Here is a 114,475-nt window from a genome sequence, read left to right as displayed (position 1 = left end):
GGCAGAAGCCGACGTCGCCGATCAGCGCGCCATCGTCGAGATGGCGAATGGCGCGTTGGAACCACTGGCCTTGCGATGGCGCGGCCATGGCCGACTGATCGTCGATGAAACGCTCGGCATCGGCCAGTGCGGCCGGGCGCCAACCCTGGTAACGGCAAACCTCCGGATCGGCGCGATACGCGAACAGCGCCGCGGCGTCGTCACGGCGCAGCGCATCCAGTCGCAAGCGTGCCGTGACCAGTTCCATCGGATCAGCGCCGCGCGGCCGCGGCGGCGTGGATCGCCGCCTTGTGCTCGACCAGGTCGCGGCGCTCCAGCGCGAACACGCCCATCTGGCCGACCTTGAACTCGATCCACACGAACGGGACTTCCGGCAGCAGCGCGGCCAGCGCGTGCTCGCTCTCGCCCACTTCGACGATCAGCAGGCCGTCGTCGGTCAGCAGGTCGGCGGCCTCGTCGAGGATGCGCAGGCAGATGTCCAGCCCGTCCTGGCCCGAGGTGAGGCCGAGCTTGGGCTCGTGGGCGTATTCGCCGGGCAGCGCGGTGTATTCGTCCTCGGTGACGTAGGGCGGGTTCGAGACGATCAGGTCGTACTTGCGCCCGCGCACGCCGGCGAACAGGTCGGACTTCACCGCCTCGACGCGCGACTCGACGTGCTGGAACACGATGTTCTCGCGCGCCAGCGCCAGCGCGTCGTCGCTGATGTCGACGATATCGACGCGCCAGTCCGGGTTGTATTCGGCCATCGCGATGCCGATGCAGCCCGAGCCGGTGCACAAGTCCAGCGCGCGCTCCACATGGCGCTCGTCCAGCCACGGCGCGAAGCCGGATTCGATCAGCTCGGCAATCGGCGAGCGCGGCACCAGAGCACGGCGATCGCTCTTGAACTTCAAGCCGGCGAACCAGGTTTCGCCGACCAGGTAGGCCACCGGCAGGCGCTCGCTGACGCGGCGCTCGATCAAGGCCAGCACGTTCGCGCGCTCCTCGGTGGTGAGCCGGCCCGCGCCGTAGGCCGGCGGGATGTCCGGCGGCAGGTGCAGGCTGGCCAGCACCAGGTGGGTGGCCTCGTCGATGGGGTTGTCGTGGCTGTGGCCGAAGGTCAGCCCGGCGGCCGAGAAGCGGCTGGCGCCGTAGCGGATGAAGTCGATGATGGTGGCGAGTTCGGCGGTCACGGGCGGCCCACGGCGCGGCAAAAAGACCGCTGATTATAAGCGCCAGCCCCGTATACTGGCTGGATGACTTTCAAAGTATTGCTCCAATACATCCTTCCGCACCGCTTTCTGTCGCGCCTGGTCTACTGGGGCACGCGCTGGACCTTCGCGCCGTGGAAGAACTGGCTGATCGCCACCATCGTGCGCAACTACAACGTGAACATGGCCGAGGCGGCGCAGCCCGATCCGTTGGCCTACCAGCACTTCAATGCCTTCTTCACCCGCAAGCTGAGGCCCGGCGCGCGCCAGGCCGACGCCGATCCGGCCGCCCTGCTCTCGCCCGCCGACGGCCGCGTCAGCCAGGCCGGCGCTATCGTCGACGGGCGCATCTTCCAGGCCAAGGGACAGGACTACAGCGCCGCCGAACTGCTGGGCGACGAGGCCTCGGCCGCGCCGTACCGCAACGGCCGCTTCGTCACCGTCTACCTGTCGCCTCGCGACTACCACCGCGTGCACATGCCGCGGGCCGGTACGCTCAAGGAAACCGTGCACGTACCCGGACGCATCTTCAGTGTGGCGCCGTTCGCGGTCGAAGCCATTCCGCGGCTGTTCGCGCGCAACGAGCGGCTGGTCTGCCATTTCGAAGGCGAACACGGCCCGTTCGCGGTGGTGATGGTGGGCGCGATCCTGGTGTCCTCGGTGGCCACGGTGTGGGACGGGCTGGTGATCCCGCCCTACGCGCCGTCGATCCGCCGCAAGTCCTTCGCCGGCCAGAAGGTGACGCTGGAGCGCTTCGCCGAAATGGCGCGTTTCAACATGGGCTCCACGGTGATCCTGCTGTTGCCCGAAGGCATGGCCGAACTGGATGCGCTGCAGCCGCAACAGCCGGTGCAGGTAGGCCAGCGGCTGGGGGGCACGCTTCGCGCAAACTGACGCCTCGCGTCATTTTGTGACGCACTGGGCGCAACCGGTATCGCGCGCCCACTATCCTCTCGCCGTTGCCGTGCCCACCGCGCGGTGCCAGCCGACGAGGACTCCATGCAGCTGCTCAGCCCGGCCATCGCCTTCCTCCGCGCGTACCAGCTCACCCGCCAGTTGCGCGAGATCGAGCGTTGCGTGCACGCTCTGCCCCAGCGCAGCCGCGCCCAGCTGAGTCTGCTGACCTTGCGCGAGATCGGCCAGGCCTCGCGCAGCGAATTCCCGCACCTGTACGGCACGCCGCCGGAAGCGCGCTACCTGCCTTGGGGAAAGGGCACCGACACCGGCTACGAGCGGGCACGTTCGGACAATCCCGAGGTGGCGTTGCGCGGCATCGCGCTGTGGCTGGCCGTGGCTTATCACGAGACCAAGCACTCGCCACAGGATCGCCTGCAGCTGCAGCACCTGGCGGTGTTGCGGCTGCTGAACGAGCTGAAGCGCCTGCATCGTTCGGGGGCCAAGGCCAGCCAAACTTCCCAGGCCAATAGCTGGGTAGGCGCTGGCGCCACCGCCTGACCGAAGCTCAGCGACACTCCGGCACTTTCAACACCTGCCCCACCGAAATGTGGTGATGCCGCAGATGGTTCATCTCGGCGACTTCCTCCACGCTGGAACAGCGCAGCTGGCGCACGATGCCGACCAGGGTGTCGCCACGGCGCACCTTGTAATGACGGGTCTTGGCGGGCCCCGCGGGCGGCGGCGGCGCCGCATCGACCACCACCGGCGCGGCGGCGCTGTGCAGGTCGGCGGCGAGTATCGGCCATGGCCCATCCACGCAGCGCGCGGCATAGGACTGCTCCAGTAGCTTGGGCAGCTGCACCACCGCGCCGGCCGGCTGCTCCTGCTGCGGGTCGAGCCGCGGGTTGAGGTTGCGCAGGGTACGGAACCAGCCCTCCTCCATGCCGCCGGCCGAGCCCAGGCAGACCGTCAGCTCGGAAATCGAGGCGGGCCGCTTCAGCGTGACGCTGCCAGCCACGCCGTCGATCTTCGGGAAGCGCAGGTTGTAGCTGTCCGGGTGCAGGAACAGCCACGCCGCCGCCAGCACCGAGGGCACGTAGTCACGGGTCTGCTGCGAGAGCTGGTTGTAGATGCGCGGATCGTAGAAGCTCACCGAGGTGTCCGGCCCCACCATCCGCTTCATGCGCCCCTCGCCGGCGTTGTAGGCCGCCAGGGTCAGCTCCAGGTTGTCGTTGAACACCTGGAGCTGCTCGTTCATGTATTCGGCGTTCGCGCGCGCCGACGAGGCCGGATCGAAGCGCAGGTCGAAACCGTTGAAGTTGGTCAGGCCGAAACGCATCCCGGTCGCGTACATGAACTGCAGCGGGCCTGCCGCGCCGGAGCGCGACACCGAGTGCACCTTGCCGCCGGACTCCTGCGCCATGATGCCGAACAGCAAGGCCTCCGGCAGATCGGCGTCCTTGTATGCGGGCCACATCTGTTGGCGCAGGTACTGGTAGTTGATCCAGGCGTCGATCAGGTTCGGCCGCCACTGGGTCAGCCACATCTGCAGCGCGGCCTTCACCGCGCCGTTCATCGCGATCAGTTCGGAAAGCTTCTGCCCGTGCAGCAAGGTCACGCTGCGCTGCGCTTCCGGCAACGCAGCGGCGCCGCGCTGGTCCAGCGCCATACCGGTCTGCGGCTCTTCGTTCATGCCCTCGTCGCCGATCGAGCTGCCGTCCTTGAGGCGCAGCATGTGATCGTAGGCCGAGAAGAAGCGTTGCGAATCGCAGCCGGCGGTGGCGCCACAGCGGACCGCGGTGTTCTTCAGCGTGTCCAGCGTCTGTTCCAGCGTCTTCTGCCCGGCGGCGGGGTTGCCGGCGCGGATCTGCTGCAACGCGGTGTCGTAACCCTGGGTGGCCTGGTCGAGCTGGGCATACAGCGCGGTCACCTGCGCCTGCGGTTTGGTGCCGCCCGTTCCCGCACAAGCCGCCAGCAAGCCAAACGCTACCGCCAACGGCGCCAGGCGCAGGGATCGAACAACACGAACAGACTGCATGGGAAAAACCATCCGACGAAAGGCGGACACCTTAGCCCGCGGCACCGGCAGACTCAATGAACCAGCGCGCGGCGGGCTCTGGCTACAATCGCGCTCGACTCGAAACGAAGGGATTCTCATGACCGACAAGCTGATCGGCGGCGTGCCGGGCGGCATCTCTCGGCAACAGGCTCCGAGGGGACGCTGATGCCACGCATCGAAATGGTTTCCGCCGACACGCCGTTTGGCGAGCGCTTCGCCGCCGGCTTCGGCTATCCACTGCGCGGCGCCGGGCTGGCCACCTGCACGGCGTTGGCGCTGGCGCATTACGCGAGTTTCCTGCCCGCCATCGGCACGCTGGCCAACCTGCTGGTATGGGCTGCAACCTGGCGCTATGCCGCCGACTGCATGCAGCACACCGCGAACGGCTACGCCAACCCGCCCGACGTGGGTGCGGATGAAGCCGGCACCGCCGGCTGGGCGCTTGCCCTGATCCATCTGGTGGCCGCGCTGCTGTTCGCCGCGTGTGCCTGGCTCGCCCCGTCCGCACTGTGGCTGCTGGTCCCGGTGCTGGTGCTGGCGTTGCCGGCCATCGACATGTCGCTGGCCTTCGACGGCAATGTGCTGTTGGCGCTCAACCCCGCCACCTGGTGGCGCATCGCGCTCGGCTTCGGCGGCGCCTATCTGGTGCCGGTGGCGATCAATCTGCTGCTGGGCGCGATGGTCGCGGTAGCCATGCTCACCTCCGCCCTGCTGCCGCGCTTCCTGGCACTGCCCCTGTACGGCTTCGCGTACACCTGGCTGATCGTGCTGGCCTTCCACCTGATGGGCGTACTGATCCACCAGCGCCACGAACGCTTCGGACTGGAGCCCGAAGCGCCGAAGCTCGCCAAGGCCATCGGCCAGGACGAGGACAGCCGGCTGGTCGATGAAGCACGCACGCTGGCCGGCAGCGATCCGATGGCGGCATTGCGCCAGCTGGCCGAACGCCTACGCCAGCGCACCGCCCCTGCGCCGGTGCACCAGCTCTACCGCGAGCTGCTGCGCCGCCAGGGCCTGCGCGACGACTTGCTGGTGCACGGTCAGATCTGGATCGCCGCGCTGATCGCCCAGAACGAAGCGCGCCGCGCACTCGGCGTGGTTCAGGAATGCTGCACCATCGATCCGGCCTTCGTGCCCGACGACCCGCGCACCTGCGGCGAACTGGCCGACCTCGCCGATCGCCTGGGCATGGCGCGCCTCGCCATCCACCTCGGCCGCGGCTACCTCGCGCATTGGCCGCGCGACGAGCGCGCCCCGCACTACGGCCTGCTCGTCGCGCGCCTGCTGGGCGCGCAGGCCGAGCATCGCGTTGAAGCCGTCGTGCTGCTGGAAAAACTCGCCACCGCGTGGCCCGAGCATCCGCTGCGCAAGGACATCGCCACCTTGCAACGGCAACTGGTGGGTACCGCATGAAAGGACCGAACCTGCAGGCAGCGATTGCCTTTGCCGGCATGGCCGCCTTCCTCGCCACCGGCATCGCGGCGCAATGCCTGCGCGCCGACCTCGACTGGGTGCGGGTACCCAACAGCTTCTATCTGATCGGGCCGTGGGGCGGCATGGTGTGCGCCGGCTACTACGCGATGGCCGCTGCGCTGGTGCTGCTTGGCGCGAGCGCGTATCGCACACTCGCGCCCAACGCGCGCAGCGCCGCCCCGCTGTTGCTGTTCGTGGCGGGTGGCGCGGCGCTGGCGCTCACCGCGCTTGCGCACACCGATACCTGGAGCCACCCGCCCACGCTGCACGGCTACGTACACGGCGTGGCGGCGCAGGCCGCCTTCCTGTGCACGACGACCGCGATGCTGTTGCAGGCCTGGCGGCTACGCGGCGATGCGCGCTGGCGGCACTGGTTCCGGCCCGCGTTTGCGTATGCCGCATTCTGTTTCGTGCTGCTATGGGTGCAGGCGTTCTGGCGCAGCTTGCCCAGAGGCTTGAGCCAAAAGGCGCTGATCGTGCTGATACTGGGCTGGCTGATGGTCGCCGCATGGCGTTTGCTGCATGGCCCTGGCCGTGCCGGGGCGCGCGCATGAGCCGCTGGCGCCCACCCTCGCCCGGTTCCACGGCGATCATCACCCGCGCCGGCTTCGAGAGGCTCAAGGCCGAGCTGGATCACCTGTGGCTTACCCTGCGCCCCGAGGTGGTGAAGGCGCTGGCCGCCGCCGCCGCGGAAGGCGATCGCTCGGAGAACGCCGAGTACACCTACCGCAAGAAGCAGCTCGGCGAGATCGACCGCCGCGTGCGCTACCTCAGCAAGCGCATCCCCGCGCTCAAGGTGGCCGAAGGCTTGCCCGCCGATCGCGAGGCGGTGTTCTTCGGCGCCACCATCACGCTGGAAAACCACGCCAGCGGCGAGGAAGTCAGCTACCGCATCGTCGGCCCCGACGAGACCGACGCGAAGCTGGGCTGGATCAGCATCGACTCGCCGATGGCCCGCGCGGTGCTGAAGAAGCGCATCGACGACGAGTTCGAAGCGGAGCTGCCTGGCGGACGCACGCGCTTCCTCATCGTGGAAGTGCGTTACGAAACATGAGCCGCTTTATCCGGCCTGTTGCGCCAACGCCTCCGTCAGCGCCAGGTATTCCGCGCTCTTTTCCAATCCTGCGATGAAACGCCGGGGGATGGCCTCCAACCCGCCGATGGCGCCGCACAGGGCGCCGGTGAGCATGGCGCGTGCCTGGTTCTGGCCGCCCGCGTTCACCGCGTTGAGCACACCCTGCTCCACGTCGCCCTGGAAGCGCGCCGCCAAGTAGTAGGCCGCGGGAAACTGGTGGTACACCGCGCACGGCAGGCCATAGACCAGGCCCACCTTCGACGCCGGTTCGATGACGACGCCGGGGTCGTGCGCCGCCCGCGCGATGGACGACACCGTGAGCAGCGCATCGGGCGAAGCAAACTGCCCTGCATGCAAGGGCGCTTCCGCGCCTCGCGGCACGTCCAGCTCACCGCTGGTCACGGTATGGAACGGCAGTTCGCCGGACTTCACCAGGCCCATCAACCGACCGGACAAATCCCCGTCCAGCGCCACGCCGTCCGCCAGCTGTCCCAGCACCGCGGCGAACGCCAGCGTCATCGCGCCCACCGTGGGATCGCGCTGGGTGAGCGCCACGTTGCTGCTCACGTGCTGTGCGAGCTGCGACGGTTCGCCCGCGTAACGCAGCGCGATCGCCAGCACCCGTTCCGCCGCCTCGGTGTCGTCCGCCAGCCCCGCCACCTGTCCCCACGGCAAGCCGGCCCGGCGCTTGCGCCATGCCTCGCGGATCGACTGGCTGGTGTAGCCGCCCGGCCCCGCCATCGGCGTACCGTCCAGCAGCGGAAACAGCTCGCGATCCATCCGCGTGCAGAAATCCGCCTCGTCGTAGCCACCGCAGTCCACCAGCGAGCGCAGCATCAGCGCCAGGATGAACCCTGCCTGCGACGACGCCCCTGCCGGCAAGCCTTCGTGATAACGCCCCGGCTTCGGCGCCGTGTAGCCGCTGACCCAGTCGCCGTAGTCGCGCCTGAGCGCATCAAGGTCGTAGTACCAGTGCGGCCCCAGGGCCAGCGCGTCGCCGATGAAGGCACCCATCAGAGCGCCCTGGATGCGGCTTTTCTTCGAAACCGGAGATGGGTTTTGCGCCATGTCTGAAGGCCTGCAATGCGGCGGCGACCACTCATCGTACGCTTGGCGCGAACACACGCCAAAGAAGGGCTTGGGCCGCATCAGGCAAAAAAAGCCAAGTGAACCTGACCCCGATTTCGGGTGCCTTAGCTGCCCATTACCGGTTCCGGATAATCGCGCCCGGCCCGCACCGGCCGGAAACACGCCGCCTCGCTACAAAACACCTCCCGCTCGTTGTCCGGGTGCCAACCGGGCACCCCAGCCAGCGGCAACGGCCGCAGTTCCAGCGGATCGCACAGCACTTTGCCTTCGCGGATTGCCTGCGCGCCTGCGTCAACGGCGGCCACCGGCGAGATTGCGGGGCCAGCCACCACCAAGGCCTTTCCCAGCAGCAACTGCCCCGGTGTCAGCGCGTGTTCGAGCAGCGCGTGGCCGAACAATTCCACCTGGATGCGCCCATCCAGCCACGCCGCCCGTTCGCGCCAGAACAGGCCATGCCAGTCGTGGACGTCCCATAGCGCGAGCAGCGCCGGGTCGCACAGCGCGACGACCACGCCGGCCTCGTCGAAATGCGTGAGCGCGTATTGGGCACGCGAACGCTGCTTGGGGCCCATGCGGGCGATTTCGGCCATCTGCCGCGCGTTGAGTGCACGCTTCAAGGCCGGATGGCGCAACCAGGCCAGGGCGTTGAACAGGTCGTGCCAGTTGCTTTCGCGGGTGGCTATGTCGCCGCGTTCGGCGATGCGCTGTTCGTAGTGCAGGCCGTCGGCCAGCAGTTCGCGGGTTTGCGCGACGAAGCGTTCGCGCATGCCGGTGGGGCGGCAGGCGTTGAGCACCTCGACCGAAGGCCAGTCGCGGCCTTCGATCAACCCCGCGTGTTCGCGCCACGCCGCCAGCGGCATCCGTCCGAACACCTGCGGATCGACCGCTTCACGCGCGGGCGCCACATAGCGGGTCTTCTTCATGCGCCCGTCCACCGGTCCGTCCCGCAAACCGCTGCCCTTCGACTCCGGCCCTGCGGGCCTGCGCTCAGGGTGAACGGTGGGGGTTGGCGCAGCTTTGTGGGCAATCGGGACACCCGCAGCGGCCAGGGCTTCAGATCACCTTGAGGGTCGGGTGCGCCAGGCGCGCGTGCAGGTCGTGCTCGCTGGCAGCCTCGACCACCACGTCGACGAACTGGCCGGGCTTGAGGCCCTGCCCGTCGGCGATCAGCACGCTGCCGTCGATCTCGGGCGCGTCGGCGGCGGAGCGGGCCACGGCGCCTTCGGCGTTCGCCTCGTCCACCAGCACCTTGAGCGTGCGGCCGATCTTGCGCTGCAGCTTGGCGGCGGAGATTTCCGCCTGCACGGCCATGAACTGTTCGAGGCGGTCTTCCTTCAATTCCTCGGAGACCGCACCGGGCAATTCGTTGGCCTTGGCGCCGTCCACCGGCGAATAGGCGAAGGCGCCCACGCGGTCGAGTTCGGCTTCACGCAGGAAATCCAGCAGTTCCTCGAATTCGGCAGCGGTCTCGCCGGGGAAGCCGACGATGAAGGTGCTGCGGATGGTCAGGTCGGGTACCTGCTTGCGCCAGTTGCGGATGCGCTCCAGCGTCTTGTCGATGTTGCCGGGGCGCTTCATCAGCTTGAGGATGCGCGGGCTGGCGTGCTGGAACGGAATGTCGAGATACGGAAGGATCTTTCCTTCCGCCATCAGCGGCATCACCTCATCCACGTGCGGGTACGGGTAGACGTAGTGCAGGCGCGTCCACGCGCCGAGTTCGGAAAGCCCCTCGCACAGTTCGGTCATGCGCGTGCGGTACGCCTTGCCGCGCCATTCGCGTTCGGCGTACTTGAGGTCGACGCCGTAGGCGCTGGTGTCCTGCGAGATCACCAGCAGCTCCTTCACGCCGCCCTTCACCAGCTTCTCCGCCTCCAGCAGCACCTGGTCCACCGGACGCGAGACCAGGTCGCCGCGCATCGAGGGGATGATGCAGAAGCTGCAGCGGTGATTGCAGCCTTCGGAAATCTTCAGGTACGCGTAGTGCTTGGGGGTCAGCTTGACGCCGGTGTCCGGCACGATGTCGAGGAACTTGTTGCGCACCGGCGGCAGCGCCTCGTGCACCGCATGCATCACGCTGGCGTAGTCCTGCGGGCCGCTGATCGAGAGCACGTCCGGGTAGGCTTCGCGGATCAGCTCGGCGCGCTTGCCGAGGCAGCCGGTGACGATCACCTTGCCGTTCTCGTGCAAGGCGGTGCCGATGGAATCCAGCGACTCCTGCACCGCGGCGTCGATGAAGCCGCAGGTGTTCACCACCACGGCGTCGGCCTCGCCGTAGCTGGGCACGATCTCGTAGCCCTCGACCTTGAGCTGGGTGAGGATGCGCTCGGAATCCACCAGCGCCTTGGGGCAGCCGAGGCTGACGAAACCGATCTTCTGCGAGGCCTGCGACATGGCGGCGACAACCGTGTGGATATGGGAAAACAGGTAATTATACGGGGATCGCCTTCGCAGCGCGGCCGAAGCCCCGCTCCCACCGGAAGAGCGCTTGGGGTGAGGGTCCGGCAACACCACCGCATGTCGTTTCGCCCGCACCCTCTCCCGGCTGGCACCGCCCTCTCCCCAAGGGGGACAGAGGTTCACGCGAAACCGTTCTGCCCCCCGCACCCGCGCCGCATGCGCCTTCACCGCCCCCTTGCATCCGCGCCCGCTAGAATCCCCCGCACCGCCGCAACGGAGATGGCCGTCATGGGCCAGCACATCAACATCCCGACCTCGCGCACCCAGTGCATCGGCGGCTACCTCGCCCAGCCCGAGGGCCAGCCGAAGGGCGGCGTCGTGGTGGTGCAGGAGATCTTCGGCGTCACCGAGCACATCCGCAGCATGGCCGACCGCTTCGCCGCCGCCGGCTATACCGCGATCGCCCCGGCCTTCTTCGACCACCTCGAATCCTGGCTGGAGCTGGACTACGACGAGACAGGCATGGCGCGCGGCAAGGCGCTGGTGTCCGAGCTGGGGCTGGACCGGCCGCTGGAGGACGTGGCCAGCGCCGCCGAGGCGGTCGCCTCGTCCGGCAAGGTCGCCGTGGTGGGCTATTGCTGGGGTGGCACGGTGGCCCTGCTCTCGGCGCTGCGGCTGGGCCTGCCCGCGGTGAGCTACTACGGCGCGCGCAACGTGTCCTTCCTCGGCGAGAAGCCGAAGGCGCCGGTGATGTTCCACTTCGGCGGGAACGATCCTTCGATCCCGCCCGAGGCCGTGGCGCAGCATCGCGAGCTGCTGCCGCAGATGGAGGTCTTCACCTATCCCGACGCGGGCCACGCGTTCAACCGCAACGTGCCGGGCGACACGCACTACCACGGCGCCAGCGCGATGCTGGCGTGGGAACGCACGCTGGCATTCCTCGACAAGCAGCTGGCTCACGCATGAGCGCCGCCGCGTTCGCGCTAGACCCGCGCCTGCAGGCCGATACCCGTCACGTCGCCATGCTGCCGCTGTGCGAGCTGCGGCTGATGGATGATGCGCGCTATCCGTGGCTGATCCTGGTGCCGCGCCGGGCGGGCAAGGCGGAAATCGCCGACCTTTCCGAGGAGGAGCAGCGCGCACTCTGGCAGGAGGCGAACCAGGCCGCCGCCGCGCTGCGCGCCGTGGCGCCCTGCGACAAGCTCAACCTTGGCGCGCTGGGCAACATCGTGCGCCAGCTGCACCTGCACGTGGTCGCGCGCACCGAGGGCGACGCGGCCTGGCCCGGCCCGGTCTGGGGCAGCGGTGCCGCGGCACCTTACGCCGCCGAGGCGCTGGACGCCCGACTGGCTGCGTTGCGGCAGGCGCTGTCCGCAGCATCACGCTGACAGCCACTTGGCGTGACCGGAATGAGCACAAAAAAGCCCGCGGATCGCTCCGCGGGCTTTTTTTCCGGATGACCGGCAAATCAGTGCTGGCCGGCCTGCCGCTGCGAGGCCTGGTCGACGGAATCGCAACCGGCGGCGGTCTTGCACTGCTGGCCGTCGTCGATCTTCACCGGCGCATGGTGATCCTCGAGCGCGCGCGCCTTGGTGTTGATCGCGTTGATCTGGGTGAGCGTGCCCTTGTCGTCGTAATACACGGCGAAACCATAGTCGATCGCCATGCGCGCCATGTACTGCAGATGGACTTTGCGGATCTTGGAATCGTCGCCGGGCATCAGCAGCACGGTCTTCGGCAGTCGGCCGGTGTCCTTGAGGTAGGCGAAGTGGCTGCCGGCGTCGACCGCGGACAGCACCGCGCCGTCGATCACGAACTGGCCTTCCTTGTAGGCCTGGACGGTGGCGTCGAACTTGCCCTTCCACTGGGCCGTGTTGGCCTGTTGCTGCTTGACGCTCTCCTTGTGGCAGCCGGCGAGAACGAGCACGCTGCCGAGCACCAGCGCAGCGGCGGCGCGGGTCAAGAGGGTGGAAAGGCGGGTCATCGGGTTCTCCTGCGAAAAGCGGTCGTGATGGCTCTGCGAGTTTAGCGCGGTGCCTTGCGCCGGGCGCTCGCGGCGAATGGTCGTCGGGCGCCTGTTCAGGTACGCGGCAGGGTCACGCCCTGCTGGCCCTGGTACTTGCCGCCGCGGTCCCGGTAACTGGTCTCGCAGGGCTCGTCGGATTCGAAGAACAGCATCTGCGCCACGCCCTCGTTGGCGTAGATCTTGGCCGGCAACGGCGTGGTGTTGGAGAACTCCAGCGTCACGTGGCCTTCCCACTCCGGCTCCAGCGGGGTGACGTTGACGATGATGCCGCAGCGCGCGTAGGTGCTCTTGCCCAGGCACACCACCAGCACGTCGCGCGGGATGCGGAAGTACTCCACCGTGCGCGCCAGTGCGAAGGAATTCGGCGGGATGATGCACACGTCCGAGGTCACGTCCACGAAGCTGTTCGGGTCGAACGCCTTCGGATCGACGATGGTGGAGTTGATGTTGGTGAACACCTTGAACTCGCGCGCGCAACGCACGTCGTAGCCGTAGCTGGAGGTGCCCCAGGACACCGCACGGCTGCCGTCCTCGCGCAGCTTCATCTGGCCCGGTTCGAACGGCTCGATCATGCCGTGGCCTTCGGCCATGCGGCGGATCCACTTGTCGGACTTGATGCTCACGTGCGCTCCGCGATCAGCGTGGGGCCCGGGGGGAACCGGGCGTAAAGCGGCAAAAATACATGGTCGGGACGCCTGCGCGCCAGCACGGCGGGCAGTTCAGGCCAGCTCGGCCACCAGGCAATCCAGCGCCACGCGCAGCTCGGCACAGCGTTCCGCGCTGGCCAATACCTGCCCAGCGCTGCAACCAGCGCCGGGCAACGCCACCGGCATGGGCTGCGTCGTCAGCAGCTCGGCCGACATAGTGCGCAGGATCTCGGCCAGTGCCTCCTGCGCGTGGTACGAGCCGCGCGCCGAGGCATTCAGCAGCAGCACCGGCTTGCCGGGGAATTCCAGGCTGCCGACCAGCCAGTCCAGCAGGTTCTTGAATGGGCCGGGCACGCCGTGGGCGTACTCGGGACAGGCGACCAGCAACGCGTCGGCGCGGCCCACGGCTTCACGCAGCGCCAGCACGGCCGACGGCAACGGGTCGACCTCGTTGTCCGGATTGAACAGCGGCAGCGCGGCGAGACCGTCGTACATCGCCAGCTCCAGCGACGCAGGCGCCAGTCGCTGCGCGGCTTCCAGCGCGGCGCGGTTGGACGAGACCTGGCGCAGGCTGCCGCACAGGCAGAGCACGCGCCGCGGCGTACTCATGTGGCGGGGGCGCCCTGCACGACAATTTTGCCCAGGCCCAGCGATTTGTTGCGCGGCTGGCGCGACAGCCGTCCCGCCGCATTGCGGGCGATCTCGCGGTAGCGCGCGGCGAGGTCGGAGTCCGGCATCGCCACCACAGTGGGTGTGCCGCCGTCGGCCTGCTCGCGGATGCGGATGTCCAGCGGCAGCGAGCCAAGGTAGGCCACGCCGTACTGCTCCGCCATGCGCACACCGCCACCTTCGCCGAAGATGTGCTCCTCGTGGCCGCAGTTCGAGCAGACGTGGGTGGCCATGTTTTCCACCACGCCGAGCACCGGCACCTCCACCTTCTCGAACATCTTGAGCGCCTTGCGCGCGTCCAGCAGGGCGATGTCCTGCGGCGTGGTGACGATCACCGCGCCGGCCACCGGCACTTTCTGCGACAGGGTGAGCTGGATGTCGCCGGTACCAGGCGGCAGGTCGACGATGAGGTAATCGAGCATTTCCCAGCGCGAGTCGGTGAGCAACTGCATCATCGCCTGAGTCACCATCGGACCGCGCCAGATCATCGGCGTTTCCTCGTCCACCAGGAAACCGATCGACATGGCCTGCAGGCCATGCGCCTGCATCGGCGTGATGCTCTTGCCGTCCGGCGACTCCGGTCGGCCGCTGATGCCTAGCATGCGCGGCTGGCTGGGCCCGTAGATGTCGGCATCGAGCACACCCACCTTGGCGCCCTCGGCCTTGAGCGCCAGCGCCAGGTTGGCCGACACCGTGGACTTGCCCACGCCACCCTTGCCCGAGGCCACCACGATGATGTTCTTCACGTTGGGCAGCGGCGCCAGCGTGCCCTGCACCTTGTGTGACTGGATGCGGCTGGTCACGGACACCGTGGCCGCCGCGATCGCCGGATCGGCCTCCAGCGCCTGCTTCGCCTGCGCGGCCAATGCCTCGACGGCGCCGGCGGCGGGATAGCCCAGTTGCAGGTCCACCGACACCTTCGCGCCGTCCACGCCGACCGCGCGCACGGCGTCGGCCAGCGGTGCGCCGGTATGGTTGTCGGTAACGTCGCCAAGCAGTCGGCGGACCAGGGCTTCGTTCGCCTGTGTCATGTCAGATCGGGCTTTATTGCGAATGGGGACGGCACATTATGCCAGCCGCGGCCGTGGCGCACTGACGCGGATCAGCATGGCGCGATGCAGCTTGACGGCCCTGCCGGGCATCGGCAGGCTCCAACCATACTGGTTCGTACGGGGAGCAACACCATGAAGCAAGCAGTTCGTCTCGCCCTGGCCTTCGGCCTGCTGCTGGGCGCCGGCGCCGCATCCGCCGCGGATACGGTCACGCCGGTCGGCACCTGGAAGCAGGTGGACGACGTGACCGGCAAGGTGAAGTCCATCATCCAGATCAGCGAGACCAATGGCGAGCTGCAGGGCAAGGTGATGCAACTGCTGAACCGCAACCCGGCGGACGTCGCCCGCGACGGCGAACACCCCAAGTGCACGCAGTGCGACGGCGAGCGCAAGGACCAGCCCATCGAAGGCATGACCATCATGTGGGGGGTCAGCAAGGACGGCGACATCTGGGACGGCGGCAAGATCCTCGACCCGAAGAACGGCAAGATCTACAAGGTGAAGCTGACGCTGGAGGATGGCGGGCAGAAGCTCGACGTGCACGGCTATATCGGCTTCGCCCTGCTAGGTCGCAGCCAGACCTGGCAACGGCAGTAAGCGCGGCCGCATGGTGGCGATCGTGCAGCGCCGGCTTCCGTAGACGGCCATATCGAAGCCATCATCGCGACATGCAACACCACGCCATCGGCGGCATGCTGACGGCTCCCGCCATGCCTACCATCTTCACCCATGCCGCCATTCCACTGCTGACGGGTGCTGCGCTAGGCCAAAAGCGCATCAGTCGACGCCTGCTGGCGACAGCTGCCATCGCAGCCATGTTGCCGGATGCGGATGTACTCGGCTTCCGCTTTCACATTCCATATGCCTCCGCGTTCGGGCATCGCGGAGCCATGCATTCACTGGCATTCGGGCTGGTGGTCGCGTTGCTGGCAATGCTATGGCACCGGCATCTGCATACCCGCGCCGTTCGCGCCTTCGTGTGTGTCGCCATTGCCGCGCTTTCACACCCGCTGCTGGACATGTTGACCGATGGCGGCCAGGGTGTGGCACTGGCCTGGCCATGGAGCACCGATCGCTGGTTTTTTCCGTGGCAACCGATTCACGTCTCGCCGATCGGCGCGCGTTTTTTCAGCGCGCGCAGCTTGCCTGTCATCGGCTCCGAATTGCTCTGGGTCTGGCTACCCGTCGGATTGTTGGCCTTGGCTATCTGGTTCTGGTGCAAACGCCGCGATGACGGGTCTACGCAACAACCAGCCGCGCCGCCGCCTTCCTGGTCGTGACGGTCACCGAGGCCGGCGTCAACGACTGCTCCGCCCCCTCTTCCAGCGCCTCGATGTGGATCGTTCCGGTGCTGTCGGTCGACTGGACGATGAGCTGCGCCAGGCCGTTGAACAGCGACCGCTTCGGCTCCTTGTCGCTTTCAAGGCAATTGGGGTCGCCATTGCCGACGCCGATCAGCTTGCCCGCGCCAGTGATGCGGAAAGCAAGCTTGTGGTTCGCCGTGGGCACCGGGCGGCCGTGTCCGTCGAGCACGTCGACTGTGATCATGGCTACGTCCTGCCCGTCGGCGCTGATCTCCGAACGATCGGCGGCGAGTCGCAGCTTGCGCGCCGTGCCGGTGGTTTCGCGGCGTTCGACCAGCACGACCTGGCCGTCCCTGCGGCCACGCGCTTCGATTACGCCAGGGGCATAGGTGACTTTCCACTGCACGTGGCCGAGGCGCGGTACTTTCTGGATGCCCAGGCTCTTGCCGTTGAGCAGCAGCTCGACTTCGTCGAGGTTGGTGTAGACCCACACCGGGATTTCCTGGCCTTCCTTGCCCGCCCAGTTCCAGTGCGGGAACACGTGCAGGCTGGGTGCTTTCGTCCACCAGGCCTTGTAGTAGTAGTAATAATCCTTGGGGAAACCGCACAGGTCGACGATGCCGAACTGCGAGTTCACCGAAGGCCAGCCGTACGGGGTCGGCTCGCCGCGGTAGTCGAAGCCGGTCCAGGCGAATCCGCCCGCCAGCCAGTCGCGCGTGCCATAGAAGCTCCACCATTGCTCCGGCGTTTCGCCCCACGGCACCACACCGTCGTAGCTGTTGACCGTGTTTTTCTTGGGATCGGTCACGTATTCGCCGCGTGTGGCGATGGCGCTGGAGGTTTCCGATCCGTACACCGCGCGCGTCGGGTGCTCCCGGTGGAACGCGTCCGGGTACTTCAGGTTGTAGTTGAAGCCGATGACGTCCAGCGCGTCCGACACGCCCTGCTCGTTGTCGCCATTCACCGCCGCCGACACGACGCGGGTGGGGTCGAGTTCGTGGCAGCGCGCGACCATCGCCGCGCCGATGCGTTCGCCCTGGTGCTCCAGCGCGCCTTTCTGCAGCCGCCACTCCTCGTTGCCGATCGACCACAGGATGATCGAGGGCGAGTTGCGGTAGCGCTTCACCATGACATCGAGCTGCTGCATGCCGCTGGGGCTGGAGCTCATGTGCCGCGTCTCGCACATCATCATCATGCCCATGCGATCGCAGGCTTCGACCCATTCGGGCGTTGGCATGTTGTGCGAGGTGCGCACGGCATTGCATCCCATGCCCTGCAGCACCTCCACGCGGAAGGATTGCAGCCGGTCCGGCAGGGCCGCGCCCACGCCTGCGTGGTCCTGGTGGTTGCAGGTGCCCTGGATCTTCAGCGGCTTGCCGTTGAGGAAGAAGCCGCGCTCGGGATCGAACGCCGCCGTACGCACGCCGAACGGGAACTGCTCGGCATCGCGCACCGCGCCATCGACGACCACCTTGACCAGCGCCGTATAGAGATGGGGTTCGTCGGGCGACCAGAGCTTGGGCGCATCGATGCGGGCAGTCGCCTGGCAGTCCGCCGACGCGTTGGGTGCAATCGCCTGCGCAGGTGTCGTCGCATGCGCCACCACGCGGCCGGAGGCATCGGTGATGCTCCATTCGAGCGAGGCATGCACGGCGTGCCCGCTTTCGTTCTCGATCCGCGTGGCCAGGGCCAGGGCGGCCGCCTGGCCTTCGACGGTCGAGCGCACCACGCTCTCCCAGCGGCCGAGATGCACGGGATCCATCTTGGTCAGCCAGACATGGCGGTAGATGCCCGCGCCCTCGTAGAACCAGCCGTCGCCGAAACTGGCGTCGACGCGCAACGCGATGACGTTCTTGCCGCCGTAGTTGAGGAAATCGGTGAGGTCGAAGCGGAACGGCGTGTAGCCGTCGTCATGCTGGCCGATGAAGCAACCGTTGACGAACAGCACGACATCGCGCATCGCGCCATCGAACTCGATCCAGATGCGACGGCCGCGATCGCTTTCCGGAAGCTCGAACGTGCGCCGGTACCAGCCCACGCTGGTCGTCGGAAAACGGCGCCCCAGCGGCTTGTAGCCGTGCGAGGTCAGCCGGGTGTCGTCGTCGCCGCTGTCGTCATGGACGGCCGGCAGTTCCACCGCCCAGTCGTGCGGAAGATCCAGCGCGCGCCAGCCGGCGTCGTTGAACTCGGCGGTGGCGAGCTTGAAGTCGCCGGTCTTGGAAAAATCACCCTGGCCGAATCCGTAGCCGAAATCCTTGGCCGGATCGCTGCCGTTGCCGAAGGCGAAGCGCCAGTCGAAATCGAGCAGCCATTGCTCGCGCGGCGCCACCGGCGACTCGCCATGCCGCATGGGCAAACTCGCTTTTCCGCCAGGCCCGCCGCCGATGCCAGCCGCCCACAAGGCACGCGGCAAGAGGCAGGAACCTGCCAATCCGACGCTGGAGAGAAGGAAGGTGCGGCGCGTGGTATCAACCATGGACATCGGATCCGGGCAGCGGGCAGTCCGTGGAAACTACACGCTGCGGCGCCGGTTTCCAACACCGCGCGCGACCGGCCGTGACGCCGTTCAGACGTCCATTGGCTCCGCGCGATGCACCAGCACGCCGTGCGCCGTGAAGGCGCTGCGCGCGGCGCGTGTCGCGGAGCGCTCCACCACGAGGTGGCGCACCGCATCCACCGGCACGATGCGATGCGTGGCGCGCGCGCCCAGCTTGTCGTCGGTGGCGACCACCACGGTCTCGGCGCTGGCTTCGACCATCGCCCGCTTGAGCAGCGACTCTTCGCTGTCGAAGCCCCACAAGCCGCTGTCCGCGTCGATGGCGCAGGCGCCGGGGAAGCACAGGTCGGCACGGATGCGCCGCAACTCCTGCAGGGTCTGCGCCCCCACTGCGCCGCCGATGCGCTGGTCGATGCGGCCGCCCAGCAACAGGATCTCGAAACCTTCGCGCTCATACAGCGCCAGCGCGATGTCCGGCGCGTTGGTGACCACGGTCAGCCCCATTCGCTCCGGCAGCGCGGCGGCGATGGCGGCATTGGTGGAACCGGCGTCGATCAGCAGCACCTGCCCCTCGCACACCAGCGCCACCGCCTTGCGCGCCAGCGCCAGCTTGCGGCCGGCATGCTCGGCACGGCGCTGGCGCAACGGCGTCGCTGGCGCCGACGCCGGCAGCGCGCCGCCGTAGACGCGCCGGCACAGGCCTTGCGCGGCCAGTTCGCGCAAGTCGCGGCGCAGCGAGTCTTCGGTCACCGCGAACTCCGCCGCCAGTTCGGCCGCCACCACGCGCCCATGGCTGCGCAGGCGCTGCAGGATGCGCTGCTGGCGCTCCTGCGGCAGCATCTCCGCCGTCGGCGCGCGCCTAGCCATGCGCCACCCCCAGCAGGCCGGCACGGCACAGTTCGTCGCGCAGCGCGGCTGGGTCGCGGAAGTGCAGCGCATGCATGCCCTGCCGCGCCGCAGCCTCGACATTGCGCAATACGTCGTCGATATACACCGTGCGCGCGGCATCCAGGCCATGGCGCGACATCAGCAACTGGAAGATCGCCGGATCCGGCTTGATCAGCCGCTCCTCCCCCGACACCACGATGCCGCGGAACGCATCCATGAAACGGAAAATCCGGCGCGCCAGCGGAAAGGTTTCCTGTGACCAGTTGGTCAGCGCGTACAGCGGCACCGAGCGAGCGCGCAGCTCATCGAGAATCGCCACGCTGCCTGGGATCGGCCCGCGCAACATGTCGTCCCACCGCTCGCGGTAGGCAGCGATCAGCGCGGCATGCCGCGGATGCGCCGCGCTGAGTTCGGCGATAGCCTCGCCCCAGGGGCGCCCTGCGTCCTGTCGCTCGTTCCAGTGCGGGGTGCACACCTCGGCCAGGAAACGCTCCATCGCCGCCTCGTCGTCGAACAGCTGGCGATAGAGATAGCGCGGGTTCCAGTCCACCAGCACGCCGCCGAGGTCGAACACCACTGCATCGAAACGCACCGCGCTCATGGCCGCACCAGTTTCGCCAAAGCAGCGGTCAGGAGCAGCATCGCGCCCACCCCTGCCAGCGCCAGCGGCAAGCTGCTGGCATGCGCCACGAAGCCGACCAGCGCAGGCCCGCAGAGCAGGCCGAGGTAACCCAGCGTGGTCACCGTGGCGAGGGCGATGCCGGGCGAGCTGCCCGGCAAGCGGCCCGCCGCGCCGAACATCACGGGAACGATATTCGCCGCGCCCAGTCCCACCAGCACGAAGCCCGTCAGCGCCCCCCATGACCACGCCGACAGCGCGGCCAGCATGAACCCGGCCGCGGCCACGCAGGCACCGAAGCGCACGGTGGGCACCGGGCCGAAACGCGCCACCACACGATCGCCGGTCAGGCGGCCCAGCGCCATCGCCACCGAGAACACCGCGTAGCCGATGCCTGCCGACGCGCTTGGGAACCCATGGAAATCGCGCAGCAGCAGCGCGCTCCAGTCCAGCATCGAACCCTCGGCCAGGAAGCTGATGAAGCACAGCACGCCCAGCAGCAACACCACGCCGCCCGGCATCCGGAACGGCGGCCGGCGTTCCGCCTCGGCCACCTCGTCCAGCAGACTGGGCCACTGCGCCAGCACCAGCGCCAACAGCAGCAAGGCAATCGTGCCGGACGCGAGTGCCAGCGGCAGCCCCGCCGCCAGCAGCAGGCTCATGCCCGCCGCGCCAGCCAGGCCGCCGATGCTGAACAGACCGTGGAACCCGGACATCAACGGTTGCGCGGCGCGCCGTTCCACTTCCACCGCATGCGCATTCATCGCCACATCCAGCGCGCCCAGCGCCGCACCGAAATACAGCAGGACCAGCGCCAGCGTCCACGCGTCGGGAGCCAGCGCCAGCAGCGGCAAGGCCAGGCAGGTCAGCGCACCACCGACGACGATCACTTTGCGGCTGCCAAAACGGTGGGTGAGGAAGCCCACCAACGGCATCGAAACCATCGAGCCGCCGCCGAAAGCCAGCAGCACCAGGCCCAGCGTGGCGTCGTCCAGCCCCAGCCGCGCCTTGGCGTACGGCACCATCGGCGCCCACGCCGCCATGCCGATGCCGGCGACCAGGAACACCAGCCGCGTGGCGCGCCCCGCGGACGCGAATGCGCGATTCGCCGCCGTACTGCTCGCAGACACCGCACCATCCCATCGGATTCAATACGCAAAAACATACACAATCATGCACAATCACGCAATCAGATAATGGGACATCTTGCGCCACGCTGCGGACGGCCATGCCATGTAGCCATGCCATAATGCGCAGTCCAACGGAGTGCCTGCCCACCATGAGTCGCCGCCTGCTCGTCACCCACGCCCTGCCCTATGCCAACGGCCATCTGCACCTGGGCCACATGCTGGGCTACATCCAGACCGATATCTGGGCGCGGGCGCAGCGCATGATGGGCAACGAGGTGCATTTCGTGGCGGCGGACGACGCGCACGGCACGCCGATCATGCTGGCCGCCGAGAAGGCCGGCACGACGCCGGAGGCGTTCATCGCCGGGATCCGCGCCAGCCACGAGGCCGATTTCGCGGACTTCCACTTCAGCTACGACCACTATCACACCACCCACTCGGACGAGAACCGCGAGCTGGCCGGGCTGATCTACACGCGCCTGCACGACGCTGGCTATATCGCCAAGCGCAGCATCCAGCAGCTGTACGACCCCGAGAAGCAGATGTTCCTGCCGGACCGCTACATCAAGGGCACCTGCCCGAAGTGCGGCACGCCCGACCAGTACGGCGACAACTGCGAGAACTGCGGCGCGACCTACGCGCCCACCGATCTGATCAACCCCTATTCGGTGGTTTCCGGCGCCACGCCGGTACTGAAGGATTCGGAGCACTACTTCTTCGAACTGTCCAAGTTCGAGCAGTTGCTACGCGACTGGTTCGCCGGCAAGTACACCGGCGGCAAGCCGGTGGCGAACAGCGGTGTGGCCGCCAAGCTGCGCGAATGGCTGGACGGCGGACTGAAGGACTGGGACATCTCGCGCGATGCGCCCTACTTCGGCTTCCCGATCCCGGACGCGCCGGGCAAGTTCTTCTACGTGTGGCTGGACGCGCCGGTGGGCTACCTCGCCAGCTTCAAGGCGCTGTGCGAGCGCACCGGCCTGAAGTTCGACGATTTCCTCGGCGCCGAAAGCACCGCCGAGATGCACCACTTCATCGGCAAGGACATCATCAACTTCCACGGCCTGTTCTGGCCGGCAATGCTGCACGGCGCGCAGATGCGCGTGCCCACCGCGCTGCACGTCAACGGCTATCTCACGGTGAACGGCGCGAAGATGTCCAAGTCGCGCGGCACCTTCATCCAGGCGCGCACCTATCTCGACAGCGGGCTCAATCCCGAGTACCTGCGCTACTACTTCGCCAGCCTGCTCAACGACACGCCGGTGGATGTGGATCTCGACCTCAAGGCCTTCGAGGAGCGCGTCAACTCGCACCTGGTCGGCAAGTGGGTGAACATCGCCAGCCGTACCGCGGGCTTCGTGCACAAATTCTCCGGCGGCAAGCTGGCGGATGCGTTCGACGCGGAGCATGCCGCGCTGTGGCAGAGCCTGCTCGCACGCTACGAAGGCATCGAGGCGCTGTACGAGGAAGGCGAGTTCGCCGAGCTCACCCGCCGCTTCGTGCTGATGGCCGACATGGTCAACAGCCACATCGCCGAGAAGGCGCCGTGGACGATGGCGAAGGACGAAGCGCGCCGCACCGAACTCGCGCAAGTGTGCTCCTTCGCGCTGGCCGCGTTCCGCCTGCTCGCCGGCCTGCTGAAGCCCATCCTGCCCGCCACCGTGGCCGCCGCCGAGCAGTTCCTCGCCGCGCCCATCGCCGGCTTCGCCGACGCGCGCGACGCGCTGCACGGCCACACCGTCAATGCCTTCGAACCGCTGCTCGCGCGCCTCGACCCCAAGCGCATCGAAGCGATGGTCGAGGCCTCGAAGGAATCGCTGGGCGCACCCGCGCCCGCCCAGGAACAAGTCAAGAAGAAACCCATGAACGATACCGCCAAGCCCGTTGCCGCTCCCACCGACGCACCGGCCACTATCGCCATCGACGATTTCGCCAAGCTCGACCTGCGCGTGGGCAAGGTGCTGGCCTGCGAGTTCGTGGACGGCTCGGACAAGCTGCTGCGCTTCGAGCTGGATGCCGGTGCGTTGGGCAAGCGCCAGATCTTCTCCGGCATCCGCGCCGCCTACGGCGAACCGGACAAGCTGGTCGGCCGCAATGTGGTGTTCATCGCCAACCTCGCCCCGCGCAAGATGCGCTTCGGCCTCTCCGAGGGCATGATCCTCTCCGCCGGCGATGGCGGCGGCGACCTGTTCCTGCTCGACGCCGACCAGGGCGCCAAGCCGGGCGCCACGGTGCGGTAAACGGCTGCGGGAAGCCGACCGCCATCCTGGTCAGGACTTCGGCTTCATCTCTTTCGCCGGCGGCGATGGCGTCAAGGGCGGAAGCTGCAGTGTGACCTGCACCGGTTCACCAGGCCGTATGGGCGATTTATCAAGCACTCCCGGATCGCCGGAGTGCACGGCCTCGGACTGCAGCGCATGCGGGCTACAGCCGTGCGCCTGGCAACCCCATGCCGAACCACCATGCAGGCCGATGTTCACGAGGTAGGGAGAATCCGCCAACAGACGATCGGTCACCGTGGCGTCCTTGCCACGGTCGGGGCCCGTGTAGGCGCTATGCGCAGAGCCCATGAAGGCAATGACCAACTGGCGTGCCGCTCCCTGCTGCAGCTGGCTGTGGATGGCCTGCGCCATCGCTTCGCTGCGATAGGCATTGTCGCCACCCGCCTGACTGATGGCAGTGCCGCTTGGGTGCTCCGGAACTGTCGTGAACACATCCACATCACGCCCTTGTTCGCGCAGCTTCCGTGCCTGTTCGATAAGGCGTACGACGGCCTGGCTGGTGCGTCCTTGCCCCATGGACCAGAACCCGTCATGCAAAAGCGCAGCACGATCAGCCTCTGTGCCATGCGAGGCCATGTAGGCCTGGATGGGCTTCTGTTCGAACACTTCCATTTCTAGGCCGAGCCTGACAGGTCGCAGGGCCGAGGCATCGGTCAGCAGCTTCGCCACGAAATCGGGAATTTCGTTGCTTCCGTGATAATCGCTGACGATCAGCAGTCGTTGATTGGACGTATCGCAAGCGATCACCTTGGCAGCGTCCGCCAGCGAAGTCGCCGTTCTGACGCGGCTTGCCGGACAAGACTGCAACGCTCCCGGCGGGCTGTTCGATGCCGAAGCCGTCGCAAGAGGCCAAGCCAGGACCAGACCAAGGACTATCGCAAGCTTCAACGTACCCACCCTAGAAAGTCCCGGCATGCCGCCTCCCTCCATCAACTGCGCCCGTCCGCAAGTGTGATCGACTGTAGCATCCATGTGATCTGCGAATAGTGCAGCGACGTTTTGCTGCGACAATGACGCCCTCATGCCAACCACCACTTCCAACGAACTCGCCGACCGCATCGACGCGATCCTGCCGCAGACGCAGTGCGAACAATGCGGCTACCACGGCTGCCGACCCTACGCGGAAGCCATCGCGCGTGGCGAGGCAGAGATCAACCAGTGCCCGCCCGGCGGCGCGGCCGGTATCGCGAAGCTGGCTGCACTGCTGGATCGCCCCGCCCTGCCGCTCAACCCGGAACACGGCATCGAAAAGCCGCGCATGCTGGCGCGGGTGGTCGAGGACGAATGCATCGGCTGCACCAAGTGCATCCAGGCCTGCCCGGTGGATGCCATCGTGGGCGCGGCCAAGCTGATGCACAGCGTGCTGGCCGACGACTGCACCGGTTGCGAACTGTGCGTGCCAGCCTGTCCGGTGGATTGCATCGTGCTGGAGCCGATGCCGGCAGCGCAGATCGACACGGCGCATGCCGATGCGGCGCGCGCGCATTTCCAGAAACGCGAGGCACGGCTGGCGCGCGAAGCCGCCGAGCGCGAAGCCGAACTGGCTGCACGCAAGACGGCGGTAGACGCCACCACCTCGACCAACCCGGTGCTGGCCGCGCTGGCCCGTGCCCGTGCGAAACAGGACAAGTCACCATGAAGCGTGCCGACGTGGTCGAGCTGTTCACGCGTCTGCGCGAACTGAACCCGCAACCCACCACCGAACTCGCCTACACCACGCCGTTCGAGTTGCTGGTGGCCGTGGTGCTTTCGGCGCAAGCCACCGACGTGGGCGTGAACAAGGCTACGCGCAAGCTCTACCCGGTGGCGAACACGCCGCAGGCCATCCTCGAGCTCGGCGAGGAAAAGCTGAAGCAGTACATCAGCACCATCGGCCTGTTCAACGCCAAGGCGAAGAACGTGATCGCGCTGTGCGGCATCCTGGTGGAACAACACTGCGGCGAAGTGCCAAGCACCCGCGAAGCGCTGGAAGCACTGCCCGGTGTGGGCCGCAAGACCGCGAACGTAGTGCTCAATACCGCGTTTGGAGAGCCCACCATCGCGGTGGACACGCACATCTTCCGCGTCTCCAACCGCACCGGCCTCGCTCCCGGCAAGGACGTGCGCGCGGTGGAGGACAAGCTGGAAAAAGTAGTGCCCGCCGAGTTCAAGCGCGACGCCCATCACTGGCTGATCCTGCACGGCCGCTATGTATGCAAGGCGCGCAAGCCGGATTGCCCGGACTGCGTGATCCGCGACCTGTGCCGCTACAAGGACAAGACGCCGGCGACCTGACCGCAACACGGCCACTACATCGAATAGCGTATAAGCGGAACCTCGTCCACACGGAGGTTCCACCGATGCATACCCTTCCCGCCCGCTCGCTGCTGCTCGCCGCTGCCCTGGTGTTCACCGGCACGGCTTCGGCGCAAAGCCTCGATTCGCTCAAGGGCGCCGCCGGCAACCTGCTCGGCCAGAAAGGCTCGAGCTCGGCCCTGCCTTCGGTCTCCTCGCTGGGCAGCGCGCAGAACGCCGCGGGCGTGCTGGGCTACTGCCAGTCTCACGGCTACCTGCCCAGCGCTACCGACACGCTCAAGGACAAGCTGCTCGGCGGGCTTGGCGGCTCCTCCTCCCAGGCCACCCAGGACAAGGGTTACCAGCAAGGTCTCAGCGGCGTCCTGCAAGGTGGTAACGGGCAGAGCTTTGACCTCGGCAGCCTGAAGGGGACGGTGGCCAAGAAACTGTGCCAGCACGTCGCGGACAAGGCGACGTCTTCCTTCCTCGGCCACTGACGCCAGGCCCCTGCACACTGGAACCCACGGCGGGCCCTCGTGCCCGCCCTGGCTGTCCCGGAGGCCGATGGCGCCGGCACGGACTGAACCCGGGCATCCTTAAGACTGGCATAAGCCACCGACCTTATGATGGCGCCCCAGGATGGTGGCGCGCCGCGCCGCCGGCTGCATACAGGTGATCCGACGTGCACATCATGCTGGTCGAGGATGATGCCCAGCTCGGCGAGGCGATCCGCCATGCCCTGGTGCAGCAGGCCTACGTGGTGACCTGGCTGCGCAACGGCCGCGAGGCTGCGCGAGGCCTGCGGGACCAATCCGCCGACCTGGTGCTGCTCGACCTCGGCCTGCCCGACCGGGACGGGCTGGACCTGCTCGGCGAGGCGCGCCGCAACAACATCAAGACGCCGGTCCTGGTGATGACGGCACGCGACGAACTGGAAACCCGCATCCGCGGACTGGACCTCGGCGCCGACGATTACCTCATCAAGCCCTTCCATCTCGACGAACTCGCCGCCCGCATCCGCTCGCTGATCCGCCGTACCCGCGGCCTGGCGGACAACATGATCGAGGCCGGCGACCTGTCCATGAACCTGGCCAGCAGCGAGGTGATGTTCCGCGGCAAGCCGGTGGCGCTGACGCGCCGCGAATTCGCCCTGCTGCGCGTGCTGATGGAACGCGCCGGGCGCATCGTGCGCCGCGAGACGCTGGAAAACTCGGTGTACGGCATCGACAACCCGGTCGAAGGCAACGCGCTGGAGGTGCAGGTGCATTGGCTGCGCCGCAAGCTGGGCGCGGACGCGATCCGCACCGTGCGCGGCATCGGCTACATGCTGCCGCGGGAACCGCGATGAAGCCGATCAGCCTGCGCCACCGCCTGACCTGGCTGGTGATCGGGGTGATGGTGGTCGTGCTGATTCCGCTGGGCGTGCTGAGCTACCAGCGCGAGCGGCTGGAAATGAACCAGTTGCTGGACGGCCGCCTCGCCGAGGCCGGCCGCACCCTGGGCGTGCTGATCGAGCACAACGCGCCGAACCTCGACCAGGCGACGGTCGCGCCGAACGTCAACAACGGCGGCGCCCTGATCGTCGCCGTGCATCGCCACAACTACGAACCCGACGTCGGCTTCCAGGTCTACGACCGGCGGGGCAGCCCGATCGTCACCACCTCCAACTTCGCCGACCTGCCGCCGCCGCGAGCCGAGCTGCACGGCTTCGGCAACATCACGCACGGCGGCTACCGCTGGCGCACCTTCGTGCTGCAGAACCGCGCCGGCCTGGTGATACGCATCGGCGAGCGTGACGACAACCGCCAGGACATCACCCGCGGGCTGATGCTCGAACACGCGCTGCCGCTGTTGTTCGGCCTGCCCCTGCTGGCCTTGCTCGCCGGACTGGCCGTGCGCCGGGGGCTGGCCCCGCTGGACCAGCTCACCCGGCAGCTGGCCGCACGCACCTTGGACAGCCGCCAGCCGGTGTCCAGCGAGCAGAGCCCGGAGGAGATCAAGCCGCTGATCGTCACGCTCAACGGCTTGCTCGGCCAACTGGAAGACGCGATCGAGCGCGAGCGCCGGATGAACGCCGACGTGGCCCACGAACTGCGTACGCCGCTGGCGGCCACTATGCTGCACCTGGAAAGCGCAGCGATCGCCACCGACCCGGAAGACCTGCGCTTCGCCCTGCGCAACGCGCGCCTGGGCACCACCCGGCTGGCGCGGCGCATCGAACAGATCATGGCCATGGCGCGGCTGGAGGCCGGCGCCGCCGCCGAGGAGCGCTCGCCGCAGGACCTGGCCGCGCTGGTCACCGGCGTGATCGAGGAACTGGCCCCGCTGATCGCGGAAAAGGACATCGCGCTGAGCCTGCTGCACGACGGCACCCCGCTGGTCGTGCCCGGCCACGAAGTGGCGCTGACCGCCATGCTGCGCAACCTCATCGAAAACGCGATGCGCTACGTCAAGCACGGCGGCCAGGTCGAGGTGGCGCTCGGCCGCGGCGACGACGCGGCCATCGTGGACATCAGCGACGACGGCCCCGGCATCCCCGCCGACCGCCGCGAAGCGGTGTTCGAGCGCTTCCGCCGCGAAGTGCGCGACGAGTCGCGCGGCTACGGCCTGGGGCTGAACATCGTCCGTCGCGCGGCCCAGTTGCACGATGCCCGCATCGACCTGCTGGATTCGGCCTACGGTCACGGCTTGCACGTGCGCATCTCGCTGCCCACGCACTGATTTCCCGCGCGCCGCCAAGGGCCGAAAACCCCTTGAAATTCCTTGTCCCGGCGCCTGCAGGAAACCGGCACATGAATGGTTCCGGCACCAGGGCGGGGACAAAAGGTTGGCTTAAGGATGCGGTGCAAACATGCGCATCAGCGACGCTCGACCAGAGAAAGCTCGGCCGCCACATCCCGTCCCCGCAAGACCCGACCGCCGCAAGCCCGCAGCATGCTCTCCGCCCGCAAGGGTGAGGGTACGCCGCCGGCTGCGTCGGCCGAAGGAATCCCTGCATGCTTGGCCTCGTCCGCACCGCACTTGCGCGCCCGCTCACGTTCATCGTGCTGGCGCTGGTGATCCTGATCGTCGGCCCGTTGGCAGCCATGCGCACGCCGACGGATATCTTCCCGAACATCGGCATCCCGGTGATCGGCGTGGTGTGGTCGTACAACGGCCTGCCGCCCGATCAGATGTCCGGCCGCGTCATCTACTACTACGAGCGCCAGCTCACCACCGCGGTCAACAATATCGAGCACATCGAATCGCAGTCGCTGCCTGGCGCCGGCATCGTGAAGATCTTCTTCCAGCCGGGCACCGACATCCGCACCGCCACCGCGCAGGTCACCTCGATCTCGCAGACGGTGGTGAAACAGATGCCGCCCGGCATCACCCCGCCCACCATCATCAACTACAACGCCTCCACCGTGCCGGTGCTGCAGATGGCGTTCTCCGGCAAGGGGCTGTCCGAGGCGAAGATCCGCGACATCGCGCAGAACGAGGTGCGCCCGACCCTGGTGTCGGTGAACGGCGTGGCGATTCCCACCCCTTATGGCGGCAAGCAGCGCCAGGTGACGATCGATCTCGACCCGCAGGCGCTGGCCGCCAAGGGCTTGTCGGCGCAGGACGTGGCGAACGCGCTGGCGGCGCAGAACCAGATCATTCCGGTCGGTACCGCCAAGATCGGCAGCTACGAATACCACGTGCAGCTCAACAACAGCCCGACCGCCATCGACACGCTCAACAGCTTGCCGATACGCACGGTCAACGGCGCCACCATCACCATCGGCGACGTGGCACATGTGCGCGACGGCTCGCCGCCGCAGAACAACGTGGTGCGGGTGGACGGCGGGCGGGCCGTGCTGATGCCGATCCTGAAGACCGGCAACGCCTCCACGCTGGCGGTGGTCGCAGGCGTCAAGAAGCTGCTGCCGCTGATCAGGGAGACGATGCCGAAGTCGCTGAAGATCTCCCAGCTCGCCGACCAGTCGGTATTCGTGAAGGATGCGGTCGCCTCGGTGGCACGCGAGGGCATCATCGCCGCCTTGCTGACCTCGGTGATGATCCTGGTATTCCTCGGCAGCTGGCGCTCCACCGTGATCATCGCGGTGTCGATCCCGCTGGCGGTACTGTCCGCCATCGCCTTGCTGGCGGCCACCGGGCAGACCCTCAACGTGATGACGCTGGGCGGCCTGGCGCTGGCGGTGGGCATCCTGGTGGACGACGCCACGGTGACCATCGAGAACATCAACTGGCACATGGAGCAAGGCAAAGACGTACGCACCGCGATCATGGACGGTGCCAAGCAGATCGTCACGCCCGCCTTCGTGTCGCTGTTGTGCATCTGCATCGTGTTCGTGCCGATGTTCATGCTGGACGGCATCGCCGGCTTCCTGTTCCGGCCGATGGCGCTGGCGGTGATCTATGCGATGGCGTCGTCGTTCCTGCTGTCGCGCACGCTGGTGCCGACGCTGGCGATGTACCTGCTCAAGTCGTACCACACCGAACACGGCGTCGGCGACCATCCGGAAGACCCGTACATCAACCACCACGAGGGCGACCAGCATCGCCGCCGCGGCCACGGTGCACTGGTGCGCAGCCTGGTGGTGTTCCAGCAGCGCTTCGAGCACGGTTTCACCCGCGTGCGCGACGCCTACTACGCGCTGTTGGCGACGGCGCTGAAACTGCGCTGGGTCTTCGTCGGCGGCTTCCTCGCCTTCGTGCTGGCCTCGTTCGCGCTGGTGCCGTTCCTGGGGCGCGACTTCTTTCCCGCGGTGGACGCCGGCGCCATCGCGCTGCACGTGCGCGCGCCGATGGGTACGCGCATCGAGGAAACCGCGGCCGAGTTCGACCACATCGAGGCGGCCATCCGCAAGCTCATCCCGCCAGACCAGCTCAAGACGATGATCGACAACATCGGCCTGCCGCTGTCCAACACCAACCTGATCTACAGCAACACCGGCTTGATCGGCCCGCAGGATGGCGACATCCAGATCGTGCTCGGCGAACACCATGCACCCACCGACGACTACGTGGCGAAGCTGCGCAAGCAGTTGCCGCAGGCATTCCCCGGCACCACCTTCTCCTTCCTGCCGGCGGACATGACCAGCCAGATCCTCAACTTCGGCGCGCCGGCCCCGCTGGACATCACCGTGACCGGCCGCGACAGCGCCGCGAACGAAGCCTACGCGACGACGATCATGCGCAAGCTGCGCGACATTCCCGGCATCGCCGACGTGCGCCTGCAACAGAGCACCAGCTATCCGCAGATCAACGTGAAGGTGAACCGCACCCGCGCCAACACGCTGGGCATCACCGAGCGCGACGTCACCAACAGCATGGTCGCCTCGCTGGCCGGCTCCAGCCAGGTGGCGCCGGTGTTCTGGCTCGATCCGCACAATGGCGTGTCTTACGCAGTGGTCGCCTCGACGCCGCAGTACAAGATGGACTCCATGCCCGACCTCCTGCGCCTGCCGGTGACCGCTTCGGCCGGCAAGGACAGCCAGGTGCTCAGCAACATCGCCACCTTCACCCGCGGCCCCAGCGCGGCGGTGGTGTCGCACTACAACATCCTGCCCACCTTCGACATCTACGCCTCGGTGCAAGGCCGCGACCTCGGCGGCGTCGCCGGCGACGTGCAGAAGGTGCTGGACCAGTTCGCCGCCAGCCGGCCGAAAGGCACGATGGTCACTTTGCGCGGCCAGGTGCAGACGATGGACACCGCGTTCGACGGCCTGCTGTTCGGCCTGCTCGGCGCAGTGGTGATGATCTATCTGCTGATCGTGGTGAACTTCCAGTCCTGGCTGGACCCGTTCGTCATCATCACCGCCCTGCCGTCCGCGCTGGCCGGCATCGTGTGGATGCTCTTCGTCACCCACACCACGCTGTCGGTGCCCGCGTTGACCGGCGCAATCCTGTGCATGGGCGTGGCCACCGCCAACTCCATCCTGGTCGTGAGCTTCTGCCGCGAACGCCTGGCCGAGCACGGCGACGCGATGAAGGCCGCGATGGAAGCCGGCTTCACCCGCTTCCGCCCGGTCTGCATGACCGCGCTGGCGATGATCATCGGCTTCCTGCCGATGTCGCTGGGCCACGAACAAAACTCGCCGCTGGGCATCGCCGCGATCGGCGGCCTGATGTTTGCCACCTGCTCCACGCTGGTGTTCGTCCCGGTGATCTTCAGCATCGTCCACGGGCGCGAGCAGCACGCGCCATCCGCCGTCCCGCAGTCCGGAGAAGTTTCCCATGTCGCATGAACACGCCCCACCGGCGGCCCCGCGCACGCTGCGCCTGCGCCCGGCGGTGACCGGATTGCTGGTCGCCGCCATGGCGATCGCCGCGATCGGCCTCGCGGTGCGCGCGCACGAGTACCGGCAACTGGTGACCCAGGCGCATGCCGAGGCGATTCCCACCGTGAGCCTGGCCGCGCCGCTCGGTGCGGTCGGCAAGCATGCGATGACCTTGCCCGGCCACATCGACGCGTGGATCAGCGCGCCGATCCACGCCCAGGTTTCCGGTTACGTGAAAAGCTGGAACACCGACATCGGCAGCCACGTGCAGGCCGGCCAGACACTGGCAGTGATCGACACGCCCGAGCTCGACCAGCAGTACGAGCAGGCCAAGGCCGTGCTGGCGCGGGCGCAGGCCAACGCGCAGCTGGCCAGGGTGACCAGCCAGCGCTGGCAGCACTTGCTCGCCTCCAACTCGGTGTCCAAGCAGGAAGCCGACGAGAAGGCCAGCGAAGCGGCGGTGGCCGGGGCGAACGTGCTGTCGGCCAAGGCCGACGTGGACCGCCTCGCCGCGCAGGAAGCGTTCCGCCATGTCACCGCGCCGTTCGCCGGCACGGTCACCGCACGCAATACCGACATCGGCGACCTGGTCACCGCCGACAACCCGTCCGCGCTGCCGCTGTTCACCGTGGCGGACACCGGCAAGATGCGCCTGTACGTGGCGGTGCCGCAGCGCTATGCGTCGTCGATCCGTCCCGGCATGACCGTCTCGCTGACCGTGCCGGATCATCCGGGCACGATCTATCACGGCACCTTGATCGGTTCGTCCGACGCGGTGAGCCAGGCTTCCGGCTCGCTGCTGGCGCAGTTCGAGGTCGCCAACGACAACGCTTCGCTGCTGCCCGGCGACTACGCCGACGTGCAGCTGCCGCTGACCACCAGCCACGCGATCACCAGTGTGCCGTCGACGGTGCTGATCTTCCGCGCGCAGGGTCCGCAGATCGCCGTGCTGGGACCCGGCGACAAGGTGGTGATGCGCGACGTGCACATCGCGATGGACCTGGGCGGCGTGCTGGAGATCGACCGCGGCCTGCAGCCGGGCGACCGCATCATCGACAACCCGCCCGATTCGCTGGCCGCCGGCGACACCGTGCACGTGGCCGCGAGCCACGCGACAGACAGCAAGGAGCCGTCGCATGCAGGCTGAAGCCACCCGCCCCGCCGCGCGCCGCATCCGGCCCGCGGCGCTGGCGCTGGCGCTCGCCGGCCTGCTGGCCGGCTGCTCGCTGGCGCCCACCTATCGGGTGCCGGCCGTGCCGATGCCGGCCGCATACAAGGACGGCAGCGGCTTGTGGACGCGCGCCGCGCCGGCGGACATGAGTCCGCGCGGACACTGGTGGACGATGTTCCACGACCCGGAACTGGACCGGCTCGAACAATTGCTCGACGCGAGCAGCCCCTCGCTGGCGCTGGCGCTGGCCCGCTACGAGCGCGCCAGCGCGTTCGAAAGCGAGACACGCGCAGGACTGTTCCCGCACCTGGCCGTCGGCGGCGGGCCGAGCGACAACCGCCAATCGGACAACCGTCCGCTGCGCGGCGCGAACCAGCCGAACGAATACGACGCCGACAGCGCGCAGTTCAATGCCGGCTACGAGCTGGACCTGTGGGGACGCATCCGCAACGAGGTCGCCGCCGGCCACGCGCAGGCGCAGGCCGCGCAGGCGGACCTTGCCTCCGCCCGGCTCAGCCTGGAGGCGCAGCTCGCCGACGCTTACATCCAACTGCGCACAGACGACATCCAGGCGCGCATCCTGGCCAGCTCGCTGCTGGCCTACCAGCAGGGCCTGACCCTGACCCGGAACCGCATGGAGGGTGGCATCGCATCCGGCCTGTCGGTAGCACGCGCGCAGAACCAATTGTCCGACGCTCACGCCCAGGTCGACGAGCTGGCAGCCCAGCGTGCGCTGACCGAACACGCCATCGCGACCCTGATCGGCGTGCCCGCCCCCAGCTTCACCCTGCCGGCTTCGCCGCAGAAACTGCGTGCGCCGACCATCCCGGCCTCGGTGCCCTCTGCCTTGCTGCAACGCCGACCCGACATCGCGGCTGCCGAACGGCGCACTTTCGCCGCCAACGCCAATATCGGCGTAGCGCGCGCGGCGTTCTTCCCCAGCATCGGCATCTCGGGCATGTACGGTTGGCAGGACACCGGCGAGGGCAACCTGTTCGCCTTCGGCAATCGCATGTGGGCGCTGGGGCCGTTCGCCGCGCTGCCGCTGTTCGACGGCGGCTTGCGCCACGCCCGCGAGCGCGAGGCGCAGGCCGCGTTCGACGAGGCCGCCGCGCAATATCGGCAAACCGTGCTCGATGCCTTCGAGCAGGTGGAGGACAACCTGGCGCTGTTCACCCGCCTGACTCACGAGGCGCACGACGAGGACGCTGCCGCCAGCTCGGCCCAGGTCGCCCAGCAGATCGCCACCCATCGCTACACCGAAGGCATCATCAACTACCTGGACGTGGTCACCGCGCAGACGGCCTACCTCAACGCCGAGCGCGCCGCGCAGCAGGTGCGCATGCGCCGGCTGCAGGCCAGCGTCGCGCTGGTGCGCGCGCTAGGCGGCGGCTGGGACGTGGCGATGCTGGCGAAGCCACCGGCGAAGCAGTAACGCTGCGCCCTCATTGCCGCCTGGCGAATGCCCTCTCCCGTCGGCAGAGGGCCCAAAAGCAAACGGCGGGCATCATGCCCGCCGTTTTCCGTCCTTGGGTCGAACTCCTTTCCGATAACCGTCAGAACTTGTAGGTCAGCATCAAGCGGTTGTAGGTGAACGGCTTGTTGCCCGGGTTCAGGTTGTTCAGGCCGCCCGAGGATTTTTCCCAGCGGTCGCGGATCTGGAAGCCCTTCAGGAAGCCGTCGAAGTTGTAGATGATGTCGAAGTAGGTGTCGTGGAAGCTGCCGTTCAAGTCCGTGGTGTACTTGGCGTAGGCGCCCACCAGCTGCAGCCGGTTGTCGAAGAAGCCGTAGGTCATCTTGGCCTTCCACGCGTGCCCCGGGCCGGCTTCCACCAGGCCGCGGATCATCGAGGTGGTGTACAGCGGATCGGTGGCATAGCTGGCGGTGAACGGCGAGATGATGCTGCCGCCGCCGACTGCGTTGGTTTCCTGGGCGACCTTGTTGTAGAACACGTCGAAGCGGCCGTTCGGGATCACCACGCCGAGGTTGGCGCCCCACGCGCTGCTGTCCACCTTGGTGCCGGCGACGCCGTTGATCTTGAGCTTGTTGGCCACCAGCACGTTGTCGGAGCCGCTGCCGCTTTCGGTCAAGGCCTGGAAGCCGACGACCGGGTCGAAACCGGTGCCGGTCTTGAAGACGTAGCTGCCATCGGCGTAGCCCATGCGGGCGAAGTCGAGGAAGTCGTAGTACCAGCCCTGGGCCTTCAGGCCGCCGTTGACATAGGTGGTGCCCAGCGCCCAGGTGCCGCTGGTCTGGTTCGCGGTGAGCGGCAGACCCTGGTTGCCGCCGTACAGCGTGTCGCCCTGGTAGGTGTTGGGGTAGTAGTTGTTGTCGTTGAAGTAGTCGCTGGAGGTACGGCTCTTGTAGGCCAGCTCGCGGATGCCGATGATGTCCCAGCCCTTCACCGGGGTGAAGTCGACGGTCAGGGCTTCATACGAGTTCGGCAGCAGGCGGCCGTCGCTGTTGCCCATCCACGGGGTATTCAGGTACTGGTCGCCGACGCGCGCCATGACCCAGCTGTTCTTGTACTGCAGGTAGGCCTGGCTAAGCGCGGTCAGCGAGTCGCTGGCGCCCATCAGCGTGGTGTCGACCTGCTTCGGGTTGGCGGCCAGCGAGCCCAGCGAGTTCGCGCTGACCAGCGACGCACCGGCGCTGAAGCCGTCCAGCGAGGCGGTCTGCGCGTTGAGCAGGATCGAACCGCCGAAGGCGCGGGCGCTGGGCTTGGCCGCCACGCTGTAGTCATAGGTGCGGTTGAACTGGTACATGCGGAGCTCGCCGTCCACATGCCCCTGGGTGAAGATGTCGCTGAGGCTGTTGACGTTGGCGTCATCGGCGTGCGCGCCGAGACTCAGTGTGGCGAGCGCGACAGCGACGGCTGCGGCGACGAGATGATTGCGCATGGTTGTAAGGCTCCGCATAGAGGGCAGGAAGGTAGTGCTCCAGCGCTGCACCGGCGGCCGTTTCCGTCCGCGTGATGAGCCAGGTGCATCGAACTTGGTTAAGTTTCTGTGGGGGATATGACACCCACGTAAATCGAGAATGACAGTCCGGTTACAAAGACCCCCTGCCGGGCCGCGATGTCGCGTCGACGCTGCCATTCCGGTCATGCCCGGGCGACCGCTTGCGCGCCCGGCTCTCTGCGCTCGCCCGGGTCCTGCGGCCGGGGGCTACTGATATGCTTCGCCGATGGACGTTTCGAATAACAGCATGGCTGGCCGCATGGCCGAGCGTTTCCGCGGCTTCCTGCCGGTGATCGTGGACGTGGAAACCGGTGGTTTCGACGCCGAACGCGACGCTTTGCTGGAGATCGCCGCTATCACCCTGGGCATGGATGCACACGGATTCCTGCATTCCCAGGCTACCGTGCATGCCCATGTGGAGCCTTTCCCCGGCGCCAACCTCGACCCGCGCGCGCTGGAAGTGACCGGCATCGACCCGGACAATCCCCTGCGCGGCGCCCTGAATGAGCGCGTCGCGCTGGAACATATCTTCCAGGCGGTGCGTACCGCCGTGCGTGACAACGGCTGCCAGCGCGCGATCCTGGTGGGCCACAACGCCGCGTTCGACCTGGGCTTCCTGAATGCCGCGGTGCGCCGCACCGGCAACAAGCGCAACCCGTTCCACCCTTTCAGCTGCTTCGACACTGCCACCCTGGGCGGCCTCGCCTATGGCCAGACCGTGCTGGGCAAGGCCGTGCAGGCCTCCGGCCGCATGTTCGACACGCGCGAGGCGCACTCGGCGATCTACGACGCCGAATCCACCGCGCTGCTGTTCTGCGACATCGTCAACCGCTGGCGCCAGCTGGAGATGTTCGAGCGCGAGCGGATCGGCGCGGACGCTGGCTGAACGCTCTTTTTGCCGGCAGTGTCATCTGCCTGCAACATTCATCTCATTTCATTGCAACACGCCGACGCTGCAATGGCGGGCAACCGGGCGCATGCCCCGTGCACACCAAGGAGCCTCATCGTGTTCACATCTTCCCGTTCCATGTTCCGCCTCGGCGCTATCGCTTTCGCCACCGCCTGCTCGCTGGGCGCCCTGTCCGCCCAGGCCACCGACATCACTGGCGCGGGCTCCAGCTTCGTGTATCCGGTGATCTCGAAGTGGTCGGCCAGCTATGCCGAGAAGACCGGCAACCGCGTCAACTACCAGTCGATCGGCTCGGGCGGCGGTATCGCCCAGATCAAGGCCGGCACTGTCGATTTCGGCGCCAGCGACATGCCGCTCGACGAAGCCACCCTGGAGAAGTTCGGCCTGGGCCAGTTCCCGGACGTGATCGGCGGCATCGTGCCGGCGTTCAACGTGGCCGGCGTCGCGCCGGGCAAGCTGGTGCTGGACGGCCCCACGCTGGCGCGCGTCTTCCTCGGCACCATCAGCAAGTGGAATGACCCGGCCATCGCCGCGCTGAACCCGGGCGTGAAGCTGCCCGACGCCAAGATCACCGTGGTGCATCGTTCGGACGGCTCGGGCACCACCTTCAACTTCAGCAACTACCTGTCCAAGGTCAACGCCGACTGGAAGGCCAAGGTGGGCGAAGGCACCGCCGTGAACTGGCCGACCGGCATCGGCGGCAAGGGCAACGAGGGCGTCTCGGCGTACATCAAGCAGATCCCCAACTCGATCGGCTATGTGGAATACGCCTACGCGCTGCAGAACCACATCGGCTACGCGCTGATGAAGAACGCCGCCGGCAAGGTGGTGGAGCCGAAGACCTCCAGCTTCCAGGCTGCCGCGGCCACCGCCGACTGGGCGCATGCGAAGAACTTCAACCTGCTGATGACCAATGCGCCGGGTGCCGACGCCTGGCCGATCACCGCTACTTCCTGGGTGATCATGTACAAGCAGCCGAAGAACGCCGCCAACAGCAAGGTCAGCTTCGACTTCTTCAAGTGGTCCTACGAGCACGGCCAGGACCAGGCCCGCTCGCTGGACTACGTGCCGCTGCCCGCCACGCTGGTGAGCCAGATCGAGAACTACTGGAAGACCGAGTACAAGCAGTAAGAAGATGAACCCCCTCTCCCGCCGGGAGAGGGCTGGGGTGGGGATTCGGGCGTGGCGAAGCGTTTCGCCATGTCCGAAGCCCCATCCGACCCTTCGGGCCATCGCTCCCGGAGGCGGAAGGAAAAGCCCCCACGCGGAAACCGCATGTCATCGATCCCCGCCACCGACCTCGCTTCCGACATCGACCAGCGCAGTCGCCGCGACGCCCGTCACGACACCTGGTTCCGCTGGCTGCTGCGGGCCTGTGCGCTGCTGGTGCTGGCCACCTTGCTGGGCGCTGCGCTCTCCACCTTGTGGGGCGGCCGCGAAGTGCTGTTCAAGGACGGCTTCCACTTCCTTTCCAGCGACTCCTGGAATCCGGTCACCGACGACTACGGCGCGCTGGCGCCGATCTTCGGCACCTTGGTGACCTCGCTGATCGCCCTGATTCTGGCGGTGCCGGTGAGCTTCGGCATCGCGCTGTTCCTTACCGAGATCGCCCCGACCTGGCTGCGCGGTCCGGTCGCCACCGCGATCGAGCTGCTGGCCAGCATCCCGTCGATCATCTACGGCATGTGGGGCCTGTTCGTGTTCGTGCCGTTCATGGCGAGCATCGAGCCGACGCTCAGCGACACGCTGGGCAAGCTGCCGCTGGTCGGCAAGCTGTTCGACGGCCCGCCGCTGGGGCTGGGCCTGCTCACCGCGGGCATCGTGCTGGCGGTGATGATCCTGCCGTTCATCTGCTCGGTGATGCGCGAGGTGTTCCAGACCGTGCCGGTGCGGCTCAAGGAATCCTCTTACGCGCTGGGCTCCACCACCTGGGAGGTGGTGTGGGACATCGTGCTGCCCTACACGCGTTCGGCGGTGATCGGCGGCATCTTCCTCGGCCTCGGCCGCGCGCTGGGCGAAACGATGGCAGTGACCTTCGTGCTCGGCAACGCCTACAGCATTTCCAGCTCGCTGCTGATGCCGGGCACCTCGATCTCCTCTTCCATCGCCAACGAGTTCAACGAGGCGGTGGACACGCACCGCTCCGCGCTGATCGCGCTGGGCTTCCTGCTGTTCGTGGTCACCTTCGTGGTGCTGCTGATCGCCCGCCTGATGCTGCGCCGGCTGTCGCGCAAGGAAGGCAACTGATGGCCGCTTCCGTCTACCTGCGCCGTCGTGCCGTCAACGTGGTGGCACTGACCTTGAGCGCCTGCGCCACCCTGCTCGGCCTGGTATTCCTGGCCTGGATCCTGTGGGTGACGCTGAAGAGCGGCCTGGGCGCGATCACGCCGCACCTGTTCACCAAGATCACCGCCTATGCCGACCAGGGCGGCCTGTCCAACGCCATCGTGGGCAGCCTGATCATGGACGTTATGGCCTTGCTGATCTGCGCGCCGATCGGCGTGCTGGCCGGCGCCTTCCTCGCCGAATACGCGAACCGCACCCGGCTCGGCGCCACGATCCGTTTCCTCAACGACATCCTGCTGTCCGCCCCCTCGATCGTGCTCGGCTTGTTCGTGTACGTGATCGTGGTGCTGCCGATGTCGAAGCTCACCCACGGTTCGGTGTCGTTCTCCGGTTTCGCGGGTGCGGTGGCGCTGGCGCTGATCGGCTTGCCGGTGATCGTGCGGACCACCGACGAGATGCTGCAGCTGGTGCCCGGCACGCTGCGCGAGGCGACGCTGTCGCTGGGCATCCCGCAATGGAAGATGACCGTGCAGGTGTTGATGCGGGCGGCCACCTCCGGCATCGTCACCGGCGTGCTGCTGGCACTGGCACGACTGGCCGGCGAAACCGCGCCGCTGCTGTTCACCGCCTTCGGCAACAACTTCATGACGGTGCATCCGCTGGAAAAGATGGAAAGCCTGCCGGTGGCGATCTACCAGTACACCAACGACCCCAATCCGGATCTGCATGCCATCGCCTGGGCCGGCGCGCTGCTGATCACGCTGTTCGTACTCACGCTCAGCCTGCTGACCCGAATGCTGTTCTCCCGCCACAAGGTGCGTTATGACTGACCTCGCCGCCAACGCCGCCGACTTCACGGCTGCCGCGGAAGCCACCACGGCGCGCACCAAGATCGCGGTGCGCGACCTGCACTTCCACTACAACGGGGCCCATGCGCTGAAAGGCATCGCCATGGACATCCCGGAGAAGCAGGTCACTGCGATCATCGGCCCCTCCGGCTGCGGCAAGTCCACCCTGCTGCGCATCTTCAACCGCATCTACGCGATCTACCCGAAGCTGGTCGCCAGCGGCGAGGTGCTGCTGGACGGCGAAAACATCCTCGATCCGCGCTACTCGCTGAACCGCCTGCGCAGCAAGGTCGGCATGGTGTTCCAGAAGCCGGTGCCGTTCCCGATGACGATCTTCGAGAACGTGGCCTACGGCATCCGCCACCACGAGAAGCTGTCCAAGGCCGACATGGCCGAGCGCGTGGAGCAGGCGCTGCGCCGCGCCGCGCTGTGGGACGAGGTGAAGGACAAGCTCAAGCACAGCGCACTCGGCCTCTCCGGCGGCCAGCAGCAACGCCTGTGCATCGCCCGCGGCATCGCGCTCAAGCCAGAAGTGCTGCTGCTGGACGAGCCCACCTCGGCGCTCGACCCTATCGCTACCGGCCGCATCGAGCAGCTGGTGGAAGAACTCAAGCACGATTACACCATCGTCATCGTCACCCATAACATGCAGCAGGCCGCGCGCGTCTCCGACCGCACCGCCTTCATGTACCTGGGCGAGCTGATCGAGTTCGACAATACCGAGAAGATCTTCACCAAGCCCGGCCGCAAGCAGACCGAGGATTACATCACCGGCCGCTTCGGCTGATCCATGAAGCCCCTCTCCCGCTTGCGGGAAAGGGGTTGGGGAGAGGGCACGAGCACCCCGCTCCGCCCGAACCCTCTCCCGCCCTTCGGGCATCCTCTCCCGCATGCGGGAGAGGGAAACAAAACACGAGGCCACCATGGGCACCACCAAAGAACACATCATCAAGAGCTACGACGACGAACTGGCCCGCCTCACCGGCGAACTGGTACGCATGGGCGAGCTGGCGGTGAGCCAGCTGGAGGCCTCGATCGACGTGGTGGAACGCCGCGACGAACGCGCCGCCCAGCACGTGGTGGGCAACGACGACGCGATCGACCTGCTCGAACAGGAAATCAGCCACGACGTGGTGCGCCTGCTGGCGCTGCGCGCGCCGATGGCCGGCGACCTGCGCAATGTGTTCGCCGCGCTGCGCATCGCCGCTGACATCGAACGCATCGGCGACTACGCCGCGAACGTGGCCAAGCGCTCGATCCCGCTGTCGATGGCCGCGCCGATCAATCCCACCAGCGGCCTCGCCCATCTGGCCGAACTGGCCGCCGCTGAGGTGCGCGAGGTGCTGCGTGCCTACCGCGACCGCGATGCCGAACGCGCCTACCAGGTGTGGAAGGACGACGTGGAGCTGGACGACGCCTACACCGGCTACTTCCGCCAGCTGCTCACCTACATGATGGAAGACCCGCGCAACATCACGCCGTGCACGCACCTGCTGTTCATGGCGAAGAACATCGAGCGCATCGGCGACCATGCCACCAACATCGCCGAAAACGTGTGGTACCAGGTCACCGGCGAACCGCTCACCGCCCAGCGCAACAAGCGCGACCTCACGGCGAATCCGGAGATGCCGAAGCTGGGCGACCGCAACAGCTGAGGCAGCGCCCTGCCCGCCCGCAGGCGAGGCAGGGCACGCAGGGGCTTAGAGCCTGTTTACGATCTCCGCGTAGCCCGCGTTGCCTCGCTGTGGCTGTCAGGTGGTAGTGCGTGGCGCAGCGCCTGCCTGGCTGGCAGGCCAAGCCGCGCGCTGCCGCATGGCGGCCACAGCAAGGCAACCCGAAGGGCCGGGTCCGTTTGCCCGCATGCCTGCGTCATCACTCAGTCATGGACGGACGTCCACTCCTTCGTTCTTCCTTGGCCTGCGCGCAAACGGATCCCGGCGCGGGCCATGTGGAGATCGTAAACAGGCTCTTAGGCCAGCTTCAATCCCACGATGCCAATCAGGATCAGCGCCACGCAGGCCAGCCGCAGCGGCGTGGCCGGATCGTGGAACAGCATGATGCCCAGGATCACCGCGCCCACCGCGCCAATGCCGGTCCATATCGCGTAGGCGGTGCCGATCGGCAGCGATTTCGCCGCCAGCGCCAGCAGCACCACGCTCACCGCCATCGCCGCCAACGTACCCACGCTGGGCCATAGCCGACTGAAGCCTTCGCTGTATTTGAGGCCGATCGCCCAGCCGATCTCGAACAACCCGGCCAATACCAACAATACCCAAGGCATGACTGACTCCTTGCAGGCAATGCAGGGCCGTCCCCGCGATGGAGAAACGCGGCGGGCCGTCCCGCCGCGGCCTGCCCGGCAGGCAGGATCAGGGCAGGCGTGCCTGCCGCGCTTCGCGGCGCCGCTGCGCACCGCGCGCCATACCGAAGATACCGATCAGCAGCCACGCCAGCTGCATGATGAAGGCAGGCCAGTTGAAGCTGCCGAACAGCAGCGACAGCATCACGCCCACCGCGCCCAGCACATTCATCAACTGATAGATCAGCCCGTTGCCGTGCAGCTTGTGGGCCTGCAGCAGGTAGAACGCCAGCAGCACCAGCAGCACGCCGATGTAGCCGGCCCAGTCGTGCCAGTAGAAGGTCATCGCAGTCCGCTCCGTTGGCGCAGCGCCTCGAACAGTACGACGCCGGTCGCCACGGAAACGTTGAGGCTCTCCATCGCGCCCGGCATGGGGATCTTCGCCACGAAATCGCAGGTCTCGCGGGTGAGCCGGCGCAGGCCCTCGCCTTCGCTGCCCATCACCACGGCCACCGGCCCCTTGAGGTCGATGCCGTAGATCGATTGCTCGGTATCGCCGGCGAGGCCGGTGATCCACACCCCGGCGTCCTTCAGGCTGCGCAGCGTGCGCGCGAGGTTGGTCACCGCGATCAGCGGCACGCGGTCGGCGCCGCCGGCCGAGGCGCGGCGCACCACCGGGGTCAGGCCTACCGCGCGATCCTTGGGCACGATCACCGCCGTTGCCTTGGCCGCCGCCGCGCTGCGCAGGCAGGCACCGAGGTTGTGCGGGTCGGTGACGCCGTCCAGCACCAGGACCAGCGCCGCGCCGCCGGCCTGCTCCAGCAAGCCCGGCAGATCGCCCTCGCCCGCCAGCGCCGGCGCCTCATACAGGGCTACCACGCCCTGGTGGCGCGCTTCGCCGGCCAGCTTGTCCAGCTGCTCGCGCGGGCGATGGTGCACCGGGATCTTCAGCGCCTTTGCGCGCTCGGCCAGTTCGTGCACGCGGGCGTTGCGCTGGCCGTTTTCGACCAGCAGCTCGCGTATGCGCGAAGCGTCGTTGTTCAGGGCGCCATCGACCGGGTTGATGCCGACGATCCAGTGCTCGCTCATTTCCTGCCTTTCGGTTTCGGTGGACGCGTGGCCGGCTTCTTCGCCGCGCGCGGCGCCTTCTGCGCGACCTTGCCTTGCTTGCCGCCACTCTTCTTCGCCGGTTTGGGCGGGCGCGCGGCAGCGGGGGGCGGATTATCGCGCGGCGGCAGCACCGGCAACACCACCTCTGTACGCCGCGCCGTCGTCGGAACCGGCGACGGCTTGCGCCCCGGCAGCGAATAGCGTTCGCCCGTCGCGGCGTAGTCGTAGGCCTTGCCGCTGCGCGGGGGCGCGGCGGAAGCGCGCGGCGATGCCAGCCGGAAGTCGATCTTGCGATCCTCCAGGCTGGCGCGCAGCACCTGCACGCGCACGTGGTCGCCGAGCCGGTACTGCGCACCGGTGCGTTCGCCCTTCAGCAGATGGCGCTGCGGATCGAAGTGGTAGTAGTCGTTGCTGAGCTGGCTGATGTGCACCAGGCCCGAGACCTTGGACTCGTCCAGTTCCACGAACAGGCCGAACGAGGTGACGCCGGTGACCACGCCGGCGAATTCCTCGCCCACGTGCTTGGCCATCCACGCGCACTTGTAGCGCTCGTCCACGTCGCGCTCGGCCTCTTCGGCGCGGCGTTCGCGCTGCGAGCAGTGCACCGCCATCGTCGCCATCTGTGCCGGCGTGTACACGTAGCCGGCCGGCTTGCCGCCGGTGAGCGCGTAGCGGATCGCGCGATGCACCAGCAGGTCCGGGTAACGACGGATCGGCGAGGTGAAGTGCGCATAGGCCGACAACGCCAGGCCGAAGTGGCCGCGGTTGTCCGGCTGGTAGGCCGCCATGCTCTGCGCGCGCAGCAGCACGCTCTGGATCAACTCGCGCTCCGGGCGGTCCTGCACCATGCGCAGGATTTCGGCGAAGTCGGCCGGGGTCACCTCCTCCACCGGCGGCATGCGCAGCTTGAACTCGCGCAGGAACTGCTGCAGGTCCTCGTACTTCTCCGCCGGCGGCGGCTCGTGGGCGCGGAACAGCGCGGGGATCTTCTTCTTTTCCAGGAACAGCGCCGCCTGCACGTTGGCGGCGATCATGCATTCCTCGATCAGCTTGTGCGCGTCGTTGCGCGCGGTGGCGCCGGCCGATTCCACCTCGCCACGCTGATCGAGGCGGAACTTCACCTCGGGCGTCTCGAAGTCGATCGCGCCGCGCTGCTTGCGTTGCGCGGCCATCGCCTTGTACAGCGCGTACAGGTTTTCCAGCTGCGGCAACACGTCGGACACCGCATCGAGCGCGCCGGCTTCGCGTAAACCCACCGCCTGCCACACCTGGTCGTAGGTGAGCCGCGCGTGCGAACGCATCACCGCCGGGTAGAACTTCGACTTCGCCACCTCGCCGTCGGCGTCGACCACCATGTCGCAGACCATGCACAGCCGCTCGACCCTGGGGTTGAGCGAGCAGATGCCGTTGGACAGCGTCTCCGGCAGCATCGGCACCACGAAGCCCGGGAAATAGGTGGAGGTGCTGCGCTCGTAGGCTTCCTTGTCCAGCGCGCTGCCCACCGGCACGTAGTGCGACACGTCGGCGATCGCGACCACCAGCCGCCAGCCGCCGCCGCGTTTCGGCTCGGCGTACACGGCATCGTCGAAATCGCGCGCGTCGGCGCCGTCGATGGTCACCAGCGGCAGCTTGCGCAGGTCGACGCGGCCCTCGCGCTCGGCGGCGGTGACCTCGGGTTCCACCTCGGCCGCATCGCGCAGCACCTCGGGTGGCCAGTCGTGCGGCAGGTCGTGGCTGGCAATCGCCATCTCGATCAGCAGCGAGGGTTGCAGGCGTTCGCCCAGCACGGCACGGATCGCACCCAGCGGGCCGCGGTGCGGGGTCGGCGGATCGGTGATCTCGGCCACCACGATCTGCCCGGCGCGCGCGCCCTGGGTCTCGCCGGGCGGGATCATCACGTCCTGGTGCAGGCGACGGTCGTCCGGCGCTACCAGGGTCACGCCGTTCTCCACCACCACCCGGCCCACCAGCCGCGGCGAACGCCGCTGCAACACCTCGGCGATGGCGCCCTGGCGCCGTCCGCGCCGGTCCACGCCGATCACGCTGGCCAGCACGCGATCGCCGTGCAGCACGCCGCGCATCTGCTGCGGCGAAAGGTAGAGATCCTCGCCGCCTTCGTCGGGGCGCAGGAAACCGTAGCCTTCGGCGTTCGCCAGCACCACGCCGGGTATCAGGTCGAGCTTCTGCACCGGCGCGTAGCCGCCGCGCCGGCCCAGCAGCAGCTGGCCGTCGCGCACCATCGCGCCCAGGCGCTTGTGCAGCGCGTAGAGGTCGTTGGCGTCATGCAGTTCCAGCGCTTCGGCGATGCGCGCCTCGGTGAGCAGTTCGCCGCGCTCCTCCAGCAGGGCGAGGATGGCCTCGCGGCTGGGGATGGGCCGCTCGTAGCGTTGCGCCTCGCGCTCGGCCTGCGGGTCACGCGCGGAGCTGGTCCGCTTGCGCTTGCCGACGGCCGCATCCCCGCCAGTGTTCTTGCGGGGAGAGGGGGTCTTCCCGGCCGGCGCGCGGCTGTCCGCGCGCTTGCCTTCCTTGTTTTTTCTGGTCACGAAATAGCCTTGTGTGGGGTACCGCGCCGCGAACGGTGCAGTGTCTTGGATGGGTGCGTCAACAAAGTGTTGACAGAGGCCGGACCGATCCCTAATCTACGCGGCTCACGCAGCCCGAACGGCTCGCGCGACACCTGCCCAGGTGGCGGAATTGGTAGACGCACTAGTTTCAGGTACTAGCGGGTAAAACCGTGGAGGTTCGAGTCCTCTCCTGGGCACCAATTGTAGACGAAGCCCGCAGCGATGCGGGCTTCGTCGTTTCTGCAGATCGCGGTCCTCGACGACCGCCTCAAGGGCTCGCCGGCCCTTTCAGCTCGACCATGTTGCCCTGCGGGTCGTAGCAGTAGATCGACGGGCCTTCGCCGCGCGCGCCGTAGCGCATGCCCAGATCGCCGATGCGCACGCCGTGCGCCTTGAGATGAGCCAGGATCGCGGCTTCGTCGTAGTCCTCCACGCGCAGGCAGAGGTGATCCATGTTGTGGCCCTCCCTGCCCGGCGCCGCACCGCCCTGACGGCCAAGTTTGCCGTCCATGCCTACCAGGTCGATCAGCGAGGCGCCGGCGCGCAACTGCACCAGGCCGATCTCGTCCTGCCGGCGCTCCACGCGGCAACCCAACACGTCGCAGTAGAAATGCCGCATCGCCTCGGGATCGATGGCGCGCAGCACGATGTGGTCGATTTCGCCGATACGGATCATGGTGTTTGAATCGTTTTCCGGGGATGGGTCGAGCATAGCCTCCGGCTCCGTCTTCGACATCCTTTCCCGGCAGGCCGCCGGTGCTCCCGCGAGCGCACCGGCGCGGTGCGGCGACCTCGGCCAGGCGTGTTTCAACCCGGCCTGGCCGCGCAATACCTGAACCGCGCCTCGTGGCACGGTCATCAGGCCACACGAGCGAGGCGCGCAGCCCGTCTCCGCTGTATAATCGCCGGCTACAAACGCATGGTGGGAGAAGCGGCGCCTTCGCGAGAAGCGCACCGCTGCCGAAGGCGCAACGCCCGTAATCGCTCAGGCCCCGTACCATCCTGCGCAAAGCACTCTGGAGAGACCGGTTGAATCCGGCGCCGAAGGGGCACGAGGCTCACGCCTCCAAACTCTCAGGCAAAAGGACAGAGGGGCGCTAGCGTGCGGCATGCACGCAGACTTCGGACGCCCCCATGAGCCAGAACACTCCTTCCCTGCGCGAGCTGGAAAACCACGACGCCTTCATTGCGCGCCACATCGGCCCCAACGACGCCGAGATCGCGCACATGCTGCACACGGTCGGCCACGACTCGCTGGAGGCTATGACGGACGCGATCGTGCCCGCGAAGATCAAGTCCGCCGCGCCGCTGGCGCTGCCCGCCGCGATGAGCGAAGTGGAAGCCTTGGCGAAGATCCGCGCCATCGCCGGCAAGAACCAGGTGTTCCGGAGCTTCATCGGCCAGGGCTATTACGGCACCCATACGCCCAACGTCATCCTGCGCAACATCCTGGAGAATCCGGCGTGGTACACGGCCTACACGCCGTACCAGGCCGAGATTTCGCAGGGCCGCATGGAAGCGCTGATCAACTTCCAGACCATGTGCGCCGACCTCACCGGCATGGAGATCGCCAACGCTTCGCTGCTGGACGAGGCCACCGCGGCGGCCGAGGCGATGACGCTGGCCAAGCGTTCGGCCAAGGCCAAGGGCAACACCATCGTGGTGTCCGGCGATGCGCATCCGCAGAACATCGAGGTGATGCGCACGCGCGCCGAACCGCTGGGCCTGACGATCAAGCTGGCCAACTCCGCCGAGGAGTGGGACGCCGCGATCGCCGCCGACGACTATTTCGCCGCGCTGATCCAGTACCCAGCCAGCAGCGGCTGGCTGATGGACTGGAGCGACGAAGTCGCCAAGATCCACGCCAAGGGCGCGCTGGCCATCTTCGCCAGCGACCTGCTGGCGCTGACCCTGCTCAAGCCGCCGGGCGAGATGGGCGCCGACATCGTGATCGGCAACACGCAGCGCTTCGGCGTGCCGTTCGGCTTCGGCGGCCCGCACGCCGCCTTCATGGCCTGCCGCGATGCCTACAAGCGCTCGATGCCGGGCCGCCTGATCGGCGTCTCCATCGACGCCGAAGGCAACAAGGCCTACCGCCTCACCCTGCAGACGCGCGAGCAGCACATCCGTCGCGAGAAGGCCACCAGCAACATCTGCACCGCGCAGGTGCTGCTCGCCGTGATGGCTTCGATGTACGCCGTCTACCACGGCCCCGAAGGCCTGGTGCGCATCGCCACGCGCGTGGCGCGTCTCGCCGCGATCCTCAAGGCCGGCCTGCAGCAGCTCGGCTTCACCGCCAGCCACCACGACACCGCGTTCGACACGCTGAGCCTGAAGACCGGCGAGCGCACCGACGCCATCGCTGCGCGCGCGGTGGCGATGGGCGCCAACCTGCGCAAGGCCTGGGGCGAGTACCTGTGCATCTCGCTGGACGAGACCACCACGCGCGCCGACATCGAGCTGCTGTGGCGCATCTTCGGCGGCGACGACGCCACGCTGCCCAGCATCGACGCACTGGACGCCAGCGCACCGTCGCTGATCCCGCAGGCGCTGCGTCGCACTTCGGCCTTCCTCACCCACCCGGTGTTCAACACGCACCACAGCGAGCACGAGCTGCTGCGCTACCTGCGCGCGCTGGCCGACAAGGACCTGGCAATGGATCGCACGATGATCCCGCTGGGCTCGTGCACCATGAAGCTCAACGCCACCGCCGAGATGATCCCGGTGACCTGGCCGGAGTTCGCCAACATCCATCCGTTCGCCCCGGCCGGGCAGACGCAGGGCTACAAGGAGCTGATCGCCGAGCTGGAAGCACAGCTGGTGGAGATCACCGGCTACGACGCGGTGAGCCTGCAGCCGAACTCCGGCGCGCAGGGTGAATACGCCGGCCTGCTGGCGATTCGCGCCTACCACCAGTCGCGCGGCGAAGGCCACCGCGACATCTGCCTGATCCCCGAATCCGCCCACGGCACCAACCCGGCTTCCGCGCAGATGTGCGGCATGCGCGTGGTGGTCACCAAGTGCGACGCCAACGGTAACGTGGACCTGGAAGACATCCGCGTGCAGGCCGAGAAGCATTCGGCCAACCTCGCCGCGATCATGCTCACCTACCCGTCCACCCACGGCGTGTTCGAGGAAGACGTGGTGGCGATCTGCGACATCGTTCACCAGCACGGCGGCCAGGTGTACACCGACGGCGCCAACATGAACGCGCTGGTGGGCGTGGCCAAGCCCGGCAAGTGGGGCTCGGACGTCAGCCATCTCAACCTGCACAAGACCTTCTGCATCCCGCACGGCGGCGGCGGCCCGGGCGTGGGCCCGTGCGCGGTGCGTTCGCACCTCGCACCGTTCCTGCCGGGCGCGCTCGGCAGCGAGGGTTCGCGTACCCAGGGCACCGGCAACGGTGCGATGGTCAGCGCCGCGACCTTCGGCAGCGCGTCCATCCTGCCGATCTCGTGGATGTACATCACGCTGATGGGCACCGCGGGCCTGCGCAAGGCCACCCAGGTGGCGCTGCTCAACGCCAACTACATCGCCAAGCGCCTCGCTGCGCACTACCCCACGCTGTACACCGGCCGCAACGGCCTGGTGGCGCACGAGTGCATCCTCGACCTGCGCCCGATCAAGGACGCCACCGGCATCAGCGCGGAAGACGTGGCGAAGCGCCTGATCGACTTCGGTTTCCACGCACCCACGCTGTCCTTCCCGGTGGCCGGCACGCTGATGGTGGAGCCCACCGAGAGCGAATCGCAGCACGAGCTGGATCGTTTCATCGACGCGATGATCCAGATCCGCGACGAGATCCGTGCGGTGGAGGAAGGCAAGCTGGACCGCGACGACAACCCGCTGCGCAACGCCCCGCACACCGCGTTCGCGGTGAGCGCCAGCGAATGGACGCATGCCTACCCGCGCGAGCTGGCCGCCTTCCCGCTGCCCTCGCTGCGGCTGCAGAAGTACTGGTCGCCGGTGGCGCGCGTGGACAACGTCTACGGCGACAAGAACATCATGTGCGCCTGCATCCCGGTGGATGCGTACAAGGAAGAAGTGGAGGCGTAAGCCCCCGCACATCGTGTCGCCGGAAAAGCCCCGCCTCGCGCGGGGCTTTTCTTGCAAGGCACGCCATTTGGTAGCAGGTGCCCCAGGCACCGGACGCTGAAGACCGATAAGGTGAGCCATGACTTGGCGCACCCCATCGGCACTGAAGTGGTTGATTACAAAGCGCTCCCGCTTCTCGGGAGCGCTTCTAAAGCTTGACGACGAGCGAGCCAAATTGCGCGACAAGATAGCCTCGCTTGACTGTCGTGCAGCAGCATTGCTTAAGCAATTGGCTGCGCTTGACGAAACTATTGGCCTCCATGAGATACCCGTGGATCCCGAGGATATTCGGCCAGTTCGGCCACACGCGCGCGCGCGGCTACTGCCTCATGGGCAAATGAGCCGGATCATCTTCACAGAACTTCGTCTCGCCGGTGACTGGCTATCGACGACGGAGGTGGTTGTTCGGATCTTGCAGCATCTCCCAGAACGAGAACGATTTCCCCTCGTACCTATACGCCACTGCGTGCGTAAGCGACTAAGAACTTTGGCTAGGAAAGGGCTGCTTGACCGGCACACAGACGGCATTTCTGCCGCCGGTGTAACCGACGGGAACAGCGAAGCTTATTGGCGACTCACGCGCACTCACGACTTCCCCGTCATTTAGTAGAAGGAAGGCGTGCCAGGAAATAGTCGAGTCCAATCTCCTCTCGCCGGCACCGTCCCTGCCAGTAACCGGCCCACCATCGAGATGTTGGAGCAGTCATCATTCCTATCATCAATATGCGGAACCGCTTGTCCTGCGCATGCTTACGATGGTTCTCTCGCCACACGAACTCACAGGTATAGTCCTGCAGATACTTTGGGCGGAATCCATGCAACGTACCGTACTCGCTGCGCCGAAAGCGGCTGAAGAGCGTCTCACACATATTGTCTGACACGCCCTCGCTGGTGCTGAACTCGTTGGCGTGTGAAACCGTGTAATGCTCAGCAACCAGCGCACCGAGCGTGCTGTAAGCGCTGCTCTCATCAGTCATCACACGTGCGTCAGGGCTGAGGAAATTTTTCGCCAAACGAGTCACTTCCGCTTCGTTCTCCCCCGAGCATACGAAGGCCATGACTCGGCCGGACCCCATCCGGTGCCCAGCGGACTCACACAGCGATATCACCACGCGCTTCCGCGCACGCTTACACCAATTCTGGTAAGTCATACCGGCTTCTATCCAGGGTTGGTTCTGGTTCTTTGGCGCTTTTTTCCCGAAGCGTACTTCGAGTGCCCTTCTTGGTATTCGGGCACGACGATTGGGTTTGCGAGGTTTACCGCCAAAGTACCCACCATCCATGTGCACTGTGAACGCACCGCCTAGGGGACAGAGGTCCATGGCGTGGACCATCCACTCCCGAATTTTTCCGAAGAAGACCTGAGCAGTTTTGGGGGTACAGCCCACACGGCGCGAGGCCTCCAGCAGCGACTGGCCCTTCGCGCCATTCTCGAACGCTGCGAATAGCCGAATCATGTCTACAAAGGGCAACTTACGCCCATGGAACGGTGTACCGCTGGTGACGCTGAACTCGCGAGAACAGCTAGCGCAGCGCCAACGCCGCGTCTTGGCGCGGCGATAATGCTTGCGGAACAGACCGCAGGCTGGACAACCCTGCTTATCGGTAGCACCCCATCGCGCCGAGGCCAGCCATTGCTCAGCCTCGTCATTGGTCAGGCTATTAATTTTTCTGGCGAAGTTGCGTGATTCCTTGGAGTGCAGGTAGTGCTGCGTCATCCGTGTAGCCCAGGCGAACGGGATGCAGTGGCCGGTCCTGAGACGGGCCGCCGGACTAGGACAGTCCACCGGGTACACAGCGGCCTGCCGCGCCTTGAAAGGCACGTTGCAAAGCGCTGGGTGATGACGCAAACTAGGGGTGCAGACCACTCAAACCTGCATCCTACGAAAGCCCAGTAAACCCCTGCCAGGGCGCTGGGCTTTCGTACGTCTAGAGCCCGGATTTATCGACCGCTATGAGCTAGGTCATAAATCCTCCGCATCGACATTCATGCTGCTATCGGAATCCGGCTGGCCAAGAAGGGCCATCCAGCGGGCTACGTCCCGAGTGGCTGCACAGCGGCCACGGCGGCCTTTCAGGAAGAACGTCGGAATGGGCAGCGTCTTGCGCTGTGCCGCATGCCGAAAAGCATCGCCGCTGGGATAGCCCAGGATGGTGCGAAGGTCGCGCCCAGCCATGACGGCGCCGTAGCGAGCCAAAAGGTCTTCTTCGATTTCTGTCGCGCGGGCGTTGATCTGATCAGTTGACATGCCGGCCTCCATCATGCCTCGGCATGCTAGATGTCGCCGCGCGCGCGGCGACAGGGAACAATTTCTCAAAACTGTTCCCTTGGCGACTGACGTCGCGGGCCAGGTAAGTGATCACCCAAACCGTTACCATGACGAAACATGTCGTGGCGTGACGGAACACCGTGCGAAAGCAAAGCAGGTTCATCGACGAGCTGAGGAAGGGCTGGTGGCATCACGATGTGCGGCCGGCTGTTTCGCGCGCGGCCTACGCGGCGATAGCCCACGCTGTCGGTGACACGTGGGCTCCAGGCGACATCGAGCGCGCACTAGGGAAAGCCAGTAACCGAGACATGAAGTCAGAGGGACTGAGCAACAAGTTCAGAAAGATCTGGAAGGATCAAACCGTCCCCTCATTGCCAACGCTCAGTGAAGTGACCAGAGCTTTTCCTGCATGTCAGGCTGAATATTGGTCTGAACACCCAATTTTCTTTCTCTTGGATGGCCGCCAGAAAGAGAGTGAAAGCTTTGCGCAATCGGCCATCCACTACGCGCTCGATAGCCTAAATGGGTCGATTCGCATGGAAGTGTGGAAACAAGAGATTGATTACGAGCCATGGACAGGGCGGCTGTTAAAATCTCTTGATAACCGCGCCATGCTCGATGTACTCGGCTCCGATTTATTTGCTGAACTCGATACGCTAGATCGGCTTACGCTATCTACCGCCTTTTCCAAAATGGCCTTAGCTACGGAGGATTGGCCGGCATATGATCAAGCTGTGTGGGTTTCTTATCTTGAATTCGACACCGCATTGGTAAACTATAACCCCCTGCTAATTGGATGGAAATGGCTAGCCAAATTGTATGAAGAGCAGTTATGGCGGCCTCATAACACCCTATGTAGAGGCGCAGTCCCTGTCTCTGGTCACAGCAGAGCGAATCTTGCGCACTTCATGTCGATTGCGAAGAAAAGCGGAAGAAATTTGCCACCACCCGAAATGTTCGACTGGGCAGAGTTGATTGGCACAACGCCAAGCGTTATGGATACTCCATGAACACGCCTATCCTGTGAGCTTGCGATGCAGCCGAAATCCGGTGTCGATGCCGCATCGACAGGTTGGCCTGCAAGCTATGGAGTCGCAAACAGGATCTATCGACCAGAATTCGACCATGGGGCAAAATCCAAGGCACACCCCAGTGTCGGCTTGCACAGGACAAACCGTGAAAAAGAGAGTGGACATTAAGCGGCCAGCGGCCAGCGGCCAGCGGCCAGCGGCCAGCGGCCAGCGGCCAGCGGCCAGCGGCCAGCGGCCAGCGGCCAGCGGCCAGCGGCCAGCGGCCAGCGGCCAGCGGCCAGCGGCCAGCGGCCAGCGGCCAGCGGCCAGCGGCCAGCGGCAGTATACAAAATCTGCTAACAACGAGCGCAAGACCGAGAATTTAGTCCGCGATCGCTTGCGTTCGTTGGGGTTCTACAGCCCGGACAATGGCATCAGCGTCGAAGAGCAGAAGTCAGAAATTGTCAAAGTCAAATCGCTGCTGTCCAAGGCGAGCAAAAATGCTAAGGGCAATGCCGGTTACCCGGAATTTATCGTCTCGACTCAGCGAGACACCACATTCCTCATCGTCATCGAGTGCAAGCCAGATGTCCGGCAACACGCGAGTACGACAGGTGGCCGGCCCGTAGAGTTCTCAGTCGATGGCGTCTTGCACTACGCCAGGCATTTGTCCAAATACTTCACCATCGTCGCGGTCGCCGTCAGCGGTTCGACGGTCAGTTCACTTAAGGTCTCGAACTTTATTGTTCCCGCGGGATCAACTGACTCAAAAGTGCTAACAAATGAGTCGGGCGTACCAGTTGAAGAATTGGTTTCCTTCGACGACTACTACAGACTGGCGTCGTTTGATCGCGATGTCGCAGAGAAAAGGCATTCAGATCTACTTGCGTTTTCGCGCGAGCTACACGAATTTATATGGGCCAAGGCCAAGGTATCGGAAGAAGATAAACCTTTGCTTGTCAGTGGCACATTGATCGCGCTAATGAACGAGTCATTCTCGCGGACTTTCGGCGCAATGTCGGCCGAGGACTTGCAGGAGGCCTGGTTGGGAGCAATCAAGAAAGAGATTGACAAGGCGCAAATGCCGCAGGCCAAAAAGGATACGATGCTCCAACCGTATTCAACCATCGCTGTCCATCCAAACCTAGGTAAGCCAGATAGCAAGGTTGCTAAGGAGTATCCGGATGGAGTGTTCAAAGCGATCATTGCCCTCATTGGTGATAATGTTTGGCCGTTCGTAAACATCTACCACGATTTCGACGTTGTCGGCCAGTTCTACGGCGAGTTCTTGAAATACACTGCTGGCGACAAAAAGGCGCTCGGCATTGTATTGACCCCGCGTCATGTCGCAGAACTGTTTTCGCTCCTAACGAACGTCGGCCCCAAGTCCAAAGTTCTCGATATCTGCGCTGGCACAGGTGGTTTTCTTATCTCAGCGATGCAACATATGCTGCGCAAAGCTGTATCCGAGACTGAGCGGACGGACATTAAAAAGAATCGTTTAATCGGGGTTGAGAACAACCCCAAGATGTTCGCACTCGCTGCCTCTAATATGATTTTGCGTGGCGATGGCAAGGCCAATCTACATCAAGCAAGTTGCTTCGATGAATCCGTTATGAAGGCGGTCAAGAAGCATCAGCCTAACATCGGCATGCTTAATCCACCTTACTCACAATCAAAAAGCGACGCCGGATTGCATGAGCTCTACTTCGTAAAGCAAATGCTTGACTGTCTAGTGACTGACGGCATTGGTGTGGCCATTGTGCCGATGTCCTGCGCGATCTCACCACATCCGGTGCGTGAAGAGTTGATGAAGCACCACACATTAGATGCGGTCATGTCCATGCCGCAAGAATTGTTTTATCCAGTCGGCACGGTGGCCTGCATTATGGTCTGGATTGCAGGAAGACCTCACGCCGAGTCGAACAAAAAAACTTGGTTTGGATATTGGCGTGATGACGGCTTCGTCAAAACCAAGCATAAGGGTCGCATTGACCAGTATGGCCGCTGGGTTGGGATCCGTGACCGATGGGTAGGTATGTACCGGAACCGCGAGACACATGACGGCGAGAGTGTCGCGCAAAAAGTATCGGCTACCGATGAGTGGTGTGCGGAAGCGTACATAAAGACCGACTATTCGGTGCTCACTCAAGCAGAATTCGAGAAAACGGTCAAAAAATACTTAATGTTTCAACTTGTCAATGAAGCTAAGGAAAAGGGCACGGGAGCTGCTAACGAAGATGGAGATAGCTGCAATGACTAAACTTGTTCCTGTAAAGAGCATTTTTTCTGTTTGCTATGGCTCCAACCTTGAACTCAACGCCCTCAAACGAGATCCAGACGGAATAAATTTCGTTTCACGAACAGCTCGCAATAATGGTGTGTCGGCCAAAGTGGAGCTTGATTTAAACTTGAAGCCCATTCCGGCTGGATGTCTAACCGTCGCTGGTGGCGGCAGTGTTTTGGAGACTTTTGTCCAGCCCGAGCCGTTTTACAGTGGACGTGATCTTTATTATCTTGTCCCCTTGGAGCGCATGACCTTGCAAGAGAAATTGTATTATTGCACGGTAATTCGTGCTAATCGCTATCGCTTCAACTATGGGCGACAGGCAAACCGGACATTGAAGGATATAAAAATCCCCGCTCGTTCTGAAGTGCCTTCTTGGGTTCAGGAAGTGTTTATTCATGAAGTTGATGGTTGGCGAAAAAAACTCTCTTCCCTAAAAAAACTTACTAAGGTCTAGTGACAAATTCGCGCCATGTACGATTATTCGATGGCTCGGCCACTTCTTTAGTGGGACGAAAGATGACGCTACAGTGAGAACGCTCTTTGGGTAGCAACCTGAATGGCGTCCTCATCATCGATGGCGGTCACTTTGCGGCGTTGTCCACCTTCAGGTAGGCATAGTGCCATCCATTTACTGCTAGACCATTGCGCTGCTGTTCGTTGACCAAGTCAACCCGATGCTCGCCATGAAGGTGTCAAATACACCATGTGAGCTACCTCATCAGCACTTTTGTCTGCAGGATTCGCACAGTGTTGAGCACCATCCCTTCATGGTGAGCGTTCCAGGTGCTCCGCATGCCTCACAAATCGTCGCCGACTCTTGCTCAGCGGCGTCGATGAGCCGGAAGACTTCCTCGTCACCACCATCGACATAGAACCGCAGTGTGCCGAATTTCTCTTTCACCTGTGTCGCAACGACGTCCAACCCAGAAGATCCGATGTGGGTGGAGATGGCCTGGCTAAGGCGATAGATCAAGTTCATCCAGCCGTCACCGCACTCGAACCCCCAGAGTGCAAGCAAGGTAGGTTGATCCTGGCGAAGAGGATCGAGCCTTTGTAATCGGTATAGTTGCGGGAAGTCCGACTGCAGACGGCGAGAATTTTCAGGATTCATACGGGCACCTAGGATTGGTGCCCCCGGCAGGACTCGAACCTGCATGGGTGGCTTATCTGGCCACTGCCTTTATCCGGATATAAGCCGGACGCCTAACCTCTCGGCCACGGGGGCGAAAACATACGAGCGCGCTTCAGCTGCTCGTCGGTATTCGTTCGTGGTGGGAAGTTGAGCGAGGCATGCCACGAGCCTATCAGATCACGCAGCGACATGGGTGTACGTCTATGGGATGAGCGCAGACAGGGGTTGGGCATCACGAACTGCGCTGCGAGCGTGTGCGTTGCATCCACCGGTCGAAGTCTTCGCGGGTGAAGTCGGTGAGCACTTCCCGATAGCCGCAAGCGCTTGTGCATTCGACTTCCAGGCCCGTTGGGCTATCTCGTGATCGCAGATGTGTCCCCCTGCACCGAGGGCAATGATCCACCGGCGCGATGGTTCGCCAGTCGGAGTAGGTACCTAATTGTTGGGTCATAGTTAAGAGCCTCGATCTACTCACGGTTCACGTCTAATTCTGGCTTACGCCAAGCAGCGATAGACCACGCTGTCACGCGGCGCTTCCCAGAGTGGGTCGGCCGCGATCGCTTGCGCTCTACGCAAGGAATCCATGAATTCCTCCCAATCGTGCGCGTAGACACAGCCAGCCAGGGATATCCGCCGTGTGCGATCCCTTGTAACCGTTAGTGCTTCAGCTTGAATTGCACCACATTCTGCGCTGGCGGCTTCGGCGAGAACTCGGCGACGGGAACTTCCAGTGCTGAGGCTAGGATGTCACGTGGAAGGCGTGAGTGAGCAGCAAAATCGGGTAATGAGGTATCGCCACTTTCTGTCAACACATGGGCGGTCTTCAAGAACAGTCTGCTCGCTTCGCGGGGCTTGTCGTCGCCCGGCTCGACACGCTGCCAGCCACGTTGGCGCAGTTGGATGTTCAGGTATCGACTCTGCGACTCATCAACGACGCCCAGATCGCGCAGCCGACGAATCATGGCGGCCACAGAAACTCCCCACTTCTTTTTGAGTGTGGCCAGCGCATCGAGCGAGACGCTGTAGATCTCACCTAGGAACGACTTTGACGGCAGCAGGAACGCCCCGGCGAATCGCCAAGCTTGGGCTTCGACTCGCTTGAAGGTCTCGATATCCAGCTCACCATGATGGTCGAGTTCGCGGTGCAACACTAGATGGCCCAGTTCGTGCGCGACGTTAGCCCGATCACGGGCATACGAGGCCTCCTCAGAGACGACAATTACCGCTCGATCACCGTACCATGCCGACAAACCGTCCATGCCCTCAGACAGGGGCGCGCGCATGAGTAGAACTGCTTGGTTCTCGACCAGCAGGGACACATCAGAGATTGGCCCATCGCCCAAACCAAGCGATCGCCGGGTCTGCGTGGCAATATCCTCGATATCGTCGTTGGTCAAGGCGAGCACATCGATCGATTCCCCCAACGAATACAGGCGTGTGGGTTCGTAATCGACATATTCTTCGAAGGCGTCAAGTACCGCCACGCACATGTCCAGGATTGCAGACGCCCGGTTCTGCTCGCGCAAGACCTCACGGGTACGACGTTGGGATCGGTAGTGAACCAAGGTACGCGGCTGCTGCTCGGTGCCACCCTTCGGGCGCAGGAAGAATTCCATGGGCACGCGCAGGTGTTGGCTGAGCTTTTCCAGCGTGTCTGGCGACGGTGCACGTTCACCGTTTTCGAACAGGCTCAACGATTGCCGAGTCAGATCCACTGCGGCACCCAGCTCAGCCAGAGTCAGGCCGCGCAAAAATCTCGCCTGCTGCAGTCGGACAGCTTCAAATTTAGCTCGCATGGCGGTCGCGCTGATCTTCTTGTCCCTTCCGCTTGATCGTGTCGCGCAGACGGTCCGTGACCTCCTCCACCTTGGCATTGTCCGGGGTGGCTAACTCCAAGATGAGCGGCTCCAGTGCAATCGAGCGCTGATCCCGGTTGGGAATGTACAGCGCCGCGAATACCGGCGCCGCGAGCCCGCCGTGCTTCAGTTGCACGTAAGCGTGTCCGGTCACCTCATCGGCATCGACGCGTTGGCCATCGGAGGAAAATAGATCGCCATTCCGATCCGCTAGCGCCGCCCGGGTGAGACTCTTGCGCACTGCACGGGAACCTTTAGCGCCAGCGTAATGGGTGGTCACAACAACGTTTCCGGCCTGCAACTTGGCGAACGCGTGGTTCCGCGCCTTGTTGAACCCTGTATCGACGAAGAAAAACTCACCTTCCGCGGCCTTATTTGCCAGAGCGTACTGGACGGCGAGATTGCGTAAGTAGCCAACCGTCATCATGCCGGGCATGAACTGGGCGAGCATCGGTGTGGCCTTGACCACCTCCTGAAGTGCCCGGTAGCCCAGTGGTACCGCCTCGCCCAGCACAGCGAAGTGAGCGTCGGTCATGCCACACGCCTTGAGCACGGATTCAACGTTCATTAGTTGACAAAGCCTCGCTGATTGGCTGGACTGGCTGACACCAGTTCTGTCAGCGATCTTCAAAGAATCCATCACTTTTGTCAACTGCTGCTTGCGGCGACCTAGCTCCGCAATGGATGGCAGGACATCGTAAGGCTGATGCACGCCAACTTCTGCATACTAAATTGGCTGATCTGAAAGAAGAATTATCCAGAGATAACGAACCTTGCTGTTTTGGGGCACCTGCTACCAAATGGCGGCAAGGCATTGAATTGAATCGACCGCATCCCGCCTCACATCGAACGGATATTGTCGGCGATGCTTAACCTTGTCGCTGACTAAAACGCGTTGAAATCGCTCGGCCTCATGCTGGTGCATGGCGAGCGGTAGCGCGCTAGACGACAAGGTTAAATTGCCACTTGATCGAGTGCGACGAGGTTAGAGATCATCGATCTGGGAATGCCGAGCGTGGCTGGTGATAGAGATCTGTAGAGGCAACCGCGTGACAGGCAAGCACAGCCAGGAAGGATTGCTGCTGCGCAGGATCGAGGAGACATGCATACGCCTGATAACCAACATCGAGCATAACGTGGACGATGTCGCAGGTATCCAGCACTTCCGTTAGGCGCTGCTCGCCCAAAATTGACCGGATTCCGAGGCTGCCAGGCAAGGCCTTGGAGGGAGTCCGGCCTTCGGTGTCTGGGCGGGACGCGACCGTGGTGGTTACCGCTACCCACCGTGCCAGTTCCTGAAGAACGGATAGGTGAACCTAAAGCTGCCAGGCTGATCGACGCACTAGCGCGTCAGCCCCATCCCCATCCAACCAATGACAAAAGTGGCTGAGAGCGCGCCTTCTGGCTCTACCAACCCCGTGGGCGCCTCAGTGTGCAAGCGCTGGCGCTTCGCGCGGCCAAGCCCCAAGAGTTGAGGAAAGACCCGGAGCGTTTTGCTTTCCTGTCGAATGACGGACGTATCCCAGCTGCGGTTTTCCCGGACGATTTTCAGCTGGTGATCGACCTGGCCAACGAAGATGCGGACCAGCTGTCACCTGGAGTCGCCATGTCATAGCAATGGCCTTACCGGATCGCGAACTCGTCGTCATCTCATCGACAGCTCAGGCCCCTCTGGCCAGGCAAGTCGGGGGGAACAACGAAGGGGGCCGAATTGGCCTTCCTCTCTCCTTGAACGGACTTGTGGACATCCGCGCACTCACCATAGAACCAGCCACATCGGTTTGGCTGCCGGTGCTAGCAGAACCGAACAAAAAAGCATTCGTCGTTGGCGTCGGCACGGCGGCCTGCCGATGCGATCTCGGGGCAACGCCCCCGAGTGAGGGCCAGTAATCATCGCGGGGATCGGGCGGCGGCATTATGTCACCACAGCCTACCAAGTTACCCCCGCACTCCCGCAACGGCGACATTGTCAGGTCGGGCGGATCAACGTAGCTCAGCGGGCTGCCCCCCCAAATAGGCATAGGTACTGATGCCTCCATCAAGCCCGAGCGGATCATTCTGCACATACCGTCCGGTGCTCGGATCATAGTCCGTCCCTGTGCATCGGCACCTGAGTCAGATAGTCTGGCGCCGGCGCGGCACTAGTGGTTGTGGACGCATCACTGTAGGTCGGCATGATGGGGCGATGGATGCACTGCTGATGGCGATTTGGCGGCGATATCCCGCACCAGGCGTGGTGATTCACTCGGATCAAGGCGTGCAATACGACAGCGACGACTGCCGTCGCTTTTGTCGCGAACAAGGCCCCGCATCAAAGTACTGCCCCGGAAACCGTACTCTTGACGCAATCCGCCGCCGACGTCGGTGCGCAACCTTGATGCGATGCGGTTTGGCGAGCACAGCGAGCATGAGGTCGACGCGCATCCATGGTGATTTTCCTTGAGGCAGTTTTGTACGCGCTTGCCTGCACGCGGGCAAGCGTGGGCCACGGCGGGGAGCGCGGGCATCACTCGGAGAGGATCGAGACTTCGCTATGGTCGTTTTGAGTTTTAACTCTTCCTTGCTAGCAGCTCTAGATCGTCCTCCGGCTCAACATAATGAATAAGGCCCCACATTGGAAAATTAATCATTACCCCTTCCTTGAGGTAGGACCATTGAGATTCCGGAAACTCATCACTGTATTCTTGGTCGTCAATTGAACATACGACAACCCCATTTTTGTCCCGCCCTAACCTTACCTTGTCACCAAGCTTTACATCATTACCGTCACTGTATTTCATGACTGAGATCATCCTGCTGTTAGTTTGCGAATGGCTCCATGGGAATCGCATCCGACGGCAGTCCAGAGGGCGGCACAGCCCCAATAGGCTGCCAAAAACACTTACAGGGGCGCGGCGAATTTCTTGGCGCCTGATTTGCTTTGTAAATATTGTAATGAGGGCCATCAATTCCATGTTGCGGCCTGGTCGGAGTGTCCAGAGGCCTGTAGCTAATTGTCCCAATTCGCACAATCTTGCCAGACACCGTTTGACATGGCGGACACGGGTCTTGGCCATCGCAAGCCTTGCTGCCGGCCCACGCCCCGATCGCCCCACCCAATCCGGCACCTGCCGCCGTACCCGCAGAAGCACCTTCCGCTCCGCCAGCAACTCCGCATCCGACAGTACCTACCCCGGGGGCAACAAGCGTACAGGCTCCACCCGCACCTACCGCTCCTCCAACGCCTCCAAGCACTCCTCCGACAGCCGCACCACAAGCGGCTCCAGCAGTTGCCCATGCCGCTCGGCACATGGGCCCCGACGATACAAAGCCTAGTGGGTCGATCAAATCCAATGGATCACCGCCAACGTATGCGTATGTATTTATGCCTCCATCCAACCCTATCGGATCACTCTCGATGTAGCGACCTGTTGCCGAATCGTAGTCGCGGTTGACGTTGTTACTCAGCCCCGTCTCCGCATCTGCGTACTGCCCCGGGAACCGCAAGTTGTAAGTGTATCCGCCGCTAGTGGGGGTGGTTTCGCCCCAGGCATTGCCGGCGTAGGGCAAAGTCCACTCCGTGTTGCCACTGGCGTCGGCGATAGCACGTGGCGTACCAAGCTGATCCGCCGTGACATAGGCCAGGGTGCTGGTGGTGCCCGTTGTGTCGACGTTGGCGACCGGGATGCCATCCATCCACACGTAGTCGCGGTTCGTGGCGCCCTGCTCGCTCAGCAGTTGCTGGTCTTCGTCGTAGCCGTAGCGCTCATTGGCTGTACCGGCGACCTTGCCGATGCGCTCACCCAGCGCATCGTAGGTGTAGCTGCCCACCGTACTGCCGGCAAGCTGAGCCACCGTCATGCGGTTGCGGAGGTTGTACCCGAAGCCGAGGTTGCCGCTCGCTGCGGTGATCGCCGTGGTGTTCCCGTTGGCATCCACCGCTCGCGCATAACTGCCGGTAGCGACGAGCTGGTGGGTGTTGGTGTTGTAGCTGTACGCGCCGGTGGCCTGACCGTTGCCGGTCTTGCTCAACCGGTCACCGGTTGGATTGTAGATAACGCTTTGCAGCGTGCTGCCACCGGCCTCGGTGATGGCGGTCAGGCGGTACAGCGGGTCGTAGCTGTAGGTTTCCGTGGCCGGGTTCGCCCCGGCCGCATTGCCGATCGCCGTGATGTTGCCCATCGCGTCCCGCGCCACGTGCAGGTTGAAGGCAGGGCTGGTGAGGTCCGTCAGGCGATAGTTCGCGTCAACTACTAGGTAGCGTCTCCCCCTTAAAGAGCCTCTTCCCCCATTCCCACGAAGTGACGTCCGCCGTGTAGAACGAGGGTGGACAGTGCGTCGGTGATGCCGGATGGCGACAAGAGACATGAGCACGTTGTCGCATACACCTCGCCAGCCCGCAAGGGAGCATGTCACCGTTGCCGATGCCAACTAGCTATCTAAAGTAAGGTCTTGGAATTTCCCGCCAGCTAGGGCCACATCGCATCGCCACGCCGTAGGGAATGGGTGTGATGCATCAGGCGGGGGCGTCGAGCGTATTTCCGTGCCGGATGAGCTCAAAGTCATCGTGCAGCTCTTCGCACGCACCCGAGACGTAGGGCATCAAGGTGGCTCCCACGGGCACGCCATTTATGGCGATTCATTCATTCCGCTGTCCATCACGCAGCGGATTTCCATCGCGACACCTAGACGTTGTCGGCATCCTGCTCGCGCGGATGAAACTGCCGATGCGCCGCCCGCAGATCATTGATCGTGACCCGGGTATAGATCATGGTGCTATCGATTGACGCGTGCCCCAGCAGCTCCTGGATATGGCGAATCGACGCGCCGGCCCGCAGCATATGCGTGGCACACGCATGGCGGAACGAATGCGTGGAGACGGACTTCGTGAGCCCCGCGGCTAAACTGTGCCGCTGCACGATGTCTCCAATGGCGAGGGGTTGCAAGCGCCGCCCGCCCACGCCAAGGAACAGATGGGCATCGTGCTTGGCACCGGGCCAGTCAGGTCGTATCCCCGTGAGGTAGGTGTTCAGCAGTGCACAGACGCTCGCGCCGATCGGCACGGCGCGGTCTTTGCGACCCTTGCCTTCACGCACGATGAGAAAGCCGTGTTCGGTATCCACGTCGTCGACCCGCAGATGGGCGACCTCCGCCCGTCGAATGCCACTGCTGTACAACACTTCCATGATCACGCGGTCACGAAAACCCAGCGTCGTGTGCGCATCCGGCTGACTGAGCACACGCAGCACTTCGTCGTACTCCATGATCGCCTTGGGTAAATGGTGTGCCGTCTGCGGGATGGGCACACGCTTGGAAGGGTCGGCAATCAGCCAGTCCTGCGCCACCATCCAACGGCAAAACACGCGCACATACCCCAGCAATCCTGCCTGGAACCCAAGGCTCAACATAGTGCCCTTTGACGTCAACCTGCACGACACGTCTTCGCGGTAACGCATCAGCGCCTCATGATCGAGCTGTTCGATGTGCTCAAGCTGCGCTGTCGCTAGGAAAATCACGAATCGGCGCAGCCCGTATTTGGTACAACGAACGGTGTCGGGACTACGTCCCCCAGCAGTGAGTGCGTTTAAATGACAACGGACGGCATCAGTCAGCAACATGGTTTTGACTCCCCGGGTGATAACGCTCATGTGTTGCTTTGACATCCATGGGAGCAACGCGGGTGTAAAGGACCGTGGTCGCAAGGCGACGATGCCCCAGCAGCTCCTGGATCGAGCGCAGGTTGGCTCCGGCGCGTAGAAGGTGCGTGGCACAACTGTGGCGCAGGATGTGAGGCGTCACCGCCTTGCACACGTTGGCGGTAGCCCGACACTCGCGCAGCAGCACCCGCATCTGCGTCTTGCACAGCGGACGCCCTCCTCGCGCAACAAATAGAGAGCGTTCGAACGGCCGTGGTTTCACCAGATCCGGGCGCACCTGATCCAGATAGAGGGTGAGCCATTGGACGGCGTGCTGCCCCAATGGAACACAGCGTGGTGTGCCGCCTTTGGCGTGCTGAATATGCAAGGTCTGCGTTGCCAGGTCGACGTCGTTGACACGGACCTTTTCCAGTTCACCAATGCGCACGCCCGTGGCATAGAACACTTCCAAGAGCGCCCGGCCACGAATGCCCATAGGCGTGGTGGTGTCTGGTGCCGCGAGCAGTCGCTTCATTTCCCCCTCCGTGAGCACCGCGCGCGGCAGCACCTGGCGGCGACTGATTTCCTGCACGCCCTCGGTGGGGTCGAGAACCAGGCGCCCCTCGTTTGTCAGGTGCTGATACAGCCGCTTGACGACACGTACGCGCAACGCCTGCGTTTCACGGCCGATCGACTCTCCCCGCACATAGAGCTGATACGTACCGATGTGCGCCCGGGTCACCATGCGCAGGTCATGGAGCTGCTGGGACACCAACCATGCGGCAAACGGTTTGAGCTGCTGAGCGTATAGGCTCAGCGTGGCTGGGCTGTAATTGGCGAGGCGCAAATGCGCCAGCAAACTGGTGATGCCTTCGTGACTCGTCATGCCTCTCTCCCTACGGGTGCCTTCTTCATAACTGGCCCACACAGTGTCTCGATCGACGCTGCAAACCCTTGTCCACCAAGACCTGCAACCTTCGTGGGGCGTGTGCCACGAAGCACCCTCGGAGCTCCCTCGGAGTGAGGTTTCGTCGCCTCGGAGTTCATAGCGTGGGCTCGCACAGGTCGTCGGAGTCGGTCAGCGTCAGACCCACCGGCAGACCATCGTCGGACGACGCCCCCAGAATCTCGTAGACGTATTCCTTGCCCCAGGCGCCGCTGCGCGCGCGCAGGTATTCCAGTTCTTCAAGCTCACGGATATGCGTACGCACCTGCCAATCGCTCCAACCGATGCCGTCGCGGATCGTTTTGCGGGTGAACGCCAAATCACTGGGCGTCACGTCCTGCTCGGCAGCACGCTGTTTGACCAAGGCATGGATGTGACCCAGAAGATTGCGCGCCGGTGCCGACAACTCGTCGGCCGTTGATCCCATCACCGTTTCGGCCAGCGCATTGGCGGCGCGAATGTCTTCCCGCGTGACCTCGATGTAACGCAACACCTGGTCGCCCTGCGCCACTTCCTTCACCGGGCGTTGCTTCTGGTGTAGAAACGCGATGGCCTTGATCAGCATCAGGTACTTCTTGTGGTCCCGGCGTGCCCGTAGGGAATGGGCCGGAAACTTCAATTGCGGGGCATAGGGATTGATCACCACCACCGGTTCCAGCAGGCGCTGCGCCGCGTGATGCTGCTGGATGAGGGCGTCGTGTTCCTGCCGGCGCAGGTAGCCGGCCAACGTGTCCGCTTCGCGCTGCCGCTCGAAAATGCGCTCCGTCATTGCGGTCGATTCGTCGATGGTGACGGTCAGGAACCGCGAGGCGGTTTCTTCGTCCAGCGCGGCAGACGTGGTGGTCAGCAGCACCGCCACCGGACCCTGCACCAGATAGTGTTCAGACCGCATCTTGCCGCTGACCGGGTCTTTGCTGGTGGTGGCGATCGCCAGTTGCTTGGAGGATTGCAGGGCGCGCAGGCTGTACGCGGCACCGCCCAGTCCTTCGGCTTCTTCCAAGGCCACTACGCGATGCATCAGGGCCGTGGGGTCCTGATAGAACAGCGCCTGATCGGTCATCCGCGTATAGACCACCTTGTCCTCGTCCGGCACCAGCGACAGCACGAGGTTTTGCAGGGTGGATTTACCGGCGGCGGAGCGCGACTGGATCAGCAAGCTGAGTGGGTCATCCAATTTGCGCGAGATGGCGGCGAGGTAGCACAGGCGCTTGTTGAGGCTCTCGCCGGCCATGCCCAGCGTGGTCAGGTCGCGTTCGATACGGTCCAGCAGTAGCGGATCGCGCAACAGCGCCAAACCGGACTCGCGCTCCCGATCGGTCAGGGTGGTCGGTGCCGAACTGGCCGCCCCGGTTTCCGGTGTCCACGCTTCCACCCGCTCCAACAGACGGTCGAGGTCGGCTTTGATCAAGGCCACGTCTTCCGCAAACAGGACTGCACACGACACCGCATAGGTGTCGCGCGAACGGGCGCTGTACAGATCCAGCGTGTGCAGCTCGAACCCTTGGGCCTTCGGGCCGCTGGCCTTGATCGTGGCTTTGAGCTGGGTGCCCTGACGAAGAAAGGCTTTGACTTCGTAGCGTCGCGCGCCGACGCTGAGCATCAGACCCTGCGCCGTGTTCTGACAGTCGGGGGCACCTACCGCCGATGACGCGACGACCTTGGGCATTAGCACCTGGAACTCACTGACTTCGTGCTGGCTCAGGAAGCTATTGATGTCGTCGCCATCCGGCAGGTGCAGGGCCTCGATGTTCACCGAGACATCGGCCAGCTGAGCGCGGATCGCGCTCTCGGCCTTGCGTCCCTGCAAGTTCCCCGGCAACGCCAGCAGGACGTCGGTCAGACCGTCACGACGCAGTAGTGCCAGATGGTCTTCGTTCACGCCGTCGCCGATACACGGGACCACGTCGGGGATACCGCGATCGATCAGGGTAATCGCGTCGATCGGTGAACCGGTGATCAGGATTTTCGAGGACCGACGCGTGGCCGGCGCATTCCAGACGCCACGCGAGACATCGGGCAACACCACATGCTTCGGCGCTCCGTCCTGAATCCGCCGCCCGTACAGATTGATGAGCGTACCGTCGGCCGCAAACAGCGGAAACACCACACATCCGGCGAACCGCTCTTTAAGACGATCGGTCAGCACGCCAAGGGACTGGAACGGCGCCAAGCTGTCCTCGTCCTGCGGCAGCGCTTCAAGCAACGAGCCGTCGGCATAGCCCACGCGGTAATCACGGAACAACGCGAGGTTGCGGATACCGCGCACCTTCGTCAGGTAGTGAAGCCCCTCGGGACGATCCAGAAACCGCTGGTGATAGAACGCGACGACGCGCTCCAGCAGCTTGGCCCGTCGCACCGGAGTCAAGGTGCCCACTTCCTGCGGTTTCACTACCTTCGCCATGGAATCGTCCTCGGGCCTGATCTCTGTCTGAGACTCAGTATTACTCTTACTACGAGTAATATCAATCCCGAATGCGAGGGTTCCGGCTATGCTCATGGCTGCACCGCATTCAGGGCTTCTAGCAGTGACGCCAGACGAGGAAGATTTCTATAAATCGCTGGGAAGACGTATCGCTGAGCTGAGAACTGCGCGCGATATGACGCAGCAGCAGCTCGCCGATGAGCTGGGCCTGTCCCAGAAAACGGTGGGGCACTACGAGGTGGGCCGCATTCGGCTGCAGATTTCCATGCTGCCGGCGATGGCCAATAGCTTAGGCGTGACAATTCAGACTTTCCTCGGTCCCTTGGCGAAATCGGCAGGCCGACGGAAATAGGAGCTGCGACTGTGCTGCCCATCGACTGAACCCTCCCTCACGGGTCAAGCTCTTCGAGGCTTCATTTCTGCGCCCGTCCGGGGCGACTTCTACCCCTTGAAGTACGTCGCGCCTCGCCATCGATCGATCTTCTTGCAGTAGCGCGGTCGCTTTCTCGCCGGTGCGCTCTTCGATATTCCGAATCAGCTCCTTCCGGTCGTCGGTGTAGATGCGAATATCCGAGCGCGCGCGACTGATCGCGACATAGAAGCTGCGTTCGTTGAGCAGATTGGTGCGGAAGCTTTCGGCATTGACCATGACGCGGTCAGCAGTGCGACCTTGAGCGGCGTGTACCGTACTGACGTAAGCGTGGCGGAAGTGCCGATTGGCTTCCTGGCCAAGGTCTACCGTACGAACTCCTCGATGGTCGCGGATGATGGCGCGGCCATCGTCGGCGACGGCAATCACTTGCGCGGAGTGACCATTGACGCGCCCCTGCGTGGCGTCATTACGCGTCCAGGCAATGCGGTCGCCCGCCATGAGTTCGCGGCGAGTGACGGCATAAGCTTCAACGGTGGAATTTCCCCACTTCGCGGGGTTCCATTCCACCGTCCGCCCCGAACCATCCGTTAATGTGATGGCGCCCGCCTGCACATCCACGGCTGCAACACGGTAATACACACCTCGCTGCACACCGGCGGCGAAGTCACGCCGAAAGCGGACGCGATCGCCGACTTCGTAGTTGAAAGCCTGCTTGGCGTCTTCGCGGGTCAGACGCTTGTCTTCCAGCGTCTCGATACGGACTGCTGGGCCAGACAACGTGCTATCGCGTTTGAGCAACTCACGCACAGCAACCGTCAGTTGTTCGCGACCCTCGCGGCTGGGGTCGAGCAACAATGTTTTGCTGCGTTCCTCCGGCGACAGCGCGACGTAGTCGCGAGCCATGGCAACGTGCCGGTCTCCGATGTCGGGCCGCTCCAGCACCACACCGCCCCCGCGTTCGATGGCCGCCAATGCCGCTTTGGCGTCGCCCCTTATAGCGGCATAAACCGATTCCATGGCGTGACTGTTGGTCTGCCGCACGATCTCGTCCAGCACCGCGGTACGCATACCATCCTCCTGTAACTGGCGAAACGCGGCCCCTGCATCCACGCTGCCGAGCTGCTGCACGTCACCGATCAGCAGCACACGTGCGCCGGATTGCGAGGCTTCTTCGAGAAGCTTCGCGGTCTGGTTCGCGGACAATAGCGATGCTTCGTCCACGATCCAAAGTTGGCGAGTGCCTGGTGGGTTCGAGTCCGGCCCGGACAGATGGCGGCTGACCGTGACCGCATGGCGACCAATGGCACTGCCCAGCGTCTCGGCCGCTGACGCAGTCGGCGCCATGGCAATAATGTCGTAGCCCTGTTGGCTGGCGGCATATGCAACGGTACGAACCACGGTCGTGGTTTTGGCCGTCCCCGCATAACCCTGCAAGGCGTGGACCTGGTGGTCGCTGGTCAGAATCGCCGCCGTGGCGAGCCGCTGCCCTTGGGTCCAAGTTCTGCCGCTACGCAGCTCATCCAGCGCGACGGTTCGATGCGCCACGTCCGATGAAAAAAACGGCGTCGCTTGGCCGCGACCGCGCAGCTCGGCCGCCAGCATGCGTGTTTCGGTGTCCATGCCCTGGCGCGTCGTATAGCCGGCCTGCATGCGTCCATCGTGATTGAAGTTTCGTGGGATGAGGTCCTGCCGTGACTCTGCCAAGACCACGGCGCGTTCCACGTCGGCAAGACCGGCCTTGCCGACGGCGGTTTCCAAGGCAACCTGGCGCAGTGTGCGCTGGGAGAAAACCGCCTCGCGTTCGGCCAGCTTGGCGATCGCGGATTCCACCGCCAGCGCCGCCGACGCATCGTTGCGACCGCGTCTCATCTGTGCCGTGTCTAGGCCACGCGTGGTGGCCGCAAGTGCGCGGGCGTCAAAACCCAGCTGCGCGGCACGTTCATGCCAATTGCCTCGCAGTTGCTCAGAACCGAGTTCGGATTTGCGCTCACGCGTTTCGAGTGTGACCGTATCCTTCTGTGCACTGGTCGCGGTCTCTCGCGTCAGTCCTTTCGCGGCAAGCGCGTCTTCAATGGCTGCCGAGCGCGAGCTGAATGCCTGAATGACTCGTTGAGGCACGCCGGATAGTTCAAAGGTTCCGTCCTTGCCCTGGCTGATGCCATAGCCGAGTTCGGCGCAACGCAGCGCCAATTCGTTGCGGTAAATCTGACCGACTTCCCGCTGTGCCTGGAAAAATTGGTAACCGTCGAGCGAACGCCACTGCCCATCGGCGGACTGCGTGGCGTTAATGACGACGTTATGCGTGTGCAACTGGGGGTCAGCCGCCCGACTGGTTTCTTCGCGCAGTGACGCAATGATGAGATTGCCGGTGGCTTCATTGCGCACGTCACCGTTTTCACGGATGCGCGTTTCCGCAACGCTGGATTCCACGTAGCGAAGCGCGGCACCGACGGCAGCGTCATGGGCAGCGAACAGCCGCGAATCTCCGCCAACCAGCGCCATGACGGAAACGGATTTGGGTGCGGAAAACGTCAGATCCCAGCTGGGTCGGTGTTCCAACTGGCCGTCACGGTAGGTGCCGAGCTGGGTTCCATCGGGAAGTTTGCCGACTAGCAGCCGCTCGAACTCAGTGCGCCCGACGGCGCCGTCCAGACCCAGACGCTGTGCACCATCGCCGATCCAAACAGCAGCGTCCTTCCCACTCGCGGCGCTTTCGCCACCGAGATAGTAGTCGGCAACTTTGTAGTAACTCAGTACGGCAGCCGCTGAGGTGTGCGCGCGCAGGGAGAGCATTAGAGCAACCCTCTGTCGGCTTCAATATGAACTTCCTCCGCAGCGGTAAGCTGCGTCAGTCCGGGTCGGTACACGGTTTGGTCATTGGGACGAGCCTGCAACGGTGCAGTCACTTCCGGACGGTCGTGAGGCTTAAGCTGGACAAGCGTTACCGGCAGATCGCCGGACAGCTTCACGTAGCAATACAGATTTGGCAGAGTCAACACTTCGCTGGCGAGTACTGCGCGTCGAATCACGCGGTTGCTGCCCAGGTTGGCAGTGGCACCCGATTTGCCGTGTGTGTCTGATTCGCGTGATTCGTCGTACTCGGCTTCCCCAAATAGCTTGGACGCTCGCTCGGCACTCTCCGGGTCATTAATCCGAAAAACGACATGGGTGGAGCATAGCGATGTGATGGTGTCGGCGGACTCCGTACCGTAGGTCTTGCGGATTTGCGCGTGCGTCTGTGCAGCGAGCATCACCATGGCGCCATATGCGCGCCCTTCGGCCATGAGACGTTGCACATAGCTCATTGGCGGGAGCGTGGGAAACTCGTCCACGATGAAACCAACACGCCGGTCTCGGTTCGGTCCTAACGCCATGAGGGCGGCAGCAGCGGACTCGATCAACACAGCGATTAGCGGTGTGATGGCAGCAGCCTGCTGCGGCGGGCAGCCTAGAAACACTCGGCAGCCGCTGCCCTCGGCGACGGCATTTCGAACAAAGCGTCTCATCGAAAACCCATCGCCAGCCCTGGCAGACGAATCGAGGAACTGCAGCGCCCGCAGACCCATGGCGAGGGTGCTACGCACAGATTCGCGCATGCGTTCCGCTGCATCATCGGCAAATAGCCTGCCCGATGGAGTTCCAGCAAGCAGTCTCCGTAGCTCCTCGTTTGTCGCTTGCGTGCACAGTCTGAACAGCTCTGCATTTGTCCGGGTGTCAACCGGTGCACATGTCAGAATGTCTGCGAATAGCTGCCGTGACGCCTCCGACCAGAATGGGTCCTGAGCGCTTGCACGCACCGGGAGCCATGCTTCAGCGACAAGCCATGCATCAGCGGGAGTCTCGATTTCGTTCCACGGTGTCCATGCCGGGCATCGCAAGTCAAGTGGGTTAAGAATGACGTCGCGGGTTGGATCGCAGTGAACGGCCAGCAGGTCGCCTTTGGTGTCGTACACCACTAAGGGTGCCGCACGTCCCATCTGATCCAGTAGGCTGTGCAACAGCACCGTCTTTCCCGTGCCCGTCGTACCTAGCAATGCCACGTGCTGAGTTTCGCTGCCGGCAACCAATGGCACGTCACCTATGCGCAGCAGCGTGGATGCCATGCGGCGACGACGCAGTTCGAGACGAAGATCCTTCGAGTGCACCAATTCACCACCGCGTAAAATGTGATCACCACGCAGCCGAGCACCCAGAATGCGAATGCCTAGCGCTAGCAGCGCGACGATGACGGTGGAAGCATAGGCACTGAGGTCCATACGGCGCCTTACCTTGACCCAGGTTCCTGACGCCACCTCCGCCAGTTCGGGCCACTCGCACAGTGCGTGCGCATCGATTTGGTACGGCCGGTCAGCGACATATGCGATTTTGAAATGGGGCGAAAAGAACAACGCCCTCGCTAGCACGCATGACTGCGCCCATTTACCGGTCGCGTAACGCTCACCCTGCGTCGTATCAGCCTTGGCGAAGGTCCACCAGATTGTCAGCCAGACGACCAGCCAGATGATGAGCAAAGCCATGCAGTTCTTGCCGGCGTTCCAGACGCGTGCCCTGATACTTTGAATGCCGACCGTCAGATCGGAGCGGTTGCGACGCTGCATAATCAACTCTCCAGTGCCTGGGTGCGTTGGCGGTGATAAGTTTCCTGGCCGGCCTCCAGCAACTCGCGATCGCGGGTCTGTCGGGCGTCGCCGGTGAGGCTCTCAAGGGCGGCATATCGGGCGTAGGTGTAGGCCACGAACGCTCCAAACAGAGCGCGATCAGCGAGCGCGGCTAGCACGTCGATTCGTGCGGCGAGCTGGCCGATGGACTCTGGCAACGCGATATCCGCGTCCTTGGTCGGTGCACCGGTCCAGTCGAGGCCCAGCAGAACCAGACGCTCAGTTGCTTGATAGACCGTCACTTGATGCGCCGCAGCGTAAGTACGCACTCGCTCGTGGATGACGTAAGTGACACGGGTTCGCAGGTCCCGTTTACGAGTCTTCTCGGTCACGATGCGCTCCCGCGGCAAATGCATGTACCGTCAAGATCGCGGCTGTAACCAACGATGCGGGGAACGATCTGGGAGCGGCGCAAAGCCGCGCCCGCTCTGCACACACCGTGCGAGGGGTGTGTAGCTATAAAAAGGGGGTGAACTACAGCGCGAAACGCTTCCGAACTCCGTCCACTGACACAACCTAAGACTTGCCCACGATCATCATTCGCCACGACACTGCTCCCGATCCGGTCATCCATGGCATCGCAGCCTAGGGAGGGCTTACCGGGGGCGCAGCCAGATTTCGAAGCAAATTTGCGGGGAGTTTTCGTACAGCGCTATGCAAAAGAAATACGCCACACTGTTGCCTTCCTGGCAGCTCAGAACCCGGGCAGCGCTAAACATCGTGAAAGCGGAGTTGCTAGGGCCTGAGCACGACCCCCAGTTCCACCAGGCAAGCCTTGTATCTGAGGTCTTGCTGGAGAAATTTCATGCAATCGGTCGTGGCACTTGGACGTCGTGGTGGGACTGCAAGCACCGCATGCAGCCACAGCATCTCCCCGTACTGGATCGCGTCGTAAATGAGCGCTTTGGGAAGCGCAATGGCGCGATGACCGCACTAATCGATGGCACTGCCTTCGATAGCGCAATTCATCAGCACTTCGCAGCGATCGATGCCGCTGGCTACTGCGCGGGAGCGACGGAAGAAGAATGGCTTGAAGAACGCGAACGCCACTCGATGAGAGTGCTCACGGAACTTCATCAACAATGGCGTCCGGGCCCGTCGGGTGAATTGCGAATATTCTCAGAGCCAGCCAAACATGGTCGCCTCAAGCATCGCGTGCTCGTCTCCAGTGAGGCGAGGCTCGCCTACGATGTATTTGCCCCAGCGAGCGTCGCGTCCTTTCTCTACCGAATGGCCTTCGATCAGCGATGCATGGCCGATTTCATGTTACCGACATGGGCGTTGGATCTGGTATCCTCAACCTTGGCGCTGTGGGGGCTTGTCTACTGCATGCGCCATGAGTTTTTTATGTCGCCAACCTTTCGCTATTACCGAAACCTGGTAGGCGGGCTGCTGAGTCTATTCTTCGACGACGAAGATAAATTCAGCCTTGAGCAAGTGGCGCACAACTTTGACGAAAATGAGCTGTTCGATGAGACGCCCGGTGCATTTGACTACCTGTTGGAAGCTCGTGCGTTGTACAAAGGACTGCTGGATGAGTTGGGGATCGATCGCATGGCGATCAATGAGATTCGCAATGTCTCCTCCGAACGGTGGCCGACCACGTTCGGAAAATCCTAGCTAGATCCGGTCGTGATTGATTGCTGCCTGTCAGGATTTGGAGAACTCTTGACGTCCTATGGCCGCATACCAAGCCAAATGACTGCTTCAGTGGATACTGACACGATGGGCGTTAGTACCACTGACCAAAATTGACCAGCTTTAAGATGCCTTTGGGATTGGTCGCGGTGTTGTCGCTCCTCCGAAACAATTGCGGAAATCGCAACAATGGCAGCGCTATCGCTTCCACCGAGGGCAATTAGTTGCTGCTCCAAGTGCTTAAGCACGACGCTCTCAACCGCAACAGTGGTGGCCGCAATGGCGCTGCGGCCGAGAAGGCCGGTAAATAAGCCGAGCAGATAACCACCGAAGCCACAAAGCCAATAGCTGCGGCAGCGTGATCGCCCTCGACGCTGCAACTCGGCATAGAAAATGCTCCTGTGCCTTTGCTCGTGCGACCGAAATTCAGCGAGCTCACTGAGCATATCGCGCGCAGTAAGCCGAGCCATGAGAATTTGCCCAGCATAGATATTAACCGCGCCATGCTCTCCGGCGTGGTTGACCTTGATGATGCGATCGGCAAGGCCTTTTTCGGCTATCGGCAATCCTTCTGAAAAGTTCACAGATCACTTGGTCTTTTGCAATGATCGGAAGACTAGCCAAAAAACCAAAGCCGCGATCAACCCGATGGCCCCAACTTCTACGACGTTGAGGACGTATTCCCTCCATCCTTCTGACGTGACCTGCCCATTGGAAAGAGACGTCACCATGGCAGATCCGTTCCAATGCGTATAGGAAGCGGTCGTTGACTTACCCATAGGCCAGGAAAATGTCGCAAAAGGTATCAACCCTATTGCAAAACCCGACAACAGTACGGACCAAAAGTTGACCTTACCAAGCCATGAGAGAAGAAAAAATAACGGTAGTGCAAGAACGAGGATGTGCAGGAGCACAACAACAACAACGAAATAAATTCCTGCAGATGATCTGGAAAAGGCCTCCTCAATAAAAATTGGCGTGATCGACGCACAAATGAATGCCGTAAATGTCGCAAGAAACTTTTTCATGGTTTTGGCCTGGCTGTTCATTTACTGACATTATTGATTAGATTTTGCGTCTGTTGAATCCAGACATTGTTTATATCATTTGCAAAAGGACTACTCGGAGATTGCAACGAACTCGTGCCCTCGCCGAAGTTATGAACAACGCCACCACAAACCTCCCGAGCTACGTATCCAGGAAACAGAGGGTGACCTGGAAGGGTGACGTTCACAACTACAGTATTTCCTGTCGCAGGATCTACGGTAACGTAAGACATCACTGGGCTATTGTTATAGCCACCACCAGCCCCGTCCCCTATCCCGTCCAGAAAATTAGAGAGGTCTTGAAAGGCTGTCGGAGTTGCGTCGTTATAGGTTCCGCCTGCCGTGGCTGCGCTAGGTGAGCCAGGTGTGGGGTTATTGATAATTTGCTGTGTAATCGCGCCTGCATCTGCTCCGCCCGTACTCACTGGAACGTCGTAAGCATGATAGTTTTCGGAGCTTGAATTGATCGTAGTTGGCCATCCTGCCGGCTGCGGGAAGCTAACGGTTGGCCCCCCTGGCGCCGCGCATGTAACGGTACCCCCAGCTGCACTACAGGACAGCCCCAGTCTGTCACTCGCATTCAAAGGACTAGATCCAGTGTAGGCATACGTCGACATGCCTGCCGCTAATCCAACCGGATCACTCTGGATGTACCGCCCACACGCCGGGCAGTAGTCCCGAAAACCGTTATGTACCAATCCCGACTCCGCATCGTAGTACTGGCCGGGGAATCTTAGATTGAGCACGTAACCCGTCGTCGACGTCGGCTGGTGCTCCCCGAAGGGATTCCCTACATAAGGCAGCTGCCAGATCACGGTGCCGGCACTGTTTGCCACTACTCTCGGCGTACCCAGCTGATCAGCAGTCACATAGTTGACTGTGCTGGTCGTAACGCTGCCATTGATGGTGTTGTCGACCACGGCCACCGGCAGGCCACCCAGCCAGATGTAGTCCCTGTTGGTGGTGCCGTACTCGCCGATCAGCTGGCCAGCTTCGTTGTAGGCGTAACGCTCAGTCACGGCCTGCGGGAAGCTTGCTACTTTGCCGATACGCTCGCCCAGGGCGCTGTACGTGTAGTTGCCGACCGTCTGGCCATTGAGTTGCACCACTGTCAGGCGATTGCGCTCGTTGTATCCGAAGCCGTACGTATTACCGCCGATGACACTACCTGTGGTGTTGCCGTCGGCGTCATTGGCTTGGGCAGCGTTACCGATGCTGGCGATCTGATGTGTGCCGGTGGTGTAGAGATAAGTGCCTGTGGCCAGACCCGGCGCTGTCTTGCTCAGCCGATCGCCGGTCGGGTTGTAAGTGTAGGTTTCGAGCGCGGCGCCGGTGTCGGTGATGCCGGTGAGTCGATACAGCGGATCGTAGTTGTACGTCTCCGTCGCCGGGTTGGCGCCCGGCGCATTACCCAGTGCCGTGATATCGCCCATCGCATCGCGAGCAAAATGCAGGTTGAACGCTGGGCTCGTGAGATCGGTCAGCCGGTAGTTGGCGTCGTAGGCCCGGGTGACGGCCTGGCCGTTGCCCAGTGTGTAGCCGCTGACCGGGCCGAACGGCTGATAGGTGACGCTGCTGACGGCGGTGCTGGCGGTGCCGTTGGGCGGCGTGACGCTGAGGCCCTGGATGCGCCCGTCGCTGTCGCGGGTATAGGTGGTCAGCGTGCCGCTGGGGTACACCATCCCGCTCAACCGGCCGGCGGCGGTGTAGGCGTAGCCGGTGGTGTCGGTGGTGGCGCCGGTGATCTGCTGTTTCTCGATCACCCGGCCCTGGGCGTCGTAGCAGTACACCGTAGTGACGGCGGTCTCGACGATACGGGACAGGTGGCCGATCGGGTAGGAGCTGCTGCAGCCGGTGACGCTGTTGGCCTCGTCGTAGTGGTACGCGATGTTCTGGGTATTGTCGGCATAGCTCGCACTCAGGCGGCGGTCCTGCGCATCGTAGGTGTAGGTAACGAGGACGCCCTTGGCATCGGTGGCGGTGAGTACGTTGCCGGCGGCATCGTAGGTCCGTGCTGTAACCCCGGTATCGGGGCTGGTGAGCCCTGTCGGGTTGGACAGGCCGTCGTATTGGTAGGTCGTGTTGAGGCCACTGGGATCGGTCACCTGGGTGGGGCGATCCAGGGCATCGTAGGTGTATTTCGTGGTGGTGTTGGCGGTCTGCGCGAGCAGGGGTGCAGCGCTCGCGAGCATCGCCAGACCCAGCAGCGCGCCGACAAGCGGCTTCCTTGCAGCGATTGGCCTGCTGCGACGCAGGGGCGGGATCTCTTTCACGGCTGCTGAGGCATTCATTGCGACGTGTCCTTGGTCCATGTCCATGCACCCTGTCAGTTCGTTCCGTTGTAGTTGTCGATCGTCTGTACCAGGCGGTCGAGTGCGTCGTAGCTCGACTGCCGTTGGATACCCAGCCCGTCGCCGCTCTGTACCAGGTTGCCGTTGGCGTCGTAGCTGCCGGCCGCACTGGCGTTGAACACCGTGTGGCTGAGGCCATCGACCACCGTGGTCAGCTGGCCCAACGGGTTGAAGGTACGGTTGAGACTCTTGTGCGCTGTGCCGCCGCTGTCGAACACCTGCTCGGCCGTCTTGTTGCCGGCCGCGTCCAGCGTGTATTGCAGGTAGTTGCCTTGGGCATCGGTGATCTTCACCAGACGGTGGGCGGCGTCGTAACCGTAGCTGGTGATCACCCCATCCGGATCAGTCACCGAGGACACCGCGCCATAGGGCGTGTAGCCGAAGGACGTTTGTGCGCCACCGACCGTACGGCTGGCGAGCCAGCCACGGGGCGTGTAGGTGAGATCGGTGTTTATGCCGTTGGCGTCGGTCTCCCGGGTGATGCGGCCATCGGCGTCGTAGGAAGCGATGGTGGTGACGTGGCCGGCAGGATCGGTAACGGTGTGCAGGTCGCCGGGCTGGTGGCAGGCGCCGCCCGGCGTCGGGCAACCGCTGGTCGCGCTGTCCAGGTAGTAGCTGTAGCTGGTGGTCTGGGTCAGGTCAGTGCGTGGGCCGGTGGCGGTCAGCAGCAGGCCGACCAGCGGACACTGCGTGGTATCGACGGCGGTGCAGTAGGTGTAGGTCCAGCGGCGTACACCAGCAGGCACCGTACCGGTGGCGCTGCAGGCGTAGCCCGTGGCGGCACTGTTGGTCGGGTCGATCTCGCAGCGCGCCTGGGTCTGGCCGGCGGCGTTGTAGACCCACTGGGTGGAGCTGACGGTGGTGTTATTGGCGTCCAGCACCGTGCGCGTCAGCGGTACGCGCAGGGTCGAGTTCCAGGTGGTGTTGGTGGTGCGCTGGTTCGGTGTGCCGGAAGCGTCGATCTGCTGATCGAGCAAGCCGTTGGCGTCGTAGGTAGTCTTGGTGACGTTGCCGTTGAAGTCAGTAGAAGAGGCCAGATAGCCGTGGCTGTCGTAGCTGTACTGCTTCGACACCGTGGTGCAGCCCGTGCAGGATTCAATAACGGTCAATGGCCGCACGGTGCCCAGGAGATATTCCGTCGAGGACTTTTCCAACTTGCCAAGTGGATCCGTGACATACTCAATGAGTTCCCCGACGCTCAAGATGTCATAGACCAAGCTGGTTTGGCCGATGCCACCGGGTCCAGAGGCGGAGGTCGCCCGGTCATTGGCGTCATACTGCGTTGTATCAACGCGATTGCCGCTTTCGTCGATCACCCCGGTCAGGTCATTGATGCCCGCGCTATTCTCTCCGTACACCAGCGTCAGAACGCTTGAATCCGGGTAAGTGATGGTTTTGAGATTGTTGTTCGCATCGTACGCGAAGCTGTAGCTCAACCCATCCGAGGCCTGCATGGTGGCAATGCGCCCACTGGTGTCGTACGAAAAGATCAGTGACCTGCCCTCCGGGTCGGTCACCGAGGCCAAAGTGCCGCTGGAGTTGTAGGCCAGTGTCTGGGTGAGGCCACCCCGGGTGATCAGCGCAATGAGCTGCCCGGCGCTGTTGTACGACTCTTGGCCGCCATTTCCAGTGGTGTACGTCCATCCGGCAATGGACCCGTCGGCGGCGTAGCTTGCCGCAAGCGTGTCGCTGACATCGGCATCAGCGATCCAACTTGTCCCATTTCGATTGAACCCAAGGACTTTCCCATCCGGGCGCAGCGCGTAGGCGGTCGCAGCGACCCCATTGTCAAACAATCGAATGATGCGTAGATAGCCGTGTACTCGGTGCGCGCCTAGGACTAGCTCAGCGGGCGCCTGGATACTGCTATTGCCGTTTTGACTGTTGTACGCAATGGAAAAATCTAGTGGAAATACCCCTGATCCACGATAAATGTCGACCAACTCGAATTTATTACCTGTACCAGGGTTGATAGGATCACCTTTCAACTTGCACGGGCAGCTCGGTAATCCGCGATTTTTGTCGGGATCAACGATGCCTGGAGGGCACAGACCATTCTGGAATTGGTCAGGCGCATACCCCCAGTGGTCTGCATTGTTTCCATACTGATCGATATTTGGGCAGTAAGCGTATCTGCGCACACTGGAACCAAGCAAATATGGCCCACCGTATAGCGAACAGTCAGACTCATTCATGTCAAGGTAATTCGCACCATAAAAATCACCATCTTCATATCCTGATACATGCTGGACAAACATCCCATCAAAAGCCCAAGCAAGTTGTCCGTTATAGCAATGCGGCACATTCGAGTTCCACGGAATCAAAAAACCTTCGAGCGGCGTAGCGTATCTAGTGTTCAGGTAATCAGGTGTCCAATTTGGCGCGTTGTAAAAAACGATGGGAGCGTGTTGTGCTTGCGCAATGCCTGTCAGCAGATTGATTACGATCAATAGGGGTAGAAGCACGTAAGCCCGTAAACTCAGGTGCGCGCCCGTGCAGAAGACGGGTGCGCCGCCTCGGTCGACAGCATTTGTTCTCAGAGCGAGGGGCTTTTTCGCGCCATTTTTAAACATTGATGCCAACCGCCTTAGCGCCCCTTGGTTGTCGGCACTAGATGCGCTGCCTCGATACATTCGTGCAGCGCCTACGACGCAGATAATGACGAGCCGTATCAATTTGACGATACGAGTGTGGCGGCCTGCGAGGAAAAAGGGGGTGCCGCGATCGCTATTCGCTTCGTCGTAGTAGCTAATCATGTTCTGATTGCTGTCGGCATCCATGTCCCTGCCTCCTATCAGTTGGTACCGTTGTAGTTGTCGATCGTCTGTACCAGGCGGTCGAGCGCGTCGTAGCTCGACTGCCGCTGGATGCCCAGCCCATCGCTGCTCTGCACCAGATTGCCGTTGGCGTCGTAGCTGCCGGCCGCACTGGCGTTGAACACCGTGTGGCTCAAGCCATCCACCACCGTGGTCAGCTGGCCCAGCGGGTTGAAAGTGCGACTGAGGCTCTTGTGCGCTGTGCCGCTGCTGTCGAACACCTGCTCGGCTGTCTTGTTGCCGGCCGCGTCCAGCGTGTATTGCAGGTAGTTGCCTTGGGCATCGGTGATCTTGGTGAGGCGATGGGCGGCGTCGTAGCCGTAGCTGGTCGTGATCCCATCCGGATCGGTCACCGAGGACACCGCGCCATAGGGCGTGTAGCTGAAGGACGTTTGCGCACCACCGACCGTACGGCTGGCGAGCCAGCCGCGGGGCGTGTAGGTCAGATCGGTGTTGATGCCGTTGGCGTCGGTCTCCCGGGTGGTGCGGCCATCGGCGTCGTAGGAGGCGATGGTGGTGACGTGGCCCAGAGCATCGGTGACCTGATAGAGGTCGCCGGGCTGGTGGCAGGCTGCACCGGGCGTGCCGCAGCTCACGGCGCTGGCGCTCATGTAATAGCTGTAGCTGGTGGTCTGCGTCAGATCGGTGCGCGGGCCGGTGGCGGTCAACAGCAGGCCGACGAGAGGGCATTGCGTGGTATCGACGGCGGTGCAGTAGGTGTAGGTCCAGCGGCGCACACCGGCAGGTACCGTGCCGCTGGCGCTGCAGGCGTAGCCCGAGGCAGCACTGTTGGCGGGATCGATCTCGCAGCGCGCCTGGGTCTGGCCGGCGGCGTTGTAGACCCACTGGGTGGAGCTGACGGCGGTGTTATTGGCGTCCAGCACCGTGCGCGTCAGCGGCACGCGCAGGGTCGAGTTCCAGGTGGTGTTGGTGGTGCGCTGGTTCGGTGTGCCGGAAGCGTCGATCTGCTGATCGAGCAAGCCGTTGGCGTCGTAGGTAGTCTTGGTGACGTTGCCGTTGAAATCGGTCGACGAGGCCGGATTGCCCTGCGCATCAAAGGTTCGGTTCGTCCAGTACAGCCCGCATTGTGCGCCGCAGGGCTGATTGATCGAGGCCGCCTTGACCACACCGTTGACGACGGCAAACCCCATCGTGATGCTGGCACCCAGCGGATACTTCACCGTGGATGTGCCGTCGCTGTTGTAGGTAACCTGCGTGGTTCCCGCGTTACCGGCAGCGCTTACCGAGATGGCCTGGCCCGCGCTGTTGAAGGCGGTGCTTTCATAACGAACATTGGCCTCATCCACGATACCAGTCATGGCGTAAGGCTGGCTGGTCCCTCCGTTCAAGGAGGACTCGTTGTATACGTACTGACGCGTGGTCGTGTCGGGGTACGCTACTGACGTCAGGTTTCCATTCGAGTCGTGGCTATAGGTCAGTGCCTGCCCATCGGGCAAGATCGTCTGGCGCAGGTAACCGTTGCTGTCGTAGGTGAAATTTAGCTGGCGTCCCTGCGAGTCCGTGACCTTCAGCAATAAGCCGGTATGGGGCGCGACACTGGTGGGGGTCTGCGAGCCGCTGTAGCTAAGCCCAACTCCGCGACCCGTTACGTCAACGATGCTCTGCAACTGGCCGTAGTTGGCGCTGTAGGTTTCGAACTGGCGTAGTGCGGCGATGAAGACCGTATAGCTTGTGGCGCTGCCCTGCGCATTGTCGGTCTCGGTCAGGCGATCCGGGCTATCCGGATCCGCCGTCCACTGCCCATTGATCTGGGTGAAAAACTCTTGACGGCCGTCAGGGCGAAAAAGGGTGATTTGGTTCTGTCCGTTGACAACGGAAAACCCTAGCAAGCGATCAAAGCTGTGACGCCATTGAATACCCGCCGCCGACACCCCTGTATATGCATCGTTATTATAGAACCGCCTAAAGGTCAGCCACCCTACCGGATCGATGTAATCATCATCCTGTAAGTAAGTATCTCCGGTGGCTACATTAATGGGGTCATCTACCATTAAAGGCGAATGCGCAGATGAGTGCGAGGCCACGCCTCCGCCTACACCACTGGCGCTCGAAGCTCCGTGTTCTCCGACACCACCACTGCAAGTGCCGGCGCAGGTGCCACCGTCGCCTAGATTTTTTACCGGATTGTATGTTGGCTTGATATAAGTTGATGGGCAGTTGTAGCCATATTCATCGTCGGGATTGTCCTCTGGACGGAGGCTGACCCAATTGCCGTTTGCATCTTGATAGTCATAATACAATTTGACCCAACCGGCCAATGTCGGAGTTGGAGGCTGATCGACACAGGGCTCCCAGCGGCTCCAGGTCGCACCCCATGCAGAGGCTGGACCATACGGCCAGGTAGCTATTACTGCTTGACATTGCCGTAGAGAAACGTCGCGCTCTGGGCATCCGGAGGCATAGGATGACCGCCAGACAAAAAAGCCGGTGCACACGCAGATAAGTAGGAACACAAACCGTTGCACGGCGAATCCAGTTGTCGAATGAACCGGCTGCATGCCTTCCTCCTTTGGCACAAGTTGAGTACGCCGAATCTTGCGGCGCGCCACGTTCAAGGTGTTGCCGACATCCATGCCCACGCCTCTGTCAGTTCGTGCCGTTGCGGTTGTCGATCATCTGGACCAGATAGTTGAGCGCGTCGTAGCCCGGTTGACGCTGGATACCTAGCTCGTCCGTGCCTTGCGCCAGGTTGCCGCTCGCGTCCTGATTACGGATTGCACTCGCGTTGAGCACCGTGCCCATACATCGCCCCCCCTGATTTCATTGACGATTGCGGTAATGCCCTTGGCGTTGGCACTGACCTGTCACCCATCGGACTAACGAAACACATCGTCGGTAGCGCTGTCGTTGGCAGCTCAAATCCGTTGGCGCACCTACATGTGCGAGTCGGCCGATGACCAGATAAGGACGAGCACCGCTGCCCATCGATCCACTATGGTCGATGGCGCAAAGGAGGGGCGAACGCATGCCACCGGCCGCGCAGGCGTCGGCGCTGGGTATGAAGGGAGTGAGCGCCAAGCCAGCAGAGGCAGCTCGCCGGCCGGGCATGAAACCGATTGCCGCGAACGAGCTACGGCACGTCTTTGTTTCCCCAGTCGTCCTTGACATCAGTGACTCTCCATCCCTGATTCGACGGCGTCATCGCAAGCCGGCCTTCGGTGGATGACCGTCACACTATCATCCCGCCTGCAGGCTAGAGTCAACGGGCAAGCGTCACGAAACTCCGATTCGGAGGAGGCATGGGCGCTTCATTCGACCCGAGCGTCATCCACTCGTGGTGCGATGCTACTACCCTCAGTTTCGTTCATGCTCCCATCTCATTCGATGCGACCCGCGCACGGTAGTTTCTTCGGTCACAAAACACCGCTGCGGAGACTCGCATGCATGAGAAACTCCGAGTTGCCCTTGACGCCGCCAATACTTCGCGCGAAGCGTACTGTGCCGATTGCTTGGTGGTTTGGCGTGAACTCCGTACAGCCGAGCCGGAACTCACTGATGCCGTCCTGGAAATGGGACTCGATGAGCTCGCTGCGGCACCGCGGGTCTGCCAGCTTGGCAGGGATAGCGACTCGCTTGCAGGATGGGTAGTTGCCGGCCGCAGTGCCGAGGCCTTGTCAGTGATGCAGCGAACCATGCACCGATTTCTTGGTTAGCCTTGGTGGGAGGCTGCATGCCGGCACACGTGTCAGAATGTGGACTTGGCCGCGCCTGCCCCACTCCCCGGGATCGAGAGGTATCGCCTTGAACGCTTCCACGCTCGCCGAACCCGCGCGCCGCACCGCCACCACGCCCTTGCCGCGCACGCCGGACCTGCACGAAACCGACCCCGCGCGCCTGCGCGCGACGCTGCGCGAGTATTTCACCAGCACCTTCGACCGCTACGAGTCGCTGTTCGAGACACTGGCCGTCGACGCGGCCTGGTACGAACCCTCGATCACGCTGCGCCATCCGCTGATCTTCTACTACGGCCACACCGCGACATTCTTCGTCAACAAGCTGCTGCTGACGCGGATGATCGACAAGCGCATCGATCCGCGCCTCGAATCCGTGTTTGCGGTGGGCGTGGACGAGATGGGCTGGGACGACCTCAACGAGGCGCACTACGACTGGCCTGGCATCGCCGAAGTGCAGGCCTATCGCGACAAAGTGCGCGCCCTGGTCACCCGTCTGATCGACGAGGCGCCGCTGGAACTCCCCCTAGGCTGGGACAACCCGTGGTGGGCCATCGTCATGGGTGTCGAGCACGAGCGCATCCACCTGGAAACCTCCTCGGTGCTGATCCGCCAGCACAAGCTGGCCTATGTGAAACCGCATCCTGCATGGCAGCCGTGCACGCAGACCGGCGAGGCGCCGGAGAACACGCTGGTGAAAGTGCCGGCCGGCAGCGTGGCGCTGGGTCGCGACATCGGTAGCGCCGTCTACGGCTGGGACAACGAATACGGCCGCCATGTGGCCGAGGTGCCGGCGTTCGAGGCCAGCCGCCACCTGGTCAGCAACCGGGAATTCCTGGCTTTCGTCGAGGCCGGCGGCTACGCCCAATCCGGTTACTGGGAAGAGGAAGGCAACGGCTGGCGCGAATTCGCCAAGGCCGCCCATCCCACCTTCTGGCGGCGTTCGGCCGAGGGCTGGCAACTGCGCCTGATGACCGGCGAAGTGCCGATGCCGTGGGACTGGCCAGCGGAGGTGAACTACCACGAAGCCAAGGCCTTCTGCCGCTGGAAATCGGCGCACGGCGGCCAGCCGGTGCGCCTGCCCACCGAAGACGAGTGGTATCGGCTCCACGCTGAAAGCCGGCGCGGCGCACCGGACGGCGAAACGCCGGACGCCAACCTCAACCTCGCACACTGGGCCTCGTCGTGCCCGGTGAACCGCTTCGCGCAGGGCGAATTCTTCGACGTGGCCGGCAACGCATGGCAATGGACGGAAACCCCGGTCTATCCGTTCGAAGGCTTCCAGGTACATCCGATCTACGACGACTTCACCACCCCTACCTTCGATGGCCGCCACAACTTGATGAAGGGCGGCTCCTGGATCGCCACCGGCAACGAGGCCGAGGCTGCTTCGCGCTACGCCTTCCGCCGCCACTTCTTCCAGCACGCGGGCTTCCGTTACGTGGTGTCCAAGAACATGAAACCCGCACCCGCCTCGCATTACGAAACCGACAAGCTGCTCAGCGAATACGCCGAGTTCCACTACGGCGACAGCTACTTCGGCGTGCCGAATTTCTCGAAGGCACTGGTCGATCTGGCCATAGACACGCTCGGCGGCTCGCCGAAACGCAAGGCGCTCGACCTAGGCTGCGCCTCCGGCCGCGCCAGCTTCGAGCTGGCCCGCCACTTCGGCCAGGTCACCGGCGTGGATTTCTCCGCACGCTTCATCGGCCAGGGCGTGGCGCTGGCGCGCGGCGACAGCCTGCGCTACCTGCTGCAGGACGAGGGCGAGCTGGTCGAATACAAGTCGCGCAGCCTCGCCGAACTGGGCCTGGCGGACACGGCCGCGAAGGTGGAGTTTTTCCAGGGCGACGCCTGCAATCTCAAGCCGCAATTCAGCGGTTACGACTTCATCCTCGCCGCCAACCTGATCGACCGCCTGTACAACCCCACGCAATTCCTCGAAGCCATCCACGAACGGCTGAATCCGGGCGGCCTGCTGATGATCACCTCGCCTTACACCTGGCTCGTCGAGCACACGCCGCGCGCGGACTGGCTGGGCGGCTTCAAGAAGGACGGCGAGAGCTTCACCACGCTGGACGGCCTCGACGCGGTGCTCGGCGTGCATTTCCAGCGGCTGGGCGAACCGCGCGCGGTGCCGTTCGTGATACGCGAGACACGGCGCAAGTTCCAGCACACCTTGTCCGAGGTGACCTTGTGGCGGCGGCGCGCATGATGCCTTCCACCGCCCCACGCAGGATGCAGGAATCAACCTCGCCGTGACGCCGGACTTCGACCAGCCCGTCGATCGCAGCGGCAGCCATGCGCTGAAGTTCGACGGCCGCCGGCAGAAATTCGGCAACGGCGAGGTCCGTCCGTTGTGGGTCGCCGACATGGATTTCGCGGTACCGACCTGCGTGAGCGAGGCCGTGGTCGCCCGCGCGCGGCATCCGGTCTACGGCTACACGCTATATCCAGAAAGTCTGTATCAGGCGCTGATCGACTGGTGCCAGCGGCGCCATCGCTGGCGGGTCGAGCGCGAATGGCTGGTGTTGGCCCCCGGCGTGCTGGCGTCGATGTCTGCGGCGATACAGGCCAGCACCGCGGTGGGCGACGCGGTGATCGTGCAGCCGCCGGTGTACCCCGGCTTCTTCCGCGCGGTGGAAGATGCCGGCCGCCGGTTGCTGTACAACCCGCTGCGCGAAGCGGATGGCCGCTACGCGATGGATCTCGCGCAACTCGAACAGCAGGTCCGCAACGGCGCACGCGCGCTGCTGCTGTGCAATCCGCACAACCCGATAGGCCAGGCGTGGACACCGGACGAACTCGGGGAGGTGCTGCGCATCGCACGCCGCCACGGACTCACCGTCATCACCGACGAAGTGCACGGCGACCTCGCGCTGGCCGGCGCCAGCTACCACCCATTGCTCACACTGGCGCAGGCCGACGACCGCATTATCGCCGTGCTTTCGCCCGGCAAGACCTTCAACCTGCAAGGCCTGGGATTGTCCGTCATGGTGGCTCCCCGCCACGACCAGCGCGACGCGCTGCATAGGGCCGTCGCGGCTTTGCATCTGGGCGACGCCAATCCCTTCGCCGTCGCCGCCGGCGAAGCCGCCTGGCGCGGTGGCGATCGCTGGCTCGATGCATTGCTGGCCTACCTCGCCTACACCCGCGACTTCTTCGCCGAGCGCCTGCGCACACGCATCCCGTCGATCCGCCTGGCGCCCCCCGAAGCCGGCTACCTGCTGTGGCTGGACTGCCGGGCGCTCGGCATGGACGACGACACACTGCGCGATTTCTTCGTCCACCGCTGCAAGCTCGGCCTGAATCCCGGCGCCGACTTCGGCCCCGGCGGCAGCGGCTTCATGCGCATGAATATCGGCACGCCGCGGCGCAATGTCGAGACTGCTCTGGAGACAATCGAGGCGGCTCTGGAGTGACGTTGCTTACCTAGACCTAGACCAATGACTGGTTTCGACCCGAAACCGCCGCCCTCCCCCTGGCGGATCTTGCGGTCCCGGCGGAGCGGGGGTAAGACCCGAAGGACGTAAGCCGGCTCAGTACGGTCACTCCAAGGCTGGGCTTCTTCGTGCGGTTATTGCGTCTGGTTGTTAGCTGGACGTGGCAAAGATAAGCTTCAGCATCAACAACGAGATGTACAGTACTCTCTTTACGCCCTCTGAGATGTAAATTCGGACAGGCTAGTTCGTATATTTGATAGTTAAAGCATTACACCATTCATCCCATCGACGAATGCGCATATGAAAGAAAGAATCACAAAGGGACTGTTTAGTCTTTCAGGCGCATCGATAATGATCGGTGTCGTCGGCTTCATGTCAGGCATCGTCACGATCTTCATCAATGTCAATCAGCAACTATCTGTCAAGTGGCTTCTATTAGCCTTGCTTATCGGAATTTCGCTGACCCTGATTCTCTTGAAAGTGATCTTTGACCTATCCCAAGAAATACGACCGCCGCCGCCGTATGAGCATCCGATTCGTTATGTCGCTGAAGAGCAAGTATTTGTCATTCGACGCAACGATAACTTTCTAAACAACATAGTCGTCGGCTGCTATGCTCAGATGAACGAAATTGACAGGCTCGCGTACTTGGGTGTCGTACACCTAATTCAAGACAGGGTAATTCAGGTCAAAATTCAAAATGACTATTCTGTACTTTCAAAAATACCTTCAACTCAGGAAGAATTACGAAACATTATCATCCGCCCTGTCGTTCCTGTGACAGCGCTACAGCAAATGGGTTCGCTGGAGAGCACAAATGTCTAATCGCTATTTTGGAAAAGTTGTTGCAACGACTGACAGATTCACGATTGTCATGAATCGCGGCAGTGAACATGGAGTAAATAATGGTGATAAATTCTTAATTGTTGGCATCGGCCCTGTCATTATTGACCCCGACACCCAAGAAGAGCTTGAGCGCCTCGAAATTGTTCGCGGAAAGGTTAGCGTCTTCCATGTTCAAGAAAAGATTTCGTCAGCACGCTCTTGTGAGTTTGAGAGATCATCTGATGTAAAGGAAATCAAAAAGGTCACTTCTCGGGGCGGAGGGGTGATTGGATTCCTTGGTCCGCAAGACACTGTCACGGAATCAATTAAGCCAGGCGACGAACAGCTGAAGGAACTTAACGGCGCCCAAGTCGGTGATTTGCTGCTAGTGCTCTAACCCTTCATTCAGCCAAACCTGCACAGCCCGGTGAATTCAAACATTGTGCGTCCACTTCCAACCGAAAGCGAACGCACAGCTTCAATACCGGATGAGTAATCGTTAGTAACGAATTAGCATACGCTTTTATACTAGCCGGGCGATACTGAAATTTATTGTCCGCGAACCAAAAGCAAGGCCCCGCATGCGGGGCCTTGTAGTGTCACCTGCCTGCCGAGACGCTCAGCCGCCGTTCTTCGCCAGCCACGCATCCACCGCCGGCAGGCGATCCTTGCGGATCATCATGCGGTACTGGATGTTGGCGATGACGGTGTCCGCAGGACGGCGCGCGCCCGGAGCGACGGTGGCCTCGTAGGCCTTGATCTTGTCGATCATCGCCGGGTCGAACGAACTGCCGCCCAGCGCCGGGTAGAAACGGCTGCTGGAGGTGGAGTCCACCAGCTTGTCCACCTGCGCGCGGTGCGCCATGGCGAAGTCGTAGGCCAGCTCCGGATGGTGGTAGGCCACGCCGCCGATCATGCCGGCGCTGTTGGTGGCGCCCGGTTCATCGGTCAACGCCAGATCCAGCGCACGCTGGCCCAGCGCCTTGTCTTCGGCGATGGACAGCAGGCCGTACAGGCGGTCCTTGATCATCGGCGACTTCTCGGCCTTGGCCTCGGCGTGCAGCTTGTCCCAGGTGGCCGCGTCAGCATGCTGCGCGACGATGCTGAGGATGGTCTTGCGCAATGCCGCTGGCACTGCCTTGGGATCGGTGGCCTGCGCCTCGTAGCGGCGATGCACCTCGTTGAGCATGTCCTGGTCGCCCAGTTCGGCCAGCGCGCCGATCAGCTGCGTGCGCAGCAAGGTGACCGAGGTGCTCTCGTCCGGCTTGGCATCCCAGCCCACGCGCGCGAACACCGGCTTGAGCTGCGCCACCGCGTAGCTGCGGAAACGGTCCTGCCGCGCTTTGTCGCCGCGGTAGTACTGGTCCAGCCCGACCAGGCTGCCGGCCACCTCGGCCCAGATCTCCGGCGAGGCGTTGGCCGGCGTGGCCTTGGCCATGTCGAGGAAGTCCGACACCGGCTCCAGCCCGGCCATGCCTTCGGCCCAGGTGTCGCTCATCAGGCCGAGCTGGTCGATCTCGGCGAGCTTGCCGAAGTCCTGCTTCAGCGCGGCAAGCTGGGCCGGCGCGTACAAGGTGCGGTAGTAGCCGCTCTGCCCCGCGTTCACCAGCACCGGGCCGCAGCCCTTCAGCTTCAGCGTGGCCGAGCCGTCCACCAGGGTGCTGGATGCGGCGTTGCCCACCACCTGCGCAATCACCGGCACGTGCCAGCGCAGCGGCTGCTTGTCCGGGCGATCCTTGGTGAATTCGCCCTGCGTGAACTTGACCATGGTCTCGCCGTTGCTGCACATCGCCGAGTCCACCTTGATCAGCGGCACGCCCGGCTGCAGGGTGAAGTCGTGCGCGACCTGGGTGATCGGCTTGCCGCCGGCCACGCCGTCCATCGCATGCCACAGATCGTCGGACACCGTGTTGCCGTAGGCATGGGCCTTCAGGTAGTTGTGCACGCCCTGGCGCCAGGCTTCGGGGCCGACATAGGCCTCCAGCATGCGGATCACCGCCTCGCCCTTCGAGTAGGTGATGGTGTCGAAGGCCTGGCTGGCTTCTTCCACGGTATCGATCTTCTGCACGATCGGGTGGGTGGTGGCTACCGCGTCGCGCGACATCGCGCCTTCGCGCACACCCACGGCGTCGAGCGAGGCATTCCATTCCGGATGCCGCTTTTCCGTCTCGCGCGAAGCCATCCACGAGGCGAAACCCTCGTTGAGCCACAGGTTGTCCCACCAGTTCATGGTCACCAGGTCGCCGAACCACTGGTGCGCCATTTCGTGTGCGGCGGTGTTGAACACCTCCATCTTGTCGCCCTGGGTGGAGTACGACGGATCCAGCAGCATCGCGTATTCGAAGGTGAATATCCCACCCCAGTTCTCCATCGCCGAGAAGAACTGGCTGCTGCCCGGCGCGGCGATATTGTCCAGCTTGGGCAGCGGGTACTTGATGCCGAAATATTCGTTGTAGTCGTGCAACACCGCCTTGGCCGACTCCAGCGTGAAGGCCGCCTGTGCGCCCTTGCCCTTCTGCATGATCACGCCGATCTCGGTACCGTCCGAGCTCGTGGTGACACGGTCGAAATCGCCCAGGCCGAAGAACAGCAGGTAGGTGGACATCTTCGGCGTGGTCTGGAAGGTCACCTTCGCCATGCCGTTGCCGATGTCGGCCTTCGAGGCCACCGGCATGTTGCTCACCGCCATCTCGTTCGAGGGCACGGTGACCGAGAGGTCGAAGCGCGCCTTGTAGGCCGGCTCGTCCCACGAGGGAATGAAGCGGCGCGCGTCGGAATTCTCGAACTGGGTGAACAGCGCGCGCTTCTGGCCGGACTCCGTGGGGTAGTCGATGGCGAACAAGCCGTTGGCCTGGGTGCCGATCGTGCCGACGTAGTCCATCGCCAGCTTGTAGCGGCCCGGGGCGACCGGCTTGGCGAAGGCGAAGGTGGCGGTCTGCGCCTTTTCGTCCACCGACACCTTGGCGGTTTCGGCGTGGCCCGTGGCCGGCGCCAGCGTCGCCGAGGAGAACGTCATGCCCAGCGCATTCAGCGTGATGCTGGCGGTGGGCTTGAGCACCTCCACGTCCACCGTCACCTTGCCATCGAAGCTCAGCTTGTCGGCATGCGGCACGATCGCCACGTCGTAGTGCGTGGGCCGCACGCTACGCGGCAGCTGGGTGGGGGTCAGCGACGACGCGGCGGCAGCCGGCTGCGCCGGCATCGCCAGCACGCCGCCGGCGGAAACGGCGAGCGCCAACGCGATCGCGGATACCAATGTCTTGCGCATGAAAACCTCTCCTTGGGTCAGGGCATGGCCCGCGGCGCCGGGCGGCGCCGTCGAACGGGCGACAGGTGAAACGAGGCAAACGCTCTCCCGGCGGGCATGGTCGCGCCCGCAGCCGCACTCCGGTAGCGCCGGAAGTCATGCCCGGACCCCGTGCAGCGTCCAGGCTTCAGGCCGCAGTTCACCCCTTTCGGCCCCACCGGAGCTGCCTTCGTCGCACGGACGGCGAAAGACGCGGAATCGGCCGCTATGCTCCCTCCCCATCGCTCCACCACCGGGGACATCACCGTGATAAAGGGCTTTCTCTTCGTGGCGCGGCTGGTCCTGGCGTGGCTTCTGCTGCTGGCCTTCGTGTTGACGCTGATGTTCAACAGCGGCCCGTTCCACAGTACGGGGCCACTGCCGGTGATCATCTTCATCGTCGTGCTGGCACTGGTGATCACCGGCGCCTTCTCCCACCTGCGGCGCGTGCGCCTGATCGCCGGGCACGCGAACCTCGACACGCTGGGCAACCGCCAGCGCCGGCAGATCGAGCTGCCGTTCGAAGCCGGCGAGGCGTTCGACATGCTGGATGCAACGATCCGCGAACTGCCCTACACCGAGGAAATCGAGAGCGCCCGCGACAGCTTGCAAGTGCGCGCCAAAGTACGCCGCCCGAATCCCTACGGCCGCGCCGTGCTCGGCTGGCTCAACCCCTTCAGCTGGCTGGGCAGCCGGCGCAACCAGATTTTCGCCACGGTGACGCCGGGCGACGACGTCGGCAGCGTCACCCTGGTGTGCGAACCGGAAAGCGGTGCCTGGACCGACTGGTTCCGCGTGGACGACGGCAGCAACCTGCTCAACGCCGAAGCAGTCTCCCGCGCCCTCGCCCGCCGCGTGGCCGAGCGCCGCCGCCGCGAACAGCAGGCCGCGACCCAGGCCGCCACGGACAAGGAGCTGGCGCAGGCCAAGCTCAATCTCCTGTACGCGCAGGTGGAGCCGCACTTCCTCTACAACACACTGGCCAGCGCGCAATACCTCACGCGCAGCGAACCCGCACAAGCCGACCGCATGCTCGGCCATCTCATCCAGTACCTGCGCCACTCGCTGCCCAGCGCGGAGGAAACACTCTCCACCCTCGGCGAAGAACTGGAACGCGCCCGCGCCTACCTCGAAATCCTGAAGATCCGCATGGGGGCGCGACTGGAGATGAAGATCGACGTGCCCGATGCGTTGCGCGCCACCACGCTGCCGCCGATGATGCTGCAAACCCTGGTGGAGAACGCGATCAAGCACGGCCTGGAGCCCAAGCCCGGCGGCGGCACCGTGTGGCTGCTCGCCCGCCGCGACGGCGACAGTGTGGCGGTCACCGTGGCCGACGACGGCCAGGGCTTCGGCGCGGCCGGCGGCGGCACCGGCATCGGACTGAAGAACGTGCGCGAGCGGTTGCAACTCGTATACGGCCCGCGTGCCTCGCTGGCGGTGGTCGCCAACGCACCCGAAGGCGTGGCCGCCACGCTCACCGTGCCGGTGCAACACGCTGCGCCGGCCGCGCCGGAATCGCAGTCATGACCCGCGCCGTGATCGCCGAGGACGAACTGCTGCTACGCGACGCGCTGAGCCGCCTGCTGGGACAGGCGTGGCCGGAACTGGAGGTCATCGCCGAATGCGAAAACGGCGCCGACGCGCTCGACGCCATCGCCACGCACCAACCCGACGTGGCCTTCCTCGACATCCGCATGCCCGGCCTCAATGGGCTGGAAGTGGCCGCGGCGGCGGCCGAAGCCAGCCCGGCCACGCAGGTAGTGTTCACCACCGCCTACGACCAGTACGCCATCGACGCCTTCGAACGCGGCGCGATCGACTACCTGCTCAAACCCATCGCCCTGGAACGCCTGGCCGCCACCGTCGAGCGGCTGAAGCGCCGCGCCGCGGCCGGCCAGTCCGCGCGCGGCGACCTCGCCCTGCTGCTGCGCGAACTGGCGCAAGGCGCGGCGCAAACCGGCGCCGCACCACCGCTCACCTGGATCACCGCAGGCACCGGCCGCGAAACACGGCTCATCATGGTGGACGACGTCGCCTATTTCCGCGCCGACCACAAGTACACGGTGGCGGTGACCGCCGAGGGCGAAGCGCTGCTGCGCAAACCGATCCGCGAACTGCTGGAGCAGCTCGATCCGGCCGTGTTCAAGCAGATCCACCGTTCCACCATCGTCAACCTGAAAGCCATCGCCTCGATCGTGCGTGACGACAGCGGCAAGGGCACCGTGCGACTCAGGCAGCGCCCCGAAACCCTCGTCGTCAGCCAGCCCTTCATGGTGCTTTTCCGCAACATGTGACCCGGCGCGCGGCTCGCCATGCGCGAGCGGCGCAAGAACCCAACCACTTTGGGAAAACCGATCATGCTGAAGCCGACGATTGCCGGCCTGGCCTTGCTTTGCCTCGCCGCCTGCGCCACACATCCCATCAATCGCGACGCGCTGCGACTACACGCCGAGCGAAACTGCCGGGGACGGGCTGCCGTTTCCTCCGTCTATGCCGTGGACAGCACCGGCATCGGCACTCGCAGTGTGGCGTTCGACCGCTGCATGCGCGCCGCCGGCTTCGTGAGCGAGGGCTAAGCCATGTTCCTTCGTTGCCTCATCATCGCTCTGCTGGCCAGCTGCAGCTCCGGCGAACGCGTCGACATCGCGCTGTCCCGCGATGGCAGCCATACCACTTTCGACAGCCGCGTCGTGATAACCGGGCCGTCCGCCCACTTCGAGTGCCGCACCAGCGCCAGCGGCCAATGCCACTACGCCTTGTTCGCCTACGACTGCGCCGATGCCGCTTGCAGCACTCCGCCGTTGCGCCAGTTCGCGGTGGCCGCCGGCGACGAACAGACCCTCGCCAACCTGCCCCGCGACGTGCGTGTCTGCATGCGGCGCGAGGCAGGCGCGATGACGGCGGGGTGCCTGCATCCGCGCAACACGGCAGCGGCGCAGGCACCGCAGTGAGGGCACATCGCGCGGCTACCCTTGCCGCAGCGACGACGGCGCTGCCGATGCGCTCAGTGCCCCGTGTTCTCCGTGCGACGCGGCAGGCGCCAGCCCGGCCGCACGAAATGACAGGTATAGCCGCCGGGAAAATGCTGCAGGTAGTCCTGATGCTCCGGCTCGGCTTCCCAGAAGTCGCCCAACGGCCGGACCTCGGTCACCACCCGGCCCGGCCACAGGCCGGAGGCATCCACGTCAGCGATGGTGTCTTCGGCGATGCGCTTCTGCGCCTCGCTGGCGTACAGGATCAACGAGCGGTAGGAACTGCCGCGATCGTTGCCTTGCCGGTTCGGCGTGCTCGGGTCGTGGATCTGGAAGAAAAACTCCAGCAGTTCGCGGTAACTGATGCGCGCGGGATCGAACAGTATCTCCACCGCCTCGGCATGCGTGCCGTGGTGGCGATAAGTGGCATTGGCTACGTCGCCGCCGGCATAGCCCGTGCGCGTGGACAGCACGCCGGGCTGTTGGCGCAACAACTCTTGCACGCCCCAGAAGCAACCACCGGCAAGCACGGCGCGTTCGGCGTTCATCACTCGCCCTCCACTTGGTCGAGCCACGCGCCGTAGCCCTCGGCCTCCATCTCGGCGCGCGGCACGAAGCGCAGCGATGCGGAGTTGATGCAGTAGCGCAAGCCACCGCGCTCGGCGGGGCCATCCGGGAAGACATGCCCCAGATGGCTGTCGCCCTGCGAGGAACGGACTTCGGTGCGGATCATGCCGTGGGTGGTATCGCGCAATTCGCGGACGCTCGCCGGCTGCAGCGGCTTGGTGAAGCTGGGCCATCCGCAATGGGAGTCGAATTTGTCGGTGGAGGCGAACAGCGGCTCGCCCGACACCACATCGACGTAGATGCCGGCGGCGCGCTGATGCAGGTACTCACCCGTGCCGGGATACTCGGTGGCGTTTTCCTGCGTGACGCGATATTGCTCGGGTGTCAGGCGCGCAAGGGCTTCGGGGGTCTTGCGATACACGGACATGGCAGGTCTCCGCAGCTGATCGACGCGAACCGAGATGGGGGCGCGCGCAACCGATCCAAGGCGCGCCCCCGAGGCATGCAGGGGCTCAGCCATCATGGCTGGCGCCCGGGAACAGACGCCAGGCAGGCTGGCTTCGCCGAACTTGGCGCCGGCGTCCGGGGCGCGACCGAAACCTTTCCCCATCGCATGCCGCCGATGCGCTCAGCGCCAGCCGGCCGCCCGCGCCGCGCGCTCCTGCTGCGCATCGAAGACATTGCCTTGCAGGCGGGCATCGACCGCGGCCTGCACCGCAGGCGGCAGGCTGCTCGCCGCCTGGCGCAGTTCGCCCCCTGTTTCCGGAGCCGAAGGACTCAGCACCGGCAAGGCCCAGCCCGTCGCGGCACGGCAGGCCAGTCCGGCGCGCGCCGGTGGCGTACGCACGGTGAAGGTGCGGCAGATGCGCCCGTCGGCGGCGCGGAAGCTCAATCCGATCGCGACCGGGGCATGCGCATCCGGCTCGCTCGCCAGCGACTGGTCCAGCGCGCGACCGAGGACGCCGGCGGCATAGGGCTCGCCGTCATGCATGCGTACCAGTGCGTCGCCGGCATGCCACCACCACAGGCCCGCCGCGAGCAAGGCCACCGAGGCTGCCAGCGCGGCGCCCGGCATCAGCCAGCGACGAGGCGTGCGGCGGCGGGAGGCATGGCTGTCGCGTCCGCCCTCCAGCACCGTGAGGGGAGCGGTCGGCGCGGCCTGCGGCTCCAACAGGGCGGACAGCCGCGCGGGTACCGGCTCGTCCAGCACCGGATCGAACGCGGCCCGCAGTTGGGCATTCAAGGTCTGCATCTGCCGCACGCGGCGAGCCAGCGCATCGTCCTGCGCCAATGCCGCATCGATGCGCGCAGCGTCCGCCGCCGTTAGCGCGCCGTCCACGTATGCCTGCAAGGTGTCGTCGTCGATCGGGTTCATGCGTCGTTTCCGAGATGGGCCTGCAGGGCGGCGCGTGCGCGGGCAAGGCGGCTGGTGATGGTTCCCACCGGCACCTCCAGCAAAACGGCGGCCTCGTCGTAAGACAACCCTTCGACCAGCACCAGTGCCACCACTTCGCGATGGTCCGGCGGCAGCGCCGACAAGGCCTGCGTCAGTTCCAGCTGCTGCGCGGGCAAGGTGGCAGCGCCATCGGCCACCGCCTCGCCGGCCTCCTCGGCCGCGAACAGATGCTGCGCCCTGCCGCGCGCGCGCAACTCGTCCCGCCAGGCGTTGCGCGCGATCGCGAACACCCACTTGTCCAGCGTAGCGTCCGGCCGCCACTGCGCGGACCGGGCCAGCGCACGCTCCAGCACCACCTGCACCAGGTCGTCGGCATCGGCCACCTGTCCTGCCAGCGCCCGCGCCAGGCGCCGCAGGCGCGGCAGCAACGCAACCAGTCCTTCACGCACGGCGTCGCTCGAATGCACGCATCACCTTCCATTACGTCTGGAGGGGAGGATTCCTTCCCCCGGTGCACCGGCGCGGTTCGAGGGGGTAAAGAAAGCCCATGCTAGCATCCGCCCCCGTCGCTCCCGAGGTGTCCGCTGATGCCGCTGCGTCGTGCTTCCGCGCTGTCCGTTCCGGTGCTGGCGATCCTGCTCGCGCTGCTCGGCGTCGCTCCTGTGCAAGCGCAGGTACTGGGCCCGGTACAACGGAGCCTGCCGAACCTGCCGCTTCCGGCATCGCCCCTGCCCGGCGCGCTACCTGGCGTGAACCCGCAAGGTGCCGACGACCTGCTGCGGCGGCCACTGGCCCTCAGCCTGAAAGTGCAGGTCGGCACGCTGCTGCGCAGGGAGCCGCGGCGCGTCACCGTCGACCCCAAAGGCGCGCCGATTCTGCGCGGCGAATATCTCGCCATGCGTTTGCCGGATGCCCAACTCGATGCCTTGCAGGCGCTTGGCTTCACCGCGGATCGGCAAGCTTCGGCGGATGCGACGCTAGGGCTGGATTTCGCCGTGCTACACGACACCCGCGGACGCGGCACGCAGGAAGCCATGCGCGTCCTGCAGCAAGCCGCGCCGGATGCGACGTTCACCTATCAGCATCTCTATCTTCCGGCGGGCGACGCGGGTGTGGCGCCGGCCGCGAGCTCGCCCGCCCCCATGCCCGCCGTGCCGGCACGCGGCGTGGGGATGATCGACGGCGGCGTCGACCCGGCCGATCCCGCCTTGGCGCATGCCCGCATTGAAAAGCATGGCTGCAGCAAGACGGCCGCCTCGCGGCATGGCACAGCGGTGGCCGCGCGCCTCGTCGCCGGCGACACGGATACCTTGTATGCCGCCGACCTGTGGTGCGGCGATGAGGTCGGCGGCGCCACTTCCGGATTGGTGGACGCACTCGCGTGGATGGATCGCGAACACGTGGCGGTGGTCAACATCAGCCTGGTCGGCCCCGACAACCCGGTACTGGCCGGTGCGGTGCAGGCGATGATCGCGCGCGGCCACGTGCTGGTCAGTGCGGCCGGCAACGACGGCCCCGCGGCGCCACCCTTGTTTCCGGCCGCCTACCCGGACGTGATCGGCGTCGGCGCCGTCGATGCGCGTGGTCGCGTGCTGCCCGAATCCGCGAGCGGCAAGCAGGTGGCGTTTTGCGCACCGGGCGTGGCCGGCAGTGGTCGCGACATACTGCGGGGCACCTCGTTCGCGGCACCCATCGTGGCGCGCAAGGCGATTCCGCTGCTGGACACCCCCCGGCCCGGGGCAGCGACCCAAGCCCTGCAGCGTCTGATCGGCGAAGCCCGTCCTCTTGGTGCCAGCGGCCGCGACACGCGTTGCGGTTACGGCTTGCTGTCGCCTTGAGAACCTGTTCGCGAACCGCGCCGGGTTCGTCACCAGGCTCCAAAGCTGAACGCGTAACAACAGCGGCCGCTCGGCACGGAAGGATGCCCCAGCCACGCACGTAGTGGTCTCCGGAAGCCGCGGATTCGCCGCCGGCAGGAGGTCCCAACATGCGCAGCACAACCCTCAGCAACAAGACCCTCGCCATCGCCGTGTGCAGCGGTGTGCTTGCCCTGGCCTCGATGGGCAACGCCCACGCCCAGCACCTGGGCGGCGGCCTCGTTGGCGGCGCGGCCGGCCAGGTCCGTGGAACGATGGGCCAGGCGATGGGGCAGATGAACGGCCAGGCCAACGGCTCCGCGCAGGGCATGGCCAACTTCGGTATGCCCGGCATCAACCCGCGCGCCTCCGAACAGCGCGCCGAACGCCTGCGCCATCGTGCCGTGTCGACTGCCACGACAGCGACACAGGCCGGCGGCCAGGCGGCGGCGAACGGCGCGAGCGCTGCCAACACCGGCCAGGCTACGCTGAGCGGCAACGCCGCCGCCTCCGGCAGCCTCGATGGCGCCGTTGCGAACAACACTGCGAACGCCGCCGCCGACCAGGCACGTTCGGCCGTTTCGACGGCCAAACAGGGCGCCGCAAGCGCCGTGGGTCATGCGCGGAATGCGGCTGACAACGCCCGCACGGACGCCGGGGACGCTGCTCAGGCCGGCGTCGACAAGGCACGGCAGCTCACTACCCGAGGCGTGTCTGCGGCCCGCTCGGTGGGTTCGCAGGCTGCCGGCACGGCGAGCAATGCGGCCTCGTCCGCCACGAACGGTGCCGGCAGCCTGTCGGGCTCGATCACCGGCACTGCCAACGGCGGCTCGGCCATCGGTGCTTCAGGTTCGGGCAGCGCTAGCAGCAACGCGAATGCCGGGGCCGGTGCGAACGGCTCGGCCAGCGGCCACGCCGGCGCCGGCGGCTCGCTCGGCAACGGCGTGTCCGCCTCGGCGCAGGCCAATGGCAGTGCGAGCGCGCAGGGGCACTGAGCCTCAGGACGGCATCGCGCGAAATGAAGAAGGCCCCGCATGCGGGGCCTTCTTCCTTGCACGACTTCAGGCCGCCGTAACGATCAGGCGAACGGATCGTCCAGCACGATGGTGTCGTCGCGGTCGGCGCCGGTGGCGACGATGGCGAGCTTGCAGCCGGAGAGTTCTTCCACCGCACGCAGATAGGCGCGGGCAGCGGCGGGCAGCTTGTTCCAGTCGCGGATGCCGGCGGTGGATTCCTGCCAGCCCGGGAACTCCAGGTACACCGGCTTGCACTCCTCCCAGCCGTCCGCATCCAGCGGCGCCAGCTCGCGGCGCTTGCCGCGGTATTCGTAGGCGATGCAGACCTTGATCGTCTCCAGGCCGTCGAGCACGTCCAGCTTGGTGATCGCCAGGCCGTTGATGCCGTTGATCTGCACCGCGCGCTTCAGCGCCACCAGGTCGATCCAGCCGCAGCGGCGCGGGCGGCCGGTGCTGGCGCCGAACTCGTTACCTACCTTGCGCAGGCGCTCGCCCATCTCGTCGTGCAGCTCGGTCGGGAACGGACCGCCACCCACACGCGTCGCATACGCCTTGCAGATGCCGAGCACGTAGTCGATGTCGTGCGCGCCCACGCCGGTGCCGGCCAGCGCGCCGCCCACCGTGGTGTTGGACGAGGTGACGTAGGGATAGGTGCCGTGGTCGATGTCCAGCAGCGCGCCCTGCGCGCCTTCATACAAGATGTTGCCGCCTTCGCGGCGCACGTCGTGCAGGATGGTGGCCACGTCGTCCACCAGCGGCTTGATGTACTCGCCCCAGGCCAGCGCGTCCTTCAGCACGGTGTCGTAATCCACCGGCTCGGCCTTCAGCCACTGGGTGAGGATGAAGTTGTGGTACTCCACGGCGGTCTTCAGCAGCGCGGGCAGCTCGTGCGGGTACATCAGGTCGGCCACGCGGATCGAGCGGCGCGCCACCTTGTCCTCGTAGGCCGGGCCGATGCCGCGGCCGGTGGTGCCGATCGCGCTCTTGCCGGCGGCGGCCTCGCGCGCCTTATCCACGGCGATGTGGTACGGCATGATCAGCGGCGTCGCCGGGCTGATCTTGACGCGCGAGCGCACGTCCACGCCCTGCTCCTCCAGCTCGGCGACTTCCTTGATCAGCGCCTCGGGCGACAACACCACGCCGTTGCCGATCAGGCACTGCGCGTCGTCGCGCAGGATGCCCGAGGGGATCAGGTGCAGCACGGTCTTCTTGCCCTTGATGACCAGGGTGTGGCCCGCGTTGTGGCCGCCCTGGAAACGCGCGACGGCGCTGACCCGCTCGGTCAGCAGGTCGACGATCTTGCCCTTGCCTTCGTCGCCCCATTGCGCACCGAGGATGACTACTGACTTGCCCATGATGTTCTCGCTCGAATTGAAGCGCCCCTTGGGGACGCGAAAAGGTAACCGTGTCGGCGCCTAGCTGCCGTGAACTCGTTCGGTGACGCATGCGCCACGTCGCCTGCCCGGCGACGCGGCGCTCAATGCTTGGCCGGCTCCGGATTGCCGAAATAGCGCAGGAATTCCGAATCAGGCTTGAGGATCAGCACGCCGTTGCCGTCCTCGAACGACTTCTTGTAGGCGGCGAGGCTGCGATAGAAGGCGAAGAACTCCGGATCCTGGCTGTAGGCCTGCGCGTAGACCGCCGCAGCCTGGGCATCGCCCTCGCCGCGCACCTTGGCGGCATCGCGCCCGGCGTCGGCGCGCAGCACCTGGCCCTGACGGTCGGCGTCGGCTTCGATCTTCTCCGCCACTTCCTTGCCGGTGAAGCGTAGTTCGTTGGCCAGCTGCAGGCGCTCGGCGCGCATGCGCTTGTATACCGATTCGCTCACTTCGTCGGGCAGGTCGATGCGCTTGATCCGCACGTCGACCACGGCGATGCCGAGGTTCTTGCGCGCCGAGGCGTCGGTCAGCTGGCGCACCCGCTCGGTGATGTCCTTGCGGCCGCTGGAGATCAGGTCCTGCAGCGTGCGCGCGTTGAACTCGAAGCGCAACGCATCCTTGATGATCGGGGTGAGCCGCTGCTCCGCCTGCAGCTGGTCGCCGCCGGTGGCGCGGTAGTAAGCCGCATTGTCGGCGATGCGCCACTTCACGTAGAAGTCGACGTTGACGCTCTTCTTCTCGGAGGTGAAGTAACGCTCCGGCTGCGCATCCAGCGACAGGATGCGCTTGTCGAAATGCAGCACCTGCTGGATCACCGGCAGCTTGAGGTGCAGGCCGGGCGGATAATCGGCGCGCACGATGCGGCCGAACTGCAGCAGCAAAGCGCTCTGTCCTTCGCTCACCACGAACATGCTGTTGAGGCCGAGCAGGACCAACAGCACGACGACGACGATGGTAACAATCCGCTTCATGGCTGCTTCTCCTTGCCCGCAGCCGCATCGTCGGTGGAGCTGGCCGCCGCGGGTGCGATCGCCGTCGCGCCATCCGCACGGCCCGCGTGGTGGCCTGCCGGCAGGTTGATGATGTTGCGTCCGCCGGAACCGTCGATCACCTTGGGGTTGTCGGCCATCACCTGTTCCATCGTCTCCAGCCACAGGCGCTTGCGGGTCACCGCGGGCGCGGCCTTGTATTCCTTCAGCAGCAGGTCGAAGCGCGCGACGTCGCCCTGCGCGCGGGCGATGCGCTCGGCCTTGTAGCCCTCGGCCTCGGCAGCGATGCGCGCTGCGTCGCCGCGCGCTACCGGCACCACCTTGTTCGCATAGGCCAGCGCGTTGTTCTCGATACTTTGCTTGTCCTCGCGGGCGTTGTTGACGTCGTCGAAGGCGTCCTTCACCTCGGCCGGCGGCGCCACGTTCTGGAAGCTCACCTCGGTAACGCGCAGGCCGCTGTCGTAACCGTCCAGCGTCTTCTGCAGCGCCTGCTGCGCCTCGCTCACCAGGTTCGCGCCGCTGGCGGAAAGGATCTGGTCCATGTCGCTGCCGCCGACCACCGAGCGCACCGCGGCTTCGGCCGCCGCGCTCACGCTGCCGTCGGGATCGCTCACCGAGAACAGGTACTTGCGCGCGTCGTCCACCTGGTACTGCACGGTGAAATCGATGGTGATGATGTTCTCGTCGCGGGTCAGCATGGAGACGCGATCGTTGACCGAGCGGATGCGCGTGGCCTCGACCTTGTCCACCGTCTCGATCGGGCTCGGCAGCTTGAAGTGGAAGCCCGGCGGCAGCGCGCGCGCGTACTCGCCGAAACGCAGCACTACGCCGACCTGGCGCGCATCGACGATGGTGTAGCTGCTCATCAGCAAGCCCACCACGACCAGCACGATGACGGCGGTGAGAATCCCGCTGGGGCCACGCCCCAGCCGGCCGAAATGGCTGCCGATGTTCTTCAGCACCTGGTCCGGCGAGAACTTGTTGCTACCCGGGCGTTGCCGGTTCCAGGGATCCTTCTGCCCGCCACCAGGTTCATTCCAGGCCATGGTCGGTTTCCTTGTAGAGCCTGTTCGATGCCTTCGCATAGCCCGCGCCGGAAGCTTTTTGCGCGCATGCCAGGGAAGAACGAAGGAGTGGACGTCCGTCCACGACGGAGTGATGACGCAGGGATGCGGGCAAACAGACCCGGCCCCGGAATTTATAGGTGCAGGGGTTGCTTTGTCGTAGCCGCCATCCGGCAGCACGCGGCTTGGCCTGCCAGCCAGGCAGGCGCTGCGCCCACCTGACGGCCACGGCAAGGCAACGCGGGCTATGCGAAGGCATCGAACAGGCTCTTGGCTGGGAAGGCCGGCTATGTGCGCCGGAGCGAGTCGGTTTGGACGCAACGAGCATGTAGCGGAACCAGGCTGCCTGTCGGGGATGGTGCCGAAGGTTTTCGGCCGCGCAAACGGCTGGCATTCTAGCAGAGCGAGGCGGAATCCGGGGCGGGAGCGGCCAGCAGCTCGCGCAGTAGCTCGGTCTCCGCCGCGCTGCCGCCATTGAGCGGCGCGATCACGCTGCGCGGCGCATCGATGCGCAGGCACCAGCCGTGTTCGTCCACCTGCTCGCCGGCAATCGCCCCCGCCGCCTTCAGCCTTGCGTGCAGGCGCCCCGCCGTGAGCGGCAGACGCAGTTCGGACTGCACCCGCTCGCCGCCGAGCAGTTCGCCCAACGCCTGGCGCAGCAACTCGATGCCCGCGCCGGTGGCGGCCGACAGCCATACGGCCTGCGGCCGGCCATCCGCGTCGCGGTCGATGCGCGGCTCCATCGTTGCAGTGTGGCCGGAAACGGACTCTTGCTGAGAAGTGCTGCCGGGGACGGCCGCTTCCTGATCTTCGCCGGCAGGGATGCCGGCATCCGCACGGCCCACCAGATCAATCTTGTTGAACACGCGCAGCTGCGGCACCTCGCCGGCGCCGATCTCTTCCAGCACCTGGTCGACCACGCGGCGCAGCGGCTCGCGCTCCTCGTCGGCGGCGTCGCTGACGTGCAGCAGCAGGTCGGCGTCGCGCGCCTCGGCCAAGGTGCCGCGGAAGGCCGCGACCAGGTCGTGCGGCAGCTCGCGGATGAAGCCCACGGTGTCGGCGATCACCGCCGGGCCGCAGGCGAGGTCGTCGAGCCGGCGCACGGTGGGATCGAGCGTGGCGAACAGCTGGTCGGCGGCATACACGCCACCCGCGGTGAGCGTGTTGAACAAGGTGGACTTGCCGGCATTGGTATAGCCGACCAGCGCCACCCGCGGCACCGTGTTGCGCAGGCGCGCGCGACGCTGCTGGCCGCGCTGGGTCTGTACTTTTTCGAGGCGCTTGGTGAGCTGCTTCACCCGCTCGGCGAGCAAGCGGCGGTCGGTTTCCAGCTGGGTTTCGCCGGGGCCGCGGTTGCCGATCGCGCCACCGCGCTGCGCATCGAGATGGGTCCAGCCGCGCACCAGCCGGGTGGCAAGGTGCTTGAGCTGGGCCAGCTCCACTTCCAGCTTGCCTTCGTGCGAGCGGGCGCGCTGGGCGAAGATGTCCAGGATCAGGCCGGCGCGATCGACCACGCGCGTGCTGAGGTGCTTCTCGAGGTTGCGCTCCTGCACCGGGCTGAGCAGGTGGTCCACCAGCACCAGGTCGGCGTCCAGCGCGCGCACCATCTCGGCCACTTCGTCGGCCTTGCCGCTGCCAATGTAGAAACGCGGATTGGGGGCGTCGACACGGGCCGTGACGCTGCCAAGGATCTCGGCGCCGGCCGATTTCACCAGTTCCGCGAACTCGGCACCGCGGCGCTCGGCGTCGCCGCTGTTGCGCGCGTGCGGCAGCACGATAACGGCGCGCTCGCCTTTCTTCTGACGATCAAACACGTTGGATGACGGCCTCTCGGGCTGGACGGAATCGGTCGGATTCCGTCTTCATGTGGGCCGTGCGACGATCAATCAAGCATCCGGCGCGTCGACGGCAGGCACGGCATCGGCATGCGCTTCCGGGCTGTCGTGGCCGTTGCCGAGTCGCACGTTGCGACTGGGCACCACGGTCGAGATGGCGTGCTTGTAGACCATCTGGCTGACCTGGTTGCGCAACAGCACCACGAACTGGTCGAACGACTCGACCGTGCCCTGCAGCTTGATGCCGTTGACCAGATAGATGGCCACCGGCACACGCTCGCGGCGCAAGGCATTCAGGAAAGGATCCTGCAACGATTGTCCCTTGGACATTTCTTGTTCTCCCCCGTGCGGCGAAACGACCGGGGAAAAAACGCCAGTGGCGCCCCGGCCCAACTGCGACGATGTTAACCGGGTTCAAGGGCTTGAAGGAAGTGGTTTTTCGGGGAATCCGCGCACGAAAACGAAGGGTTGCCGCAACCGCCTCACGCCGGCGTGCCGAGGAACAGCCGCACGGCCCCGGCCGCCCGCGCGGGAAGCGCCGCGGCCTCGGGGTCGAGCACGCGCGCGTCCAGCTCGGCGCGCAACCAGGTGATCTGCCGCTTGGCCAGTTGGCGGGTGGCGAAGATCGCACGGTCGCGGAAGCCGGCGGCATCGGTCGCCCCGTCCAGGTATTCCCAGCCCTGCCGATAGCCCACCGCGCGGATCGCCGGCAGGTCCGCATGCAGGTCGCCGCGGGCACGCAAGGCATGCAGCTCGTCCAGAAAACCGGCGCCCAGCATCGCGTCGAAACGCTGCGCGATGCGTGCGTGCAAGGGTTGCCGATCGCCCGGCAGCAAGGCCAGCTTGAGCACGCGCCACGGGAACACTTCGCCGCGGCCGCCGCGCTGCAGCTCAGACAGCGGACGCCCGCTGAGCTCGATCACCTCCAGCGCCCGCTGCAAGCGCTGGGCATCGTTGGGCCCGATCCGCGCGGCGGCGGCGGGGTCGGCTTGCGCCAGCCGCGTATGCATGGCCGGCCAACCGATGCGCGCCGCCTCGCCAGCCAACCGCGTGCGGATCGCCGGATCGGCCTCGGGCAACTCCGACAGGCCGCGCTGCAAGGCGCGAAAATACAACCCCGTGCCGCCGACCAGCAGTGGCACCCTGCCCCGCGCCGTGACCTCGCGCATCGCCGCCAGTGCGTCGTCGCGAAATTCCGCGGCGGAATACGGCTGCGCCGGATCGCAGATATCGATCAGCGCATGCGGATAGCGCGCCAGCGTGGCCGCATCCGGTTTCGCCGCGCCGATGTCGAGGCCGCGGTAGACCAGCGCCGAGTCCACGCTGACCAGGTCCAGCGCAAAGCGATCCGCCAGCTCGCAGGCGAGCGCGGTCTTGCCCGAGGCCGTGGGGCCCATCAGAAAAATCGCCAGGGGTCGGGTGTCGAAGCTCATGCAGGCAGACGGCAGGGAACCGGGCGCAAGGGTAACTCACGCAGGTTTGCGCAAAACCTCGCCAATCCAAGGCAAGTGCCTGTTGCGACTGCACGGATCGGAGTTGTCCACACGCTTGTCCAGCGTGTATCCACACCGCCTGTGGACAGATTCGGGGATCGGCGGCCAGGCGCGCCGAGGCGTCTGGGGAGACCTTGCACGGCATGCATGGCGAGGCCCGAGGCTCCGCCACGACAGACGCGAGAGCCTGTGCGCAAGGCCGTGCGTAGTCGTCCTGCCGTTTCGTGCGTTTAGCCCGCCATGCCCAGATCTCATAGCCTCATCGCGACACTCGTTGCCACAGCCTTGCTGGCCGCCGGCTCCCGTGCCTCTGCCCAGAAGGCCGCCACACCGCCCGACTTCAACGGGCTGTGGCGCATCAGCGACCAGGGCAGCGACGGCCCAGCGCAGGTCACCGCCAAGCTGCGCGCGGAGATCCAGCGCGAACAATCGCCCACCGTGGTCCCGGCCGCCGCCTCGTCGAGCGGCAATGCGCCCCGGCCGGGCAACGGCGATGGCGGCGGCAGGCATGGCGGCGGCATGGGCGGCGGCATGGGCGGGGGCCATATGGGCGGCGGCGGCATGGGCGGCGGACATGGCCGTGGCGGCAGGCGCGCCAGCACCTCATCGGACGACGCGTCCGGCGACGACAACATGCTCAAGCCACCGCCGATGCTCGACAACGACGCCGTCCTGGTCGTGCAGCAGGACGCCGTGAGCGTACAGACCCGGCTCGAGAACGGCGAGCAGCTGACCGTGCGCCTCGACGGCGGCAACCAGCAGACGCTCAACGGCGCCGCCGTCGCACACCGGCAGGCTGCCGACGCCGGCCTGCAATTCAGCCTGCACTTCAACGACGGCAGCCGGATCGACGAAATCTGGTCGCGCTCCGCCGACGGCCGCACGATGCAAGTCACCGAACAGTGGCAGCCCGGCTTCCTGCAACGTCCCGTGGTATTCCACCGGAACTACCAGCGCGTCGACTGAGCACGGGGCCGGGCGCCGCGGCGAGGATCTATAATCGGCGTTTTCCCCGCCCGTCCGGGCCAGCTATTGGATTCCCCATGCCGCAGATGATGAAAGCCCTGGTCAAGCGCAAGCCCGAGCAGGGCATCTGGATGGAAGAGGTGCCGGTGCCGGAGGTCGGCCCCAACGAGGTGCTGATCAAGCTGGAGAAGACCGCGATCTGCGGCACCGACCTGCACATCTACAAGTGGGACGAATGGAGCCAGCGCACGATCAAGCCGGGCCTGACCATCGGCCACGAGTTCGTCGGCCGCATCGTGGAAATCGGCCCGGGCGTCACCGGCTACAAGGTCGGCGATCGCGTCTCCGCCGAGGGCCACATCGTCTGCGGCCACTGCCGCAACTGCCGCGCCGGCCGCCAGCATCTGTGCCCGAACACCATCGGCATCGGCGTGAACCGCAACGGCGCCTTCGCCGAATACATGACCATGCCGGCCTCGAACCTGTGGCCGATCCCCGACCAGATCCCGTCCGAGCTGGCCGCCTTCTTCGACCCCTACGGCAACGCCGCGCACTGCGCGCTGGAGTTCGACCTGATCGGCGAGGACGTGCTGATCACCGGCGCCGGCCCGATCGGCATCATCGCCGCCGGCATCGCCAAGCACGTGGGTGCGCGCAACGTGGTGGTCACCGACGTCAACGACTACCGCCTGAAGCTGGCCGCCGACATGGGCGCCACCCGCGTGGTCAACGTGGCCAACCAGTCGCTCAAGGACGTGATGAAGGACTTGCACATGGAGGGCTTCGACGTGGGCCTGGAAATGAGCGGCAACCCGCGCGCCTTCAACGACATGCTCGACTGCATGTACCACGGCGGCAAGATCGCCCTGCTCGGCATCCTGCCCAAGGGCGCCGGCATCGACTGGGACCGCGTGATCTTCAAGGGCCTCACCCTGCAGGGCATCTACGGCCGCCGCATGTACGAGACCTGGTACAAGATGACCCAGATGGTGCTCACCGGCTTCCCGCTGCAGAAGGTGCTCACCCACCAGATCCACATCGACGACTTCCAGAAGGGCTTCGACCTGATGGACGCCGGCAAGTGCGGCAAGGTCGTCTGTTCCTGGAACTGAGCGCCCGTCGCGACGGCTGACGCCACGGCCGTCGCGACACCTCGACGCGGTATCTGCGTAAACTTCCCCGGCCCGGCAAGGCTGCCGGCCAGGGGAAGCACCCGGCGGCCATCGCCGGTTCACGACGCAACGGGATACCGCCAGCATGAACGCTCCTCGCCCCTCGACCGCCTCCCGTCTGGCGACGGCCCGCGGCCACGCGGAACGGTTGTACCGCTCGCGGCGCACGCGCAAGTTCGCGTTGATCGTCGCCATCGTGTTGATCGTGTTCGGCCTGCTCGGCTTCTTCGCTGCCCCGCCGATCATCCGCAGCCAGTTGCAAACACGGCTCACCGCCCTGCTCGACCGCCCGGTCAGCGTGGAAGCGGTGCACTTGAATCCGTTCACCCTGCGGCTGCAGCTGGACAAGCTGCACATCGGCGACCGCGATGGCCGTTCGCCCTTCGTCGATGTCGACCGCGCGGTGGTCAACGCCTCGTGGACCTCGCTGTTCCGCATGGCGCCGGTGCTGGACGAACTCTCGCTGCAGCACCCGCAGCTGCATATCGCGCGCAGCGCGCCGCAGCAGTTCAACTTCTCCGACCTGATCACCAAGTTCACCGGCGGCCCGCCGAAGCCGGACAGCAAACCGGCGCGCTTCGCGCTGTCCAACATCAGCGTGCATGACGGCGATATCGCGTTCGACGATGCGGTAACGCAGGCTTCGCACCGCGTCGACCATCTGGAACTCGGCATCCCGTTCATCGCCAACCTGCCGCGCGACACCGACGTGTTCGTGCAACCCCTGCTGGCAATGAACGTCGACGGTAGCCCGCTGCGCATCGCCGGGCAGACCAAGCCGTTCGCGGACAGCCTCGAATCGGTGGTGAACTTCACCCTGGACCACCTCGACCTGCCCCGCTACCTCGGCTACGTGCCGACCAAGCTGCCGGTGGCGATCCCGCGCGGCCAGCTGTCCGGCCAGCTCGAACTGCACTTCGTGCAGGCGAAGTCCGGCCCGCAGGTGCGGCTCGGTGGCCAGCTGCAACTGGACGACTTCGCACTGGCAACGCCGGACAGCGCCCCCATCCTCGAACTCGGCCATGCCGGCGCGGCGCTGGACGATATGGAACCGCTGCTGTCGCGCTATCGCCTCGGCGCGGTGCAACTGGACAAGCTCGACCTGCACTACACCCGCCAGGCCGGCGGCCACAGCAATTTCGATGCGCTGACCGGTGGCGCTCCCGCTCCGGCAACCACGCCCGCGACACCTGCCGCACCCGCTACCGAGGTGCGCATCGCCTCGCTCGCCTTGCAAGGCGGGCGTTTCGACTACACCGACGCCAGTGGCCGCAAACCGGCCACGCTGGTGCTGGAAAACATCCACGGCACGCTGCGCGGTCTGTCTATACTGGCCGCGCCAGCAGCCGCGATCGACCTGGCCGCCTCGCTCAATGGCGGCAGCCTCGCGGTGAACGGCAAACTCGACCTGGCGAACACCCGCTACGACGGCAAGCTCAGCCTCAAGAGCGTGGAACTGGCTCCGTTGCTGCCGCTGGCGCCACCAATGCTGAACGCCGAACTCGCCAAGGGGACGATGACCGCCGACGGCCAGCTGCAGGCGAACTGGGGCAAGGCCTTCAACATGAGCCTGCAGCCGGCCACCGCGACGATCGACGATCTCGCCTTGCGCCAGGGCAGCCGCACGCCACTGGCCTGGCAGTCGCTGGAAGCCGGCATCACGCGCTTCGACCTCGCCAGCAGTACGGCGCAACTCGACCACGTGACCTTGCACGGCCTGCAGGTGGAAGCACGGCGACTGCCGGATGGCGGCGTCGACCTGACCGATCTGGCGAAGTCCCAACCGTCGCACGGCCCGCGCAAGGCGTCGCCGCCATCGCCAAGCTGGCACTGGAGCATCGCCCACGTCGGCGTCGACGGCAGCCTGGCGCTTACCGACCCGCGCATCGCCGGCCGGCGCGGCCGCACCGAGTTCAAACTCGGCCACGCCAGTATCGACGACCTGTCCGACGACATGCGCAAGCCGCTGAAGCTCGTGCTGGATGGCGGCATCGGCCGCGGCAACCTGCGCCTCGACGGCAAGCTGCGGCCGCAGCCGCTGGATGCCGACCTGCGTGTACGCGCCACCCGCCTCGACATCGCCCCGCTGCAGTCGCTGGCCACGGTGCCGCTGAACGTCACGCTGAGCAGCGCCCTGCTCAGCGCGGACGGCCGCGTGCGCTACCGCGACCACCGGCCAGAGGCGCTGCTGAACTGGCGCGGCCGCGTCACCCTGGGCAACGTGCGCGTGCAAGACAAGCTCACCGGCGACGACTTCCTTCGCTGGAGCTCGCTCAACGCCAGCGGTCTCGACATGCGCATGGGCGAGGACGTGCCGCACGTGACCGTGGCCGGGCTGGCGCTCGACGACTTCTACGCCCGCGTGATCATCAATGCGAATGGCCGGACGAACCTGCAGGACGTGGTGGCCAACCCGGCCGCCGCGCCTGTCTCGGTGACCCAGGCACAGCAGACGCCGACTACGCCTGTGCCCGCACCAAAGCCGCAGGCAGCGCCGGCCCCGGCCGGTACGGCAGCCGCCCCGGCCGCCGACATCCGGATCGGCCAGATCACTCTGGCCCGCGGCCACCTCAACTACACCGACGACTTCATCAAGCCGAACTACACCGCCAACATCACCGAGCTCGCCGGCCAGGTGGGCGCGTTTGGCACCGCCGGCGGCCCGCCCGCCGCGCTGAACCTGCAAGGCCAGCTCGACGACAACGCGCCGGTGGACATCACCGGCACGATCAACCCGCTGGCCCCGGTAGCTTTCCTGGACGTGAAGGGCAAGGCCGACGGCGTGGAGCTCACCCACCTGTCGCCCTACTCGGGCAAGTACACCGGCTACCCGATCACCAAGGGCCGGCTGACCATGGACGTCCACTATCAGCTCGACAACGGCAAGCTCGACGCCAACAACCACATCTTCATCACGCAGCTGACCTTCGGCGACGCCATCCAGGGCCCCGGCATCAGTCACCTGCCGGTGAAGCTGGCGGTGGCGCTGTTGAAGGACGCCGACGGCAACATCGACGTGAACGTGCCGGTATCCGGCTCGCTGGACGACCCGAAGTTCAGCGTGGGCAGTCTGATCTGGCATGCCTTCGTCAACCTCATCGGCCGCGCCGTGACCTCGCCGTTCCGGCTGATCGCCTCGGCGATGGGCGGGGGCGGCAAGCAACAGGATCTGGGCTACGTGGAATTCGCCCCCGGCTCGGCCGTGCTCGACGCGAAGGCACAGGACAAGCTCGCGCAGATCGTGAAGATCCTGCAGCAGAAGACCGCGCTGAAACTCGACATCACCGGCCGCATCGACCCGAAGTTCGACGAAAGCGGCCTGCGCAAGGTGATGGTGGACGACCTGGTACAACAGGAAGCCGGCCAAGGCGCCGATCTATCGAAGCTCAGTGCCGACGACTACGACAAGTACCTGAAAAAAGCCTATAAGCACGCGAAATTCACCAAGCCGCGCGACGCGATCGGCCTCACCAAGTCGCAGCCGCCGGACGTGATGCGCAAGCTGCTGGAAACCAACGCGCCGGTGGATGCGGACGCACTGCGCCACCTTGCCGAACGCCGCGCGGACGCGGTGCGCGCCTGGATGCACGGCAAGCTCGACGACAACCGCGTCTTCGTACTGGCACCGAAGCTCGACGCCAAGGGCATCGACGACCAGGGCAAGACCACGCGCGCCGATTTCGGCTTGCACTGAGCGGCTTTCTGCCGGGGGCAAAAATCGCCCGGATCATCGCATCGGCGATGGCGCGGAGGGCGACTGCCATGGATGGCTGTCGCAAAAAAGCAGACAATAAACCTTTCACCACGAGCGGAATCCCACCATGAGCTACCCCGGCCAGGCGCGCTACGCCAGCGAACTGAACTCCATCCGCGAACAGGGCCTGTTCAAGGCCGAGCGCGTGATCGTCTCGCCGCAATCGGCCGAGATCGAGCTGGAGGGTGGCCGCAAGGTGCTTAACTTCTGCGCCAACAACTACCTGGGCCTCGCCGACCACCCGGAGGTCATCCAGGCCGCCAAGGACGCGCTGGATACGCACGGCTTCGGCATGGCCTCGGTGCGCTTCATCTGCGGCACGCAGGACTTGCACAAGCAGCTGGAAAAGAAGATCGCCGACTTCTTCGGCACCGAGGACACCATCCTCTACGCCGCCTGCTTCGACGCCAACGGCGGCCTGTACGAGCCGCTGCTGGGCGAGGAGGACGCGGTGATCTCCGACGCGCTCAACCATGCCTCGATCATCGACGGCATCCGCCTGTGCAAGGCCAAGCGCTTCCGCTACGCCAACAGCGACATGGCCGACCTGGAGAAGCAGCTGCAGGCCGCCGACGCCGCCGGTGCGCGCACCAAGCTGATCTCGACCGACGGCGCGTTCTCGATGGACGGCTTCATCGCCAAGCTCGACCAGATCACTGCACTGGCCGCGAAGTACAACGCGCTGGTGCACATCGACGAATGCCATTGCACCGGCTTCCTCGGCGATACCGGTCGCGGCTCGGCCGAAGTCAACGGCGTGATGGACAAGATCGACCTGTTCACCGGTACGCTGGGCAAGGCATTGGGCGGCGCGCTGGGTGGCTTCACCACCGGCCGCGCCGAGATGATCGAGATGCTGCGCCAGCGTTCGCGGCCGTACCTGTTCTCCAACTCGCTGCCGCCGCACGTGGTGGCCGCGGCGATCAAGGTGTTCGACATGCTGGAGGCCGCCGGCGACCTGCGCGCCAAAGTGCAGGAGAACACCCGCTATTTCCGCGAGCAGATGGGCAAGGCCGGTTTCGACATCAAGCCCGGCGTGCACCCCATCGTGCCAGTGATGATCTACGACGCGCCCAAGGCGCAGGCGATGGCCACGGCCTTGCTGGATGAAGGCATCTACGTCACCGGCTTCTTCTACCCGGTGGTACCGCAGGGCCAGGCACGCATCCGCACGCAGATGAGCGCGGCGCATACCCGCGAGCACCTGGACCGCGCCATCGCGGCGTTCACCAAGGTGGGCAGGCAGTTGGGCGTCATCGGCGGCTGAAACTCAGCGCCGGCGGAGCTGCGCCACCTCGTTCGCACCGAGGTGGCGCCACTGCCCCTTGGCGAGGTTGCCCAACGCCAGCGGCCCGATCGCCACCCGGATCAGGCGCAGTACGTCGATACCCAATGCCGCCAGCAGGCGGCGTATGTGCCGGTTGCGCCCTTCGTCCAGTACCACCTCCAGCCAGGCGTTCTTCTCGCCCTCGCGCAGCAGGGTGGCCCGCCGCGCCTTGAGCAGGTCGCTCCCCTCGCGGACACCGGCCTGCATCGTCGCCAGCGCCGCCGCATCCGGCTGGCCGGCCACCTGCACGTGGTAGGTCTTGTCCAGATGCGTGTTCGGCTCGGTGATACCCGCAGCCCAAACGCTGTCGTTGCTGAGCAGCAACAGGCCTTCGCTGGCCTTGTCCAGCCGCCCCACCGGCCCCAGCCACGGCAAGCCGGCGTCGCGCAGCAGGTCGTAGACCGTGTCGCGGCCGCGCTCGTCGGCCGCGCTCACCACGATGCCGCGCGGCTTGTTCAGCGCGAGGTAGACGCGTTGCACCGCCGCTACGGCCACGCCATCCAGGCTGAGCTGCTGGCGCTCCGCCTCGACCGGATATTCGGGGTCGCGCACCACGCGGCCGTCCACGCCCACGCGCCCGGCGCGCACCGCGGCCTCGGCCTGGCTGCGCGAGCACACGCCCAGTTTGCTCAGTACGCGGGCGACGCCATGGCGCTTGCCGGCCTGTGCTGCGGATTGTTTCGAAGGGGCCATCGGGCGAGCCTGGACTGCTGAGCCATTCCTGTTGCCATCATCGCCGATCGCGCGGATCAAACGGGCAACCATCCGGCTCTCGGTACCCAAAGAAAAAGCCCGGCATGTGCCGGGCTTTTTCGTGACACTGCGACAAGTCCGATTACTGCTGGACCTGCAGCTCCACGCGACGGTTCTGCGCACGACCCGCGTCGGTGGCGTTGTCGCCGATCGGGTTGTCCGCACCGTGGCCGATCGGGCCTTCCAG

The 114,475-nt window shown here is 64.7% G+C and carries 96 protein-coding genes, 2 tRNA genes, 3 pseudogenes and 1 riboswitch (1 of these 102 cut by a window edge); of the genes and pseudogenes, 46 read left to right on the top strand and 55 right to left on the bottom strand.

The window, feature by feature from the left end:
• Both ISP14_RS14255 and prmB read right to left on the bottom strand, forming a co-directional pair.
• A protein-coding gene (locus tag ISP14_RS14255; protein WP_404541069.1) for a GNAT family N-acetyltransferase crosses the window boundary here: on the bottom strand, positions 1-247 show its 5' end (the start). Its footprint begins 317 nt before the window's first position; 247 of the gene's 564 nt are visible here — the first part of the coding sequence; it begins with the start codon at positions 245-247; the stop codon falls past the left edge of the window.
• Positions 248-251: 4 nt separating this feature from the next.
• On the bottom strand, positions 252-1,172 hold the full coding sequence (gene prmB / locus ISP14_RS14250) for a 50S ribosomal protein L3 N(5)-glutamine methyltransferase (RefSeq protein WP_404541067.1): 921 nt from the start codon (positions 1,170-1,172) through the stop codon (positions 252-254).
• A 63-nt stretch (positions 1,173-1,235) separates the two neighbouring features.
• On the opposite strand from prmB, the gene asd reads away from it, so the two are divergent.
• The gene (asd, locus tag ISP14_RS14245) at positions 1,236-2,084 is read left to right on the top strand and encodes an archaetidylserine decarboxylase (protein WP_404541065.1); all 849 of its coding nucleotides are present in this window, start codon (positions 1,236-1,238) and stop codon (positions 2,082-2,084) included.
• Positions 2,085-2,189: 105 nt separating this feature from the next.
• The gene (locus ISP14_RS14240) at positions 2,190-2,645 is read left to right on the top strand and encodes a hypothetical protein (RefSeq protein ID WP_404541064.1); all 456 of its coding nucleotides are present in this window, start codon (positions 2,190-2,192) and stop codon (positions 2,643-2,645) included.
• A gap of 7 nt (positions 2,646-2,652) precedes the next feature.
• Here the strand turns inward: ISP14_RS14240 and ISP14_RS14235 are convergent, their stop codons facing one another.
• Positions 2,653-4,125: a transglycosylase SLT domain-containing protein gene (locus tag ISP14_RS14235; RefSeq protein ID WP_404541062.1), complete on the bottom strand. Its 1,473-nt coding sequence runs from the start codon at positions 4,123-4,125 to the stop codon at positions 2,653-2,655.
• Positions 4,126-4,311: 186 nt separating this feature from the next.
• Here ISP14_RS14235 and ISP14_RS14230 point away from each other — a divergent pair, with 186 nt between their 5' ends.
• From ISP14_RS14230 to greB, 3 genes are read left to right on the top strand one after another with little or no spacing between them, the layout of a single operon-like run.
• Positions 4,312-5,559 carry a hypothetical protein gene (locus ISP14_RS14230; RefSeq protein ID WP_404541060.1) on the top strand — a complete coding sequence of 416 codons (1,248 nt, stop codon included), beginning with the start codon at positions 4,312-4,314 and terminating at the stop codon, positions 5,557-5,559.
• On the top strand, positions 5,556-6,173 hold the full coding sequence (locus ISP14_RS14225; RefSeq protein ID WP_404541057.1) for a DUF998 domain-containing protein: 618 nt from the start codon (positions 5,556-5,558) through the stop codon (positions 6,171-6,173). The genes ISP14_RS14230 and ISP14_RS14225 overlap by 4 nt, the downstream gene beginning before the upstream one ends.
• Positions 6,170-6,673 carry a transcription elongation factor GreB gene (greB, locus tag ISP14_RS14220; protein WP_404541055.1) on the top strand — a complete coding sequence of 168 codons (504 nt, stop codon included), beginning with the start codon at positions 6,170-6,172 and terminating at the stop codon, positions 6,671-6,673. The genes ISP14_RS14225 and greB overlap by 4 nt, the downstream gene beginning before the upstream one ends.
• 6 nt (positions 6,674-6,679) lie before the next feature.
• Here greB and ISP14_RS14215 read toward each other — a convergent pair whose 3' ends face one another.
• The 3 genes from ISP14_RS14215 to rimO all read right to left on the bottom strand — a co-directional run bounded on the left by ISP14_RS14215 (position 6,680) and on the right by rimO (position 10,174).
• Positions 6,680-7,708, bottom strand: coding sequence for an ADP-ribosylglycohydrolase family protein (locus ISP14_RS14215; protein WP_404541054.1), 1,029 nt, complete (start codon positions 7,706-7,708; stop codon positions 6,680-6,682).
• Positions 7,709-7,887: 179 nt separating this feature from the next.
• Positions 7,888-8,706 carry a DUF3025 domain-containing protein gene (locus ISP14_RS14210; protein ID WP_404541053.1) on the bottom strand — a complete coding sequence of 273 codons (819 nt, stop codon included), beginning with the start codon at positions 8,704-8,706 and terminating at the stop codon, positions 7,888-7,890.
• Between the two features lie 130 nt (positions 8,707-8,836).
• A complete protein-coding gene (gene rimO, locus ISP14_RS14205) occupies positions 8,837-10,174 on the bottom strand; it encodes a 30S ribosomal protein S12 methylthiotransferase RimO (protein WP_404541051.1) in 1,338 nt (445 codons plus the stop codon).
• Between the two features lie 294 nt (positions 10,175-10,468).
• Between rimO and ISP14_RS14200 the strand changes: the two genes are divergently transcribed.
• Positions 10,469-11,146, top strand: a complete 678-nt coding sequence (locus tag ISP14_RS14200) for a dienelactone hydrolase family protein (RefSeq protein ID WP_404541049.1) — start codon at positions 10,469-10,471, stop codon at positions 11,144-11,146.
• On the top strand, positions 11,143-11,568 hold the full coding sequence (locus tag ISP14_RS14195; RefSeq protein ID WP_404541047.1) for an HIT domain-containing protein: 426 nt from the start codon (positions 11,143-11,145) through the stop codon (positions 11,566-11,568). The genes ISP14_RS14200 and ISP14_RS14195 overlap by 4 nt, the downstream gene beginning before the upstream one ends.
• Positions 11,569-11,648: 80 nt before the next feature.
• On the opposite strand, the gene ISP14_RS14190 is transcribed toward ISP14_RS14195, so the two are convergent.
• The 4 genes from ISP14_RS14190 to apbC form a co-directional block, all read right to left on the bottom strand.
• Complete coding sequence (locus ISP14_RS14190) at positions 11,649-12,164, bottom strand: hypothetical protein (RefSeq protein WP_404541046.1); 516 nt, start codon at positions 12,162-12,164, stop codon at positions 11,649-11,651.
• Positions 12,165-12,259: 95 nt separating this feature from the next.
• Positions 12,260-12,829, bottom strand: coding sequence for a dCTP deaminase (gene dcd / locus ISP14_RS14185; RefSeq protein WP_404541044.1), 570 nt, complete (start codon positions 12,827-12,829; stop codon positions 12,260-12,262).
• Between the two features lie 96 nt (positions 12,830-12,925).
• On the bottom strand, positions 12,926-13,462 hold the full coding sequence (locus ISP14_RS14180; RefSeq protein ID WP_404541042.1) for an NADPH-dependent FMN reductase: 537 nt from the start codon (positions 13,460-13,462) through the stop codon (positions 12,926-12,928).
• Complete coding sequence (gene apbC / locus ISP14_RS14175) at positions 13,459-14,553, bottom strand: iron-sulfur cluster carrier protein ApbC (RefSeq protein ID WP_404541040.1); 1,095 nt, start codon at positions 14,551-14,553, stop codon at positions 13,459-13,461. The genes ISP14_RS14180 and apbC overlap by 4 nt, the downstream gene beginning before the upstream one ends.
• Before the next feature lie 153 nt (positions 14,554-14,706).
• On the opposite strand from apbC, the gene ISP14_RS14170 reads away from it, so the two are divergent.
• Together ISP14_RS14170 and ISP14_RS14165 are read left to right on the top strand one after the other, a co-directional pair.
• Complete coding sequence (locus tag ISP14_RS14170) at positions 14,707-15,171, top strand: DUF2147 domain-containing protein (protein WP_404541039.1); 465 nt, start codon at positions 14,707-14,709, stop codon at positions 15,169-15,171.
• Positions 15,172-15,284: 113 nt separating this feature from the next.
• Entirely contained in the window at positions 15,285-15,854 is a 570-nt protein-coding gene (locus ISP14_RS14165) for a metal-dependent hydrolase (protein WP_404541298.1), read from the top strand.
• On the opposite strand, the gene galA is transcribed toward ISP14_RS14165, so the two are convergent.
• From galA to ISP14_RS14145, 4 genes are all read right to left on the bottom strand, one after another.
• The gene (galA, locus tag ISP14_RS14160; RefSeq protein ID WP_404541037.1) at positions 15,814-18,228 is read right to left on the bottom strand and encodes a beta-galactosidase GalA; all 2,415 of its coding nucleotides are present in this window, start codon (positions 18,226-18,228) and stop codon (positions 15,814-15,816) included. The two genes, ISP14_RS14165 and galA, sit on opposite strands and share 41 nt — an antisense overlap.
• A 216-nt stretch (positions 18,229-18,444) precedes the next feature.
• A complete protein-coding gene (locus ISP14_RS14155; protein WP_404541035.1) occupies positions 18,445-19,242 on the bottom strand; it encodes a DeoR/GlpR family DNA-binding transcription regulator in 798 nt (265 codons plus the stop codon).
• The gene (locus tag ISP14_RS14150) at positions 19,235-19,864 is read right to left on the bottom strand and encodes an HAD family hydrolase (RefSeq protein ID WP_404541033.1); all 630 of its coding nucleotides are present in this window, start codon (positions 19,862-19,864) and stop codon (positions 19,235-19,237) included. Before ISP14_RS14150 ends, ISP14_RS14155 begins: the two co-directional genes overlap by 8 nt.
• Entirely contained in the window at positions 19,861-21,012 is a 1,152-nt protein-coding gene (locus ISP14_RS14145) for an MFS transporter (RefSeq protein ID WP_404541031.1), read from the bottom strand. Before ISP14_RS14145 ends, ISP14_RS14150 begins: the two co-directional genes overlap by 4 nt.
• Positions 21,013-21,161: 149 nt before the next feature.
• Between ISP14_RS14145 and metG the strand changes: the two genes are divergently transcribed.
• On the top strand, positions 21,162-23,249 hold the full coding sequence (gene metG / locus ISP14_RS14140; RefSeq protein ID WP_404541029.1) for a methionine--tRNA ligase: 2,088 nt from the start codon (positions 21,162-21,164) through the stop codon (positions 23,247-23,249).
• Between the two features lie 30 nt (positions 23,250-23,279).
• Here the strand turns inward: metG and ISP14_RS14135 are convergent, their stop codons facing one another.
• The gene (locus tag ISP14_RS14135; protein ID WP_404541027.1) at positions 23,280-24,263 is read right to left on the bottom strand and encodes a hypothetical protein; all 984 of its coding nucleotides are present in this window, start codon (positions 24,261-24,263) and stop codon (positions 23,280-23,282) included.
• 49 nt (positions 24,264-24,312) lie between these two features.
• On the opposite strand from ISP14_RS14135, the gene ISP14_RS14130 reads away from it, so the two are divergent.
• The 8 genes from ISP14_RS14130 to ISP14_RS14095 all read left to right on the top strand — a co-directional run bounded on the left by ISP14_RS14130 (position 24,313) and on the right by ISP14_RS14095 (position 34,440).
• Positions 24,313-24,930 carry an RnfABCDGE type electron transport complex subunit B gene (locus tag ISP14_RS14130; RefSeq protein WP_404541025.1) on the top strand — a complete coding sequence of 206 codons (618 nt, stop codon included), beginning with the start codon at positions 24,313-24,315 and terminating at the stop codon, positions 24,928-24,930.
• Entirely contained in the window at positions 24,927-25,565 is a 639-nt protein-coding gene (nth, locus tag ISP14_RS14125; RefSeq protein ID WP_404541024.1) for an endonuclease III, read from the top strand. The genes ISP14_RS14130 and nth overlap by 4 nt, the downstream gene beginning before the upstream one ends.
• A gap of 65 nt (positions 25,566-25,630) precedes the next feature.
• Complete coding sequence (locus ISP14_RS14120) at positions 25,631-26,062, top strand: DUF2501 domain-containing protein (protein WP_404541022.1); 432 nt, start codon at positions 25,631-25,633, stop codon at positions 26,060-26,062.
• 185 nt (positions 26,063-26,247) lie between these two features.
• On the top strand, positions 26,248-26,913 hold the full coding sequence (locus ISP14_RS14115) for a response regulator (RefSeq protein ID WP_404541020.1): 666 nt from the start codon (positions 26,248-26,250) through the stop codon (positions 26,911-26,913).
• Positions 26,910-28,286 carry a sensor histidine kinase gene (locus ISP14_RS14110; protein ID WP_404541018.1) on the top strand — a complete coding sequence of 459 codons (1,377 nt, stop codon included), beginning with the start codon at positions 26,910-26,912 and terminating at the stop codon, positions 28,284-28,286. Before ISP14_RS14115 ends, ISP14_RS14110 begins: the two co-directional genes overlap by 4 nt.
• A gap of 275 nt (positions 28,287-28,561) precedes the next feature.
• Positions 28,562-31,801 (top strand): efflux RND transporter permease subunit, encoded by a 3,240-nt coding sequence (locus tag ISP14_RS14105; protein WP_404541017.1) that lies wholly within the window; start codon positions 28,562-28,564, stop codon positions 31,799-31,801.
• Complete coding sequence (locus tag ISP14_RS14100) at positions 31,791-32,981, top strand: efflux RND transporter periplasmic adaptor subunit (protein WP_404541015.1); 1,191 nt, start codon at positions 31,791-31,793, stop codon at positions 32,979-32,981. The genes ISP14_RS14105 and ISP14_RS14100 overlap by 11 nt, the downstream gene beginning before the upstream one ends.
• Entirely contained in the window at positions 32,971-34,440 is a 1,470-nt protein-coding gene (locus ISP14_RS14095; RefSeq protein WP_404541013.1) for an efflux transporter outer membrane subunit, read from the top strand. Before ISP14_RS14100 ends, ISP14_RS14095 begins: the two co-directional genes overlap by 11 nt.
• A gap of 121 nt (positions 34,441-34,561) precedes the next feature.
• Here the strand turns inward: ISP14_RS14095 and ISP14_RS14090 are convergent, their stop codons facing one another.
• Positions 34,562-35,905, bottom strand: a complete 1,344-nt coding sequence (locus ISP14_RS14090) for a hypothetical protein (RefSeq protein WP_404541012.1) — start codon at positions 35,903-35,905, stop codon at positions 34,562-34,564.
• 286 nt (positions 35,906-36,191) lie between these two features.
• Between ISP14_RS14090 and rnt the strand changes: the two genes are divergently transcribed.
• The 6 genes from rnt to phoU all read left to right on the top strand — a co-directional run bounded on the left by rnt (position 36,192) and on the right by phoU (position 41,664).
• The gene (gene rnt / locus ISP14_RS14085) at positions 36,192-36,851 is read left to right on the top strand and encodes a ribonuclease T (RefSeq protein ID WP_404541010.1); all 660 of its coding nucleotides are present in this window, start codon (positions 36,192-36,194) and stop codon (positions 36,849-36,851) included.
• Positions 36,852-36,992: 141 nt separating this feature from the next.
• Positions 36,993-38,006 carry a phosphate ABC transporter substrate-binding protein PstS gene (gene pstS / locus ISP14_RS14080; RefSeq protein WP_404541296.1) on the top strand — a complete coding sequence of 338 codons (1,014 nt, stop codon included), beginning with the start codon at positions 36,993-36,995 and terminating at the stop codon, positions 38,004-38,006.
• 144 nt (positions 38,007-38,150) lie between these two features.
• Positions 38,151-39,122 carry a phosphate ABC transporter permease subunit PstC gene (gene pstC, locus ISP14_RS14075; RefSeq protein WP_404541008.1) on the top strand — a complete coding sequence of 324 codons (972 nt, stop codon included), beginning with the start codon at positions 38,151-38,153 and terminating at the stop codon, positions 39,120-39,122.
• A complete protein-coding gene (gene pstA / locus ISP14_RS14070) occupies positions 39,122-39,991 on the top strand; it encodes a phosphate ABC transporter permease PstA (protein ID WP_404541007.1) in 870 nt (289 codons plus the stop codon). The genes pstC and pstA overlap by 1 nt, the downstream gene beginning before the upstream one ends.
• A complete protein-coding gene (gene pstB, locus ISP14_RS14065) occupies positions 39,984-40,796 on the top strand; it encodes a phosphate ABC transporter ATP-binding protein PstB (RefSeq protein WP_404541005.1) in 813 nt (270 codons plus the stop codon). The genes pstA and pstB overlap by 8 nt, the downstream gene beginning before the upstream one ends.
• A gap of 136 nt (positions 40,797-40,932) precedes the next feature.
• On the top strand, positions 40,933-41,664 hold the full coding sequence (phoU, locus tag ISP14_RS14060; RefSeq protein ID WP_404541003.1) for a phosphate signaling complex protein PhoU: 732 nt from the start codon (positions 40,933-40,935) through the stop codon (positions 41,662-41,664).
• Between the two features lie 314 nt (positions 41,665-41,978).
• Here phoU and sugE read toward each other — a convergent pair whose 3' ends face one another.
• The 4 genes from sugE to rnr all read right to left on the bottom strand — a co-directional run bounded on the left by sugE (position 41,979) and on the right by rnr (position 45,961).
• A complete protein-coding gene (sugE, locus tag ISP14_RS14055) occupies positions 41,979-42,290 on the bottom strand; it encodes a quaternary ammonium compound efflux SMR transporter SugE (RefSeq protein ID WP_404541001.1) in 312 nt (103 codons plus the stop codon).
• Positions 42,291-42,378: 88 nt separating this feature from the next.
• The gene (locus ISP14_RS14050) at positions 42,379-42,654 is read right to left on the bottom strand and encodes a CBU_0592 family membrane protein (RefSeq protein ID WP_404540999.1); all 276 of its coding nucleotides are present in this window, start codon (positions 42,652-42,654) and stop codon (positions 42,379-42,381) included.
• Positions 42,651-43,397, bottom strand: coding sequence for a 23S rRNA (guanosine(2251)-2'-O)-methyltransferase RlmB (rlmB, locus tag ISP14_RS14045; protein WP_404540998.1), 747 nt, complete (start codon positions 43,395-43,397; stop codon positions 42,651-42,653). Before rlmB ends, ISP14_RS14050 begins: the two co-directional genes overlap by 4 nt.
• The gene (rnr, locus tag ISP14_RS14040; protein ID WP_404540996.1) at positions 43,394-45,961 is read right to left on the bottom strand and encodes a ribonuclease R; all 2,568 of its coding nucleotides are present in this window, start codon (positions 45,959-45,961) and stop codon (positions 43,394-43,396) included. The genes rlmB and rnr overlap by 4 nt, the downstream gene beginning before the upstream one ends.
• A gap of 136 nt (positions 45,962-46,097) precedes the next feature.
• Here rnr and ISP14_RS14035 point away from each other — a divergent pair.
• Positions 46,098-46,182 (top strand) — tRNA-Leu (locus ISP14_RS14035).
• Positions 46,183-46,250: 68 nt separating this feature from the next.
• Here the strand turns inward: ISP14_RS14035 and ISP14_RS14030 are convergent.
• Entirely contained in the window at positions 46,251-46,658 is a 408-nt protein-coding gene (locus ISP14_RS14030) for a VOC family protein (RefSeq protein WP_404540994.1), read from the bottom strand.
• A gap of 330 nt (positions 46,659-46,988) precedes the next feature.
• Positions 46,989-47,082: riboswitch (glycine riboswitch) on the top strand.
• Positions 47,083-47,116: 34 nt separating this feature from the next.
• Between ISP14_RS14030 and gcvP the strand changes: the two genes are divergently transcribed.
• Entirely contained in the window at positions 47,117-50,038 is a 2,922-nt protein-coding gene (gene gcvP, locus ISP14_RS14025) for an aminomethyl-transferring glycine dehydrogenase (RefSeq protein WP_404540993.1), read from the top strand.
• Between the two features lie 638 nt (positions 50,039-50,676).
• On the opposite strand, the gene ISP14_RS14020 is transcribed toward gcvP, so the two are convergent.
• Both ISP14_RS14020 and ISP14_RS14015 read right to left on the bottom strand, forming a co-directional pair.
• Positions 50,677-51,795 carry an IS1595 family transposase gene (locus ISP14_RS14020; RefSeq protein WP_404540991.1) on the bottom strand — a complete coding sequence of 373 codons (1,119 nt, stop codon included), beginning with the start codon at positions 51,793-51,795 and terminating at the stop codon, positions 50,677-50,679.
• Positions 51,796-52,041: 246 nt separating this feature from the next.
• Positions 52,042-52,326 carry a hypothetical protein gene (locus ISP14_RS14015; RefSeq protein WP_404540990.1) on the bottom strand — a complete coding sequence of 95 codons (285 nt, stop codon included), beginning with the start codon at positions 52,324-52,326 and terminating at the stop codon, positions 52,042-52,044.
• Positions 52,327-52,487: 161 nt separating this feature from the next.
• On the opposite strand from ISP14_RS14015, the gene ISP14_RS14010 reads away from it, so the two are divergent.
• The 3 genes from ISP14_RS14010 to ISP14_RS14000 all read left to right on the top strand — a co-directional run bounded on the left by ISP14_RS14010 (position 52,488) and on the right by ISP14_RS14000 (position 56,101).
• Positions 52,488-53,357: a hypothetical protein gene (locus tag ISP14_RS14010; protein ID WP_404540988.1), complete on the top strand. Its 870-nt coding sequence runs from the start codon at positions 52,488-52,490 to the stop codon at positions 53,355-53,357.
• Positions 53,358-53,523: 166 nt separating this feature from the next.
• On the top strand, positions 53,524-55,620 hold the full coding sequence (locus ISP14_RS14005) for an HsdM family class I SAM-dependent methyltransferase (RefSeq protein ID WP_404540985.1): 2,097 nt from the start codon (positions 53,524-53,526) through the stop codon (positions 55,618-55,620).
• On the top strand, positions 55,613-56,101 hold the full coding sequence (locus tag ISP14_RS14000; protein WP_404540983.1) for a restriction endonuclease subunit S: 489 nt from the start codon (positions 55,613-55,615) through the stop codon (positions 56,099-56,101). The genes ISP14_RS14005 and ISP14_RS14000 overlap by 8 nt, the downstream gene beginning before the upstream one ends.
• Before the next feature lie 264 nt (positions 56,102-56,365).
• Here the strand turns inward: ISP14_RS14000 and ISP14_RS13995 are convergent, their stop codons facing one another.
• From ISP14_RS13995 to ISP14_RS13975, 5 genes and pseudogenes are all read right to left on the bottom strand, one after another.
• Positions 56,366-56,758: a hypothetical protein gene (locus ISP14_RS13995; RefSeq protein ID WP_404540982.1), complete on the bottom strand. Its 393-nt coding sequence runs from the start codon at positions 56,756-56,758 to the stop codon at positions 56,366-56,368.
• Positions 56,759-56,773: 15 nt separating this feature from the next.
• A tRNA-Ile gene (locus ISP14_RS13990) sits at positions 56,774-56,872 on the bottom strand.
• 563 nt (positions 56,873-57,435) lie between these two features.
• Positions 57,436-58,575 (bottom strand): helix-turn-helix domain-containing protein, encoded by a 1,140-nt coding sequence (locus ISP14_RS13985; RefSeq protein WP_404540980.1) that lies wholly within the window; start codon positions 58,573-58,575, stop codon positions 57,436-57,438.
• On the bottom strand, positions 58,565-59,347 hold the full coding sequence (locus tag ISP14_RS13980; protein WP_404540978.1) for a hypothetical protein: 783 nt from the start codon (positions 59,345-59,347) through the stop codon (positions 58,565-58,567). Before ISP14_RS13980 ends, ISP14_RS13985 begins: the two co-directional genes overlap by 11 nt.
• Positions 59,348-60,618: 1,271 nt before the next feature.
• Positions 60,619-60,711, bottom strand: a pseudogene (locus ISP14_RS13975) (hypothetical protein); the annotation flags it as partial.
• A 106-nt stretch (positions 60,712-60,817) separates the two neighbouring features.
• Here ISP14_RS13975 and ISP14_RS13970 point away from each other — a divergent pair.
• Positions 60,818-60,931, top strand: a pseudogene (locus ISP14_RS13970) (IS3 family transposase); the annotation flags it as partial.
• A 253-nt stretch (positions 60,932-61,184) separates the two neighbouring features.
• On the opposite strand, the gene ISP14_RS13965 reads toward ISP14_RS13970, so the two are convergent.
• The 6 genes and pseudogenes from ISP14_RS13965 to ISP14_RS13940 all read right to left on the bottom strand — a co-directional run.
• Entirely contained in the window at positions 61,185-61,415 is a 231-nt protein-coding gene (locus ISP14_RS13965) for a hypothetical protein (protein ID WP_404540977.1), read from the bottom strand.
• Between the two features lie 19 nt (positions 61,416-61,434).
• Entirely contained in the window at positions 61,435-62,796 is a 1,362-nt protein-coding gene (locus ISP14_RS13960; protein WP_404540975.1) for an RHS repeat-associated core domain-containing protein, read from the bottom strand.
• A 503-nt stretch (positions 62,797-63,299) separates the two neighbouring features.
• On the bottom strand, positions 63,300-64,232 hold the full coding sequence (locus ISP14_RS13955) for a tyrosine-type recombinase/integrase (RefSeq protein ID WP_404540974.1): 933 nt from the start codon (positions 64,230-64,232) through the stop codon (positions 63,300-63,302).
• Positions 64,219-65,136 (bottom strand): tyrosine-type recombinase/integrase, encoded by a 918-nt coding sequence (locus tag ISP14_RS13950; RefSeq protein WP_404540972.1) that lies wholly within the window; start codon positions 65,134-65,136, stop codon positions 64,219-64,221. Before ISP14_RS13950 ends, ISP14_RS13955 begins: the two co-directional genes overlap by 14 nt.
• A 157-nt stretch (positions 65,137-65,293) precedes the next feature.
• Positions 65,294-67,597 (bottom strand): toprim domain-containing protein, encoded by a 2,304-nt coding sequence (locus ISP14_RS13945; protein WP_404540970.1) that lies wholly within the window; start codon positions 67,595-67,597, stop codon positions 65,294-65,296.
• Positions 67,585-67,680 (bottom strand): annotated as a pseudogene (locus tag ISP14_RS13940) (hypothetical protein); the annotation flags it as partial. The gene ISP14_RS13945 and the pseudogene ISP14_RS13940, both read right to left, overlap by 13 nt.
• A 5-nt stretch (positions 67,681-67,685) precedes the next feature.
• Here ISP14_RS13940 and ISP14_RS13935 point away from each other — a divergent pair.
• A complete protein-coding gene (locus ISP14_RS13935; protein ID WP_404540968.1) occupies positions 67,686-67,970 on the top strand; it encodes a helix-turn-helix domain-containing protein in 285 nt (94 codons plus the stop codon).
• Here the strand turns inward: ISP14_RS13935 and mobF are convergent.
• Genes mobF through ISP14_RS13920 form a run of 3 tightly spaced genes read right to left on the bottom strand, consistent with a single transcriptional unit; the run spans position 67,908 to position 72,981 of the window.
• A complete protein-coding gene (gene mobF, locus ISP14_RS13930; protein ID WP_404540966.1) occupies positions 67,908-70,784 on the bottom strand; it encodes a MobF family relaxase in 2,877 nt (958 codons plus the stop codon). The two genes, ISP14_RS13935 and mobF, sit on opposite strands and share 63 nt — an antisense overlap.
• Positions 70,784-72,589, bottom strand: coding sequence for a type IV secretion system DNA-binding domain-containing protein (locus ISP14_RS13925; RefSeq protein ID WP_404540965.1), 1,806 nt, complete (start codon positions 72,587-72,589; stop codon positions 70,784-70,786). The genes mobF and ISP14_RS13925 overlap by 1 nt, the downstream gene beginning before the upstream one ends.
• Before the next feature lie 2 nt (positions 72,590-72,591).
• Positions 72,592-72,981: a hypothetical protein gene (locus ISP14_RS13920; protein ID WP_404540964.1), complete on the bottom strand. Its 390-nt coding sequence runs from the start codon at positions 72,979-72,981 to the stop codon at positions 72,592-72,594.
• 322 nt (positions 72,982-73,303) lie between these two features.
• Between ISP14_RS13920 and ISP14_RS13915 the strand changes: the two genes are divergently transcribed.
• Complete coding sequence (locus tag ISP14_RS13915; protein ID WP_404540962.1) at positions 73,304-74,269, top strand: hypothetical protein; 966 nt, start codon at positions 73,304-73,306, stop codon at positions 74,267-74,269.
• Between the two features lie 56 nt (positions 74,270-74,325).
• Here ISP14_RS13915 and ISP14_RS13910 read toward each other — a convergent pair whose 3' ends face one another.
• From ISP14_RS13910 to ISP14_RS13885, 6 genes are all read right to left on the bottom strand, one after another.
• Positions 74,326-74,871: a demethoxyubiquinone hydroxylase family protein gene (locus ISP14_RS13910; protein ID WP_404540961.1), complete on the bottom strand. Its 546-nt coding sequence runs from the start codon at positions 74,869-74,871 to the stop codon at positions 74,326-74,328.
• 3 nt (positions 74,872-74,874) lie between these two features.
• Complete coding sequence (locus ISP14_RS13905; protein ID WP_404540960.1) at positions 74,875-75,336, bottom strand: hypothetical protein; 462 nt, start codon at positions 75,334-75,336, stop codon at positions 74,875-74,877.
• Positions 75,333-77,645: an RHS repeat-associated core domain-containing protein gene (locus ISP14_RS13900; RefSeq protein WP_404540958.1), complete on the bottom strand. Its 2,313-nt coding sequence runs from the start codon at positions 77,643-77,645 to the stop codon at positions 75,333-75,335. The genes ISP14_RS13905 and ISP14_RS13900 overlap by 4 nt, the downstream gene beginning before the upstream one ends.
• 14 nt (positions 77,646-77,659) lie before the next feature.
• Positions 77,660-80,464: a hypothetical protein gene (locus ISP14_RS13895; RefSeq protein WP_404540957.1), complete on the bottom strand. Its 2,805-nt coding sequence runs from the start codon at positions 80,462-80,464 to the stop codon at positions 77,660-77,662.
• A 14-nt stretch (positions 80,465-80,478) separates the two neighbouring features.
• On the bottom strand, positions 80,479-82,512 hold the full coding sequence (locus ISP14_RS13890; protein WP_404541294.1) for a DUF6531 domain-containing protein: 2,034 nt from the start codon (positions 82,510-82,512) through the stop codon (positions 80,479-80,481).
• A 595-nt stretch (positions 82,513-83,107) separates the two neighbouring features.
• Entirely contained in the window at positions 83,108-83,263 is a 156-nt protein-coding gene (locus tag ISP14_RS13885) for a hypothetical protein (protein WP_404540956.1), read from the bottom strand.
• A gap of 999 nt (positions 83,264-84,262) precedes the next feature.
• On the opposite strand from ISP14_RS13885, the gene ovoA reads away from it, so the two are divergent.
• The 4 genes from ovoA (at position 84,263) to ISP14_RS13865 (ending at position 88,857) form a co-directional block, all read left to right on the top strand.
• A complete protein-coding gene (gene ovoA, locus ISP14_RS13880) occupies positions 84,263-86,407 on the top strand; it encodes a 5-histidylcysteine sulfoxide synthase (RefSeq protein ID WP_404540954.1) in 2,145 nt (714 codons plus the stop codon).
• A gap of 43 nt (positions 86,408-86,450) precedes the next feature.
• Positions 86,451-87,614 (top strand): MalY/PatB family protein, encoded by a 1,164-nt coding sequence (locus ISP14_RS13875; protein ID WP_404540952.1) that lies wholly within the window; start codon positions 86,451-86,453, stop codon positions 87,612-87,614.
• 321 nt (positions 87,615-87,935) lie between these two features.
• Positions 87,936-88,460: a hypothetical protein gene (locus tag ISP14_RS13870; RefSeq protein ID WP_404540951.1), complete on the top strand. Its 525-nt coding sequence runs from the start codon at positions 87,936-87,938 to the stop codon at positions 88,458-88,460.
• Positions 88,453-88,857 (top strand): hypothetical protein, encoded by a 405-nt coding sequence (locus tag ISP14_RS13865; RefSeq protein ID WP_404540949.1) that lies wholly within the window; start codon positions 88,453-88,455, stop codon positions 88,855-88,857. Before ISP14_RS13870 ends, ISP14_RS13865 begins: the two co-directional genes overlap by 8 nt.
• Before the next feature lie 222 nt (positions 88,858-89,079).
• Here the strand turns inward: ISP14_RS13865 and ISP14_RS13860 are convergent, their stop codons facing one another.
• The gene (locus tag ISP14_RS13860) at positions 89,080-91,728 is read right to left on the bottom strand and encodes a M1 family metallopeptidase (RefSeq protein WP_404540948.1); all 2,649 of its coding nucleotides are present in this window, start codon (positions 91,726-91,728) and stop codon (positions 89,080-89,082) included.
• 246 nt (positions 91,729-91,974) lie between these two features.
• Between ISP14_RS13860 and ISP14_RS13855 the strand changes: the two genes are divergently transcribed.
• Genes ISP14_RS13855 through ISP14_RS13840 form a run of 4 tightly spaced genes read left to right on the top strand, consistent with a single transcriptional unit; the run spans position 91,975 to position 94,700 of the window.
• Positions 91,975-93,276, top strand: a complete 1,302-nt coding sequence (locus ISP14_RS13855) for a sensor histidine kinase (protein WP_404540946.1) — start codon at positions 91,975-91,977, stop codon at positions 93,274-93,276.
• Positions 93,273-94,043 carry a LytR/AlgR family response regulator transcription factor gene (locus ISP14_RS13850; RefSeq protein ID WP_404540944.1) on the top strand — a complete coding sequence of 257 codons (771 nt, stop codon included), beginning with the start codon at positions 93,273-93,275 and terminating at the stop codon, positions 94,041-94,043. The genes ISP14_RS13855 and ISP14_RS13850 overlap by 4 nt, the downstream gene beginning before the upstream one ends.
• 18 nt (positions 94,044-94,061) lie before the next feature.
• On the top strand, positions 94,062-94,325 hold the full coding sequence (locus ISP14_RS13845; RefSeq protein ID WP_404540942.1) for a hypothetical protein: 264 nt from the start codon (positions 94,062-94,064) through the stop codon (positions 94,323-94,325).
• A 3-nt stretch (positions 94,326-94,328) separates the two neighbouring features.
• Positions 94,329-94,700: a hypothetical protein gene (locus ISP14_RS13840; RefSeq protein ID WP_404540940.1), complete on the top strand. Its 372-nt coding sequence runs from the start codon at positions 94,329-94,331 to the stop codon at positions 94,698-94,700.
• A 53-nt stretch (positions 94,701-94,753) separates the two neighbouring features.
• On the opposite strand, the gene msrA is transcribed toward ISP14_RS13840, so the two are convergent.
• The 4 genes from msrA to ISP14_RS13820 form a co-directional block, all read right to left on the bottom strand.
• Positions 94,754-95,269 carry a peptide-methionine (S)-S-oxide reductase MsrA gene (gene msrA, locus ISP14_RS13835; RefSeq protein ID WP_404540939.1) on the bottom strand — a complete coding sequence of 172 codons (516 nt, stop codon included), beginning with the start codon at positions 95,267-95,269 and terminating at the stop codon, positions 94,754-94,756.
• Entirely contained in the window at positions 95,269-95,715 is a 447-nt protein-coding gene (gene msrB, locus ISP14_RS13830; protein WP_404541293.1) for a peptide-methionine (R)-S-oxide reductase MsrB, read from the bottom strand. Before msrB ends, msrA begins: the two co-directional genes overlap by 1 nt.
• Positions 95,716-95,916: 201 nt before the next feature.
• Positions 95,917-96,663 carry a hypothetical protein gene (locus tag ISP14_RS13825; RefSeq protein WP_404540937.1) on the bottom strand — a complete coding sequence of 249 codons (747 nt, stop codon included), beginning with the start codon at positions 96,661-96,663 and terminating at the stop codon, positions 95,917-95,919.
• On the bottom strand, positions 96,660-97,151 hold the full coding sequence (locus tag ISP14_RS13820) for an RNA polymerase sigma factor (protein WP_404540935.1): 492 nt from the start codon (positions 97,149-97,151) through the stop codon (positions 96,660-96,662). Before ISP14_RS13820 ends, ISP14_RS13825 begins: the two co-directional genes overlap by 4 nt.
• Positions 97,152-97,271: 120 nt before the next feature.
• Here ISP14_RS13820 and ISP14_RS13815 point away from each other — a divergent pair, with 120 nt between their 5' ends.
• On the top strand, positions 97,272-98,522 hold the full coding sequence (locus ISP14_RS13815; protein ID WP_404540933.1) for a S8 family serine peptidase: 1,251 nt from the start codon (positions 97,272-97,274) through the stop codon (positions 98,520-98,522).
• Positions 98,523-98,671: 149 nt separating this feature from the next.
• Complete coding sequence (locus tag ISP14_RS13810; RefSeq protein WP_404540931.1) at positions 98,672-99,535, top strand: hypothetical protein; 864 nt, start codon at positions 98,672-98,674, stop codon at positions 99,533-99,535.
• An 83-nt stretch (positions 99,536-99,618) separates the two neighbouring features.
• Here ISP14_RS13810 and ISP14_RS13805 read toward each other — a convergent pair whose 3' ends face one another.
• The 6 genes from ISP14_RS13805 to miaA form a co-directional block, all read right to left on the bottom strand.
• Entirely contained in the window at positions 99,619-100,911 is a 1,293-nt protein-coding gene (locus ISP14_RS13805) for an adenylosuccinate synthase (RefSeq protein ID WP_404540929.1), read from the bottom strand.
• A gap of 122 nt (positions 100,912-101,033) precedes the next feature.
• A complete protein-coding gene (gene hflC / locus ISP14_RS13800; protein ID WP_404540927.1) occupies positions 101,034-101,906 on the bottom strand; it encodes a protease modulator HflC in 873 nt (290 codons plus the stop codon).
• Positions 101,903-102,970 carry an FtsH protease activity modulator HflK gene (hflK, locus tag ISP14_RS13795; RefSeq protein ID WP_404540925.1) on the bottom strand — a complete coding sequence of 356 codons (1,068 nt, stop codon included), beginning with the start codon at positions 102,968-102,970 and terminating at the stop codon, positions 101,903-101,905. The genes hflC and hflK overlap by 4 nt, the downstream gene beginning before the upstream one ends.
• Before the next feature lie 413 nt (positions 102,971-103,383).
• A complete protein-coding gene (gene hflX / locus ISP14_RS13790) occupies positions 103,384-104,802 on the bottom strand; it encodes a ribosome rescue GTPase HflX (RefSeq protein WP_404540923.1) in 1,419 nt (472 codons plus the stop codon).
• Positions 104,803-104,874: 72 nt separating this feature from the next.
• Entirely contained in the window at positions 104,875-105,153 is a 279-nt protein-coding gene (gene hfq, locus ISP14_RS13785; RefSeq protein ID WP_404540922.1) for an RNA chaperone Hfq, read from the bottom strand.
• Between the two features lie 152 nt (positions 105,154-105,305).
• Positions 105,306-106,256 carry a tRNA (adenosine(37)-N6)-dimethylallyltransferase MiaA gene (gene miaA, locus ISP14_RS13780; RefSeq protein ID WP_404540920.1) on the bottom strand — a complete coding sequence of 317 codons (951 nt, stop codon included), beginning with the start codon at positions 106,254-106,256 and terminating at the stop codon, positions 105,306-105,308.
• Positions 106,257-106,556: 300 nt separating this feature from the next.
• On the opposite strand from miaA, the gene ISP14_RS13775 reads away from it, so the two are divergent.
• The 4 genes from ISP14_RS13775 to kbl all read left to right on the top strand — a co-directional run bounded on the left by ISP14_RS13775 (position 106,557) and on the right by kbl (position 113,475).
• Entirely contained in the window at positions 106,557-107,282 is a 726-nt protein-coding gene (locus ISP14_RS13775; protein WP_404540918.1) for a hypothetical protein, read from the top strand.
• Between the two features lie 77 nt (positions 107,283-107,359).
• Entirely contained in the window at positions 107,360-108,394 is a 1,035-nt protein-coding gene (gene tdh / locus ISP14_RS13770; RefSeq protein WP_404540917.1) for an L-threonine 3-dehydrogenase, read from the top strand.
• 145 nt (positions 108,395-108,539) lie between these two features.
• Complete coding sequence (locus tag ISP14_RS13765) at positions 108,540-112,148, top strand: DUF748 domain-containing protein (protein ID WP_404540916.1); 3,609 nt, start codon at positions 108,540-108,542, stop codon at positions 112,146-112,148.
• Positions 112,149-112,275: 127 nt separating this feature from the next.
• On the top strand, positions 112,276-113,475 hold the full coding sequence (gene kbl, locus ISP14_RS13760; RefSeq protein WP_404540915.1) for a glycine C-acetyltransferase: 1,200 nt from the start codon (positions 112,276-112,278) through the stop codon (positions 113,473-113,475).
• 3 nt (positions 113,476-113,478) lie between these two features.
• Here the strand turns inward: kbl and ISP14_RS13755 are convergent, their stop codons facing one another.
• Positions 113,479-114,228 (bottom strand): pseudouridine synthase, encoded by a 750-nt coding sequence (locus ISP14_RS13755; RefSeq protein ID WP_404540914.1) that lies wholly within the window; start codon positions 114,226-114,228, stop codon positions 113,479-113,481.
• Between the last annotated feature and the right edge of the window lie 247 nt (positions 114,229-114,475).

This window comes from Dyella agri, from assembly GCF_044904705.1.
GTDB classification, from domain to species: Bacteria; Pseudomonadota; Gammaproteobacteria; order Xanthomonadales; family Rhodanobacteraceae; genus Rhodanobacter_A; species Rhodanobacter_A agri.
Note: the sequence above shows the minus strand (reverse complement) of the source record. Positions and strands in the feature narration are given on the sequence as shown.

What these genes read in the sequence shown, in the direction of transcription:
- ISP14_RS13855 (WP_404540946.1), top strand. Translation starts at nt 91,975, where the DNA reads ATGCTCCCTCCCCATCGCTCCACCACCGGGGACATCACCGTGATAAAG.
- ISP14_RS14180 (WP_404541042.1), bottom strand. Translation starts at nt 13,462, where the DNA reads ATGAGTACGCCGCGGCGCGTGCTCTGCCTGTGCGGCAGCCTGCGCCAG.
- ISP14_RS13960 (WP_404540975.1), bottom strand. Translation starts at nt 62,796, where the DNA reads ATGGGCAACATCACGGCGATCGGCAATGCGGCCGGGGCGAACCCGGCC.
- ISP14_RS14130 (WP_404541025.1), top strand. Translation starts at nt 24,313, where the DNA reads ATGCCAACCACCACTTCCAACGAACTCGCCGACCGCATCGACGCGATC.
- msrB (WP_404541293.1), bottom strand. Translation starts at nt 95,715, where the DNA reads ATGTCCGTGTATCGCAAGACCCCCGAAGCCCTTGCGCGCCTGACACCC.
- ISP14_RS14090 (WP_404541012.1), bottom strand. Translation starts at nt 35,905, where the DNA reads ATGCGCAATCATCTCGTCGCCGCAGCCGTCGCTGTCGCGCTCGCCACA.
- ISP14_RS13850 (WP_404540944.1), top strand. Translation starts at nt 93,273, where the DNA reads ATGACCCGCGCCGTGATCGCCGAGGACGAACTGCTGCTACGCGACGCG.
- ISP14_RS14020 (WP_404540991.1), bottom strand. Translation starts at nt 51,795, where the DNA reads ATGACGCAGCACTACCTGCACTCCAAGGAATCACGCAACTTCGCCAGA.
- ISP14_RS14225 (WP_404541057.1), top strand. Translation starts at nt 5,556, where the DNA reads ATGAAAGGACCGAACCTGCAGGCAGCGATTGCCTTTGCCGGCATGGCC.
- mobF (WP_404540966.1), bottom strand. Translation starts at nt 70,784, where the DNA reads ATGCTCTCCCTGCGCGCGCACACCTCAGCGGCTGCCGTACTGAGTTAC.
- ISP14_RS13900 (WP_404540958.1), bottom strand. Translation starts at nt 77,645, where the DNA reads ATGGACCAAGGACACGTCGCAATGAATGCCTCAGCAGCCGTGAAAGAG.
- ISP14_RS13840 (WP_404540940.1), top strand. Translation starts at nt 94,329, where the DNA reads ATGTTCCTTCGTTGCCTCATCATCGCTCTGCTGGCCAGCTGCAGCTCC.
- ISP14_RS13765 (WP_404540916.1), top strand. Translation starts at nt 108,540, where the DNA reads ATGAACGCTCCTCGCCCCTCGACCGCCTCCCGTCTGGCGACGGCCCGC.
- ISP14_RS13870 (WP_404540951.1), top strand. Translation starts at nt 87,936, where the DNA reads ATGAAAGAAAGAATCACAAAGGGACTGTTTAGTCTTTCAGGCGCATCG.
- rlmB (WP_404540998.1), bottom strand. Translation starts at nt 43,397, where the DNA reads ATGAGCGAGCACTGGATCGTCGGCATCAACCCGGTCGATGGCGCCCTG.
- asd (WP_404541065.1), top strand. Translation starts at nt 1,236, where the DNA reads ATGACTTTCAAAGTATTGCTCCAATACATCCTTCCGCACCGCTTTCTG.
- ISP14_RS13985 (WP_404540980.1), bottom strand. Translation starts at nt 58,575, where the DNA reads ATGCGAGCTAAATTTGAAGCTGTCCGACTGCAGCAGGCGAGATTTTTG.
- hfq (WP_404540922.1), bottom strand. Translation starts at nt 105,153, where the DNA reads ATGTCCAAGGGACAATCGTTGCAGGATCCTTTCCTGAATGCCTTGCGC.
- ISP14_RS14235 (WP_404541062.1), bottom strand. Translation starts at nt 4,125, where the DNA reads ATGCAGTCTGTTCGTGTTGTTCGATCCCTGCGCCTGGCGCCGTTGGCG.
- msrA (WP_404540939.1), bottom strand. Translation starts at nt 95,269, where the DNA reads ATGAACGCCGAACGCGCCGTGCTTGCCGGTGGTTGCTTCTGGGGCGTG.
- ISP14_RS13955 (WP_404540974.1), bottom strand. Translation starts at nt 64,232, where the DNA reads ATGTTGCTGACTGATGCCGTCCGTTGTCATTTAAACGCACTCACTGCT.
- greB (WP_404541055.1), top strand. Translation starts at nt 6,170, where the DNA reads ATGAGCCGCTGGCGCCCACCCTCGCCCGGTTCCACGGCGATCATCACC.
- rnt (WP_404541010.1), top strand. Translation starts at nt 36,192, where the DNA reads ATGGACGTTTCGAATAACAGCATGGCTGGCCGCATGGCCGAGCGTTTC.
- ISP14_RS13915 (WP_404540962.1), top strand. Translation starts at nt 73,304, where the DNA reads ATGCAAAAGAAATACGCCACACTGTTGCCTTCCTGGCAGCTCAGAACC.
- ISP14_RS14200 (WP_404541049.1), top strand. Translation starts at nt 10,469, where the DNA reads ATGGGCCAGCACATCAACATCCCGACCTCGCGCACCCAGTGCATCGGC.
- ISP14_RS13755 (WP_404540914.1), bottom strand. Translation starts at nt 114,228, where the DNA reads ATGGCCCCTTCGAAACAATCCGCAGCACAGGCCGGCAAGCGCCATGGC.
- kbl (WP_404540915.1), top strand. Translation starts at nt 112,276, where the DNA reads ATGAGCTACCCCGGCCAGGCGCGCTACGCCAGCGAACTGAACTCCATC.
- ISP14_RS13885 (WP_404540956.1), bottom strand. Translation starts at nt 83,263, where the DNA reads ATGGGCACGGTGCTCAACGCGAGTGCAATCCGTAATCAGGACGCGAGC.
- ISP14_RS14110 (WP_404541018.1), top strand. Translation starts at nt 26,910, where the DNA reads ATGAAGCCGATCAGCCTGCGCCACCGCCTGACCTGGCTGGTGATCGGG.
- ISP14_RS13995 (WP_404540982.1), bottom strand. Translation starts at nt 56,758, where the DNA reads ATGAATCCTGAAAATTCTCGCCGTCTGCAGTCGGACTTCCCGCAACTA.
- ISP14_RS13775 (WP_404540918.1), top strand. Translation starts at nt 106,557, where the DNA reads ATGCCCAGATCTCATAGCCTCATCGCGACACTCGTTGCCACAGCCTTG.
- ISP14_RS13860 (WP_404540948.1), bottom strand. Translation starts at nt 91,728, where the DNA reads ATGCGCAAGACATTGGTATCCGCGATCGCGTTGGCGCTCGCCGTTTCC.
- ISP14_RS14240 (WP_404541064.1), top strand. Translation starts at nt 2,190, where the DNA reads ATGCAGCTGCTCAGCCCGGCCATCGCCTTCCTCCGCGCGTACCAGCTC.
- ISP14_RS14000 (WP_404540983.1), top strand. Translation starts at nt 55,613, where the DNA reads ATGACTAAACTTGTTCCTGTAAAGAGCATTTTTTCTGTTTGCTATGGC.
- gcvP (WP_404540993.1), top strand. Translation starts at nt 47,117, where the DNA reads ATGAGCCAGAACACTCCTTCCCTGCGCGAGCTGGAAAACCACGACGCC.
- ISP14_RS14150 (WP_404541033.1), bottom strand. Translation starts at nt 19,864, where the DNA reads ATGAGCGCGGTGCGTTTCGATGCAGTGGTGTTCGACCTCGGCGGCGTG.
- miaA (WP_404540920.1), bottom strand. Translation starts at nt 106,256, where the DNA reads ATGAGCTTCGACACCCGACCCCTGGCGATTTTTCTGATGGGCCCCACG.
- ISP14_RS14210 (WP_404541053.1), bottom strand. Translation starts at nt 8,706, where the DNA reads ATGAAGAAGACCCGCTATGTGGCGCCCGCGCGTGAAGCGGTCGATCCG.
- apbC (WP_404541040.1), bottom strand. Translation starts at nt 14,553, where the DNA reads ATGACACAGGCGAACGAAGCCCTGGTCCGCCGACTGCTTGGCGACGTT.
- ISP14_RS14165 (WP_404541298.1), top strand. Translation starts at nt 15,285, where the DNA reads ATGCCTACCATCTTCACCCATGCCGCCATTCCACTGCTGACGGGTGCT.
- ISP14_RS14015 (WP_404540990.1), bottom strand. Translation starts at nt 52,326, where the DNA reads ATGTCAACTGATCAGATCAACGCCCGCGCGACAGAAATCGAAGAAGAC.
- pstA (WP_404541007.1), top strand. Translation starts at nt 39,122, where the DNA reads ATGGCCGCTTCCGTCTACCTGCGCCGTCGTGCCGTCAACGTGGTGGCA.
- ISP14_RS13925 (WP_404540965.1), bottom strand. Translation starts at nt 72,589, where the DNA reads ATGCAGCGTCGCAACCGCTCCGATCTGACGGTCGGCATTCAAAGTATC.
- ISP14_RS14120 (WP_404541022.1), top strand. Translation starts at nt 25,631, where the DNA reads ATGCATACCCTTCCCGCCCGCTCGCTGCTGCTCGCCGCTGCCCTGGTG.
- sugE (WP_404541001.1), bottom strand. Translation starts at nt 42,290, where the DNA reads ATGCCTTGGGTATTGTTGGTATTGGCCGGGTTGTTCGAGATCGGCTGG.
- ISP14_RS13890 (WP_404541294.1), bottom strand. Translation starts at nt 82,512, where the DNA reads ATGGTAGATGACCCCATTAATGTAGCCACCGGAGATACTTACTTACAG.
- ISP14_RS14230 (WP_404541060.1), top strand. Translation starts at nt 4,312, where the DNA reads ATGCCACGCATCGAAATGGTTTCCGCCGACACGCCGTTTGGCGAGCGC.
- ISP14_RS13895 (WP_404540957.1), bottom strand. Translation starts at nt 80,464, where the DNA reads ATGGATGCCGACAGCAATCAGAACATGATTAGCTACTACGACGAAGCG.
- rimO (WP_404541051.1), bottom strand. Translation starts at nt 10,174, where the DNA reads ATGTCGCAGGCCTCGCAGAAGATCGGTTTCGTCAGCCTCGGCTGCCCC.
- ISP14_RS13865 (WP_404540949.1), top strand. Translation starts at nt 88,453, where the DNA reads ATGTCTAATCGCTATTTTGGAAAAGTTGTTGCAACGACTGACAGATTC.
- galA (WP_404541037.1), bottom strand. Translation starts at nt 18,228, where the DNA reads ATGCGGCATGGCGAGTCGCCGGTGGCGCCGCGCGAGCAATGGCTGCTC.
- hflC (WP_404540927.1), bottom strand. Translation starts at nt 101,906, where the DNA reads ATGAAGCGGATTGTTACCATCGTCGTCGTCGTGCTGTTGGTCCTGCTC.
- ISP14_RS13825 (WP_404540937.1), bottom strand. Translation starts at nt 96,663, where the DNA reads ATGAACCCGATCGACGACGACACCTTGCAGGCATACGTGGACGGCGCG.
- tdh (WP_404540917.1), top strand. Translation starts at nt 107,360, where the DNA reads ATGCCGCAGATGATGAAAGCCCTGGTCAAGCGCAAGCCCGAGCAGGGC.
- ISP14_RS14190 (WP_404541046.1), bottom strand. Translation starts at nt 12,164, where the DNA reads ATGACCCGCCTTTCCACCCTCTTGACCCGCGCCGCCGCTGCGCTGGTG.
- ISP14_RS13845 (WP_404540942.1), top strand. Translation starts at nt 94,062, where the DNA reads ATGCGCGAGCGGCGCAAGAACCCAACCACTTTGGGAAAACCGATCATG.
- ISP14_RS14105 (WP_404541017.1), top strand. Translation starts at nt 28,562, where the DNA reads ATGCTTGGCCTCGTCCGCACCGCACTTGCGCGCCCGCTCACGTTCATC.
- ISP14_RS13805 (WP_404540929.1), bottom strand. Translation starts at nt 100,911, where the DNA reads ATGGGCAAGTCAGTAGTCATCCTCGGTGCGCAATGGGGCGACGAAGGC.
- ISP14_RS14030 (WP_404540994.1), bottom strand. Translation starts at nt 46,658, where the DNA reads ATGATCCGTATCGGCGAAATCGACCACATCGTGCTGCGCGCCATCGAT.
- ISP14_RS13815 (WP_404540933.1), top strand. Translation starts at nt 97,272, where the DNA reads ATGCCGCTGCGTCGTGCTTCCGCGCTGTCCGTTCCGGTGCTGGCGATC.
- ISP14_RS14215 (WP_404541054.1), bottom strand. Translation starts at nt 7,708, where the DNA reads ATGGGTGCCTTCATCGGCGACGCGCTGGCCCTGGGGCCGCACTGGTAC.
- ISP14_RS13905 (WP_404540960.1), bottom strand. Translation starts at nt 75,336, where the DNA reads ATGAACAGCCAGGCCAAAACCATGAAAAAGTTTCTTGCGACATTTACG.
- ISP14_RS14155 (WP_404541035.1), bottom strand. Translation starts at nt 19,242, where the DNA reads ATGGCTAGGCGCGCGCCGACGGCGGAGATGCTGCCGCAGGAGCGCCAG.
- pstC (WP_404541008.1), top strand. Translation starts at nt 38,151, where the DNA reads ATGTCATCGATCCCCGCCACCGACCTCGCTTCCGACATCGACCAGCGC.
- hflK (WP_404540925.1), bottom strand. Translation starts at nt 102,970, where the DNA reads ATGGCCTGGAATGAACCTGGTGGCGGGCAGAAGGATCCCTGGAACCGG.
- ISP14_RS13950 (WP_404540972.1), bottom strand. Translation starts at nt 65,136, where the DNA reads ATGACGAGTCACGAAGGCATCACCAGTTTGCTGGCGCATTTGCGCCTC.
- ISP14_RS13810 (WP_404540931.1), top strand. Translation starts at nt 98,672, where the DNA reads ATGCGCAGCACAACCCTCAGCAACAAGACCCTCGCCATCGCCGTGTGC.
- pstB (WP_404541005.1), top strand. Translation starts at nt 39,984, where the DNA reads ATGACTGACCTCGCCGCCAACGCCGCCGACTTCACGGCTGCCGCGGAA.
- ISP14_RS14050 (WP_404540999.1), bottom strand. Translation starts at nt 42,654, where the DNA reads ATGACCTTCTACTGGCACGACTGGGCCGGCTACATCGGCGTGCTGCTG.
- metG (WP_404541029.1), top strand. Translation starts at nt 21,162, where the DNA reads ATGAGTCGCCGCCTGCTCGTCACCCACGCCCTGCCCTATGCCAACGGC.
- pstS (WP_404541296.1), top strand. Translation starts at nt 36,993, where the DNA reads ATGTTCCGCCTCGGCGCTATCGCTTTCGCCACCGCCTGCTCGCTGGGC.
- ISP14_RS14195 (WP_404541047.1), top strand. Translation starts at nt 11,143, where the DNA reads ATGAGCGCCGCCGCGTTCGCGCTAGACCCGCGCCTGCAGGCCGATACC.
- phoU (WP_404541003.1), top strand. Translation starts at nt 40,933, where the DNA reads ATGGGCACCACCAAAGAACACATCATCAAGAGCTACGACGACGAACTG.
- ISP14_RS14170 (WP_404541039.1), top strand. Translation starts at nt 14,707, where the DNA reads ATGAAGCAAGCAGTTCGTCTCGCCCTGGCCTTCGGCCTGCTGCTGGGC.
- ISP14_RS14095 (WP_404541013.1), top strand. Translation starts at nt 32,971, where the DNA reads ATGCAGGCTGAAGCCACCCGCCCCGCCGCGCGCCGCATCCGGCCCGCG.
- nth (WP_404541024.1), top strand. Translation starts at nt 24,927, where the DNA reads ATGAAGCGTGCCGACGTGGTCGAGCTGTTCACGCGTCTGCGCGAACTG.
- ISP14_RS13945 (WP_404540970.1), bottom strand. Translation starts at nt 67,597, where the DNA reads ATGGCGAAGGTAGTGAAACCGCAGGAAGTGGGCACCTTGACTCCGGTG.
- ISP14_RS14100 (WP_404541015.1), top strand. Translation starts at nt 31,791, where the DNA reads ATGTCGCATGAACACGCCCCACCGGCGGCCCCGCGCACGCTGCGCCTG.
- ISP14_RS13965 (WP_404540977.1), bottom strand. Translation starts at nt 61,415, where the DNA reads ATGAAATACAGTGACGGTAATGATGTAAAGCTTGGTGACAAGGTAAGG.
- ISP14_RS14135 (WP_404541027.1), bottom strand. Translation starts at nt 24,263, where the DNA reads ATGGATGCTACAGTCGATCACACTTGCGGACGGGCGCAGTTGATGGAG.
- ISP14_RS13935 (WP_404540968.1), top strand. Translation starts at nt 67,686, where the DNA reads ATGCTCATGGCTGCACCGCATTCAGGGCTTCTAGCAGTGACGCCAGAC.